The organism is Legionella sainthelensi, assembly GCF_900637685.1.
In the GTDB taxonomy this organism is placed as follows: Bacteria; Pseudomonadota; Gammaproteobacteria; order Legionellales; family Legionellaceae; genus Legionella; species Legionella sainthelensi.
This window is the reverse complement of sequence record NZ_LR134388.1, coordinates 625344-740686: the sequence shown is the minus strand read 5'-3', so window position 1 is coordinate 740686 and position 115343 is coordinate 625344. Positions and strand designations below refer to the sequence as shown.

Sequence of the window (115343 nt, the reverse complement as noted above, 5' to 3'; positions counted from 1 at the left end):
GTTTAACGTGAGTAACAACCACAGGTAATCCTCGTAATGAATTTCTTGAATTTAAAGGATCAACAATCGACGCCAATTGCCGCAACTCAAGCATAAATAAATTTGGCTTTAAATGACCAAATAATTTGTCATCGGGTTGTGAATTTAAAAATGAACACTCAAGCATGATGGCATGAAGCTGTTTATTTCTTATGAGTGGAGCAATTTCTTTCCAAATAGATTCCAAGTTGGTTGACTTTTCAATCTTATCAGCACCAGTATCACCAAAATATAAAATATATTCCGTCTTGTAACGTATTAAAAAAGCGCTTGATGCCATTCCACTATGACTTAAAGGAAACGATTTTACATGCAGATCCGTCTTAGGAATAGCAACCCACTCTAGTAATGGCAGTGTTTGATAATGCTGGTAATTCAGGTGTGGAATTTCTCCTCTATCTCCAAAATTCCCCCAAACCGCCCAATTGAAAATATTTTTTTGCAATGCCTGCATCGTTTCTTCGCGCGCCATAATTGTTTGCTGCTCTCGCAATTCAGGTTGCGCCATCACAAGCCCCATAAGATGATCAAGGTGCGCGTGAGAAATAAGGTAAGCTGGAATATGATTTTGCAGCAAATCTTCAACATTTTTATGATGCACTGATTGATGCCTGACTGCAACTTCAAGACCATGGACCAAAGTACCGCCATCAAGAGCAGTATAATTTTCGCCCTCAGTAGTCTTTAATAAATAAGCGGATAAATTTCCATCTTTCAAACCACCATAGACTCCAAGAGGAACAATTTCGAATACAGGTGCACAGTTTGCTGCATGAGACAATAAAAAAATAAAAAGTGTAATCAATAACTGGCACATGCGGATTCCTTTAAAATGACCCAAGTGATTTTGTAAAATAATATACCTTGCATTCCAAACCAATACATTTGTACTTATTTTATAGATTGAACGTTAGCCTCATTAGGCTAAATGTTCTATGCTTCAAAATTACTCCAAATTATTGTTTGAATAATCAATGACTTGAAATTGATGCTCTCGATTTAATATACTTTCAGGAACTTTGCCTGTGAATTGATTATGATCAAGTCGTAGTACTTGCAAGTTGGGGATGTTGCCAATATCAGCAGGGATTGTACTTTCCAACACGTTATATTCAACGCGTAATGTTTTAAGAAAATGGAGTTTTGTTATTGTATTTGGAAGAATACCACTGAATTGATTGTGTCCAAGATAAATATGTTCCAATTGCATTAAATGCTCAATTTTAGTGCTGATTGAGCCTGAAATGTGATTATTAAATAAATAAATTTCTTTTAAATTCTCAAGCCTATAAAGAGAGTCAGGCAGTGCACCATTCAGATCATTGTCATCAAGCCGTAATATTTCAAGTTGATGTAAATTGCCGATGGATGATGGGATAATTCCCGATAATTTATTGACATGTAAATCAAGCCATTTCAAGCGTTCAGCCTCACCAATACTGTCAGGAATTTTTCCGCTTATCTGATTGGATTTAAGCCAAATATTTTCAAGTTTTTTACATTGACCAATCGTAGAAGGAATCTGTCCCCCAATGTGATTAAAGCTTAAGTAAAGTGTTTTCAGCTCTGTCAAGTTACATAGCGTCTCTGGCAATGAACCTTCTAGGCCATTATCATAAAGCTGTAGTTCGGTAACATGTCCATTTTTATCACAAATTACTCCATGCCATTCACAGTATGGGATGGAGTCAGAAAGCCAATTATCTTGTCTAATCCAATTTGAACCATGGGTTTCTTTATAAAAATTTTCAAGTTCTAATCGCTCCAGCGGATAATTTTCTGCAAAAAGAGGGTTTGAAGTTAATGCAGCCACTACGCCAAAAAAGAATACTTGTTTCCTAGACGACTTCAATAATCTAAAAATGGCGTAGAAAAAAGAATGGATCGTTATTGGCATAGAATTCTCTTTCAAATCACTTGCGTCAGTGTAAATATTAAACAATTTAATGTCAAATAGTTAAATTTCACTTTGTAAGATAGATGAAGTAATCTATTTTTTCATTAAATATCTATGAGATAACCACGGGTTCGTCACGGGAGACCTATTCAACAAAAATAGGCTCAAAACCATACTGGCTCACCCTATAGGCTCATCTTGCTCCTGCGATACCAGCTCCTGAAATTAGAGTTTACAGATTAGGTCCCCTCGTAAACCCGTTTGAGAGTTGCTATATCAAATTTCTTCATCCGCAAAAATGATTGCATGATACGTTCAGTCTGTTTAGAAGAGCCATTTTTTATCATGTCACTTAAAACAGTGGGAACTATTTGCCATGAGAGCCCATACTTGTCTTTGAGCCAGCCACATTGTTCGGCCTCTGGAACCGCAGAGAGTTTCTCCCAGTAATAATCAATTTCTTCCTGAGTTTCACAATTCACCATGAACGATATTGCTTCGTTAAACGCAAAATCATAAATTTCAGCACTGTCCATTGCAGCGAACCATCTATCTAAAAGCATGAAATCGGCAAACGCAATTGTCCCTTCTTGGTTCGGAGCGTGCTCTGAGTCATATCGAGAGACACTGCCACGTCTTGAATTTTTAAATATCGATGTATAGAAATTAATCGCTTCTTCCGCCTTACCACAACTATTTCCAACAAACAAAAGCGAAGGAATGAGGAACTGTCGTTCATTGATGAGGTCCGAAAGAATAACTCACCTAATGCCTGATTATCTATATTAAACAGTCTTAGGAGAATTAGTATTTATAGTAACCAATGAACTAAGTTTAAAATATGCCCTACCTCATCCTTCAAAAATTGCAGGTCTTGATGCAGTAAGGAGTTAAGGATAATCAAGTTCCTTCTCTATTCTTATATGACACATTCTATAAATTTTTTGAAATACCCGTCTCATGCCCGCCTCATGTAATACATCTTAAGCAGTACAAAATTGGAGGTCTTGTTTTTTTCGTTATCTTTATAATTTGCTTTTGGTTAGTCAATTGGTTTGTGAAAGTGATATTATTAGGCACCTGGCAAGATGCACCCCCCTATTGCTCTTTTTACGCGGAGAATGGGAAACAAATGACAACACGATCAATATGGAGATAAATAAAATATGAGAAAAAAACAGTTAAAATTATTTAGTGTACTTGTCTGTCTTGGCTCACTTGCCATAAGTCAAAACTTAACAGCCAGTCCTCACTATGCCTCAAATTTAAATGACTTTGCCACACTCATTCAAGCCTATGAAAATAGTCTATTTGAACACTCTCCTGAAACAGCTCTATTATTAGATCGTAAAGACATCCCGCAGGATAAATTTACTGATAATTCTTTTGAAGCAATATATCGCTGGCAATCACAAGAAGACTACTATTTGTCAGCACTTAATGAATTAGATCCCAATAGATTACTTGGAACCGCAGAATACACAACCTATTGGTTGATGAAAGAAACTCTGGAAAACAACAAAGAAAGTAGACTATGTAAAGAAGAGTTGTGGGATATCAATTCTGCAGCAGGATGGCACAACAACGTAGTGGATATTGCAACAAAACAACCTGTAGGCACCCCTGAAAACCGCGCAATGGCCCTAAAACGATGGGCGACTTTCCCTCAACTGGTTCATAATGAAATTCGTAATTTAAATACCGGTATTTCCATTGGTTTTACTGCATCAAAACCCGCAGTCGAGCGCGTTATGAAGCAAATACATCTTATGATTAGTGAGCAGGCAGAAGAATCACCTTTTTATGATTTTGCCAAACGAGATAACGATGCCCTATTTAAAAAGGATGTTGCCAATCTTATTACTACAAAAATTAATCCCGCCTTACAAGAATACGTTGCATTCCTAGAAAATGAATATCTACCGATAGCACGAGAAGAAGTTGGAGTTTCAGCCCTACCGCCTTCTGCACGACTTTGCTATCAGGCGAAAATTAAGCAATTTACTACCATAAACATCAGCCCAGAAGCCATTCATCAATTAGGATTGACGCAGATGGAACGATTAAACAAAGAGGTTTCTGAAATTGGTTATAAGTTATATGGCATTAGGGATATGGCTGAAATTTTTCACAGAGCCCAACAGGAATCAGCACATTATTTTTTAACAGAAAATGACATATTAGATTACAATATGGCTGCTTTAAATAAGATAAAAGAGCAAGTTCCACTCTGGTTTGATTTAATACCTAAATCTGAGGGTATAATTAAACCGTATCCTCTTCATAGGGCTAAAACAGGCGCTTCCGGAGAATATCATGCACCTAGTGAAGATGGTTCTGAGCCTGGTATTTTTTATATTAATACCTATGAACCAGAAAAAATCAGTCGTATCGATCAACAAGCAACTTTGTTTCATGAATTAATCCCTGGACATCATTTTCAAATCGCTTTGCATGTAGAAAATAAGTCTTTGCTTTTTATGAACCGGTATTTTCATAACTCGGGATTTGTAGAAGGTTGGGCTTTATATGCTGAACGTCTTGCTGATGCAATGGGTGTTTATGATGATGATATTTCTCGGCTTGGCATGCTATCTAATGAATCGTTTCGCATTTCAAGACTAGTAGTAGATACAGGGATACACAGTAAGCATTGGACTAGGCAACAAGCAGTCGATTATTTGAAGACGCACTCTGCAGTAAATGCTTCTATCATAGAGGGTGAAATTGATAGATACATCGCCTGGCCTGGACAAGCCACTGCTTACATGATTGGTAAACTTGAAATAGAACGGTTACGTGATTTGGCTAAAGTAGAATTAGGCTCTGCCTTTAATATTAAAGAATTTCATAATCAAGTTCTCCAAAATGGCACAGTGACTCTGAACATGCTAAGGGAACAAATGATGAGTTGGCTAAGTGCTGCCAAAAACCCACAATCAGTGTCGGAAGAAAAGACCCAAAAGAAGTAGAGCATGCTGTTAGAATAGTGATATCTTTAGTGACCTAACAGTTCTGAAGATATCAGCACACGTAAATATTTAATTGATAAAGTCTAAAAAATAACTTAAAGATGACAATAAGGACTAGCAATAGGATCAATATGAGATCATGATATAAATCAATTAGACTTTATCAGGAGTTCAAAATGACGGAACATAAAGTTGCAGTAGAATGGATACGTAATACACCTGATTTTTTTATGAAACGTATAACCGAACTTATACCATTACGTATAGCGGTGGTAAAAAAATACTGGCTTCAAATCCTCCTCAATATTTTGGAGAAGCCGAGTTTCCAAATCCAGAAGAATTGTTACTCTCTGCTGTATCTAGTTGTTATATGCAAACATTCCTTGCAGTAGCTTGTAAATTTGGATTTATAATTGATAATTATGCTGATAATGCAACAGGGGTAACAGGTAAAAATCAGATGGGTAAAAATTGCATCACCGACATTACCTTGAATGCAAAAGTAACATTTGCAGGTACCAATAAACCTGACTCTGCAACATTAAATAAAATTCGAGATAAGTCACATGATTATTGTTTTATTTCTAATACGGTTAACTCAAGTTTAACAATCAATATAGAAGTTCAATAAAATTCAGTATGATCTTGGTATCAAGAAAATTTTATAGTTATTTAATTTTTGAATGACTCGCTAAACAACCCAGGAGTTTTGGTTTTTCCGCGACATCGAAATGACGATAACATTTTAACGAACAAATTATACCTAAAAAATACTGTGCTTAAATCGCGTTAATACTCCCCGTTAAGTATTTTATTGTACTTTTAATTAATCAACGATTAATGCAACCATATCAAAATCTTCCTTACAAGCACCACACTCCGGACAAAACCAGTTTTCTGGTACATCAACCCAGCGTGTACCCGGCTCTATTCCCTCTTCCGGCCACCCTTCTGCTTCGTCATATATAAAGCCGCAAATAACGCAAATAAATTTTTTATAATCTTGCATTTCCAGTAACTCAAAAAACTTAATTTTTCAACCGTAGGTAATTATGTAAAATTAAAATTCAATCAGTGTCATTAATTTTGTCAAATGATTGAAATAATTTACTATACCATCTGAATTCCCACCAAAAAGCACTCACTCAACTTAATTATAGACTACTCGGAATTATTGGATTTTCACGACATCCTATGCAACTCGCATAGCCGTGTAACTCGATTGTTATTATATTTTTTTATTAATGCGTGCGATGAAGAATCATATTGAGTAACGCAACTGCATTATTGTGTTCTGTTTCTTTAGAGGCAAACAATAGAGTTACTTTTTGTTGCTTTGCTTTTTCTTTAATTGAATCAATTAAGTCATGTTTGTCTTCTAATTCTTTTGCGTAGCGCTTTTGAAACTCTGCCCATTTTCGATCCTCATGGTTAAACCATTTTCTTAGCGAGTCACTCGGTGCAATCTCTTTAAGCCATAAATCAATATTGGCATCGTTTTTTTTAACACCTCGAGGCCATAGTTTGTCCACCAGTATCCTAAATCCATCTGATTTTTTTGGTTCCTCATAAATCCTTTTAAGTTCAATGTTTGGCATTTTGGAGTACTCCCTTCTCATAAAGTTTTTGCAAAAGTAAATGGAAATAAACCAGACCTGCATAAGGATGCCATAGAGCGGTAATTTCTGAGGTTTTTTTATAATCGAGCTTTTTCTCAAGATGAAACAACTTTTGCAAATTATTTTGCGCCCCAATATCATCCCGTGGAAAGATGTCAACCCTTCCTAACCCCCTCAATAGAACATATTCAGCTGTCCAACGACCAATCCCTTTAAATTGGCAAAGAAATCGAATCACCTCTTGATTGGGTTTTTCCTCCAAACGGCTAAAAAAAAGCTGCTCTTCTTTTAGCGTTGATGCGACCCGGATAATTGTCTCACTTTTATGAGTGCTATAACCTAGTATTTTTAGTTCAGCAACAGAACAATGACCGATATCCTCTGCACTTGGAAATGCATACAACACTTGATTATTATCATTGATTTTCATGCCAATATGTTGAACTAATCGATTTTGAATATGTAAGCCTGCATCAAGGGATATTTGCTGGCATGAAATCGCATTAATTAGGGTTTCAAAAAGAGAAGGAAAACGAGGTGGTTTGACCCCAATAAATTGAACTACCAATGGGCTTAATCGAGCATCATTTTTAGCCATTTTATAAAAATCGGTTAGATCTCTATTTAGACCCAACATCAACTCAATAAGGTGTTTTATTTTTTCTTGAATCACCGGATGAGTGGGTTCGGCAAGTGATATTCGAAGCTCTGGATTATTAAGGCTATTTGTTTGCTCAACCATCACTTTAATAAGCTTATTGTCAATGTTAAATACGCGCGTATAATATTGGCCATTCCAGCAATCAACACAATTTTTATTTCTTCTGCGTAATGCGACAACGGTATAATCCAATCGAAAGGGAGCAATGGGATGTAATATAAATGATACATTCATATTCATTCCCTTAGCGGTGTTTGAAGTCGCTCTTTGAATAGCGGTTCAAAGTCATTTTGTAAATAGGATTTAATCGGTCTGCATTGTTTGAAAAATACCGTAAAATCCCTTACTAAATCAGCGATAGTAGTGAAACTTATTAATGGTTTTCTAACCCTGGATAACATGAAAGTGATGTGCAAACAATTTAATCCATTAAAACTCATCTCATCAGAACCATCAACTTCTTTACGACCTGATGCACAGAACCCCTCCCGTTCTCTTATTCGTTGCAAAACATCCAGGACCATCATGCTGAAATCGATTCGCATGTCCAAATCATAGTCTTTTAGATAAAGTTTTGTATCAGTCGCAGGATGATAACGATTAATAGAGAAATGCATTCAAGACCTCTTTTTTTGGCTCTTTAATCCTACCTGTCGTCCTAATAGACGAATTTAAAAGTTGCTAGCAAACTCTATTTGCTGTAATTCCTATTCTTTTAGTAATGAAAACACTCTGCTCGCTTCACAATCACATCGTCACAGAGTATGGATAAAATTATCTGTAGCCAACGTTCATGACGTAATCACGTAACAGCGAGCTCTCAAACTCTGCTTTTTCCATAAGCACTAAAAGAGCATCACGTGCGTTAATTACCCCTAATGGTTTGAAATTTTCGTCAACGATAGGGACATGTAAAAGATTTTTCTCTTTCATAGTCGTCCATACATCTCGCAATAAGTAGGTCGGGTGACAATAAATAACATCTTTAGTCATTACTGTTGCAACAGGAACGGTACAGCCACAACCCTGGCAAACTGACATCATACGAACAACATCTGTTCGCGTAATGATACCAACCATTGCGCCATCCTTGTCGCACACCACAACAAGATTGATGTGTCGACCATCAAGAAACTTAGCAGCCTCCAACAATAGGGCATCATCTCTGATGGTAATAAGACGTTGCTGCGCTACAGGAACTATTTCCTCTACAAATGCTTCTATAAATGCCATATATTCACCTTTCTGCCATTATGGATGATGACATCGTTACCCTTTACAGCAATGCGAAGTAATACATTGATAATTATAGCTCATCATATTAGGAATAAGTTTGAAACCTGATCCTATGTTTTCAGTCAGCCGAGTATTCACTATTTTAATAGTGTTTATTTTACATGGAAATTAAAAATTGTATTTTATTAATTTACGGGCCACCCCTGTTTTAATGGCTGTCTCTTTAACCGCTTGAGCAACATTTTTTACAACACGAGTATCAAATACGCTGGGAATAATGTAACTACAACTTAAATGCTGCTCTTCTATAGAATTTGCAATAGCATAAGCTGCGGCCTGCTTCATTTCTTCATTAATTTCAGTCGCCATACAATCTAAAACACCTCGAAACATGCCAGGAAAACACAATACGTTATTAATTTGATTAGGATAATCACTTCGCCCTGTTGCAACGATAGTTGCGTATTTTTTTGCATCTTCAGGCATTATTTCAGGTGTGGGATTTGCCATTGCAAAGACAATTGCATCTTTATTCATTTTTTTTACATCTTTAGCAGTAATAACTCCTGGTTTTGAAACGCCAATAAAAACATCCGCTCCTTTGATTACCTCATGCACTGTCCCTTTTTCAAGATTAGGATTGGTATGTTCAGCATACCATTGATGCGATGGGTGTAATCCTGATTTACCTTGATAAAGCACGCCATCACAATCACAACCGATAATATTTTTTACCCCTAAATTGAGTAGCATTTTAGTGCAAGCAGTACCGGCAGCTCCAATGCCCACTATAACCACTTTAATCTGTTCCAGTTTTTTGTGAACCACTTTGAGTGCATTAATCATTGCCGCAGCCAGCACCACTGCTGTACCGTGTTGATCATCATGAAATACTGGAATATTCAACTCTTTTTTTAATCGCTCCTCAACTTCAAAGCAGCGAGGGGCTGAAATGTCCTCTAAATTAATTCCCCCAAATACAGGAGCAATATGTTTGATAGCGGTAACGATTTCATCCACATCTTGGGTATCGAGACAAATGGGAAATGCATCGACATTGGCAAACTCTTTAAACAATAGTGCTTTTCCCTCCATAACTGGAATCGCTGCATAAGGGCCTATATTTCCCAAACCTAAAACAGAGCTTCCATCTGAAACAACTGCAACCATATTTTTTTTAATGGTCAGATTAAATACATTTTCCGGTTTTTCATAAATAGCAGTACAAATTCGTGCAACACCAGGTGTATAAGCAATTGACAAATCATCTCGGTTTTTTAATGGAATACGACCTTTAATCCTAATTTTTCCACCCAGATGGGCAAGAAAAGTTCGATCAGAAACTTGGAGTACCTCGATTTCAGGAATCATACGCAATTGATTCACTATGATTTCAGCATGTTTTGGACCGCACGTAAAAATGGTAAAATCACGTATCTGATAACCATCCTCAATACGAACCGTATCAATCGCATTGAGTTGCCCGCCTTCTTTTTCGATAACTGCAGCTAATTTGCCAAAAGTTCCTGGAGTAGTTTTTATACGAGCTCTCAGGGTAATGCTACTTGATGCAGAACAGATTCGATTGGCCATAATGACTCCATTGCTTCCTGACTTCATAAACTCATACTTTTGCCATGCTCTTTAAAAAATTTAAGTACATTTTTTGTAATCCGTACAATTTTTTTGAATTATATTAAGAGGATTTAATGAAATTATATTGATTCGACCAACTTATCTACTTGATCTCGATCACTCTAAATAATTTAGGATCTGGAATAATCTAAGTGTGCTCAAAATAGGACAGCTCTAAGAAGTCATCAATAACTGCAAAAACAACATTCTTTACAACCAAGGCTCTTAAAGCTGACAGCTCATGATCTATGCGGAACTGCTCATGCTGCTAACAAATTCCTTTAAGGCGCTCGGAATTACATTTTTCTTTTCTTCTTTATAAACAAGGTGCCTTAGGCAAGTAATGAAGGTACGCTTGTTTTTCCACCTAGGGAGCTGATAGAGGTAACGAGTTATTTATTTGCATTACCTTGGCTGCTGGATCTACCAGGTTGACGGTTTCAGTTTGTGGAGAAACCCTTTTTAGTGCTTGTCGTTGTTCTGTTGTCCTACTTAAAGCTTCGGTATAGCTAACAGATAAAGTTTTTACATGAGCAAGAGAGTCCTTTTATGCTCATATTAGTATAAATAATTGGTATATGCTCATACGCACAATTGATTTTACGCTACAATAAAATTGAATAAAAACAATTGCTTGCGCCGGTTTTTACTGCCTCGGCTTGTAATAACCCGCTGCAAACTAGCGTTTTATAACTTAATGAAACATGATGATGAAAGACACACAAGAAGCACTTAAAGACCTACTCAACAATTTAGGTTTCATTCCAGATGATTTTAAAATAAATGATCATAATTTAATACAATGGGGCACCCAATCTGTCCAACCCCTAAAAGATGTAACTACGATCACAAGGCTATCAACAAAAAAAAGTAAAACCTATAAATCAGAATACTCATCAGCTTGGTTAGTTGATTTTGAAAATGATTTAAAAAATGGAGTTTTCAACTCATAAATTTACCAGCACTGTTCATCTAATTATTTCAGGGGGAAGCATTATGGAAATTATACAAAAAATGATTTCACTCCAGGATTATTTGCCTGGCAATCCCTATTATCCATTATTAATTTATAAACAAGCGCTAATAAACAGTAATGAGCCATCAAAAGTGATCCAATCTCGATTGGAGCAAAATAATTGGAGCCATTCATGGGTAGACGGTATCTATGATTTTCATCATTACCATAGTAATACACATGAAGTACTAGTGATTACTTCAGGCGATTGTCAGGTTCAATTCGGTGGTGAGAACGGTCCAATTTATATGATTAACCAAGGAGATGTGATCATCATACCCGCTGGTGTTGCACATAAAAGCCTTGGTAAAAGTAATAATTTTCAATGCATTGGTGCCTATCCGTTAGATGTGGCACCAGAGCTCGATTGGGATACTATTAATCAGCAATGGATAAAGGGTGTTGGTGGAGCTCAAAAAAAGCTTCCAATGCGTGTTGTCTATGAATATTGCTCTACTGATGTCCTTTTCAATCCTCCGCCAAAATTTACCTCTAGGCCACAATCGAGTATGACACTTTATAATCACAGGACAAGTAAATATGAAGATTGGTTTGCTATAGACTCTAAATTAGGTATTGATTTTACTGCACATAAAGGTGAGAACCACTATGGCGCGACAGCGACCTTTGGGGCAGTTGGTGGACATACTGAACTAGATGCTATGAAGGCTTTGTATGAGATAAGAATAAACGAATTTTTTGAATTTAAATCTCAAGCTACGGCGTATTTAGAATATGATCATCAACTTGTCGCCCCTTTAATTTAACTGATAGACGGTAAATTAATGAAGCATAACAGCAGCGAAACTACCCTCTTATCTGGAAACAGTATGGAACCATTTTTTAAATTCTTTCTTATGGTTCTCATGTGATGATGTCGTTAAATACTTTCTAGTTAGTGTAAATAAATTAAATGTAGCTTCACTGTGTATTATACTGAAAGAACTTTGTCATCTTTAGCATTCTTACAAGGAGAAGTGAATGAAAATATTAATGGTTCTGACTTCACATGATATGCTTGGCAATACGGGTCGTAAAACAGGTTTCTGGTTAGAGGAATTTGCGGCCCCCTATTTTGTATTCAAGGATGCGAGTGTTGAACTCACATTAGCCTCGCCTAAAGGAGGGCAGCCCCCTATTGATCCAAAGAGTGATTTACCTGAGAATCAGACCCCGGCCATGCAGCGATTCAAGCAAGACGAGCAGGCTCAGAAAGATCTATCCCAAACTGTCAAACTTGCAGATGTGAAGGCAGAAAATTTTAATGCGCTATTCTATCCAGGTGGCCATGGCCCTTTGTGGGATCTTGCTGAAAATACGGCGTCAATCAGTTTAATTGAATCGTTTTATAATTCTGAAAAACCTGTTGCTTTAGTATGTCATGCACCAGGAGTACTACGACATGTCAATTATAAAGGGATTCCCCTAGTCAAAGGAAAACGTGTGACAGGTTTCACCAATAGCGAAGAAGAGGAAGTACAGCTCACAGAAGTTGTTCCATTTCTCGTAGAAGATGAGTTGAAACGATTAGGAGGTCTATTCGAAAAAGCACCTAATTGGCAAAGTTTTGTTATCGTTGATAGCCATCTAATTACAGGTCAAAATCCTGCATCTTCAACCGCTAGCGCACAAGCATTAGTCAAGCTACTTTCGTCATCCATCTAATTCAATAACTCTCTTGAATTGCAATGCTCAAGAGAGTTTCTAATTAAAAACTAATTTGGGTATTAATAAGACTTAATGTACTGTACTTCGCAGAGAACTTTATGTACAAATCGAAGCATTACGAAATCACGACTACCTATAGATATTCATCAGCTCGCATAATTCTCTTCATCAATTTTGATGTAATTTGATCTGGAGTACTCCTTCCTCCTCCAGGCAATTTTTCGAAACAAATTGAAAAACAAACATAAAAGCTTTTTGAAGAATTAAGCTCTCTAGAAAATAACAAATTGTCCCCAGGGGGAAGGTATATTTAATAGGATTTAAGTCATGGGATCTTGTGACATACCTAATAACTTTTTTAACGAGAATTATCAAAAAACTTGACCTCTAGCGCTCACTCAGGCTACAACAATGCAGCTTTTTTATTACAAGGAGTGGTTATGGCTGAAGAAAAACGAGAAAAGATTTCCAATGCAGATGAGTCTAAATTAGGTGCAGATGTATATGAGAGTGCTGCTAAATTTAACCTGCAAATCGCTACTAAAGGCCCCGCAATTCTCTATGCACTCAGTAAAGCGGATCAGATGATTAACAGTGATGTGGTCACCGGAGTGGGTGGGCTGGTTGTTGGCGGAATTGGTTTTTTTGGCAATCGATATTATAGGGCAAAGGGTGAGGATTCTGCTTATTCTTATATGGGTCAATTAATGGGAGGAGCACAATTTGTTACGGGTTTTTTGCTTCTTACTTTCAAAGCAGCGGAAATATACACAAATACTGGTGAGCCTAGCCAGTTAATGGGCGTTATAAAAATGGCAGGAGTAGCATTAGCTGTAACACAAAGTACACTGATATTATTGAACTCTTATATATATGGTGATGCTGCGCCTAAATCCGACCCAGTAACAAGACCCAAGCTTGATTAATTAATATACCCCTATCCCAATGTAACCTGAGTAAGTTGGATTGCTCATCCTGGGTGACGAGACAAAAGGGCTAGGAGTCTCAGTCATCAGGCCTCCAGTATCCACAAAAGTCGCACCGACGGTGCGACAAATTTACTTATATGATTTTCGCTCTTCTAAAAATAATTAAGGAAAAAGCCCCAAACAATCCACAAAAACTCGAAATAAGATCCTGAAATTACTTAAAATAAATTTCATTCATAAAGTGTATTCAATCTTTCGTTACAAATCTTCACTTCGAGACATTCACTCTCATAAAAACCATCTGATTGCGGCTTTACGTCCTTCCTCAAATATTAATATAGAGGAAGCAATGCCAATGGCCATTAACCACTGAGTAAGAGTCAAATAAGACGTGCCAAAAATAGACTGTGCCGGCATCCAGTGTACTGCAAGAACTTGAAGAATAACAACAGCAATGAGGGATAGCCACAACATTCTATTTTCGAAAAAACCTTTGCCAAAAGTCGAACCTCTCTCAACACGTGCATTGAACACATTGAAAAACTGGAACAGTACAAATGTGGTAAAAGCAAGTGTCAATGCTGTTTGTTCGTTGTAATTGTTGACTGCGTAGTACAGCACCCCGAGTGTACCCACCATCATTGTTAAACCGAACACAAGAATGCGTACCAGACGCATCCATGGCAGTACAGGATCCAAACGATTACGTGGGGAATCGTTCATAATTCCTGGGCGTCCTGCATCTAAGGCCAGAGATACTGCAGGTGGGCCATCCATGATCAGTGCGACCCATAAGATTTGGATTGGATTAAAGGGTTCCGGTAATCCTAAGATAGGCGCAAAAAACACCGTCAGAATTGCGCCTACGGTAGTGGAGAGTTGGAAACGGAGGAATTTGAGGATATTATCGTAGAGTACTCGTCCCTGATGGACCGCACTAACAATTGTAGAAAAGTTGTCGTCCATAAGCACCATAGTTGCAGCTTCTTTTGCAACCGCAGTACCCACGACCCCCATCGCCACACCAATATCCGCATTTTTTAAGGCAGGAGCATCATTGAGACCATCACCGGTCATCGCTACTACATGCCCCATACTCTGCAGCACTTGCACGATCTTCACTTTATGAGCTGGCGACACTCGCGCAAACACGGTAATACCGTTTATAACTTCGGCAAGCTGTAGATCATCCAACCGATCGAGTTCTTTACCAGAGAGGGCTTCACCTTGTAGACCGAGTTCATGTGCGATAGCTACGCCAGTATCCTTATGATCACCCGTAATCATTTTGACCGCGATGCCAGCCTCTTTACACTGCGCGATAGCTTGCCTTACTTCGGCTCGTGGAGGGTCCTGTAATCCGAGCAGACCGATAAAAGTGAGATCACCAATCCAAACCAATAAATTATCTGATAAAACAAATTCTTCAGCATCCAAAGTACGGGAAGCTATAAGTAAACATCGAAGCCCGCGAGATGCCATAGTGCAATACTGCTCTTCTATTTCTTTCTTGTGCTTGTTGTCTAATAGATCATTGTGATCATCACTAATCAAATGGCTGCAACGAGCCAGAAGAACATCTGGTGCTCCTTTGACAAAAATTCGAACACCTCCACCAACACGGTGAAAAGTAGCCATGAATTTATAGGTAGAATCAAAAGGTATCTCGGCAATGCGCGGGTAGTCAGTCATAATTCGTTCGCGGTGAAATCCTGCCTTTGCCACAAGTACCAGCAGAGCAGCTTCGGTCGGATCCCCAATGGCTCTCCCGTTCTCAACAAGACTATCATTACAAGCGACTAAGGGGACTAAAAGTGGTTGCATGTCAGGCAGCAATGAGTTCGGTGTTTCATGAAGCACCGCACCCGAAGTACTGTAGCCCTCACCTGTAACTTTGAATCGCTGGCCAATATAAAACAATTCCCGCACAGTCATTTGATTAAGTGTAAGTGTTCCCGTCTTGTCGGAGCAAATAACCGTTGTGCAGCCTAAGATCTCGACACTGGCCAGACGCTTGACGATTGCATGGCGTCGCGCCATCTGATACATACCCAGAGCTAAAGTTACTGTGACAACCACAGGCAACCCCTCTGGCATTGCGGCAACCGCCAGCGCAATGGCATCAATAATGGCATGTGTGACATTCTCGCCACGAAATAATTGAAATACAAATAAAAGGCTTATCAATATCAAAGCTATCGCACCCAGACGTTTGCCGAGCTGGTCTAACTGAACTTGAAGTGGGCTGAGAGTCTCTGGTGTCAAAGCCAACTGTTGCGATAACTTTCCCATCTCAGTGTGAGGCCCAGTGGACGTGACAAGAAGTTCTGCTCGTCCGCGAGTGACCATGGTATTCATATAGGCCATATTCAATCGCTCAGCTACTGGAAGATCTCTTTCAAACATTGCATCCACATATTTGTTAACTGGTTGTGACTCACCAGTCAAAGTCGACTCATCAACATCGAAATTGGCTACAACCACCAATCTGCCATCAGCAGGAAGTCGGTCACCAGCTTCAACTAGTACTATATCACCAGGCACTACGGCTTCGGCATTGATAGTATGTTTCGTACCACCACGCCGAACGTGAGTCTGCACTGGAAGCATCTTTCGAAGTGCAGCTAAACTTTGTTCTGCCCGGTACTCTTGATAGAAACCGACACAAGCATTAATAATTACAATCGCAAGGACAACGGAAGCATCCTTAAAGTTTCCTATTAGTGTAGCGAGTATGGCAGCTCCGATTAGAATAAGAATCAACGCACTTTTAAATTGGGCCAGAAAAACCAGTACAGGTGATCGTGAAGATTGTTTTTGGATTTGATTAATACCCACTGAAATTAATCTTGTTTCTGCCTCTTGCTCACTAAGTCCTTTAGACAGATCAACATTCAGACGTAGCGCAACTTCACTGATTTCAAGGGTATGCCATGATTCGTTTTGACTCATGCTAGGATCTTTTTCTGATTTCCCATTCAGTTGCATAGCACTCCTTTTGAGTAAGTAGAAGCAAATATAGTCATGCGACTAACAAGATCACGCACTAATTATGTAACACGCATGGGACACTCAATACAGTGATGTTCCAAATTTTTTGGGCGACATAATATTAGAATAGCATTTCAAAAGACTTTAATTTCATTGTTCTTCTATTAATCAAGAATAAAATTAATATCGATAACGTCAATTTCATTTAGTGTACTATAACATTAAATTAATACTATTATGCATGATTTGCCCAGAGCCATATAGGTCAATATGAATGCAATTAACATTGTGTTAATATTGATTAAATGGAGGCAACATGGGCAGCTACAAGATGGAATTACCTTTTATCTATGCCATTTCCTTTGTCAAAATGGTCATAGTTTTAAGTGAAGATAGAGACATCTCCGATTTGATAGGATAAGAGATTAGCCAGAAAAATTTGTTACATGTTCATCAAAAAAATATATAATCAAAAAAAATCCATGATGAAGAAAAATAATAAATAATGTGTTGCCATTGACGATTTTTTTGCAAGATAGATTTTTGTTTCTCGTCATCTATTAATTATGTATATTTAAAATTAAGTTTTTTATAAAGGTCATCTCGATAGCATTTAAAACTTATATGTAAATATCTGTTGCGGAAGTAGAAGATAACTTTATGAACTATTATGCGATTTTGTTGCCCATTAAACGACTCATTACAGGCTTACTCCCGATACTACTGGTTGCTTGTGCGCATCAGCAAGCTAATGGTCCGGACCACTATGTGATCCGAGGGAAAACATATCATGTGATGAAGTCTGCCAAACACTACAAAGCAAAAGGAGTTGCTTCCTGGTATGGCTCACATGCTCGAAATCAAAAAACATCGACCGGGGAGCGCTATAACATGTATGCGATGACAGCAGCTCATCCAACACTTCCACTTGCAACACGAGTACGAGTCAAAAACCTGAATAATGGCCGGTCGATTGTGGTTCGGATTAATGATCGAGGTCCTTTTTTATCGAACAGGCTGATTGATTTATCCTTTGCTGCCGCTAAAAAACTCGGTATAAAAGGCATTGCCCCTGTTGAAATTGAAGTAGTTTGAAAGTGCTAAGAGGTATGACTTGCTCAAGCTAAGAACCCGATTTATCTCATCAAACTGAGTGAATAGTCTAAAACTAAGGAATTGCCCTATTCATCAGGGGGTATTATGACTGTCGCCACTTGGAAAATTATCGAACTCATATTAGGACGCTGTACGAGTGATTATAGCTGCTTCCTGAAATGGGTAAGAGTCGTTCTTGATTAGTACTCCTGAAATGAGGAACCATTAACTGATAAAGCCATTGCCAGAGCGGTAAGCAGGATCCAAACCCGAGTAGGTATTCCCCATTGGGCAGTCGATGATCTGTGGCAAACTTTTGCAACCCATTTGGCCAGACATTAAATGTAGATCCAGCCGTGATTGAAAAATGCTAAAAAAATTAAAATCAGACAAAACCTCCCCACTTATAAATAAGTGATTAGAATTTTTCTGATTCCAACTTAAATTCATTGAGTCAACTGTTTCCATTTTGGAAATAGTTCATCTCGAAACTACTTTATTTAAGTTATCATTAATTTCTCAAATGACTAATTGTATATGATCAGGTAATTGTAATTTTTCAGCTACTTCATCTAGTGTATTTATATGTCTTTTCCAAAAGGACTGAAGCACTTCGATTTCAGACTTATCAAATACAATAGGCAGGATTAACTCTGCCCCACGATTTTTAAACGTATTGGTAATCACCTCCTGCAAATTTTGGAAATCATTCAATTTGATAATTTCAAAAGAAATCAGGCTTTTTTACAAGGCTGTCTGGGAATCTCACGATATTGTTCCTGTGCTCATTATTTTTTACTTGGCCTAAGAAGAAAAATATTGATGACACTTCTATACAACCATATTCCGGACATTCGAAAAGAGACTCTTTGGAAATTTATTCAAAATTAAGTTTGGCTGATACACAAGATAAGTATAATGATGTTATAGGAGATTTCCCAATCTGATATTTTAGATTTTTGCATCAGGGCGCAAGTTCCGGAGCGCTAGGCCATTTTTGTTGATTCCCCGCCTTTATTTTCTCTCAGTAGTTCTGTAATCGATTTTTCGGATAAACTCTTACTTAAGTAGGAAGGTACAATATCAACCTTCTAGACTTTAAATTTCGATTATTGCTATTCTATGGAAAATTACTATCGAGAAAAGAATAATAATGTGGTTAGCTCAACATGCAGCTATTTCTATAATTGTAGCTACGTTATCTCACGCATCGATGAGAGTTCCATTTAAATCACTTGTTTTTGGTATGTTACTTGCCAATCTGATTGATATTGATCATGCATTTGATGTGGGTTCTGATAATGGATACGCAAATTCCTTAACATTACATATTTTTCATATCTATTCAGGTTTAATTGCTTCGATTTTTTACTTAATTGCCCTAAAATTTTCGCATCAACGATATCTTTTTTTAGGTCTATGTTACGGTCTCATTTTTCATCTCGGAGCAGATGCTATCGGTGCTTTTTTGCATTATCAAATTGATTACTTATTTGGTCTTTCTGTCATTCTTTTGCTTTTACTGTGGTATGTTGTCAACAAATTTATGAACAAACGATATTGTATTGTTATTTGGTTTTCAGTTTTCATTTACAGTTTGATTGATTTTTTTCAAATGTATATTAACTACTTCGTATTTTCCAATGCTTATAATTACACTGCATGGTCTTGGATAGTTGCAGTCATTCTATTGCTTATTTACTGCCTAATTTTTCGTTATGTGCTTATTTCATCCATTGAAGAAAATGTCAACATTGAAGCATAAAGTGATTATAAGTTATAGTGATACCATGAATGTATTATGATGTGGCTCCATTTTCCTTAATACTCTTTTTGTTGGGGTAAAGCCCCCTTTTGCAGAAGACAATTTTTATGAGCTAAGCATCTGCAGTGTATTAAAATTATATAATTCGGATATACATATTTGCTAAAGTTCATCTGTTTTTCCTAAAATTTTCGGCTCTACCCCAAATAAAGGGGTATTTTAATCAAGTTAGTCTAGACTAAGCTTTTGATTTGACGGTCAAAAGGAAGATTAAAATGCCTAAGAAAGATTGTATCCTAAATTTACCGGGATATTCTATTAAAAAGGTAAGTGGAGAGAACCCGGTTTATATCGAAGTTACTTATCGTTGTATTGTTCGATGCGTTCATTGTGGCAATAAGAAGTTACGTAAAAAAGACAGTTTCATAAGGCGAATCCGCCATGAGTCGATTGGATTGCGTCGCAGTTACTTGTGTATCAAGGCTCATAAGTATTATTGTCCTGCGTGTGGTCGCTATTTTAATCAGCGTTTCCCGGGGATTGGTAAATACCAAAGAGCGAGCGAGAGTTTACGAAAGCAGGTGTTTCACTACCATAGCAAAGGAGTGAGTCAAAAGGATTTAGCACGTGATTTAAAGCTGGGTAAATCCACTGTAGAGCGCTGGTATCATTACGGCTATGAGCTTCGTCATAAAAAGATATTAAACCGTTCTTGCCCAAGAGTTCTTGGTCTGGATGAGCATTCATTCAATAGGAAAGTAGGTTATGCCACAACCTTTTGTGACTTGGCCAAACACAAAATATTTGATGTGGTTGAGGGGCGTTCAGAAAAGGATTTAGAAGGCTATCTCAACACGTTAGAAGGAAAAGATAAGGTACAGGTAGTTTGTATTGACTTAAGCTCCAGTTACCGCAAGTTAATCAGGCGTTACTTTCCCAATGCGATGATTGTTGCCGATCGCTTTCATGTGATTCGTTTATTGAACCAATTCTGTTTACAGACTTATCAGCAGATTGACCCTGAAATGAAATATCAGCGAGGTCTCTTGGCCGCATTGAGAACCAATCCTAATAACCTCACTGTAAAGCGGCTCAATAGACGAGAGCGTTATTTGCAACAACAGCCTGTCATTGCTGCAATATATTACTTTAAACAGCGATTACATCGATTACTCATGCGAAAACATCGTACCGCAAAACAGTGTACGCGTTTAATCCCTCTCTTTCTTAAACTCGTTACCAGTCTGAAGGAAAGTCATTTCGAATCACTAAAGACTCTAGGTAAAACATTATATCAATGGCGGGAAGAAGTGGTTAGAATGTGGCGGTTTACTAAAAACAATGGCATTACAGAAGGTTTCCATCGCAAGATGAAGCTGATTCAAAGACGTGCTTATGGGTTTAGAAATTTTGAAAACTACAGATTAAGGGTTAAGGTTTTGTGTTCTTGATTAGTGCCCCCGGAAATGGGGAAGAGCCCTTGTGTAACTGATTGATTTTAAAGGGGATTTTTTGGTCGGGACGGAAGGATTTGAACCTTCGACCACTAGCACCCCATTCTTAAAAAGACCGTTTTCAAACAGTATCATTTGATATCAAATAGTAACACTAACTCATTGTATTTTATATATTTTCACCGCGTGCTATACTTCAAAAAATATCAAACAATTTCATGTGAGATCTCACGAAAGTACACCTAAAAGTACACCTAATTTTTAAGTGGTGCAATGATGGAAAGACAATTTACAGACGCCTATATTCGATCGCTAAAACCAAGATCTGCTCGCTACGAAGAATTCAGAGATGGAGGTTTTGGCGTCCGTGTAACCCCAAAAGGGCTAAAGACATTTCTGTATCGTTACAGAATCAACGGTCAAAGGCATTTCATCACCATAGGTCACTACCCTGCTATGAGTTTATCGGAAGCGAAGAAACGTTTTATCGATTTAAGCGACATACGCCATGGCGAAGTAAATCCCAAAGAGCAGATCGCAGAACAAAAACAGAAAGACCAAAGCACAGTAAAAAATCTGATACTCCACTGGTACACCAACTACATTGAAAAACACCGCGCCCAACCGCTGCAAATCTGGCAGCATATCAAAGTGGATATTATTCCCCTATTAGGCAATAAGAAACTGGAACACTTAAAAACTCGTGAAATCACCCAAGCCCTCGATAAAATTGTAGGCCGTGGCTCTCCTGTTCATGCAAACAAAGTACTAAGCACACTAAAGCAAGCCTTCAACTATGCTGTAAGCCGAGGCGAAATGCTACTAAACCCTGCCATGACCATACGAGCCAGAGACATAGGCGGTATAGAAAAACCCAGAGAACGCTATTTAACTCTCGATGAAGTAAAAACCCTATGGCAATTTCTCGACAGTGAAGAACATGCCACCTCTTTCCAGATCAGAGCAGCTCTGAAAATCATCCTACTTACAGGCGTAAGAACAGGAGAAATACGAGTAGCCAAATGGTCAGAATTCGATTTTGAAAACTCCTTATGGACAATCCCTGCCGAAAATACCAAAACCAACATAGTCATGAGAATCCACCTCACAGAACTAACCAAAAAGGTATTACGAGAACTCAAAGCACACAGCAATTCAGAATACGTCATTACAGGCGCAGACGACCAAAGTATTTTATCCGATCGAGCTATGCCAAGAGCTGTAATCAGAATACAATCACGAGTCGGCATCCCCCACTGGACAGCGCATGATCTAAGACGCACCTTTGCAACTCAGCTTGGTGAGGCCTTGCATGTTGATCCGGTGGTGATTGAGAAATGTCTAGGGCATAAGATGCCTAAAATAATGGCCACCTATAATAAAAATGAAATGCTGCCCCAAAGAAAAGATGCATTAGAACGATGGAGCCAACAACTTGAATCCTTATCTCGCGACAATTCAGACGTAGCCTGGATGAAACAACGTGAAATCCAGGAACCCATGAGCGCAGCGAATTCATTTATTAATAAATTTTAAAATAACATTTGTAAACCCAGTTTACAAAAACCATAATATAGTAATGATTATAAAACCTTCTAATACTGATGATCTAATGCCCATTATTACAGTGATCAATTTAAGCGAGGAGGAAACACCATGAAAACTAAAATTGAACCCGCATTCCTGTATGAAGGGCTTGGTTTTCCTATTGAATTAGAGAATGTAAAAATGATTAATATCAATGACGAATGGCATCCCAAAATTGATGTCTGCTACGTTGCTGATGAAATTATAAAAAAATTAGCTATCCAAGAAGAAAGATTAACGGGCAATCAAGTTAAATTCATTCGCTCCTATTTTTCCATGCCTCTACGTGAATTTGGTGAAACCGTAGTTCATGAATCACACACAGCTGTCAGCAAATGGGAAAAATGTGAAGATGAAATAACTAATATGAATGAAAACACCGAACAAGTATTACGACTCTATATTATCGAACAAACCCAGACTCAGACTAAAGCTGATCAAAAGAATTTTTATTCGAACTTTAAAAGAAGCAGAGCGTTTGTAAAGGCAAAAGGTAAAAAACCCAAACCACTTCATTTAAATCTCTGTGCATAAATTGTCTGGACTAAATACCAGTCGGTGACATTTTGTCACCGACTGAAATTAACAATTGATAATAAAGTTCGGTTAAGAGTAGTGGCAAATTGCCACCTCCCTTTCAATTGAATAATGAAGATAACTAATATGACTAAAAAAGATTTATCTACTTTTGAACGAGAAATGCAAGATCCTCTTGTTCGTGAACAATTTGAAAAAGAATATACTAAATTTCTGTTATCTGAGATCATCAAGGCAATTTATCTATTTGCACAAATAAAATAAATCAGACATAATCTTACCATATATAAACAAATGGAAAGGATTTGTCTGATAATGGCAAACAAAAATCCTGAGGAAATATTCCGTCAATATGGCGGACAGCTAAGAATGAGTGAGGCTATAAAGCATGGCATCACCCGTTATATGCTCTATTCGCTTAAAGATAATGGAATTATTGAGCAAATTAGTAGAGGAGTATATCGACTCACTAGTCTCCCTCCACTTAGCAATCAAGATCTGGTAACAGTTAGTCTTCGTATTCCTAATGCAGTTATTTGTCTGATTTCTGCGCTGTCATATCATGAACTAACAACCCAAATACCTCATTCTGTATCTATAGCCATACCAAGAGAAACTCACACGCCCTCACTCGCTTATCCACCGATTCAAGTCCATCGCTTTTCAGGGCAAGCATATCTGGCTGGTATAGAAGAGCATCTTATAGATGAGGCCAACATAAAAATTTATTCTGCTGAAAAGACAATCGCTGATTGTTTTAAATATAGGAATAAAATCGGTATGGATATAGTGCTGGAAGCAATAAAATTTTATCGAGCTAGAAAACAATTTAATATGAATGAAATCCTCAAATTCGCTAGAATTTGTAGAGTTGATAAAGTCATAGCCCCCTACCTGGAAGTAATGATATGAAATCGCCAAAAAATAGTGCTGCATCAATCCGACAGCGTTTATTAAATCATTCGAAAACCAACCAAAAACCATTTAATGAAATCCTCCAATATTATGCAATGGAGCGATTTCTTTATCGTCTATCACTATCCCAGCACAAAAATAAGTTCATCTTAAAAGGTGCATTGATGCTAAGGGTATGGAACGCTCCGGAGTCCAGGCCGACTATGGATATTGATATGCTGGGAAAAACAAGTAACGATGAAATAAATATTGTTCAACAGATGAAAGAAATACTATCAGTTAATGTTCCAGAAGACGGCCTCGTTTTTGACGCAACCACATTGCAGGCAGAACGGATTAAAGAAGATGCTGATTATCATGGGATAAGAATACTCTTTAAAGGCAATCTCGATACAGCAAAAATTCATATGCAAATCGATATTGGTTTTGGTGATGTTGTTTATCCTGTTCCTGAACAATCAGTTATGCCAACAATCCTGGATCTTCCAGCACCAGAATTGTTTACTTACAGCAGAGAAACTGCCATTGCAGAAAAATTTGAGGCAATAATTAAACTAGGTAGCCTCAATAGTAGAATGAAAGACTTTTATGATATTTGGATGTTATCCAGACAATTCGATTTTAATGGTAAGGAACTTTCAGAAGCAATACGTCTGACATTTGAAAACCGTAACACCTTATTATCAGATGACATTGAGGCGTTTTCAAATCAATTTATACAATTAAAACAAACTCAATGGCTAGCCTTTACCAAACGGCTCAAGCAAGAGTATATACCGATTCAATTCCAAGAAATTATTAGTAAAATTCAGGCTTTTCTTTATCCGCTGGTATTAACATTCTCTCAACAAAATCCAATGCCACAAAAATGGTGTAGTATTACATGTCAATGGTCATAAAAGCCAAACCCTATAATACCCGTTCATCTCAATCTCTCTGAGGTTACGGCTAGAGTGGAATCATGTTGGGTTAATATTCAAACCAAAAGCAAATCGCAAATGGTTACATTTTGTAACCGGTTGAAAAAGATAAAGCGGTGACAAAATGACACCAATTAAAAATTACTTAATATACGTTCAATCAATAACAACTAGAAAAACTCTTTGACAATCACTCCAAATTAAATAAACATCATCAATAGATAACCATTAAACTAAACTTTCACCACAATTTTTTTAACTCCCCAAATCAATGAGCCTAAATCCGTCCAAAACAAGGCCGACCTTAACCCGACACATCAACCCGGCACAAACCCGACATAGCAAGATCCAATAATAGCAAGAAGAAATAACCTGTCGAATCTAAAAACCAGACAAAGAAAAATTCTCTAGGCCGACCCACCTCATAACTCCAAAATCTGTTTTTTATGTTTTTACGCGCGCGAGGAAAAATTTTTAAACAATTTTGAACAAAAATAACCAATTACCAATGCAAAAACTTCTCAGTAAAAAAATATAAGGTTCATTTAATATCAATTGCTATCAAACCCATTTCCCCTATTGACACTCTCAACCAATTTCCTAGAATGAATCAAGTTTAATGCATCTTGGTTATCTAAATGTCATCGATTGATAGCGTTTGATATCAATCGAAATAAAAATATAGGGTTAAAACAGGAGTCGAAATGGATTTCTTATTTGTCACCACATACGAACTGGACGCACTCAGCGAAATCCCTCTCATGCAAAGAGTGGTCTATCTCATGGGCATCCGCCCCTACATGGACAGAAAAACGTTTATGGTCGGCATCAAGCGCAAAATCAGCTACCAGTCACTGAGAGAAACACTTTATGTCGCCCCAATCAAAGGCGTAAAAACAGGCTGCCCTAGTCACCAGCAAATGAAACGTGTAATTAAATCTCTGGCACGCCAAGGCATTATAGAAATTCGCTCAACAACCAAAAACCTCATTGTGAAATGTCTTCTGGCTAACCCACATGAGCCGATAGAGCTTGAAAATAAATCTCATCCTGAAGCAAATCCATCAACCCAAGCAGAAGAGAATCAATCATTACCATCAGAAAATCTGAAATCAATCAAACCCGGCAAGTCAGCCAACTCAAAATTAGCCTTCAAGACGCAGCCCGACAGTAACCTAAAAGAGCTATACCAAAAATTTGAACAATTTTGGCAACTCTACCCCCTCCCTAGCTATAAAAATGAAGCCTGGAAACAATTTCAGCAAATTGATCCTGATGAGATACTTTTTGCACAGATCATAGATGGATTACAAGAACAGCTAGCCAAAGTTAATCGTTCAGGAGCTTATTGGCCTTATCCAGCTAGTTGGTTAGGTCAAAAAAGTTGGGTTGGCTGAAGACAAAAATAACTCTCTAAACCACAAAATACTATCAAGATTGCTGCTTTAAAGATTCGAGAAAATTTACTATAGTGCAAAATTTTTTTGAAGATTTATAGAAAAGAAAACCCGTTCGTGCATTTTTCGATGTAGGGGAACGAGCCGTATTATGTAAAGCATACTACTATTAATGTTTTTTGTAAAAACTGTCACTTAATTACCATGTATGAGATTTCTAATTAACCTTTGAGCAAGGCATTAATACTAACTATAATTAGATAAGTCCAGTAAAAGGAATTATACAATGTCAGAACCTACAATCATTTGCCCCTCATGCAAAACTGAGATCAAATTAACTGAATCTTTAGCCGCCCCTTTAATAGAGTCTACTAAGAAACAATTTGAAGAAAAAATAAGACTTAAAGATAAAGAAATCTATGACAAAGAAAATGCTATTCGACTAAAAGAATCAGAGCTAAAAGAGAAACAACAAAAAATCGATGAACAAATTTCAAAGCAAGTTCAAGAGCAACTAAAAATTGAACGTACTACGATATCGAAAGAAGAAGCAAGCAAAGCAAAAATTGCCTTCGAAACAGAGTTAGATAAGAAATCTAAAGATATTTTTGATTTACAAGAAATCCTTAAATCCCGCGATGAAAAATTAGCTATAGCCCAAAAAGCTGAAGCCGACTTTATTAAAAAACAACGTGAATTAGATGACACTAAAAGAGAAATGGAACTTACTATAGAAAAACGTATTAGCGAAGGCATAGATCAAGCTAGATCAATGGCAAGACAAGAAATAGAGGAATCGCTGAATCTAAAAATTAGAGAGAAAGAACAAACAATTTCATCTATGCAGAAGCAAATAGAAGATTTAAAACGAAAAGCAGAGCAAGGATCACAACAACTTCAAGGGGAAGCTCAAGAGCTTGCTATTGAATCTTTGCTACAAACAAAATTTCCTTTCGATTCAATAGAGCCAGTGCCTAAAGGTGAATTTGGTGGAGATGTTATACAACAAGTTAAAAACTCAACTGGGCAAGTTTGTGGCATGATTCTATGGGAGTCAAAGCGCACTAAAAATTGGAGTGATAGCTGGATCTCAAAATTAAAAGATGATCAAAGAGCAGCTAAAGCGGAAATTGCAGTTATAGTCAGTCAAACTCTCCCACAAGGCATAGATAGTTTTGAATTAATAAATGGTGTATGGGTCACTCACCCAAAAGCTGCATTTCCTGTGGCAATGGTACTGCGTCAGACACTCCTTGAAGTATCTTTAGCGCGGAACTCTGCTACGGGCCAGCAAACAAAAATGGAAATGGTCTATGATTATCTAACCGGTCCTCGATTTAGACAGAGGGTAGAAGCTATAGTTGATGCTTTTTCATCAATGCAAACTGATTTAGAAAAGGAACGTAAGGTTATTATGAAACAATGGGCTAAACGCAGTGAGCAAATTGAAAGAGTTACAAGTGCGACTATAGGTATGTATGGAGATTTACAGGGTATAGCAGGTAAATCACTTCAAGAAATAGAGGGATTAGAATTAAGATCGCTGGGATCTAGCTCAGAGAAATAATTCATGCCTGCATAAATATTAAACAAAATATATACCAAAAATGTAAGTTATTCCGGTTCAAATTATAGATTCGAGGTAATCTTAAATTTAAATAATGGAGAAAATAATGCTTCTCAAAAAGATTATACTGCAAAATTTTCGTGGGTATAAAAATAAACATACGATAGAAGTGGATCAACTAACTGCATTTATTGGTAAAAATGACGCTGGAAAATCTTCAATTTTTGATGCATTAGCTATTTTCTTTGACCATCCATTAGCAAAAATTGATTATTCAGACTACTGTGTTCATGCAGGAAAAATTGGTGAATTACGAATTGGTTGTGTTTTTGATAATTTCCCAGAGCAAATCGTTATTGACTCAACAACCACAACCACGCTTAAAAATGAATACCTGTTAAACTGTAATGGAGAATTAGAGATTCATAAGATATATGAATTTTCTGATGGGAATCTAAAAAAAGCAAAGATATATGCTATAGCAAACCATCCAACTGCTAAGGGTTATGAGGATTTATTATCAAAAAAAATCAGTGAATTAAAACAATTAGCCAAAACGTCCGGTATCGATAACGAAGTAGATAAACGTTCTAGCCCTGCATTGAGAAAAGCTCTTTGGGGAAGTTTGAGTGAACTGCAGTTAAAACCATCTTCAATACAACTAGATAAGGAAGATGCAAAAGCAATCTGGGAACAACTTTCAAAGCACTTACCAGAATATGCTTTATTCAGGGCTGATCGTCCATCTACTGATGAGGACTCTGAAGTACAAGATCCACTGAAAGTCGCAATTAAACAAGCCATTGAAGATGTACAAACTGAATTGGACGCTGTAAAAGAAAAAGTTAAAATTCATACTTTAGATGTCGCACAACGCACCATTAAAAAACTTGCTGATTTTGATGAAGCGTTGTCATCACAACTTAAACCAGTTTTTAAATCTGATCCTAAGTGGGATAGTCTTTTTAAAATATCACTCACTGGAGAAGATGAAATTCCTATCAATAAGAGAGGCAGTGGAGTTCGTAGATTAATATTGTTCAGTTTTTTTCGCGCGGAGGCTGAAAGACTTAGAGAAAAACATAAAAAAATAATATAATTTATGCAATAGAAGAACCAGAAACAGCTCAACATCCATATAATCAAAGAAAAGTTATTGAAGCATTACAAACCATCACTGAAGTAGATGGCTGCCAAGTAATGTTAACAACCCATGTACCTGCTTTAGCATCTCTCCTACCCATTAATTCAGTTCGATATGTTTCATCTCATGATGAAAATAATAATAAAATATTTATGGCAAACGATGAAATAATCCAAAAAATTATTAAAGATTTAGGCATTATTCCAGACAAACGAGCAAAAGTCTTAGTGTGTATGGAGGGGCCTCACGATCTCCAATTTCTTAAACGAATAAACCAGTTACTCAAAGTTGAGGGCAATAATATCACCAACATTTTTACAGATCCTAGAGTTGCATTTGTAGTCCTAGGAGGAAGTACATTACAAGAATGGGTAAATCAACACTATCTACGAAACATTGGACTTCCAGAAGTACATATTTACGATAGAGATGAGCTGAAAAATGGAAAGTATAAATATCAAGATGCTAAAGATAAAGTTTGTTTAAGAATGGATGGTTCAGAGGCCTTCCTTACGACAAAAAGAGAAATGGAAAACTACCTTCACATAGATGCAATAAATGACACTTTAAAACCAATTGTTGGCCATACTTTTAACTTCATTCTCTCCGATGACTGTGATGTTGAAAGTGAGATCAGAGCTCAATTAAATGGACAAGGAAAAATCCAAAGACGAACTATCAAAAGCTGGCTAAATGAAGATGTAGCTAATAACATGACATTAGAGCGTTTAAAAGAACGCAATGGCTATGAGGAAATAAAAAGCTGGTTTACGTCAATACAAAGCAAGTTTACTTAACTAATGATTATGAAGTCACCGCAAAGAAAAAATAACTTAATGCGTCACTGCAATATCTCAGCAGTGACGCAGGAGCTCTTCTAAAAAATTCAAATTTAAAATCAACCAATTAACAAATAAAATTCAATCCCACACCACAGGATTGAACAAAATATTCCTCCAAAACCTATTGCTCCAAGATCTCGCCTTTGCTAAATTTTTCATAAGCATAACTGATGAGCCTGTGCAACTCAGGCGAAACCTTCGGGTCTTATGCTAAGCCACTCTCATTCCCTAACCTGTGGCTGGACGTCTAGTCGGGAATCTGTAGTTCTAGGATAGGCTACCATCGGGTAGATAAGTTAATAATCACTTCTTTATTAACCATGGATCAGCGGCAGCTGCTGTTGGATTGCCGTGCGTTTTTGTATTGAAACAATAAGGAGATAAACCACTAAAAAACCGTTGTACCAAATAATCATTAACCTTTGATTTGCCCCACCATTTCGAGCCTTGCAGCGCAAGCTGGATATCCTCTTTGAGTGAATCGCTCGATTAACACTAAACCAAAGACAGGGCAAATAAATTGATTGAATAAAACTATGCGCAAACACTCTTTAAGACAAATAGCGAGCCAGTATCTGGATCATGATAATAGCGGTAGCCCTCGTGGCAAAAAATATCGTCGCTTTGTTATTCTCAGGATGATTGAGGATCTCTTTGTTCTTGGACTTGCACCATCCAATTGGCCTGGTTTGACTTCTCTCCATTTGCAGCAACTGATTCAACATTGGCATAAGAAAAAGGTTAAGCCTTCGACTCTTATGAATTACATGACCATCATTCGCAAATTCCTCTGCCATGTAGGCCATAAGGCAGAGAATATAGATAATCTCAGTCTAGGTTTGCAAACTAAGAAAATTAAGAAGAAAACTCGGAAATCCCCTGCTGATATAGTAGAGAAGATCAATGACCCTGTTGCCAAAATCCTTTTGCGTTTTCAAATTCATTTTGGTTTGACCATGAGCGAAGCCATGCGAATTTTGCCCGGGGTACATATTCAAGAGCATGAATTACTACTGACACGAGAAATCACTTTTAATAGCAAGGATAGGAAGATTCCTATTCGCTCCGAAGCTCAAATAAAGCTTATACAGGATTTTAATCTATTAACCCAAGGGAACGGTTGTCTTATTACTACTCATGGTTATAGAGCTATCTGTTTTAGCTGGCAAAAGGCCATGAAGTCATTAAGGCTTTCTGGAAAAAAATGCTGGCGTTATCTTTATGCTCAACAATTAAACTCACAATTATCCTCTCAAATATCTCATTACCGCTTGTCCTTACTCATCATGGATGAAATGGGGCTGAAATCCCGTACCACACTTTGGAGTTATCTAAATGAGCAATAAACTACGCAGTGCACTTTATTCAGTAAACCAATTAATTAAACAAATGCAGGGTTATTCCTATGCCAGTAAGGCAGATATGAAACATATGATTAACCGCTGCATGAAAGACCTACATGAATTGGGTTTTAAAGTTGGCCATTTAAATGGCCTAAAGCCAAAACATATCTACATACTTGTTGAGTATTGGAAAAAACAAGGCAAGAGTCCTGCAACTATCAAAAATTACATGTCCAAATTGCGTAAACTTGCTTATTTTCTTGATAAACCCAAGCTGGTTAAAACTGGTAATGATTCTTATCAAATTGATAAACGCACTTATATTCCTACTCAAAATAAAGCCATTCACCAAATCGATTTAAACTTGTGTACCGATCCACATATTCGCCTATCACTTGAAGCACAAATGCTATTTGGTTTGCGCAGGGAAGAATCCATGAAATTTGTAGTCAGTGAAGCATGGCATGGTGATTGTTTACATATAAAACCCAGTTGGACAAAGGGTGGCATTGGACGATTGCTTAAAATTACTAATGAAGAACAAATGAAATGGCTATTAAAAGTCTCGCAACAGATTAGACGGGGGGAGTCACTAATCCCTGCAGAAAGAACCTATAAGCAGCATTTAAGTCATTATCAACAGCAGGCTAAGTTAATGGGTGTATGTAAATTACATGGTATCCGTCATGCTTATGCTCAACGTAGATATATCGAATTAACGAAACAGTTAGATCCTTTAAATATAGGTTTGCGATGTCCAATTGCCGGGGGGAAAACAGCTCAAGAGCTAAATCAAACAGAGAGAAAAATCGATAAACAAGTTAGAGGAATAATTAGTCGGGAACTTGGACACTCACGTATAAATATCACTAGAACTTATTTAGGTTAACAGGACTAATCATGTTACACCTCGCTAATAGAAACAGCGTTAGCTACTTTATAGTTATCAAACATTTCATTCCATAGCAATTCAATATTAGATCTTGAAATAGGGATATTACTTACCTGACTGGATAGAAACCCTGCATGCTCACATGAGTTTACAAATGAAAATAACCCATCAAAATACCCCTTAATATTTAAAAAACCTATGGGTTTTATTAATTCACCAATTTTTATAGCATTCCATGTCTCAATTGCTTCTTCTAACGTTCCAAGGCCGCCAGGCATCACAACAAACATATCAGATATTTCTTGCATCATGGCCTTACGTTGCTGCATGGAATCTACAACATGTAATTCATCTAATATTTTTAAAGGCTTTTCTTGTTCGATAAGATGATTAGTAATTATCCCTACTACCCTTCCGCCATATTCTTTTACAGTATTGGCAAGAAGCCCCATCATCCCTAGACTTGAACCACCATAAACTAAAGTAAAACCATCAGCAGCTATTTTTTTACCCAATAAAATTGCCGTATCACTATATTCATTATCATTACCAAATTGAGCACCCAAATAAACGCAAACAGTTTTCATAGATTTCCAGGTAATTAGTGCCTAAGTACAGCTTTGTTTCTTTATTAAACTTTTCCACCCACACCTTTGAACTTATCAACAAACGCGGCGATCTTTTGAAATACGCTCTGCTTCTTGGTGAGGTATTGCGGATTTAATGGACTCATCTTGGGCAGAATGGCATTAAGTTCTGTTCCTTGGTCACTCGCATACTCCCGTTTGAGTGAGGAGGCGATATAGCGTCGGGCTTCTTCGGCATTCAGGTTTTCTGCATTTATCAGCTCATCGGCTTCTCGTTGCTGCTCAGTTTGGGCGAAGGCAAAGAATGCTTCGATCACGCCGGACTTTTCGCCAATCCGATCCAGATCGGTTTGATTGATGAAATCCACTATCAGGCTTTCTTTAGCGCGGTTGCCGAGGCTGGCGCGGATCACCCGGCGCACTTCGTCAACCAACTCGGCTTTGCTTTTGGTTTTCTTGTTGTGCTCGAAAATCAGTTCCAGAATATAATCGAGGTTGATCTCTTGGGATTTCAGCAAATCTATCTCGAACACCACGTCATCCCAGTCAATGGTTGATTTTTCTTTCTCTTCTGCTAATTTTTGTCGGCGCTGCCAATCGCGGATGTCGTTATAGGTAGAACGGTAGTCCTGAATCTTTCGCTCAGCTGGCAGGCGTATGGATTGTAACTCAGCCAGTTTTTCATCATCCAAATAATGTTCTGCTTTAAACGCTTCCACCGCTTCGGGGTTATTCAGGTCAAGGCTTTGCAGCGATTTCAAGCTGGCAAACTCATCATAGTTTTGCAGCACGTTCTCTACGCGCAGGTATTCGCCAAAAAGTTTGGCAAAGTCTTTTTTATCAGACTCTTTTTCAATGGCACTCGGATCAGGAAAACGTTGCTCTAGCTCTCTTACCACCTCCATAAAACCACGTCTGGCTTCACCAGTCACCACATCGGTAAAGCCTTCCATGTATTCCTTATAGCTCTTTTCCAGCACCACGTTTTTGGTGTTTTTATCGCCAAATAGGGTGATAGCATCTACGGTTGCCTGTTCCAGGTCACGGAATGTGACAATATTACCGAACGTTTTAGTGGCATCATAAATGCGGTTGGTACGCGAAAAGGCTTGTATCAAACCGTGGTAACGCAGGTTTTTGTCCACAAACAGTGTATTAAGCGTCGGGGCATCAAAGCCGGTGAGGAACATGCCCACCACTATCAGCAAATCGATTTCCTTGTTTTTCACCCGCTTGGCCAAATCACGGTAGTAATTCTGAAAGCCTTTACTATCGACACTGAAATTGGTTTTAAAAAAGGTGTTGTAATCGCCTATCGCCGCGTTTAAAAACTCTTTGGCGCTGCTATTCATAGCGGACACATCAAAGCTTTCATCCAGAATTTCACCCACCGCTTCCTGCTCTTCATTGGCAGCAAAGGAAAATATGGTGGCAATTTTCAGCGGTTTGTCCTTGTTTTTATATAAGGGATCGGCCTGCAACTTGTTCAGCGACTCATAATAGAGCTTAGCTGCATCCACACTGCTCACAGCAAACATGGCATTAAAGCCCTTGGCGTTTATCTGCAATCGGTGGGTTTTCTGGCGGTAGTTGTTCAGAATGTACTGGGAAATTTCGCGAATACGCTCTGGGTGCAACAGCGCCTCTTTGTTTTCAGCGGCAGATAGTTTCTTCTCATCCTGTTCCGTTTCAATCGCCTTAAATTTGTGGCGCACATCGTTATAGTCTACCTTGAACTTAAGCACTTTCTCATCGCGTATTGCGTCGGTAATCACATAGGAATGCAATTCACGGCCAAATACGCTGGCGGTGGTCTCCGCCCCTAAAGCGTTTATCGGGAAGATAGGGGTGCCGGTAAAACCAAACTGAAAGAATCGCTTGAATTTCTTGTTCAGGTTTTTCTGAGCTTCACCAAACTGGCTGCGGTGGCATTCATCAAAAATAAACACCACCTGCTTGTTGTAGATGGGTAGATCGCCTTCGCTTTTCATCAAGTTATTGAGCTTCTGGATGGTGGTGACAATGATTTTATTATCATCTTTGTCCAGATTGCGCTTTAAACCTGCGGTACTGTCTGAGCCGTTCACACTGTCGGGTGAAAAGCGCTGGTATTCTTTCATAGTCTGGTAGTCAAGGTCTTTTCTGTCCACCACAAAAAACACCTTGTCGACAAATGGCAGTTCTGTAGCCAAACGTGCGGCTTTAAAGCTGGTTAAGGTTTTACCAGAGCCGGTGGTATGCCAGATAAAACCGCCACTATCGGGTTTGCTCCAGTTTTTGGCATGATAGGAGCTTTCAATCTTCCACAAAATACGCTCGGTGGCAGCAATTTGGTAGGGGCGCATAACGAGCAATGTGTCACTTACATCAAACACCGAATAGTGTAGCAACACTTTAAGCAAAGTGTGCTTCTGAAAGAAAGTGGCGGTAAAGTCTTTCAGGTCTTTAATCAGGCTATTATCTGCTTTAGCCCAGTGCATAGTGAAATCGAAGCTGTTTTTGTTGCGCTGGGTGGTATTCGCAAAATAACGGCTATCGGTGCCGTTAGAGATGACAAACAACTGCAAGTACTTATACAGCGAATTCTCGCTGTTAAAGCTCTCCTTGCTGTAACGATGTACTTGGTTAAAAGCCTCACGTATGGCGACACCTCGCTTTTTCAGCTCGATTTGTACCAGTGGTAAGCCGTTCACCAGAACGGTCACATCATAACGGTTGGCATGGCTGCCGGTTTGTTCAAACTGCTTGATCACCTGCACTTTGTTGCGGGTGATGTTGTTTTTATCCAACAGATAAATATTTTTAATGCGGCCATCGTCAAACACAAAGTCGTGAATATAGTCATCGTGGATTTTGCGGGTTTTATCCACAATGGTGTCACTAGGCTTGTCTAGATAAGTCTCCACAAAACGCCGCCACTCACCATCACTAAACGCCACGTTATTGAGGGACTGTAAGTGCACACGCACATTAGCCAGCATGGCCTGCTGGTTATTCAGCGCTGGCAGGTACTCATAGCCCTGGTTTTGCAAATCCTGAATAAACTCGCGCTCTAACGCCTCTTCACTCTGGTAGCTTTCGGCCACTTTCCATTCTTTTTTGTATTTATCCAGAACGATAAAGTTGTTTGATTCAGCGATGGTGTTGTAGTGGGTCATGGTTCTTCCTTTAGCCTTCTGTGCCATCTTTTAGGTCAGGCTTATAAATTTTATCCAAATGCTTAATTAAACGAGTTAAAACAATTTTCTCTTGATCGTTAAGTTCTTTTACCTCTTCACCTGCGTACTTTGAGTGACTACGCAAGTTCATCATTCTTGTCTCGTAAAGGTTAGCTTCCCCTGTATTCGATTGAGGCAGCAGCTCGCCCCACCGTTTGAATCCAAGAAAAATAGTCGTTTTTTCCAAAATGTTTCTCAGGTAATTGAAATGATATTTACTTAACTTATTGTTATTGATGGCTTTTTCTAATTCTGATTTAAGGTGCAAGTGATAAGAAAAAGACGAGTCATCAGGTTGTTCTTCGAGCTTTGATAGCCCATCCTCATTCTTCACGAGGCGATATTTCTTGAAATTTTTAGCTTTATAACCTGTTTTTTTATCATCTTCTCTAAGCTCATTATGTAATACATTATAAAAAGCGGGTTGTGGGTTGTGATAATGAACTTAACTTCAGATTGATTTCTTCTAATAAGCTCAGCCAGATCGACAGCAAGCTCAATCAAATGATTCTCATCCAGTGAGCTTGCCGGATCATCAACAAAAACATACTCAAGCTCATCAAATGGTGTAGGCTCTGGATAGTCAGGATCGACTTCGCTAAGCGCTTCAATTATTAGATCAATCAGAGTATAGAAAATACTCCAGATAAAGCTACTTTCTTCGCCTTTGGAGATTTTCAGGTTGCCCAAGTGTTCCTTGTTACCCCGTTCAAGGGAGAAAGTCACTTCTGAAAACGCCTTTACTGTAACCTCTTTTTCATCTTTGTCTTTAGTTTTATATTCTTCATTAAAGCGAGGGGTAAGCTTGTCATTTGTATAACGCTGAAAGTTGGCAATGATATTTTGATCTTGTCCTTGTTCTTTTAGAATCCAGTCGGTAAATGAATTAGGTTGGATTTTTAGCTTGGGTTCGGTATCACTTTCTAAATCATTATCCCAATAGAACAAGTCTTCGGTAAAGGCGTTGTAGTAGAGTATTTTGTTGCGTGACAACTCAGGTTGATCTATTTCATCACTTCCCTCATCGCTATCATTTTTGGGTGCAATTAGTTCCTTAAAGGCCCGCGAAAGGCGCGTTTTACCTGAACCATTAAAAGCGTAGATCAACTGCACTTTTTTATTGGCGTCTTTTAGCTGCTGTGCTATTTCCGTTAGTGACTTGCTCATATCAGGCCGCTACCTCTGCATCCGGCTTCGGGAAACTCAACAACAAATCGCGGTAATACTCGTATTGTTGTTGGCGCAATTCAATTTCGCACGGTAAGCCTTCAGTGATTGAGTTGGTTAGAGCGTCGAATTTATCCAAGATGGCAACGATGCGATCTTGTTCAGCAAGGGATTTTTCAGGATCGCTAGCTAATGGAATGGGAATCAAGTACTCCATGATTTTCGGCTTGTTGCCTCGCGGCATTTTAGCGCCTTTAGCGTGCTGCATATTATACTCAAAGAACTTGTCATCAGCTAAGACCTGATATAAATATCGAGGATTTAGAGAACTATGAGTAGGATGAATAACAAGTACATCACCATTAGCACCGCCAGTACGATCGGCATACCAAATCTTTTTTAAATAAGGTCGTATATTTCCTATTAAGATGTCGTTGGCATTGTATTGTGTAAGATTGCCACTTTCTGGGGTACGAATAGAGTCTGTTTTACCTGCTCGATTTTGTAAGAGACTCTCAACACCAACATAATTACTACTATTGAGTTCTGTATAGCTAATACGAATTTTAGAATACTCTGCCAATTCCCCTAACGTCCTCCACTCCACTTCACCTTCTTCAAAACTCAACAACTGGTCGCGATAGTAGTTGTATTGTTTTTTGCGGGCGGTTAGCTCGGCGGTTAGCTCGGCGGTTAGCTCGGTAAAGGTGTCCAGAATGCGGACGATTTCTGCTTGGATTTCTAGTGATTTTTTGGGGTTTTCTGGGCAGGGGATGGGGATTTCTAATTTTGCCAAATCAGACTTATTGACAGCAGGAACTCCACCTTCTTTTTTTAAACCTAATAACAATTCGCTTTTTGATTGAAAAAAATAGAAGATATATTTATTGATCAAAAAAGCACTATCAAGTGACTTTATCTTGTAGCACAAAGGACCTAACCAAAAAGGATCTTTTTGATAACCTACATAACCTATCCCCCCTTGCCCTCGAGATGGAGTTGTTACTGTGTCGCCTTCGCAATTGGTACTTGCACTATATCCTGACCTAGATGTACCAGCATTGATATAATCAAAATCTGTCGCACTATCAAGAATTTCAGATGGCTTTTGTCCGGTATTAATCGCAGCAACATCACCTAACGGCTTCCATTCCACCTCCACTCCATCCAGCAATTTTTCCATATAGCTCATATCGCTCATGCCTCAACCTCTTTGCCTTCAATCTCCGCCACAATCGCATCAATATCGTTACGTAGCTGATTGATCTTAGCAACGGTGGTTTTTATCTCGGCATTGAGCTGGTTAATGTCCACCACTTCGCGGTTGTCTTTGGCTTCCACATAGCTACTTACCGACAGGTTGTAGTCGTTGGCAGCTATGGTTTCAGAAGGTATGGATTGGGCGAAGTGATCCACATTTGCTTTGCTATCAAACACCGCCATGATTTCTTTGATGTGTGCATCGGTCAGGATGTTGTTATTAGTTTCTTTTTTAAATAAATCACTGGCATCAATAAACTGGGTGGTGGTATCCGTTTTGTGCTTAGAGAGCACCAGAATATTCACCGCAATGGTGGTACCAAAAAACAGGTTGGGTGCGAGAGAGATGACCGTTTCCACATAGTTGTTATCTACCAGATACTGGCGGATTTTCTGCTCGGCACCGCCACGGTAAAAAATACCGGGAAAGCAGACAATGGCAGCGCGGCCTTTACTGGATAAGTAACTAAGCGCATGCAGTACAAAGGCAAAGTCGGCTTTGGATTTAGGTGCTAATACACCCGCGGGGGCAAAGCGATCATCGTTAATCAGGGTTGGATCATCGCTACCTATCCATTTTACCGAATACGGTGGGTTGGAGACGATGGCATCAAAGGGTTTGTCGTCAAGAAAGTGCGGGTCTGTCAAGGTATTTCCCAGCTGCATATTGAACTTGTCGTAATTGATGTTGTGCAAAAACATGTTCATCCGTGCCAGGTTATAGGTGGTATGGTTGATTTCCTGACCGAAGAAGCCCTCTTCAATAATATGGGCGTCGAAGTGCTTTTTGGCTTGCAGCAGCAGTGAGCCTGAACCACAGGCAGGGTCATAAATTTTATTGACGCTGGTTTGCTTGTGCATGGCAAGCTGGGCAATCAGCTTGGAAACGTGCTGCGGGGTAAAGAATTCACCACCGGATTTACCGGCATTGGCGGCATAGTTGGAAATCAGGAATTCGTAAGCATCGCCGAACAGGTCAATCTGGGCGGCATCACTTTTTTCATAAAAATCATGTCCAAAATCCAAACCTGCCACGCCTTTCAATACCGCCGCTAAACGACTGTTTTTGTCTTTAACGGTATTACCGAGTCGGTTACTGGTGGTATCGAAGTCGGCAAATAGACCTTTGATGTCGCCTTCGGAGGGATAGCCACTGGCCGAGGTTTCTATAGCGGAAAAAATCGTGGCCAAATCGGTGTTCAAGTTTTCGTTGTTGTTGGCGTCTTTAGCAACATTGGCAAACAACTGGCTGGGGTAGATGAAGTAGCCCTTAGTTTTTATGGCATCGTCTTTGATGTCTGGCGTGATAACATCATCGCGAAGCTCTGCGTAATGAATACTATCATCATCCGCCTCAATATAAAGGGCAAAGTTTTCGCTGATGAAGCGGTAAAACAAGGTGCCGAGGACATATTGTTTGAAATCCCAGCCATCTACTGAGCCGCGCACATCATTGGCAATAGCCCAAATTTGGCGTTGAAGGGCGGCACGTTGTTGATTGCTTGTCATTTTATTTCCCGTTTAAATTCGATTACTAGTCACCGTTAAATATCTTATTAAATGATCTTCCATACAAAGATATATTTTGAATCAAACTCCAATATTAATAAATACAAAGTAACAATATAAAAATACCTAAGTACACCCAGAAGTACACCTAGCAGAATTTTTTATTTTTAATGGGTTTAACTAAGAAGATACAACTTACTGATTTCAAAGGAGATTTTATGGTCGGGACGGAAGGATTTGAACCTTCGACCACTAGCACCCCATGCTAGTACGCTACCAGGCTGCGCTACGCCCCGAATGCCCGCAAATAATAGCGAAGTCTGAAGAAAATAACAAGTGCAAGAAGATTTATTCCAGAGGTCTACGATTGAATTCGCTTAAAATTGAGCGAACAGCTTCAATATAGTAAAAAAATGTTCCATTTATTTTTGATAGAAACGAAGATATGTCCCGACATTTTAATCCTCTTTTTGAACATATATCAGGTTAATTTGTTCAAACTACCATTATTGTTATGACTTTATTCCTGGTTCCCATTACTTAGGGCCATGATTTAAAACAGATACTTTTGTCTTTGCATTAAGAACATCATCCATTAAAGACTCAGCAAAATCAAAAGATTCCATAAGATTTTTTAGGTGCTGATTTTTCTCTAAAAATTTAATAACGGCCTCCGCAGTCTGCTCATCTTCTGGAAAATTAATTAACACCTGATACGCCTCTAATAAATCACGATCTTGAGCATCAATCTGTCTTTCTATTTCATTAATTTGCTCCATTGAATCTGCTGATTCTAATACAGCTTTCAAATGAGTCTTTTGTTTTTCAATGAGCTCGGTAATTGGCTTTAAAACAGCAATAGAATGAATGAATTTTTTCGCAAGATTATATTTTGCTTCGGGTAATTCTTCTTTTAAAAGATAGAAACTTAACCGTTCTTTATTTTTAAAATTTTATCCGTTATAATTTCATTAAAACTTAGAACGTTAGTCAAAGACTGAAATTCACTTTTATCTTTTATATCTTGTATCAGAATATTTTTTATATTTTGATTCAAACCCTTCATTTCTTTTATAAGAAATTTATCAAGCTCTGATTCTGTTTTAATAATGTCATTTACAACTTTAAAAAACTCAGGGAATGAATTGACCTGGTCTAGTTTTTCGCCCAGATGAAAAAGCTCTTTATTATACTTTTCTATATCTAATTGAACACTATCAAGATTTTGAAGGATTAATTCTGCTCTTTTCTTATAATCTGCTTCATTAAATAATTTTGTAGTTTGCATATTTTCATCCTCTTAATAATATTGCCTTCTATCTCTCTTATTTGGTTTGGAATCCTTTCAATAGATCATCTTGATGGTCATCTTTAGTTTCTTCTTTGGTTTCTTCCTTAAAAAACGTCACATTCTTTTGCTTATTTGCTCTACGAATATGCTCGGGAACCTCTTCTTCAAAACTTTTTATGGCTTCTTCTTTTTGAGAAGCTTCTATAATTTCTCTTTCGGCTCTTGTCTCAATCATAGCTTTTTTGCCTTCATCGACAAGTTTCTTTAGTTTTGTTGCCCACTCAGGTACCTCTGGCGGAGCGCCAAAACTACTGTCTTGTCCACCTACATAAGGATTGGGTTTAAATTCCGATTGATAAGTTTGTCGCGTAGCACCAATTTCTGATAGTAAACCACGACTTCCCCCTTTCTCTCGATACTTTAAAAGAGCTTTATATTGCTTTTCTATTTCTTCAAGCTTTTGGGTTAATTCAAGTTGCGCTTCAGAAGTCCCCCCTTTTTCTACTGCTTCTTCAATTTCTTTTCTTGCTCGATCATAATCAATTTTTAATTCACTAACATTAATACGACAGGGTTCTTGTTGATAGCCAAATAGCATTAACTCGATTACATCACCGGTGTTTAACCGCTGAGAAGGATCGTGCATATATTCCTCATGTTTTGATAACTCTCCTTCCCGTTTTGTATGCCAATCAGCATAAAATCGAGCAAATCGCTCTTCAATTCGTTCAATCTCACCCTCATTAAAGAACTGAGCAAAAGCTTCCGTTTCTTTTAAAGCGTCCATATGTTGGTTAAAATCCTCTGGAGTATAAGGTTGATTATTTTTTAACCGATAGTGGTTATGGTTATGAAGAGATTCAATTTCTAAGTGATGCATTAACTTTAGGTGTACTGAATTACTTCCACGATAATATAAATCACACCCATTTGTCACCTTTCTATGTGCCTGTGCCGCAGCATGATAAAGTATATCTCTAAACTCTTGAGGATATTGATCCATAACGCCTGGCTTCCAGAAATACCAAGTCAAACTATGCGCCTTGACTTGCAAGGCAATACGCAGCTCAATTTCTTTACCTTCATCAAACATTTCATATACTTCACCTTTTGTTCGTCGAAAGATACGATGGGGAAATTTATTAATTAATTTATTGTATTCTTCCTCATTACCGGCATTCACATAGGTCTGTAATTGCTTCAAAACACCATCATGTTTATGTGGATAATCATCTTCATCTCCTGCATAGGAGGTATAAAGAGTAGTTCTCTGGGTCTTCTCTAGTAATATAAAAAATGGAGTATGTTTTCTCGGTTTAGGTTTTTCTATCGCAATCTTTTCATCCATAGTAACCTCTACGTTAAAATCATTAACTTTATGATTAATTATAGAGCAAGAAGGTATTTATTTATAAAAATAGAATTTGTATTGCCATTTATAAAATTACATAATGAGGAAAATATTTGATTTATTGGGACTATATTTGTAAAAAAATATTGCTAGATGAAAAATCTTTGAATATACAACTTAAGCTCGTTATAATAAAAAACATCAATTCACAGAATAGCATATGATTGAAAAAATGATTCAAGAGAACTTCCTTAACACTCCGATTAAAGAATATAAAGGCGATGTTGCACCTGCTCTCTCTGAGAGTGAATTATCGGAACTTATCAATCAAATAAAATCCTACCTAGACCAGGACAGTTTATCCGAATCTGAGCTCGAACAAAGTAACACCTTATATTGGCTGACCTATGGTTTGTCTCATGCCATGAAAAATAAAAATTTATCTTCTTCTTATGAAATTGCTTCTATCCTGTATCAAATAAGTAAACAATATCCTCATCTTGCAATTAAAATGCTTGGAAAAACAATTGACGCCGGTGAATTTAAAGGTCAAACCGGAGTTTTTGTTTGGATGGATCGACTCTACAGTGCAACTTTTAATTCTATTTTTTCTCCAACTTTAATCGCTATTAATTCAATTTTTTCACATTTATTGGAACAAGAGGGGCATACCCTTTCCTCAATTATGGTTAAACCGATTGAAAGTGGTTTTACAAGCGGAACAAATGCCTTATTCAACCTTATTTATGCATTAAAAAATGCCTCTGAGTATGATTGTAATCAATCGATAACAAATTTAATTGTTGAACTCTTAGCGAAGTTTATTACTCACTCGCCTAATGAGTTAGGATTTGCTCTAACTCAAGAAGTTACTAAAGGTGCATTTTCTGGGACTGGGTTTATGGATTTTATAATACCTACACTTGCGCGATGTTCTCAAGACAATATTGATGCTGTAAGTACCCTGTGCAAAATTCTTTTAATAATAAATGAAAAGCACCCCCAACCATTAATGGACTCACTAACTAAAATCACTCAAAATGGCTACCATCAAGGAACGCATGCCTTCCATATTATTTTAACAGCGCTAGTTTCCGCATCTTACATTGAAAATAATACAAAAATGTTCAATCTACTCGTAGATCTAATTCACGATTTTTTTAAAAAATCACCAGAGACAGTAAGCTCAGCATTGACTCAACCAATCAATACAGGAGTACGCAAAGGTGAAAATGGCATTATGCACCTTGTTCATGCGTTGAGTATTGCAATGGATCGAAATATTGATACACGGGCGATTACGAACTTATTACTAAATGTAATCGAGCATAAAGGCAATGACCTTGAAGAGGCATTTAACAGTAACGCTGCAAGTAAAAGCACTTTTTATCTAGATACCCCCTTATCGAAATTAGAAAGTAAACTAAATAATCAACAAACTACAGCTATTCAAAAAACTGAACTTGAGAGTATCGTAAAGAAATTCATGGAAGTCACTTCGCATCATGGGAAGTACCTTTGAGTTTCTTCCCAGCTCAAGCGCTTAACTCTTAGCTGGGAAATCAACCCATTTAGATTTAAAAATCATCGTGGGTCTAAGTGGTGTGTATTTCGCTTGGACTTAATATTTTAAGCATGTAATGTTAAACTTAAGAAAAGACCCTGAAATGAGAAATTATTAGTTTCATTTCCAGCAATCCTTTGAGGACCTAAATTACCTATACCGGTAAAGCCCCTAAGTGTATCCATCGAACTAAAATATTCATTAATTTGATATCCTACTGCCGCAGTCCAAGTAGAAGCATTATGCAATTGGTGAGTATAATCTAATCCAATTTTTCCTGTAACGCTATTTACAACTCGATTGCGTTTAGGCCAATTAAAGCTCAGATTTGACCCAAGAAAAACAGCAGAATAAGACTGCATTGATCCTGCCATCAGTGCATAATCAAAATAACCAAGCAAGCCAAATCCATTCCATAAATTATAGTGGCCGTCCAAACCAAAAAGCGGTCCAGCCCCACTAAATTTACTGTTCAAATCGCCAGGAGCCGCAAAAGTCAGCTCATGTTTTATTTGCGCATATCGTACCCCTAAAGAAGGACGAATAGTGAATACTCCAGAAGTATCACTGTATTTTCTTCCTGCTTTAACATCTACTTGATCTACTCGGTAACTCAAATACGCATCGCTGACCAGTCCTGGATCAAAATCTACCGGGATAGTGGCATCAGGAAATAAAATGCTTCCAAATAAAATGGAACCATTTGCAAAAGAATTTACTGCATGAGTTTTGTTATTTAAATAAAGATAGCTGACTTCAACATTGTTTGCGGTCATAGGTATGTCATAACCTAAGGCCACACTACCAGCCCATTGATAGCCTGGGTTAAAAGGCTTGCTTTGCGCTTGGGAGCCACCTGGAGCCTCAAACAACCAACTGTCAGTCACTAAACCCAGTCCCGTTTCGCTGGGTTGCACATAATAACCAGTCCCATTAACATACACTCCACCAGAACTTTTAAATGCACAAAGCATACTTGAACAAACTGGCCCATCCTTATCAAGGATAGGTGGGGTAGTAGCAAATGCTGCATTTGCTAAGAAGAAGCCACTAATAACTAGTGGGTAAAACTTACATGTCATATTTCACTCCTTGTTTATTTACCGCATTAACTTAATCAGTTTAAACAAGAATTACAATTAATTTATTTAAAAATTATTTAATCAAAATTAACTTACATGATGGAAGCCTAAGTAATTTGTATCGATAGATCAGGGCGAGCAAACTGTTCTTTACCTTGATATCGTGCTCTATGCGCGATATCAAGGATTGGGAAAGCCCAATATTGTTCCCATCCCTCCAATATAATCTTGGAAATCATGTATCGTTATAATAATGTTTTAATTTTTTGTGCTTCAAATTTTGAATGCACGATTTGAATGTATTGGTTACAGCTTAGTAATTCAGCATATTGCAAATCAGCAACTGCATTATTTAACATCCCTTTTGCTGAATTAGGCTCATCCTCCATGATCAAGGCTGCTGCTGTATTTACTTGCATTGATGCCATATGAAGTTTATCAATGCATTGCTGTCTATGCTGTTTTTCCGAGGTCGAAACAAGGACATGGGATAACTGATAACATTGATTGGCTAAAAACTCTTTACTTAGCTCAGACTGAGCGTTCATGCTAAATAAGATTAAACTGCAAATTAAAGATTTTTTTAAAATCATTTTAAACATAGATACTCCTGTAAATTGACGACAAACCTGCCGTTACTTCACACACTCCCTATGAAGTAAGTTCTACTGAATTGCTAGTAACACTGTCAAACTCATTTATCTTGCCAAAATAATGCACTACCATCAAGCAGAAAGCACTCTCAAGGAAATCCATTTTTAATGCAGCATCATGCCAGCTTTATTAATCGATCCCATCACAACTTCTCTAACTTAATGGTAGTATGGAGCAGGCTTAAGCCTTTCACCATAAGTACATATTATCAATATTTCTTAACCCTATTTTGCTTGATTTAAACAAAAGCATTAATTCCTGTAATATGCTTTCCTAACACTAGGGTATGAACATTGTCCGTACCCTCGTAGGTGAAGACGGATTCCAAATTAAGCATATGGCGAATAACATGATATTCCAAGCTGATTCCATTCGCCCCTAATAGATTCCTGCATTTTCGTGCAATTTTCAACGCCTCACGACACGCATTACCTTTAGCAAGAGAGATCATTACAGGATTTTCGTGATGATGATCTTTTATGCGGCCCACTTGTAAATTAAGGCATTGCGCTTTAATAATTTCCGTATACATATCAGCTAAATCTTTTTGAATCAGCTGAAATGAAGCTAAGGGTTTATTAAATTGCTTACGCTCTAGCAGATAATCACGAGTAATATCAAAGCAAGCCATAGCCGCTCCCATGGCTCCCCAAGCAATACCGTATCGTGCCTGGCTTAAGCAACTTAAAGGAGCGCCTATACCTTTATCGCTACCTGGTAGGTAATTTTCATCAGGAACAAAAACATTATCGAATACTAATTCGCCGGTTATCGAAGCACGTAATGACATTTTTAGTTTAATTTCGGGGCGACTTAGGCCTTGCGATTTAGTATCCACAATAAAACCGCGTATCCCTTCCTCTGTTTTTGCCCAAACAATAGCAATATCAGCAATTGGTGAATTGGTTATCCACATTTTGGCACCATTCAAACACCAACCTCCATCGACCTTTTTCGCGGTTGTTCTCATCCCTGAAGGATCAGAACCAAAATCTGGTTCAGTCAAACCAAAACATCCAATAATCTCGCCCGTAGCCATTCCTGGTAAAAAACGTACCTTTTGCTCTTCACTACCATAACGAAAAATAGGAAACATACATAAAGAGCTTTGTACCGAAACAAAGCTGCGTAAACCACTATCCCCTTTTTCTAATTCTTGGCAAACTAAGCCATAAGCAACATAAGAAGCTTCTGCACCCCCATATTCTGCAGGTAAAGTTAAACCTAATAGACCTAATTCAGCAGACTTTCGAATCAGCTCTCGTGGAAATTGAGCATGTTCAAAGGATTCAGCCATCAAAGGCATTACATCATTATTGACAAAACGCGCTACGCTATCTCGTATCATGCGTTCGTCATCATTTAACTGTTCATCAAGAAACAACAAGTCGTCCACTCTCTTTCTCCCTTTTATCTGACTCTAACGCAATTACGGCTTCAATAATACTTTCTTTACTAGGTAATAAATACTGCCATGCATTACCCAAAGGAATAAAGCAATCTTTACCTGTAATTCGTTTGATTTTTAAGCTGGATGAAGCTTCTTCCAACAGCAAAGACATTAACCCTTCACTAACAGAACCACTTCTTCTCCCTTCATCCACAATTAACACCTGTTTTGCTTTGGCTATTTCTCTTAAAATGGCATCGCTTGGTAAAGGATTAAGCCAACGTAAGTCCACAACCTTCACTGAAATTTTATGTTCTTCCTGCAGTACTTGTGCTGCTTGTCGTGATAAATAATAACCATTAGCATAAGTCAAAATGACCGTTGTTCCCTCACCATAAGTACCTACTTCGCCTAATGGAATCTCAACATCAGGGGCTGGATAGTGAAACAACCATCCGTTATCACCAGGCACGTGTAAATCTTTAGTCATATACAACGCAATAGGCTCTAAAAACACAACTACCCGACCTTGCTCATAAGCCAAACGCATACAGGTACGCAACATTTTTGCGGCATCTGGACCATTAGATGGGCAAGCGACAATAACACCTGGCAAATCCCGTAATACCGCGATAGAGTTATCATTATGAAAATGACCGCCAAATCCTTTTTGATAAGCTAATGAAGCAATACGCACAACCATAGGATTTTGGTATTGACCACTGGAAAAAAAGGATAAGGTAGAGGCCTCGCCACGCAGTTGGTCTTCTGCATTATGTAAATAGGCTAAAAACTGGATTTCTGGAACCGGGATAAATCCATTATGAGCTAAGCCTATTGCAGTCCCCAAGATAGTAGTCTCATCCAAAAGAGTATCAAACACTCTGCGCCGCCCAAACCGCGCCTGCAAATCTGCAGTCACGCGATAAACACCACCTTTCTTACCAACATCCTCCCCAAACACTAACATATTAGGATATTGCAGCATCAAATCCGTCAGCGCAAAATTAATCTGTTGACATAAATTACGCTTCTGAGTTAATTGCGAAAATGTATTAGCAAAAACTTTGGCACGCTGATCTTCGTTTGGAAGAGAATAGACCTGTTTTGGAGGTACAGTAGGAATCAATGAAGACATTACTTCATCGGCACTAGAAAGTTTAGGCTGCCTAAGTGCTTCAACAGCTTTTGCTTCGATTAAATCTTTATTGTTATGGTAGAGACTGAGCATGTCTTGGATACTCATCCAACCTTCTTGATAGAGAAGACCTGCGGTATGAAGCAACGGATCTTCTGCTTCTCTTGCTTCAATTTCTTCTTGAGTACAATATTGAGACTCAATATCAGAGCCTGCATGTCCTAATAAACGAACACAACGCATATGCAAAAAAACAGGTTGTTTTTTTATTCGAGCGAGATATTCTGCCTCTTGAGCCACCGCATAAGCATCAGCAATATTTAATCCATCACAACTTAGATAATGTAACCCAGGACGTGCACGAATAGAGTGTTCTATCCAATCACGGGGAGTAGGTACAGAAATGCCTATCCCGTTATCTTCGCAAATAAAAACCAGGGGTAAAGGATAATTTTGCTGCGCCATCCAGGAACAAGCATTCAGAGTAGCTTGTGCAGAAGCATGATTTGTAGATGCATCGCCAAAAGAACAAAGAATAACTGAGTCAGAATTTAAGTTACCAGGAGTTTTTAATTCTTTTGCTCGTGTAATAGATATTGCTGCCCCTAGGGCTTTAGGCAAATGAGAAGCAATAGTAGATGTTTGTGGCGGAATATTTAAAGGAACACTACCAAATACTTTATGGCGGCCACCTGATATAGGATCCGTTGCGGCAGCAACTAAAGACAATAAAATATCTCTAACACCATCCGTTCCCGGCAATTTTTTGGCCCGTTGCAAATAAAATGCACCGCTTCGGTAATGCAAAAAAGCCATGTCCTCGTGGCGAAAAACCTGTCCCCATACAGCATTCCCCTCATGCCCGCTACTTCCAATAGTATAAAAAGATAAACCCTTTTCTTTCAGTTGCCTGGCAATCAAATCAAGCAGACGCGATTTGATTTGCGAATCAAAGAGGTCAATAGCAGTTTTCTTATCCAATTCCGCCGTTTCCGGATCCATCGTACTTTTGGATTTTGGAAAGTCTGCTTGCTGGATCCGACTTACAAACCGCTCATCAACTACAATAGCCCTGTCTAACATCGCTACATCCTGTTTGAGTTATTTTCTAAGAAGGTGATGAGTATATACCGATTCAAAATGAACAGGAAGAATGAGCTAGAAAACATTATCTAACGAGGAATTACGCATTGACAGCAATGTGATATCAAAAATATTTGATGAACATCTAGCAATGGCTACAGGACCCCAGAATGAGAAGAAAAAAGCGACAAGACCGAGAGCCTAGCCCTGAGCATGTAGAAGCAACGTTTTTTCCAGATAAAAAGCAGGATTTGCATGAGAAATATACTGCTGATTTTAACAAACAACCTTCATTATCGAGTAGAACTAAGATTGCTTATGCCGCCCTTGCTGCGACTATTATCAATATTATACCCGCCAGAAGATGTTCGAAAAATCAAATATAGTTGCGCCGAAGAATAAGAAAGAAAACAGAGGAGAATTAAACCAGGATACAGATTAACTAATTTTTCGTAAAGCCAATTACTCACAGCTTGGTATAAATAGTTTTGTATCAAAATACGGGATATTTTGATAGGTAAATTTTCAGTACCAGACAAGCCTTTATCGTATTTAATACATTGAAAAAATTAAATTATTAAAAAATCTCATATGAAAAATCAAAACATTTGATTGGTTTTAAATTAACCATTTAATTAAAATTATGATCCAATAGATGCATAGAGAAAATGATAATGGGCTTAGACACTTTAGAGAATTTAATAAATCAAATAGGTGATGATGATCGAACGGATGTTTTTCAAACAGGTTTTTCGGAGCAATTTATTTATTATGACCTGACTTTGCCCGAGACATCTACAGTTTTGGAGCAGAACCTATTGAATCGAGAGGAGAAAAGAGATAATGAATCTAAATCCATAAAAAAATTAAGGTGTTGTGTCAGCATTAATTTCTCTAAATCCGATCTGCAAATTGATACAAAAAAAGCAGCCGCTCTTTATATTGTTTACCAGGATGGCAGTAAACAAGTTAAAACCGTGGCAGGTGAAAAGAATATACTCGCATTATTAACAGAGTTAGAAAAAAATGGAGCATCACGCAAAGATACTTTTCAGCGCATGGGGGAAGCCGAGCTTAACTGGTTGATGGAATCTGTAGAGTCTGTTTACAAACATAATACGATGAGTTCTGGTCAGAATATAGATGGGTTTTATTACCAGGGTCATCAAAATATGTTGCAAGCCTTAGTAGCCCTTATCGAAACACATGATCTCGAACACTTAAATGTGGTGGATGCTGGATGTGGACGAGGAGAGTTATTAAAAATGACTGCTCATCAATTTCAAAATATGCCTGTGGATGCATGTTATTTTGGTTTTGATTTCAATGAGGACAATATCAAAGTTGCACGTAGAAATACAGCGGCAAAAAGCGCTCTTGACCAGAAGAGTACTCCCGAACAATTGTGTCACTTTGAGGTCGGTAATTTGCTAATGACAAATACCCTGATACAACAGAAAAAATCTGAAGCAATATTACAGCATAACTGGCCTACAGTGTTTTTTCTTTCTGGTGCATTAACTCGCTTAGTACTTAAAGATGGGTTTGAGGCACTGCGTGTTTTACAAGAATGTGCATTAGCACAGACAGATTATTTGATCGGATGTGGGGTTGGGGAGCCTCTGATTAATCACTTTATTGCCAAGCGCGTTGGATACAAAGCGATACATACATCCCTCCCTCACGGAGGAATGCATAAATTCTTCAGTTACCAAAAAATGACTGAGGAGGAAATATTGGCGAACAAACGTCGAAAAATAAATAAGAAAAATATATTAGATTTATCTCTTGCTCCAAATCCTGTAGCGTTATTATGTGCTTTAAAAAGCGATATTAAAAATAATATGATTCTTGATTTGTCCTTTTGTCAGCTCTCAGACTCACTTAAAGCAACCCTATATGAATTGATGCGTGCACACAAGGGAATTAAATTAATTTATTGGCATCATGACATTGGCCAATTACAAGACTTCATACATTCTTTTAGCTGGTGTACCTTTACCATAAGAAACACCCATGTAGACAGCTATTTGATGGCACCCCGTTCATTTTTTGTATCCATGCAAAAAGGTTTGGGCTTGTTTGATAATTCGTTGAGTAATATAGAAAATATGACGAATATCTCTGCCCTATCTCTAACGGAAAAGATAACGCATGCGCTTACTCTATTACATGATTTAACATTCTGGGAGAGAAACAGCGTCAATGATGCGCAAGAATGCATTTTAAAATACTTCCAGTGTCATTTAGGATATGATGGTGATGCGGTGGCAATGATAAAGAATACGATGGAGCCTTTACTTTTCGGTGATAATCCTAAAGCAAGCACCAAAAATTATATTCAGAATTTGATAAGTAAACAGATGACAGGCAGTGCCACACTAGAAGAGGATATGTTTTTGTTGGTTACCTATCAATTTGGAATTAGCTATTTTGCAACAAGGAATGGCTATCCGTATACAGAGTATGCCTTAACCCCAAATCGCGCCAAAGAAGTGGCGTTCTATAATTATTTGGCAAACAAATATAATCAGCAATTGGATGTGGAAGAAATAAAGGCTTTATCTGACTGGCGAGAGTCACTGGATACACCCAAAACCACACTATCCAATCTATTTAATAACTAATTGATTATATTATATTATTCTATGTTTTTCATGAGAATAATTGATTGGATTAACCTTATCACCTTATTTTACACGGATGTTCCTGGAGTCTCTGTATCTGTTAATTATCGTATCTGGGATAATTAACAGATACAACTAAAAATGATTATGATCGTGAGATGCTTCTTGAACTGCTCTCATGGGGTTTGCAGCCAGAGTTACAGCAGATAGCTGGTATTTCATCGTTATAATTTGAAATTCATTCCAAAACAAAAAATAGCTTTCTTATTCGGACTTGAAGACAACCGTCTTATTTCAGCAATACAATCAAATACAAACATTAGAAGATTGGCCTCATGACGGAAAAATCCCATACTTAAAGGATTATGGGATTGTCAGAGTTTTCAGACAATTGTACAAGAAAGTATATCGCTATTATGCTTTGGATGTTGCATATCTGGATGACCTTGATGGCATGAGTTATGTTGATTTTGAAAGAATTTATCATGCTCATTGGACCATAGAACGGCTCCATCAAGCGATTAAGCAAGTTTGCAATATTGAACGTTTTCAACGTCAGACCACAACATCAAATCAAAAAGCATATATTTTGTGCGTTAAAAATTTATGCATTTAGAATTTATACGCCGAAACAAACTCACCCCCATTGGTATGGCATCCAGAAAAATTTCTTTTTAGACGTTATTCGAAACTTTATTATAAACCCAGAAAAATATCAGGCTATCCATGCGTAAGTCCTATCTAACTTATTGACCCAGAGTTCTTGAATATTAATAACCATATGGACATCAAAACTGGCCATAATTGATCAAATAATATACAATGATTATAAGAATCCAAGAAAGGGGCGTTATAATGAAATGGATTATCCTTATAATTAGTGCTGTTTTAATGTCTGGATGCTACTACTCAACTGACGTAGTTGAATACAGACAAGTGATGCCTGCAGTTCAACCTGTAGCAGTTTATACTTATCCGGGGGTTGATGTTACAGCAACCACTATTGATTGGTATTAGTCAACGCAGCACGAATGTTGTTTCATAAAGCTTATTCCTGGTGAAGGCGCATAGGCATCACTTAAGGAAAAATTGACTATCGTTTTTAAAAAAGGGATATGTCGAAGAGTTCATCACCCTCCTTTGCGGAAGGTGACGTTTGATGCAGTTCCTGCTGTGAAACGTTCTGCTTTTATTCTTCCTTTGAAGAATAGCCGCATCCCTCTTGCGGACATAAAATTTGACGACCAAATTTCTTGCTTTCTTTCACCGTTAAAATAGGCCAGTTGCATTTTGGACAAGGTTGATTAATCGGCTCATTCCATAATGCATAATCACATTTAGGATAATTACCGCAGGAATAGAAAATCTTTCCTTTTCTCGATTTGCGTTGCAATATTTTTGCTTGATGGCATTTAGGACAATCGACACCGGTATCAGCCGGCTTTTCTATAGGCTCCATGTGTTTACATTGAGGGTAATTACTACAACCTATAAAACGACCATACCGTCCAACTTTTATATGCAATGGACTAGAGCATTCAGGACAAACTCTTCCCTCAATTACTTCCGGTTCTTTTTTTTCATTTTCCTGTCCTGCAATATCTTGAGTATAATCACATTCTGGGTAACCTGTACATCCAATAAATCGTCCACGCTTACCTAGTCTAATTGATAGAGGTTTTTCACATTTCGGACACTTTTCATCCAAAATCTCTGAAGTCACATCCTTGCGTTGTACCTGTTCATCTGTAGTTTTAATTTGTTGTACAAATGGCTTCCAGAACTCATCCAAAACTGGTATCCATTCTTTTTCACCACGAGATACGGCATCAAGAGTATCTTCAAGCTCCGCAGTAAACTTATAGTCAACATAACGTGTAAAATAGCCAGTCAAAAAACGATTGACGATACGACCTACATCAGTTGGAAAAAATCGCTTTTTATCAACAATAACATACTCTCGCTGTTGTAAGGTATGTATAATTGTCGCATAGGTTGAAGGACGGCCTATATCATACTCTTCTAATGCCTTAACCAAAGTTGCTTCAGAATATCGTGGCGGTGGCTCAGTGAAGTGTTGATTGGCTAATATATCTTGTACCTTTACTTTTTCGCCCACTGCCAATACTGGTAATAAAGAACCATCATTCTCATCTTCTTTAGTATCATCACGCCCTTCTTCATAGACTGCAAGAAATCCAGGGAATGTGACCGTAGAACCATTAGCTCGAAAAACCGTACCTTCACCACAACTTAAATCTACTGCGACCGTATCTAATACCGCATCAGCCATTTGGCACGCGACTGTACGTTTCCAAATCAAATTATAAAGCTTATATTGATCCGTAGTTAGAGAAGCTTGCACCATTTCTGGTACACGTTTGATTGATGTAGGTCTAATAGCCTCGTGAGCTTCTTGAGCATTTTTAGATTTAGTTTTATAAAGCCTTGGACTTGTTGGGCAATTAGCCGCACCAAAACGCTCTGTAATAAATTGGCGGATTTCTTCTACCGCTTCTGCCGACAAATTTACCGAGTCAGTACGCATATAGCTAATAAGACCTACCGTTCCCGTCCCTATGTCTATTCCTTCATAGAGTTGTTGAGCAACCATCATCGTCTTTCGAGCGGTAAAACCTAATTTTCGCGCAGCTTCTTGTTGTAATGTAGAGGTAATAAAAGGAGGAGAAGGTTTGCGTTTGCGTTGTTTTTTCTCAATATTCGTAACCAGCAAAAAACCTTTAGCTTCGTGAATCAAAAACTCTTTAATTTGTTGCGCTTGCTCTTGCTGGACTATCGTAAATTGTTGCAATTTTTCATTTTTATAATGCGTTAAACGCGCCTCAAAAGCGCTGTTTTCATGGAAACACTGGGCTAAAATTTTCCAGTATTCTTGGGCTACAAAACGTTCGATCTCTTCTTCACGTTCCACAATAAGACGTAAAGCAGGACTTTGTACTCGGCCTGCAGACAGCCCTCGTCTCACCTTCTTCCAAAGTAAAGGAGATAGATTAAAGCCGACTAGATAATCTAATGCTCGTCTTGCTTGTTGGGCATTGACCAAATCCATAGAAATAGTACGCGGATGATTAATAGCATCTTGAATGGCTGATTTAGTAATTTCATTAAAAAAAATTCGATGAATGGTCTTATCTTTAGTAAGATTTTTTCTTTCATTAACTCGTAGATATGCCAAGAAATAGCTTCACCCTCTCTATCCGGGTCTGTAGCCAGCAATAAGGAATCCGATTTTTTGAGTGTTTTCGCAATAGTTTCAATATGACGTGCATTCTTTTCAATAGGGACATAAGTCATTGCAAACTGCTGATCTGGATTAACTGATCCTTTACGTGCAGGTAAATCACGTACATGCCCATAAGAGGCTATGACTTCATAATCATTACCTAGATATTTTTGAATTGTTTTTGCTTTAGCGGGTGATTCAACAACTACCAAATGTTTACTCATCTTAATGTTAACCTTATCCTTCTTCCCCATTGCAACACAAGAATGCCAAAAATCCGCGAATTAAAAGCGAATGTTGGCGCTAAAGAATGAACTATTTAAAATAACTTCTCGTAATATAGGTAATAGATGATATTAATGTAATGTCAACTCATCTTCTGATTGATAAAGAACTAAATCAAGAAAAGCCAATTGTTCTTCATCTAAACTATTAGCTAGCGCATTCCTTATCGTCCATTTAGTTTCTTGAAGGGTCACAATGCGAGATTCAGAAAACTGTAATTGATTCATAATGACTTCAAAAGATTCTGCATTAAGAACGTTCCATAATTTCATGCGTACAATAAATTGATAACTGGCTTTAGTTAGCTTTATTTGCTCATCATAGGTAAATACCCGAGTTGATGTATGTTGCTGTGCTTTCAAATGCACCATCTGCTCCTCAGAAGTCAAGCTTTCGTCATCGTTAGATTCGATTGCATCTTGATCGGCAGTTTTATGGCTTTTTTGTAGCTGCGTAAGACTTGTTTCAAATAAACTCAACAACATTTCAAATAAGTTATCTTTCATATACTAACACCTCATATAGCCACCGGGGACAGATACAACAATCCCACTCAATTCTAATTCTGCAAGCTCACGAGTCACTTGCTCAACGGTGCATCCACTACGTAAAATGATCTGATCAACAGTAGTCATTTCAAAACCAATGAACTTTACTAGGTTTTTATTCCCGCTGGCAAGAGGTAAAATTGCTTTACTCGTTGTTTGCCCTTTTGAATCAATCATTAATTCCTCGAGAACATCAGTAACTGACGTCACTAACTTAGCTCCTTGCTGTAATAGGTAATGACACCCTCGAGCCATAGGATTATGAATGGAGCCTGGAATCGCTAAAACATCGCGATTTTGTTCCAAGGCCATTCGTGCTGTGATTAATGAGCCACTCTTTACTGCTGACTCAACAACCAAAGTGCACAATGATAAACCACTTATTATACGATTTCTTCTCGGGAAATGTCCAGCGATTGGTGGACTTTTTAAGGGAAATTCGCTTAATAGAAGCCCATTTTGAGTAATATGTTGCGAAAGTGTTATATGTCGATGCGGATAAATACTATCTATTCCCGTGCCCAAAACAGCGATTGTTTGACCTCCAGCCTCCAGACACCCCATATGAGCCTGGGCATCAATTCCTAAAGCTAAGCCACTTGCAATGGTCACACCATAAGCTGCAATTGATTTTGCAAACATCCGTGCATTCTCGCTTCCTGTTACAGATGGATTCCGGCTTCCCACTATAGCCAATGTTGGCTGCTGCAAACAAGAAAGTTGACCTTTAGCATATAAAACTAGAGGAGGATCAGTAATCTCTTTTAATAAAGAGGGGTATTCAGGTGAGTCCCAAGTCAATAGATGATGATCCTCTGCTGCCTTTAACCAATCTAAATCCATTTGGATTAAACTGAAATCAAAACCAGCTATGCTTTTTGCCAAAGCACCGGGTACCCCCGCTTGTTCTAACTCCATTGCTGTAAGCTGAAACATTTATTGTAAATTAGGCCAACGTTTATGTAACTTTACCGCGGTACGAGGACCAACTTTTTCCATACGGTTTAAAGCAAGATAAAAGCGGAGATTATTCATGGATTAGTCACCGCATTTAATAAATACACAGCACGTGTTGAACGCACAATTAAGGCATAACTTGTCTTGGTGAATACCCTAAAAACCATAATTTCCCCAATACGCTCCGGTGGCAAATGGATAGGGACGAGTTTATCTTTAGGATCGTTCACTATGCCAGAGTCCCTGTAGATTCCCAGCACATCTCCTGCTTCCAATCCGTCACGAGCGCCTAAACTAATCACCGCCACACCTCCTACGGCCTCCTGAGCATTTCCATTGGGCATACCATTAGGCATATCAATGATGTACCCTCTCACAAGAAAATTAGGTGCTTTTGGCTCAAAATAAAGATTAAACTCAGGACTATTGTTAATTAACACACTATCTTGGATTTTAATTCCTTCATTGATACTGGTTAATAAAATAGTAGCGGGTTCCCCTCCCGCCACAAGTTCGGAATATCCCACTAAATTTGCACGATATCCTAAAAATTCCTTGGTCTTGGGATGCTCATAATTTTTACCCCCTCTAAAAATAGAATATGCAGGAACTCCCCTCGCAGGTAATTTACGAGAAGGATGCAAGCCCTGCACATAAGCTTCGTCTCCTTGCCCTCCTATCATATGTTCCCCAACGAAGGCGACTATATAAGGTGCCCAATTAAGGACATCTTGATCCAAAATCAAAGACTCATTCAAAAATGGCTTGATATCGCTTAATGGAATTGCAGGAACAGCCTCATCTAGTGGCAAAGGACGCACGTTAGGTGATAATTTTATCGTGCCATTTGATAATACTTTAATATAAGGTTTATTAGCAATATAAGCGAGAACCAGCACCGCACCTGGATATAAACGATTGGGGTTTTTTATCTTGGGATTAGCATGCCAAAGCTCTTTCCACTCCCAGGGATTATGTAGGTAATGACCTGCAATACTCCATAAAGTATCTCCATGTCGCACGATGTAACGCGACGGAGCATCTGACTTTAAGCTTAGGGCATAATTTAAAGCGGAAAAGAAAAAAAAGAATAACGAGAGACAAAATCTCATGGAGTCAATCCTTTGTTGGAATATCTTGCAGCCTTACAATATATCAAGGATAATAACATGATTTTTATGTAGAGAACCAGATAAACAATGGCTATTCATACAATTCTTTATTTACCTGACGCTCGATTAAGAGAGGTTGCAAAACCTGTTGTTCATTTTGATGATAAATTGCAAACTTTAATTGAGGACATGTTTGAAACTATGTATGCCGCTCGTGGTGTAGGGCTTGCCGCACCCCAGATCGGCGTGGGCTTAAGATTATCTGTCATAGATATTGTAGGTGATAAAAAAGATCAACTAGTTATCATTAATCCTGAGGTCGTAGCATCTGAAGGAGAAAAAAAATTTGAAGAAGGCTGTCTTTCTGTACCTGGTGCTTATGACACGGTCATTCGCGCAGAGAAAGTTACGGTAAGAGCATTAGATAGAACAGGTAACCCTTTTGAAATCCACGCTGATGGCTTACTTGCTGAATGTTTGCAACATGAAATTGATCATATGAATGGTAAATTATTTATTGATCTGCTCTCGCCATTAAAAAAAGCCATGGCACGAAAAAAATTAGAAAAGTTTAAACGCCAACACACACGCAAATCATGAGCCAATTAAATATAGTTTTTGCAGGTACGCCAGCATTCGGTATTCCTTGTCTTGATGCATTGTTGCATTCAAACCATCATCTCCGAGCAATTTATACTCAACCCGATCGCCCTGCCGGACGAGGCCGAAAGCTACAAGCTTCCGCTGTAAAAGAATGGGCTTTAAAACATCAAATCCCGATCTATCAGCCCATTAACTTCAAGAATCCGGAGGCAGTTGCTGAGTTAAACGCTTTAAAACCAGATATTATGGTTGTTATCGCTTACGGACTAATACTCCCTAAAATCGTTCTTGAAATTCCAAGATTAGGTTGCATTAATGTACATGCTTCTTTACTGCCTCGCTGGCGAGGAGCTTCCCCAATACAATCAGCCATCTTGCATGGCGATCAAGAAACTGGTGTTACCATCATGCAAATGGATGTAGGTTTGGATACTGGGGCCATGCTGCATAAAGTAGTTTGTCCTATATCATCCACAGAAACCGCAAACAGTTTACATGATAAATTAGCTCAAATTGCCGCTCAACCCTTATTAGAAACACTTGATCAATTAGCGAATCATACAGCACAACCAGAAATCCAAAATAATAAATTAGCAACTTATGCCAGTAAAATTAATAAAGAAGATGCTCGTATTAATTGGGAACAAACCGCAACAGAAATTGATCAAAAAATTCGCGCGTTCAACCCTTGGCCTGTAGCATACACTTTTTTTGGTGAGGAAATCTTACGCATCCATCAAGCCCAAATTATAGCAACGCCATTTACACAAGCTCCGGGCACAGTAATCAGCATCGATAAAAAAGGTTTATTGGTTGCAACTGGAAGTCAAGGGTTGCTTGTAGAGAAAATTCAGCTTCCTGGTGCAAAAATCATTACTATAGCCGATTGGTTAAATTCTTCTAAATCACAAGCACATGCAGGTTTTTGCTTTGATGAACAAGAATAAGCCTCCTTCACAATGCCTCGCAGAGAAAAAGTGCGAAAAGACTCAAAACAATGCTCCCCCACAAGCCAGCCCTCAAAGAGGCCTAATGAACGATTACATGCTCTAAACATTCTAACTCGTGTATTGGTTGAAAGAACACCATTGTCGCAGCTTATGCCAGCTTCTGCTGAAGTTTCACCAATGACTAAAGAAATTTGTTTTGGCTTTTGCCGTCATTATTTTCGCCTGCAAGCAATGGCAAACTGCCTCATGCAGAAAAAACCTAAAGAAGTAGAAATATGGGTTGCCCTGTTGATAGGAATCTATCAATTACATTATATGAAGTTACCTGATTATGCCGTAGTTAAAGAAACTGTAGCCTTACTCGAAAAAATAAAAATGGCATGGGCAAAAGGCTTACTAAACGCGGTATTACGCAATTTTTGTCGCCAACATCATGAAATTCTTACTCGACTGGATAACAATCCCCTATTTCTTTATGGCCATCCTCAATGGTTATTAAAACGTTTGCAAAAAGATTGGCCTAACGATTGGCAGGCGATAACCAAGGCAAACGAGGCTCATCCTCCTATGACTTTAAGAGTCAATCTGAGAAAAATATCAGTGGCAGAGTACTTAAATGTTTTACAGCAGGCAGATATCGCGGCTACTCCTCATTCTGTTGCAGCCGAAGCAATAGTGCTACAAACACCTCGTGATGTACATCAACTCCCGGGATTCGCTCAAGGTTTAGTTTCGGTACAAGATGGAGCAGCGCAATTAGCAGCTTCGTTATTATCTTTAAAACCAGGCCTTAGAGTGCTTGATGCCTGTTGTGCCCCCGGAGGGAAAACCTGCCATATTCTAGAGAAAGAGCCTCATCTCGCAGAATGTGTTGCTGTGGATGTTGATTCTAGAAGATTAGAAAGAGTTCGAGAAAATTTAAATCGCCTTAATTTACATGCTACTTTGCTTCAAGGAGATGCGTCCACCCCTTACCAATGGTGGGATGAAAAACTCTTCGATCGTATTTTATTAGATGCTCCTTGCTCTGCAACTGGAGTTATTCGCCGTCATTCCGACATTAAATTACTTCGAAACGATGAAGAAATTTCCGCTATTACAAAAATTCAGCATACTATGCTTAGCTCCCTCTGGCCTTTATTGGCAAAAGGCGGAATACTTGTTTATGCCACATGCTCGGTAATGCTTGCCGAGAACGAACAACAAATAGCCAGTTTTATAAAAAACAATCCAGAATGTAGAATAATCACAAAATCTGGTAACTGGGGACATACAACAAAATACGGTCAACAGATTTTACCTGGGGAACAAGGCATGGATGGTTTCTTTTACTCTGTATTATTTAAGGATGAAAAATGACCCTCAATTGGCCCTTAATCATCGTTCTATTCTGCTTATCTATTCCAGGAGTAACAATAGCGATAAAACGTTTAATTTATTTTTTATTACCTGATAATTCTGAAGAATTAAAAAATAAAATAAGTCGTTTTGCCATTCTACAAACTTTATTTATGGTTTTAATCTTGAGCATCGCTGGTGCGGCCTTATCTCCAACTACTGGTTTACATGCTCCTGAGCTTGAAGCATTGTTACAGGGAACCGCGGGAGTGGGTGTACTTTTACCAGTTTTATTACCCGCAATCTGGTATGCATTTTTCGGCCTTCTTATTTTTTGTGTCCTGTATTATGGGGTGATGAAACGGGTTATTGACAAAAAAAGTCTAGAAATTATGGAAAAAATTCATTTTACTCTAGGAGTTGATGGCTGTGTCCTTTATGGGGGTGTTGTAGAAGAAGTAATCGCCCGTTGGGGACTCATGAATGTAACTTTATTTTTTGGTTTACTTTTTAATAAAGACTATGCCACCCTCGCCACTTGGATTTCAATTTTTATTAGTGGTTTAATATTTGCTCTCGGCCAACTTCCAGCTTATCTAGCAGCTGGTTGCACTTCCAGCAGGCGTTTTCTCTATTCTTTTATTGTTCTTAGTCTTTATCAATCCTTTCTTTTTGGATACGTATTCTGGAAATATGGACTAATTACAGTAATATTAGCGCACATGTTGTTTCATTTAGGATGGGCAATATTTGAAAATGTAAAAAAATCGTAAAGACATCTCAGCTTAATCTTACCTTAACCTTCATCTTTTATTCTACACACAAGAGTATAACGTTGGGGGTAAGGAAATGGCCACATCAAGTAATGAATTTGCTGCATTAGTAAACAAGTTACATGAATCACCAAATGATCCAGCCATAAAAGCAGCAGTGGTACAGCATTTACCTAAAATGTTGGTCTTAGCTCAAGATAACCCCATGGCATTATATCATTTGGCACACATCTATCCACCAAATTCGTCTCAGTACAAACAAACTATGCGCCAATCTGCTAATTTGGGATGTACGAATGCAATGCTGGTGATGTGCCAAATGTTAGCTAAAACAGATGATGCAAATGATTTAAAAAAGGCTGCCCATTATTTAGGAATGATTCAAAAATCTAATGATTCATACATTAAAGAGCAGGCTCAAAAGCTGGTTACTGAGCATCCTCAATTAGCAAGAACAATGAAAGAACATATGAAACCTAAATTATATCATAATAACAACATTCATCAGTTCTTTGCCCGCCTACCCGAAAAAGAGGTAAACAACGAATATATAGACGCAGTAGCATGTAAAATTTAATACAAATACATTCCCTGGGTATCCAGTAGCCGGGGAATATCAGTAAGTTTAGAAAGTTGCCATTTCCGTGCACGCGATAATTCATTCCCAGGAAGAAGCATCGCCTGCATAAAATGCGTCAATATGAGTCTTTCCTTAAGAGATCGACGCTTACGTCACTTAATGACAGTGAATACAAAAGAGCCCTTGTTACAATCAACAAACAATCTTCTTGGTCATTTATATCAAGTAAATGGATTTATTTGCTATTTTTAAAATAAATATCTATCGAAATAGGTGTAGGTTATGCAAAAAAAAATTGACGAAACAATTAAATATATTGAAAACGTTCCAGCAACTCATGTTTTAGAAATGATCAAATCTGGCATAGAACCGATATATACTCATACAAACTTACAAAGCTGTCAACGCCCAAAACTAGATATTGCTGAAATAATGGCATGTAATGCCGTATATTCTAAGACAGAAAAACCCAAATACCCCACTGTTCAAAGTCTTATTACCTATCCAATTGAACGTATTGTATACTTCGATACTATTGCCACCACTGAAACAGAAGTTCAATGTGGTGAAGAGCTTGATTTATATAAATATGTAGACTGCATTTATGACAAAATTTCTAAAATTAACTTCAAAGAATTTGAACACGCAATTAAAGAAACAGCCCAAATTAATGCACTAAAAGCGTATAATGCGATCCATAATAAAGATCAGCTCGATCCCTCTTTGGCTAAACACAAAGAGGTATATGATAGAATAAAAGCAGCCTTTGAAAGTGAATTATACCAAGTATCAGATAAATTTTTACTGAAACACCATGTTAATCCAGAAGAAGCATTTCCTTTATTAGTAAAAATGACCTTAGAAGATATGATTTACAATGAAGAAATGAAAAAATGCATTGAATCCCACATAACGCCCAAAATTAAAGAAATAATTAACCAACTTATTGCAGAAGAAACTCCTTTTCCCATCCATGATGCAAAGGGTACCATCATCGGAGAAGCTCCACTGCAAAAACTATCAGTGCATCAAGGAGCAGAACGACTGACACTGATGCTCGCAGGAGCTCCAGCTTCAGGAAAAGGTACTATTCTCGCTAAAGTACTTCATGAAGCCAAAACAACCAATGGTATTGATGAACGAGATATGGTAAAAATTAATACGGATACACATCGGATATTAGTGTGTCATGGACGTCAGGAACAATTAGGGACGAATAATGAGCTGCATGTATCTTTAAACAATGATGAAGCATCTTATATCACGCTCATGGGCTATGAAAAAATGCGCCAAAAAATTAGCCAAGATAGCGCCCCTCATATGTTGATTGATGGAGTCGCCCCGGCTAATGACAGGATTCAGCTAGGAACACAAAACAACGGCAAACTTGAAATCTCGATTGTTACAGTTGATCCTGAATGCTCGGTAAAGCGAGCCCAGCAACGCGGAGAAAGCACCGGACGTTACGTACAAACGTCTTATTTAATCAACTCACATCGCAATGTAACTTTATCCACTTATGACATGCTGTCCAATAAAGAATTAATTGGAAACAAAAACATTCAAATCTCTATTTATGATACTAACGTGCCACATGGCACTACTCCTGTTTATATTGCATGGATCGATATGAAAGATAAAAAGGCAGAAATTTATGATTCAGAAAAATTAGCGGAATTTCGGGGTAAAAGGCATATAGAGCCTATTCTTAATCGAGAGCAATTTTTCTCTCGATCAATGAAAAGAAGTTTATCTATGAGCTCCAGTGAACTATTATCTCTATCAGGATATGATGTGAGTGATAGCAGTGAACAAAAACTAGACTATTAAAAAAGTTACTTTACGCTGAAATAGAGGAAAGTCAAATGCCATGCAAACCAATTAAACCTGATAATTCAGACAATCAACAGGAATCAAAATCAAAAAAATTTTTTGAAAATGAAAAAATAAAAGAATATGAAAAAAATGAACCTTTATTTGATGATGACTACATTGAAAAAGAGTTACAAGAAGAATTATTGAAGGAAAGGGAATCGAAAGATGATGAAAATCATACAACGAAATTTGGCCCAAATTAGCAAAATAGTTTGCTCAGAACAAGCTTATAAACTGGACTAGGGAGCCACTTAAAAGTGGCCTTGGTCCAAAAATATCTTTGGCTATCTACCTCACATTCAAACCGCGAGTGTGAATCTATTTGAACCAAGGTTAGGGTGTTGCTAAGCTAGGTCTCGCGCATAAAGCTTGATAAATGGTCGCAGAGAGTATTCGAATGAAGAGAAGCCAAGTGCAGCTCCTCAACATGGAAACCAAGGGCCAACGACATCTAATCTTTGATAAAACTTAAGCCAACAAAAATCGAAAGTTCTTTTGGATTTCATTCAAGTCAAACTGATTTAAATATAAGGAAAAACTCATCCAGGCGCTTAATGCAGCCAAATCTCGGAATGGAGGCGGCAGGTAAACAGGATTGGTCAATATCTCACGTTCCTTTAATTCAGTGAGCAAAGGTAAATCATCCAAAACTAATTTCCCTGTAAACAATAGTGGTATAGATTCCACATGTTTTTTGCTTATCGCAAAACGAATGTAATTGTAAATCAGCACAAAACCTTTGGCATAAGAGAGATCTTTTGTAAAAGGCCCACCTGTCGGTATACTGCCTCTGAAAACACGTACTGTTTGATTGTAACTGTCATCCTCGCTTAAACCACATCCTAAAAAGTAATTATAAATATCGAGGAAGTCTGCCCCTTGTGTGACCATATCTAGAGCAATCACTCTATTAGTAATTTTTAGCATCCGACTCGGATATGAAGAAAAGGTAACAACTTCCGTGATCACTGCTAAACCTTCCTGGATAACACTACTTGACGGTGAGCCTTTAGAAAGAAAAAAGCAATTGGGTTGCATCGAACCATTCAAGGTTGTCCCCACATGAACCCATCCTTCATGCACTTCCAAATAACGAAGATCTCGATCACTAAACATGGCTTGTTGACTCAATTTAATACTATCAGCACCTGCTGAAGCATCAGCTATCATATCATCACTTACCATAACAGTGACTTTACCAGGATGTTTATCAAAAAATTGTCCTAGTCGAGCTTGTAAAATTTCTTGTGCTTGTTGGGGTGTATAATGTTTTACATCTGCTTCTGATTGCAATTGAACACTAAGGCCTGTTAATACATCAAAGAGTAATGTACCCATCTCTGACATACGTGGTCCTCCAGCATAAAATACATCATTTGGATTGCCATACAGTTCTGTTGCTATTTCGGAAAATGCGGGCGTACCTCGCACAGCGAGCATTTGGGTTGCTCTAATGTATTCTTCACATTGACGTCGAATTAAACGAGTTAGAGTAGAATATTGTCCTAATTGATTTTGAGCATCGCGTAAAATATTGCGAAACTCTTCCTGCTTTTCAAACACATCAAATGGTAAAGGCTTTTTCTCATAATATTCTTTATCTACCGCAGGAAGCTTTTTACCTTGGTGTTTAAAAAATTCTTTTTTATAGAATCATCCCATTTGATACTATCAAGAATCCTAATCTTGCGTTGCGCATCAACAATTCGCTGCGATAAGTCCTGAACAATATTTAATTCAGCTGATTCTGATGGTGTCATAATAAACCCTCTATGATACAGGTGGAGCGATACTTACACGTGCATCTTGGTTTTGTTGTGGCAAATCATAAAAATTACTAATATTTGCCCTCGATAATGGGGGTGGAACCTCCAAAACTGGACCATTACGACTATTTAAGTAAAGGCGTTCCCCATTACTTGCATAGCGACTGCATCCAGAACAAATTAGAGCAATGCAAACGAGAATAAAACTCAAATTTTTCACTTAGATCAACTCCAAATTCTTCAATATTTTTTCTAAAGGCTCATGATGCTCTTTTGATAAAGGTGTCAATGGCATTCTTAATTCATTTTCCATTAAGCCCATTTTGTTTGCTGCCCATTTTATAGCAATAGGATTTGTTTCAATAAACAATAATTCATATAAAGGCATTAATTGCTCATTAAGACGTAAACATGCCGCATGATCCCCATCTAAAGCTAAATCACATAATTTTGCCATTAATTTAGCAACTATGTTAGCTGCCGCGGAAATATTTCCCTTAGCTCCGGCTAACATCCAAGATGCGGCAGTAAAATCATCACCACTAAATACATCAATGCTTCCGTCAGAAAGACGCAAAATTTGTTGTAACCGGGTCATTTGGCCCGTAGCATCCTTTATTCCCACAATGTTAGAAATCTTTGCAAGTCGTGCTACAGTTTCAGGTAACATATCACAAGCAGTCCTCGTTGGAACATTATAAAGAATGATAGGCATAGCAACCGCATGCGCTATTTGGCTGTAATGCTGATATAAACCTTCTTGAGTTGGCCTGATATATGCTGGAGTCATGATTAACGCAGCATGTGCGCCACATTCCATCGCTTCTTGAGTTAATTTAATACAATCACGAGTGGCATTCATACCCGTTCCAGCAATTACAGGAATTCGCTCTTTAACTTGATCAACAACGGTTTTAATCACAAGAATTTTTTCTTCGTGGGATAAAGTGCCCGACTCACCTGTAGAACCTGCTGCCACCAGACCATGACTACCCATTTCAATATGATATTCCACAAGCTCACGCAGACGAGAAACATCTACTTGATCATTGAGCATGGGAGTTAATAAAGCAACTATGCTTCCTTTAAACATATCTTCCTCTATTTTTTATGATCGATACTGCTAATACTACTGGAAAATGAGGGTCAGAGTAAAATTTGTCTTTTAAATGCCTTCAACAAATATAAAATATGAACAATTATTTAGCAAAAAATAAAAATATTGTACTAAAATCATAATGGAGATAAAGAAATTAGAATCTTCTGGCAAATAAAAATCAATCTATAAATGCAGAAATTCTTAAAATCATAAAAGGGAGTTCACTATGAAAAAATTATTGCTCCATTATTTTTTATCAGTTTATCAGTTTTTATGCTCGGTGGTTGCACTAATACAGAAGTAGGAACCGGTGTTGGTGGAGCAGCTGGAGCGGGTATAGGTTATGCCGCTACTGGAGGTAGTGCACTAGGTACAGTAATAGGTGCAGGAGCCGGAGCTCTGGTAGGCAATGCTATTGGTCAACAACAAGACCGACAATATTACTACCGTCATCGTTATTATCGTCCTGGCTACAATTACTATTATTACTAAAAAAATAACTTTAACCTCTCTAATAAAGGGGTTAAAGTTTTTAAATCCATTGAGTTTTTGTCATCCATCTAAGCTAAATGCGAGGCTGTAGACAATTAGTTCCAACAAATTGATGTACACCATTCGGCTCCCAAACATATTAAGGTCAGGACAAGGGTAAAATGAATTGTCAAAAATTCTTTGGAGAAAAATAAGCAATATTTTACTTCCATTGCTATACTTTTAAAAAATTTAGTTCAGTCAATATGATTGCCCATTAACTCAAAAATTATACAAGGATTGTTATCATGCGCTTAAAAAATAAAGTAGCTATAATTACTGGAGCCGCTAGTGGAATTGGTAAAGAAATAGCTTTAGTTTATGCGAAAGAAGGTGCAAAAGTTGCCATTGCTGATTTGAATTTATCTCAAGCCAATGCTGCTGCTGAAGAAATAAAGTCTCAAGGTGGAGAAGCAATGGCAGTTGCCATGAACGTCACCGATGAAAACGAGGTCAATCAAGGCGTAGACGCTGTAGCTGAAAATTTTGGTGGTGTGGATGTTCTGGTCAGCAATGCTGGAATTCAAATTATTAGCCCGATAGATCAATTAGCTTTTTCGGACTGGAAAAAACTAATCTCTATTCATTTAGACGGTGCATTCTTAACAACTCGTGCTGCCCTAAAGCACATGTATGCTTCCGGTAAAGGAGGCAGTGTCATTTATATGGGTTCGGTGCATTCCAAAGAAGCCTCTAAGCTTAAAGCACCTTATGTGACTGCAAAACATGGCTTACTCGGTTTATGTAAAGTGGTTGCTAAAGAAGGGGCTGCTCATAATGTAAGAGCAAATGTCATTTGCCCTGGTTTTGTTAGAACACCACTTGTAGACAAACAAATCCCAGAGCAAGCTAAAGAATTAGGCATTACTGAGGAAGAGGTCATTAAAAATGTCATGCTCAAAGATACAGTCGATGGGGTATTCACTACTACTGATGACGTAGCACAAACCGCTTTATTTTTTGCTTCTTTTGAATCTAATGCACTAACAGGACAATCCCTTGTAGTAAGTCATGGCTGGTTCATGGAATAAATTTGGCATGACTTCAAAATGGCTTCACTATCAGTGCGTACCACCGACAACAAAAATGAAATTATTATAATGAGTTTGTTGTCATAAACACATCCAAAGGAGTTTGGAAATGAAAGAAGCAGAGGTATTAGAACAAGCTTTTGCGATGCCACTTACCAGCCCCGCTTACCCACGAGGCCCTTATCGCTTTATCAATAGAGAGTATTTAATCATTACCTATGAAACAGATATGGATTTATTGCGCAAAATAGTCCCGGAACCTTTAGAAATAGTAGATCCTCTAGTCAAATTTGAATTCATCCGCATGCCGGATTCCACTGGATTTGGTGATTATACTGAATCAGGCCAAGTAATCCCTGTACGTTATAAGGGTAGAATGGGAGGATATACTCACGCAATGTTTTTAGACGATCTTCCGCCTATAGCTGGAGGTCGAGAAATTTGGGGCTTCCCTAAGAAATTAGCCCAGCCAAAACTTGAGGTTGCTCATGAAACGCTATTAGGTACTCTCGAATATGGACCTTTTCGTATCGCAACCGCAACAATGGGCTACAAGTATGAAAGATTAGATGTAAAAAAAGTAGTAGAGTCTATGAATGCTCCTAATTACCTACTCAAAATCATCCCTCATGTGGATGGGAGTGTCCGTATTTGTGAGCTTGTCGAGTATCACCTGGAAGATGTAGTGATCAAGGGAGCCTGGCAAGGACCTGCTCAATTAGAGTTAGCACACCATGCATTAGCTCCTGTAGCGGAGCTTCCTGTGCACCGCGTAGTAAATGCGGTACATATATTATCCGATCTCACGTTACCTTATGGTAGAGTCGTGCACGATTATCTGAAATAAGATGTGCCTGAATGAAAGGAAAGTCAATGCAGCTGCTAACCTGATGCTTGCAACCGAATTGTCTATGCTTCTCTAAAAATCAGTCTAGCTCTTCGACATTCTGCGGCTTGTCCGCAGAATCCAGGACACTGCTTAAAATTACTAACCCCCGCAGACAAGCCGTAATCAGAGTTGCGATCAAAAGACAGTTACTTGTAACCATGAATAGATCTCCTGCCTTCACGGCAGGTAATGCTTTTTAGGATTAGAATTACAAACTAGTCTTAACGAGAAGCACTTAACATCCAATGTGCTTTTTCATGAGCTGCGATACGCTCACTTAATAATGCTACGGTACCTTCATCACCATTTTCTTGAGCTAGACGAACTGCTTTATTAAGATCCTTAACTAAAGCTTCATTATCTTCCGCTAACTCTTTCACCATCTGATTTGCATCAGCACTAGAATCACCGTCTTTAATTGTTTTTAGTGCATTAAACTCAGAAAAAGTAGCCGGAGCTTTATGGCCAATAATTAAAATTCGTTCTGCAATTTCATCTACAGCGTCTGCTAATTGTTTATATTGCATTTCAAACAATTCGTGTAAGCTTTTAAATTGCACACCCTTAACATGCCAGTGGTAATTTTGCGTTTTAAGATACAAAGCGTATGTATCTGCCAATACTATTTCCAATTTTTTAATTATTGTTCCCATCGTTACTCCTCGCTTTGTAATTTTTTAGTTATTGGATGATAAATGCTTTTAGAACCAATAGAAATATTATATTAGACGTTATTAAAAAAAACCCGCCATAAAGACGGGTTTTAAAAGAATAGGTTAAGAGAGGAGGCTTACATCATGCCGCCCATGCCTCCCATACCACCCATTCCGCCCATGCCGCCCATATCGCCAGCACCAGCTTCATCTTTCTTTGGTAAATCAGCAACCATGCACTCAGTAGTCAACATTAAGCTTGCTACAGAAGCAGCGTTTTGTAATGCCATACGAGTTACTTTAGTTGGATCTAAAATACCCATTTCAACCATATCACCGAATTCACCAGTAGCAGCATTGAAACCATAGTTATCTTTGTTTTCAGCTACTTTGTTAACAATGACTGATGCTTCGTAACCAGCGTTAGATACGATCTGACGCATTGGTGCTTCAATAGCACGACGAAGAATATTAATCCCCATGCTTTGATCGTCGTTATCACCTTTCAAAGAATCCAAAGCCTTTTGTGCGCGGATTAAAGCAACACCACCACCAGCTACAATACCTTCTTCTACAGCAGCACGGGTAGCGTGTAGTGCATCTTCAACGCGAGCTTTTTTCTCTTTCATTTCTACTTCAGTAGCAGCACCCACTTTAATCACGGCAACACCGCCAGATAATTTAGCAACACGCTCTTGTAATTTCTCACGATCGTAGTCAGAAGTAGTTTCTTCAATTTGAGCACGAATCTGGGCAATACGCGCATTGATTTCTGCAGCTTTACCTTCGCCATCAATAATGGTGGTATTTTCTTTAGTCACTACGATACGTTTCGCAGTACCTAAGTCTTCTAAAGTAGCAGCTTCTAAGCTTTTGCCAATCTCTTCAGAGATTACTTGGCCATGAGTCAGAATTGCAATGTCTTGTAGCATTGCTTTACGACGATCGCCAAATCCTGGAGCTTTAACAGCACATACTTTAACAATACCGCGCATGTTGTTAACTACTAAAGTAGCTAAAGCTTCGCCTTCAACATCTTCAGCAATAATCAATAATGGACGGCCTGATTTTGCCACACCTTCCAATACAGACAACATATCACGAATGCTAGAAATTTTCTTATCAACCAACAGAATGAATGGATGCTCAAGCTCACAAGTCATGCTTTGTTGATTGTTGATGAAGTATGGAGAAATATATCCACGATCAAACTGCATCCCTTCAACAACAGATAATTCATTTTCCAATCCATTACCGTCTTCAACAGTAATAACGCCTTCTTTACCTACTTTATCCATTGCACTAGCAATAATTGAACCAATTGCTTCATCAGAGTTAGCAGAAATAGTACCTACTTGTGCAATTGCTTTGTTGTCTTTGCAAGGCTTAGACATCGTTTGTAGTTTTTTGGTGATTGCAGCAACTGCTTTATCAATACCACGCTTCAGATCCATAGGGTTCATGCCAGCAGCGATTGCTTTATAGCCTTCAACCACAATAGAACGAGCCAATACAGTCGCAGTAGTAGTACCATCTCCAGCGGTATCAGAAGTTTTAGAAGCAACTTCTTTAACCATTTGAGCGCCCATATTCATGAAGCGTTGATCAAATTCAATTTCTTTAGCAACAGACACACCATCTTTAGTTACAGTAGGTGCACCATATGATTTTTCTAAAACGACATTACGACCACGAGGTCCCATTGTTACTTGAACAGCATCAGCCAATGCATTAACACCAGCAAGCATTTGTAGGCGAGCATCGTCACCAAAACGTAATTCTTTTGCCATTGTATATCTCTCCTAATGAAACAAATTATTTCTCAATAATACCCATGATGTCGTCTTCACGCATCACAACCAGTTCTTTACCGTCGATTTTTACTTCAGTACCTGAGTACTTACCAAATAAAACAATATCACCTACTTTAACTGCTAAAGCGCGAACATCGCCGTTATCTAATATCTTACCTGCGCCAACAGCAATGATTTCACCACGCATTGGTTTTTCAGTAGCGCTATCTGGAATAACAATACCACCAGCTGTGGTACGCTCTTCTTCCATACGACGAACAACAACTCGATCGTGTAAAGGACGAATTTTCATGCTTCTATCTCCTGATTAATTAAACTTTAAACTCATTTGCAATGTTGCTGAAACGCATATGGGGACAAAGAAAAAACTTTCAAGGGTTAAAACAAAAAAAATTTTAGTTTTACCTTTATTCACACTACACTATGTTCTGATATAGTTATTTACACGTTCGGACATAGCATAGAAATCGTAACAGCTAACTGTTCCAGACTCTAATTTTATTAAAAGGTTGCAGAATGAGAAAATGGTTTTTATTAGTGTTTTGTTACATTGCTACATTTGCTCTACATGCAAACCCACTTCCCGCTTCGGAAGTGTTTCATGTAAATGTAACAAAAGTCGATCCCAATACTTTTGCTATCAATTTTCAAATAAAGCCAGATTATTTTCTATACAGTAAACGCATTAAGCTAACATCTAATTCAGACAATAGTATTAATCTAGGCCCACTTCGTTTACCTCCTACGGTCAAAAAAACTGACAAACAAGGACATGTTTATGCTGTATATCGTAACCAAGTTTCTATTCCAGTGGGTATTCTAGCCGATAAGCCCGGAGAAACGTATGTTGAGCTGCACTACCAAGGATGCTCCGACGATGGCTTTTGCTATGCTCCAGAAACAAAAGCTATACGATTATTTATAGATAACAATTTAGCATTGACTCAAGCAAACTTGGAACAAGCTACTCAAGAATCCGTAGTTGTGGAAGAAACTCAAAATGATAGCATTTCAAAAGTCTTTTTGAGTCATAATTGGCTTATTATTCTTATTACTTTTTACGGTTTTGGTTTACTTTTATCATTTACCCCATGTATTTTACCTATGGTTCCAGTCTTATCTGGGATTATCGTGGGCCATGGAAAAGAGCTTTCAACCCGAAAGGCTTTTTTTCTCTCTTTAAGCTATGTCGTAAGCATGTCGGTAACCTATGCAATAATTGGAGCGGTAGTTGCCCTTCTCGGAGCCAATCTGCAAATCAGCATGCAATCACCTTGGGCTATAGGGATGTTCAGCCTAATTTTTATTCTCTTAGCCTTATCCATGTTTGGATTTTATGAATTTAAATTACCTCATTCTTGGCAGGCAAAAATACACGGTACAAGCAATCGCAGAGGGGGCCACTATCTAGGAGCCGCAATTATGGGATGCTTGTCTACGTTGATTCTTTCTCCTTGCGTTACCGCGCCATTAATCGGAGTCCTCACATATATTGCTCAAACTGGAAATGTTCTTTTAGGTTGTTTGACATTATTCATCTTAGGTTTGGGAATGGGTACTCCCTTACTTCTGATTGGCACCTCAGCAGGCAGATGGTTACCTGAAACTGGCAGCTGGATGAATACGATTAAAGCACTTTTTGGCATTCTATTCATTGCGGTTGCTATTGATTTAATCTCTCGCATAGTTCCTTCTTTAATCAGCATGGGATTATGGGCTTGCTTGCTTATATTTTCGGGTATCTACAGTGGCGCCTTAACCTACTCCATCACAAATCGTGAAAAATTCAGCCAAGGAGTGGGACTTATTTTGCTCGTATATGGTTTCTTAATTTTAGTTGGTGCCAGCATGGGCGCAACTAATCCTTTGCAGCCTTTAGCTACTGCATATACTACAAACCCCCTCCACGTTAAAACGCAACCAGAACAGAATTTAAGTGCCATAAAGCAGGCGATTTTAAAATCGCAAGGCAAACCAATTATGTTGGATTTTTATGCGGATTGGTGTCATTCATGCAAAGTGATGGAAGCTACCACATTTAAAGATTCTCAAGTACAAGATGCCTTAACTCGTTTTACAGTCATTAAAATCGATGTTACCTCACAGAATTCTGAAAATAAGGCGATACTTACTCACTTTGGTGTCGTAGCACCACCTACTTTTATCTTTTTTAACACACAAGGAACGGAACTGAACCAATTGAAATTAGTAGGTGAGATTTCTACTGATAAATTCTTAAAAACGTTAAACCAAATCCAGTAAACGGGTACAAGTCAGACCTCGTCTGACTTGTACCTGCCTCAAACCCAAAACAAAGCTAACTCACTCAACATGTTTGTATTAAATTCCGTTGCCACCCATCTATTAAGAAGTTATTATGCCCCAGCCATTTTATAACCCATTGTAAATTATACATTATTTTTAAAATTCATATCACATGCCAACAAATTTTATTGGCAATAAAATTTGTCTGTTTGTGTAGTATTTCAAAAAATAGTTTTTTAGGAGAATTTGCTAATGACAAAAAAAAACCATCATGAATTATATGAGGGACAAATGATAATCACCTTTGCTGATCTTGAGGGAGATTTAAGTTTTTTGGAACGAAGTTTAGCTCTTTATAAAAATAAATATAAGGAAAACTTTACTGGACTTGCTCTAGAGGAAAACGATTTTACACTCGTAACAAAAGAAGGCAAAATCTATATTCAACTACCCCAAAACGTCTTTTGTGTGAACATTGGTGACCTTACTGATAAATCGCGCAGTAATACAAGACGAAAAGATCCGCATAATATGTGTCTCGTCGACATTATCAACAATACCCATGAGATGTATAAAGAACGAATGATTTCCATTCTTGGTAATCGTGAAACAACCAAGTTTCGCATCCTAAATGAGCTGAAAATCGAATCGATTAATCAAGTACTTCTAAACGATGTTCAATTAACTCCTGAGGAACGTCAAAAAAAAGGAGTGGCTCGTAATTCATCTCTTGTTTGGGTAGATGGTAATGATAAAGCAAAATTGTTTTTAACTTATCTTATGGACGAGTTAAATTGGCCTAAGGATTCTAGCGCCCAAGATTTACTCGCTTTATTTAATACATTAACTGATACTAAAAAACAAATTTTATTTATAAAATGGCAGTTTGCAAACAGCACTGGAGCTCCTGAATTATGGGAAGAGCTTGCTTTAGAAAAAGGTTATGCTCATTGGCAAGAAAATAAACTGGTGGTCGATAATGAAGAAGCAACTTTGGAGTTTGTGAAAGATTACTTCACCAATCCTAACAGTCCCTATGTCAAATATCTTAGTCATTGCCAAATAGGCGCACAAATTGGTAATACATTATTTACTCATGGCGGAATTGATAACAATTCTTTTATCTTGCCTCGTACGTTAACGGAATTAGTTGATGCCCAGACACTAGCTCAAATTTTTAACGATGATATCCCTATAGCAAATGAAAAAGGTAGATTAGTTGCTCGAAATGTTAAAGAATTGCTAGACGCTGAAAATGCTTGGTATGCTGCTTTACACGCATTACACGCGAATGGGGCACAATTAGATGAGCAAGCAACTTCACTCTTAAATAAGGGGCTAGCTGAACTTATCAATATGGGACTTCCTGCTGCGCGCAATAATGGAGAAACCTTAATCCATGGGGCTTTTGGAAGCACATTAAATGAAGAAACACTGCGTAAACTGTCAGAAAACGGTGTGTACAATCTATATCATGGTCATGTTCCTGCAGGGCGCCCTCGAGTTTGTAAAACAGTTTACACTAAGGATGGACAAGAGATAGTCCTGCATCGCATTGGGGGAGATACTTGTAATTATCGTAAAAATGAAGCTGCAATTGCGATAAGTTTTCAAAAAAAGGACGATCTAACTTATATAAAAATCGATCAAATTGATGAAAAAGCAGAAGCCAATCACATCACAACCACGCTGCCTGTAAAAAATCAAGATGGCACACTTAGAGACAAAGGCCTGCAAACGCTCATTGGCACCCCTATTAGTTTCTCCGATACCGACAAAGGCTGGCATATTGTAAGATGTTTGAAAGGCAAAGAGCAATTTGAACTATTCAAGCAGAATGGTCCTCCAAGTTTTAAACCAGATTCCAAGGTGATTAGTCTCGCAGAATTGATAAACTTACAACTTAATGAGTTGACGAAAAAGGAAAAAGCCTTAAATGAGGCTACTGCGTTTGCCGATGAAAAGAGTAAGAATTTTAAAAAATTAGACAATGAAACTAAAGAGTTGATAGAACAAAAAAATAAGAGTATTAAAGAATTGCAAAATGGAATAAATGTACTGTTAGATTTATTTGCTAAAGGCGTTGGCGTTAATGCAAGATTACGGTTTGAAAATGAAAATTTAACCTATCTGCTAAATAATAAGACTGAACACAAATATTTTGAGCTTATTCAAAATAAATTGCTGCCGATGACCCAGAAATACTGCGATTATCTTAAATCCCAGGATTTAGAGAGTATGGATGAAATTAAAAGAATAAGAACAATGAGCAAAATCCATTTAATGGAGCATTTGATACAAGATTTAAATGATATTGGTTCCTCTTTGAGACCCTCCGATCGCGTTAATCAGTTTTTTAGCACCCTTAATAAGGGAGCAGAACTCTTAAAAACGCATCGTGATTCCTTGTCAAAATTCATTACCAATGTAATCTATGCGGCACGTCATCTTATCACTACATTGTTACCAAGTCTGTTGTATCTCACTCCCTTTACCCCAAGTGACACAACAGCAAGCAACTCCATGAGTTTCTGGAAATCCCGTGGTAGTAAACTTCACGATAATCTAGAGGAAGCTCGAAAAAGCATGTCTCTGAATTAATGTTATGGATAGGAAAGTGAAACATTCACTAAGACCCATTATCTATTAGCTTCTGAAGCTTATAGTCGTCCTCGCGCAAGCGAGGACTTATGCCGATAGAGGCATTATGCTCCTGTTGAAATGAATTTCCGCTTGCGCAAAAAAGATGAAACCATTAATTCATCCATCATCTCTCTTCATTTCGCCCCCCACCCCATACTTCAAGTATGAGAAAATTCAATAAGATATTGGAATAGTATTGAAGAAGAGGTATAATTAGTTCATTTTTTTTACAGTTAAAATATTAATATGAATCATAAAGTGGGTTTTGTTAGTCTTGGTTGTCCTAAAGCTCTAGTTGATTCTGAGCGCATTATTACTCAATTACGTGCTCAAGGATATGAACTGGTTTCCAGTTATCAAGATGCCGGTGTTGTCGTTATTAATACGTGCGGTTTTATTGATAGCGCTGTTAAAGAGTCGCTAGATACGATTAAAGAGGCAATGGCAGAAAATGGGCGCGTTATTGTTACCGGTTGTTTGGGAGCAAAAGCAGACATCATAAAAGAAGCGTGCCCTGATGTTCTTCATATCAGTGGCGCACATGCCTATGAAGAAGTAGTCAATGCGGTTCATCAACACCTTCCTCCACCAACCGATCCTTTTACCCAACTCATCCCTCCGCAAGGAATTAAATTAACCCCACGTCATTATGCTTATTTGAAAATATCTGAAGGATGTAATCAAAAATGCACTTTTTGCATCATTCCAACGATGCGCGGAAAATTACAAAGTTATCCGATGGCACAAGTATTAACCGAAGCCAAGAGATTAAAGGATGCTGGTGTTCATGAAATTTTAGTTATTTCTCAGGACACCAGCGCTTACGGAGTAGATACACGTTATCAACCTGTGACTTGGCAAGAAAAAACCATTAGTACACGATTTTTTGATTTATGTGAACAACTAGGTCAATTAGGCATTTGGATCCGTTTACATTATGTCTATCCTTATCCGCATGTTGATGAGATCATTCCCTTAATGCGCGACGGTCTTATTCTTCCTTATTTGGATATTCCCCTGCAGCATGCCAACTCGAAAATATTGAAAGCGATGAAACGCCCCGCAAGCAGCGAAAATACTCTTTTACGAATTGCCTCTTGGCGCGAGATTTGCCCTGAAATTACGCTGCGTTCCACGTTTATTGTGGGCTTTCCGGGAGAAACAGAAGAAGAGTTTGAAGAACTACTCGATTTCTTGGAAGAGGCACAATTAGATCGTGTAGGTTGTTTCAAATACTCTCCAGTTGAAGGAGCTAAAGCAAATGAATTAAGTGATCCGGTTCCGGAAGAAATAAAAGAAGAACGGTATCATCGCTTCATGCAATTACAGGCAGAAATTAGTCGAGATAAATTAGAAAGCAAAATCGGTAAAACCCAAACTGTATTAATTGATGAAATACATGACGATCAAGTTATTGCACGTAGCAAAGGTGATGCCCCAGAAATTGACGGACTCGTGATTCTCCCTCCAAAGCCAGGAATTAAAAGTGGATCTTTTGCGGAAGTAATAATTACAGATAGTGATGATTATGACTTATATGCAGAGTTCAAAAATTAATCAAAAAGTTCGCGAGAAATAGACATAATCTCATTTTGCATGCCATCACTAATTACAGTATTTGGACGTAATAAATTCAAATGTAATAGCTGATGGTGTTTTTTATAGGCTTTTTTCAAAAGAGTGTATTGTTCTTTATTGAACGCATCAGCTAAAAATAAATGGTGTAATTGACTTAATGTGTGTGTATATCGGGCCAAAGAAGGATTTCTTAAATAAAGTATCAAATACTGCACTAAAAACTCTAAATCCAACAATCCTCGGGCAATAGTATCCTTAGTTTGATAATGTTCTATCTTGGATCTCATAGACAATACATCGTGTTGCAAGGTGATTTTATTTCGTTCTATCTGGACTATTGATTTTTTTAATTGCATAAAATGATGTCTAATTTTTGCATTCCCACTTAAGATGCGTGCTTTTAATAAAGCCTGATGTTCCCATGTCCAGGCCTGTTTTTTTTGGTATTCAACAAATGCATCCACATGACTGACTAATAGTCCGGCAGAACCAGAGGGTCTAAGTCGTGTATCAACATTGTAAAGAACTCCAGATTGGGAACGGGTAGTCAGCATATGTAAAATCTTTTGAGTTAAACGTGTTACCAGGGCCTCTTCTGATGGTTTTGCAGTATATAAAAAAACTAAATCCAGATCAGATGCATAGTTCATTTCACGACTGCCTAATTTCCCATAAGCAATAATTGCAAAATGTGATTGGGTTTGTTTTATTTCAGGATAGCGTACAGACAATTGTTCGCTAGCAAGCTGCAAAACTTGATTCACAATCACTTGTGCCACATCCGACAAAAATTGCCCTATCCGCACAGCACTACAAAAACCATAACATTCTGCACGAGCAGCCATCAGCCAATTTGCTAATTTAAACTGTCGCAGAATTTCCTCATGCAACTCAATGTCATCATGATGAGCTAACTTTTCAACCAATTGGTGTTGTAATTGTTGCACAGACAATGGTCGCCATTCCTGCCCTTGATCCAACAACACTTCCAGTAAAAATGGTTGATTCACTAATAATGAAGTAATAAAAGGACTGTGAGCAAACCAAAATAATAACTCTGTAAGCACTTGCGGATTTTCAGTAATTAAAGCCAAATAAGCACTACGACCTACAATATTTTCAAGTAAATGCATCACTTGCAATAACACTTCATCTGTTTTCCGCACATGAGTCAGTTCAACAAGCAACATAATCATTAACCGATCCAGGCGCATACGCGCACTTTGGGTTAAACGTCGACATCGAGGACTATGGCGAAAGGAATGAATCATTTGATAACAATAAGAAGCATTTGTAAAACCCAAACTGGTTAATAAATTAATTGCCATAGTGGTTTCAACATGCCCTTGCCAAAGACTTGATAACTGATTATCTAATAACCTTTTATCATTTTCATAATCTTTGACTTTGCCAAGTACTGAATGAAATGCATAGCTAATAATACGCTGATACTTGTTTAATTTGATTACTAAATTATCCCAAGAAGAAAACCCCATAGCTACAGTAACTTGTTCCTGTTTTATTGTATCTTCAGGTAAAGAATGAGTTTGTTGATCATTTAAACTTTGTAATATATTTTCCAAACGCCGTAAGAAAAGATAGGCTTGCCTTAAAGCATCGGTATGTGGTAATAGTTTTTCCCGTTTTAAAACACTCAGTGCCGATAAGGCATTCTGGTTTTGTAATTGGGGTAATCGGCCTCCGCGAATTAGTTGAAAACTCTGAATAACAAACTCAACCTCTCGGATTCCCCCTTTACCTCGTTTTATATCATCTAATCGCGGGTTTAATTCTACTTCTCTCTCGATCATTGCCTTCATACTACGCAAAGACTCAATCACACTAAAATCAACATAACGCCTGTAAACAAAGGGGACGATCAATCGCGCAAACCAAGGATGCAACTCATCTAATGACTCAGTAATTACGCGCGCCTTAACCATAGCATAACGTTCCCAATCACGCCCCTGTTCTTGATAGTAGGTTTCGAGTGCTGCTAAGCTTGAAACCAAAGGACCACTATCTCCATTTGGACGTAACCTCAAATCGACACGAAAAACAAATCCATCCGCCGTTATATTTTGCAAAATTTGAACGAATTGCTGGACTAATTTACTAAAAAAATGTTGATTATCAATACGCTCTTCCCCATCAGTTTCACCTACAAGCGTATAAGCAAAAATCAGATCCACATCCGAAGAATAATTGAGTTCCCTGCCTCCCAGCTTACCCATAGCAAGAGTATATAAATGAACTTCGTTTCCTTCCCTATCACGAGGTATCCCATGACGCACAGAGAGCAATTGTTTGCAATAATTTAAAACGTGCAATATCAAAGCATCGGCACAATCTGACCAAGATTTGATTGCTTCTTCGACATGAATAATTTCTGCCATCTCAAGAAGAAGCAGTCGCAAAAGCTGGGTATTTCTAAATTGGCGCACTTCACGTAAATAAGTTGCTATCGGTAAACATGATGATGTACTTTGTAGGGCATGAAAATAGCCCTCACGAGACAAAGGAGAATAATCATTATCCGTCATTAGCAATTTTTTTAACAATTGAATATGTCTACAAGCATAGTCGCTAACAAGCATAAGCTTCTTGACACTGTCACCCAAAGGATGATCTAGATCTGATAGATACTTTTCGATAAACCAGGATTTTGATTGCAGCAACGCAGAATTTTCCATTTGCATAAACTTTTGTATTGAACTGCTTTTATTTAGAACTGAATGCCGTTTTAATACGCCGCATTCATGCCTTTGCAAAACAAACGTAACGTTTGCTTTGCGACATAAAACTCTTTTCCATGTCTTATGTCAAATTCATAGAGCACGCCCCACTCGTTGCAAGCTGTTTCGGTTCAGTCATGTACCACGTACACTTTTTACCCCATTTTTGTTTGTGTCTTGTCTCAAACTTAATGAATGACCCTATAATATTTTAGGAAAATCTAATGTAATGTTTGTCCCTGGGTAAAACAACGTGTAATCACTTGTCGGATTACAAAATCGCCCTGATCCACTCCATACACGGAATTAAAATGTTTTGCTAAAGTAATAACCCATCCGGATAAGCGAAAACTCATTTTTTTTTCGGCTTGATCCACAACAATTTCAAAAAGACCTAAAGTATCACTTTCACGCTCACTGGCATATTCTTCCATAATCATGCGGGCGGTTTGTAAATCTTTATCTCGAGTAGGCCAATTTTGACTCATATTATTCTCCCTAAAAGCATGATTAGGTCTCTATAACTCAACGCAATATAAAATCAGGAATAGGTCTGAAATTATCTCATATTTTGTTCAAATTCTCAATGTTGAGTTCAAATATTGGAGAAGTTTATGATCGTTACAACTTACAATATTCCATAATCAAAGTCACCTGAAAACAATTTATTGCTTTACGCACGATAGCAATAGAATGTTTTATCAAGACAGCATATTATATGCTGATACACCGAATATAAAATACATACACCATGACTTATCACATATTACCCTCAATACTATCAGCCGATCTGACTTGCCTTGGCGCTGAAGTCGACTCTGTCATGAATGCAGGGGCCGATTTTATTCATTTTGATGTCATGGACAATCACTATGTCCCTAATTTGACATTCGGCCCCGCATTTTGCGACGCGTTAATCCAACGTTTTCCCCAACTTCCTATAGATGTACATCTTATGATAGATCCTGTAGATGGACTGATTGAATCTTTTGCAAAAGCTGGAGCAAAGCGGATTAGCATCCATCCGGATGCAACGATCCACTTAGATAGAAGCCTCAATCTGATTAAAGACTTAGGATGCGAAGCGGGCTTAGTGTTAAACCCGGCAACACCTATTGAGGTATTAACCTGGTGTGCTCATAAACTTGATTTTGTACTCATAATGACAGTGAATCCAGGTTTCGGGGGGCAAAAACTTATTCCTGAAATCATTAACAAAATTCCGCAAATCCGTGAACGCTATCCTCAACTCGATCTTTGTGTGGATGGAGGAGTGACCATAGAGAATATCGCCACCTTAGCTCGCGCTGGAGCCAATCAATTTGTTGCAGGCGCTGCAGTATTTAAAAGTGCCAATTACAAAGATACCATTAGTGCTATGCGCACACAGTTAGCCAATGTATAAAAAACTTTAATATTGAGAGTCATGAAAAATATCATTTTACTACTATGCGGGCTTATGGGATCACAGCTATGCCATGCTCTTTCAGGTCAAGCATACATGGATAGATTTAATACTTATCTCTCTTACAGTCAAAATATTCCTGCTACACCTGATACCACGTTCCTCGAATTTATTAGCGGAGATGGAGCTCTTTCAACCAAATTACGAGAGAAATGGCTTTATGAATTGGCTAAAAACAAAGACTGGACTGGTTTTAATCAATATTACCGACCCTCTCAAGATATTAATCTTGTATGTTATGACCAGATTGCAAAATATAATTTAGGAATGCAGGATGAAGCCTTAAAGGAATCTATTCCTTTGTGGTTATCAGGAAGCTCAAGGCCCCCATCATGCGATAGCTTATTTAATTTATTGTTCAAAGCCAATAAATTAGACCAAAACTTAATTATAAAACGTTTTGACCTTGCATTAGACCAACGTAACATTGAATTAGCTCGTTATTTGTTAAAACAATACAACATATCGAGTGGAACAGAAATTCAGGCTTTAAATGCCGTGATCCAAAATCCAGCTAACGTGAGTAAACTTAATCCCGGTGGATTAAACAGTAGCATTTATCTTTATGGCCTTAAGCATATGGTTTCCATAAATATGGATAAAGCACTTAAATTATGGCAACAAAGTAAAACCCAAAAGATGCTTAACCAAGAGCAACAACAAGCCTTTTTAGCCCATGTGGCACTATATAAAGCAATGAGAAACCATGAAGATACATTACAATGGTTCGCAAAAGTAAGGCCGCAATATTACAACGACACGTTACTGGATTGGCAAATACGTTTCGCGTTAAAACATAAAAATTGGGCTCAAGTCACAGTTTTGATTAATGATTCAAAAAATAAAGACGAACCTGGCTGGCAATATTGGCTAGCTCGCTCCCTGGAAGAGCAAGGTAAGATAGCAGAGGCACGTGTAATATATGAACCTTTGGCAAAAAGTAGGCAATATTATGGATTTTTAGCGAGTTTGCGTCTAGACAAAACCCCAAGCTTTAGCAATGAGGCTCCCACAACAAATTTAGCAGTTTTAAAACCTTATCAACCTTTTATCGCTCAAATCCAAACACTCTACGCCACCAAACAAAATCTGCAAGCATCTCGACTGCTCAATGATTTTATTAGTGAATTACCTAAAGATGAGGCTAGTGCTTTAGTTTATTGGATTGATAATAAACTGCAGTGGCATGGCAAATCCGTTTATCTAAGTAATAATGAAACGCTTAATAACCAGCTGTCTTTAAGATTTCCGCTCGCATACAAAGACAGCATCTCACTTTATTCTAAAAAATATAACGTCGAACCCGAATTTATTTACGCCATTATTCGCCAAGAAAGTGGCTTCAGAGATGATGCGACTTCTTCTGCAGGCGCTCGTGGTTTAATGCAAGTCATGCCTTATACTGCACGAGTAGTCTCAAAAGCAGATAAGATTCCTTATAATGATCAAAACCAGTTATACCTACCCCAAAAAAATATTAATATTGGGGTTGCATATTTAAAACAATTAGCAAAACGATTTGGTAATCATCCTATACTTATTGCAGCAGCTTATAATGCCGGACCTAAACAAGTAGTTTATTGGTTAAAAACCCATCCACCAAAAGAAATTGATGTATGGATAGAAACCTTACCCTGGCAAGAGACACGTAATTATTTAAAAAACATCATGGCTTTTTATATTGTTTATCAATATCGTTTGGGCCAAAAATCTAATTTAAATCATTTTCTAGAACCTTTATAGAGTTTTATAATAAATGTATGGATGGTTACCACCTAAATTCGCTACTCTATTCCATGCCTATTGGCATTAATTGATCTATAATTATACAATCGAACTCAAAGACATGCTGCTTTTTTTGTGTGCCTTAAGGTGATTTCTATGATAAAGATAATTTTCTCTGGTGGTCTATTAGGGATAATGCTTTCCTTTTTAGTGGGTTGTGCTCCTACTGCAACTGTAATTGGTACCTCATACGTCCCAATTAACTACACTTATGCCCCAGGCTATAATCCACCTCAAGTTGTGTATCCTGACGTCTCTACTGATACAGATACATACGAGTCAGTTATTATTATTCATAAATAACCTCATTGTTTCTCTGTATTTTGGATAAAGCGCAATAACACATGATTCGTTCGCATAGAAGACTCCTTTAATGCATCACTGGGGCTTATAAATCCCGCAAACATAGCCTCCAGAACTTCATCGTTAATACTACGGATTTGGTTTTGTGGGCCAAAGCGTTGTAGTGATGTGTTAGGTATTTCGCCTTCTAAGTCTGCCTGAGCCATAAGCAGTGTAGGATGATGACTGCTTTGTAGAATGCTTGCATAAATGCCTTGCACACCAACAGGAAGGTACCCTGTGTGTTCATGCCATCGTTTTTGGATTTCTGGCTTTACTATAAAAGCAAAAAATTGTGCAATTCCTTGATATTGCTCCTTTGTTTGTCCTGATACCGCCCACAGTGCAGCCCCTCCCGCAACATTTGCGTATCTTATTTTGCTGACTTCTGTATCCAAAGGCATACTTGCAATACCCATATGAAAAGGAACTAATGCAGATAAACTGTTGTAAGCGCCTGAAGATTGGCTAAATAAAGGACAAATTCCGCTGGTAAATAAAATAGTGGCATCATCTACTCTTCCTGCATAACGAAAATAGTGAAGAGAATGCCAACGTTTTAAGCGTTCAAAATGACTTAATAAGTTTGGGGTAGCAAAAACAGCCTGATCATTTTGTGTTAATGGCAATCCATGAATCGCTAAGAATGATTCAAACAGCACCCAGCCAGGATAAGCTGTTGTGTAGGTACAATCATAGCCCGCATTTTTTAATTTTTTAGCCAATACCTCCATTTCAGACCAAGTGCGCGGGAAATTCGTCTGGCTATAGCCAACCTCGGCAAGAATATCCAAATTATAATACAAAGTGGCGACCGAAAGATTAAAAGGCAAAGCCATCAATTGCCCATTTTTGCTGTAAAAATCACGAATAGATTGTATAAAATATTCCTTTGGGAGACGAACTCCTTGTTCTTGCATGAGCTCATCTACGGGTTTAATGACCCCCTTAGGTGAGCTCATAATTTCAGTGCCAACTTCAAATATTTGTACTATTGCCGGAGGATGATGCGCTCTGAATGCTGCAGCAAAACTGGTTAAAGTTTCGACATAATTTCCTTTGTACACCGGTTTAATCAAATATTTACTTTGGCTTTGATTAAATTCATGGGCGAGCGCTTGGACCTCATCTCCTAAATGCCCTGCCATAGCATGCCAAAATACCAGCTCGATTCGTTCTGCCTGAACTGGAAAAGCGCATAATAAAGCAAATAAGCAACTACAAGTAATGAAGCGTCTAAAGTAGGAATGCGTTATTTTTTTCATACTAATAAGTCAGGATAATCACTAAAAACCGCATCCACACCCCAATCAAATAATTTATTTGCTAAACGTTTGCGATTCACCGTATAAGCACAAAGCACATAACCTTCCGCTTTTATCTCTTTAACCCGTTCTTTTGTTAAAACTCTGCGATTAAAATGGATGGAAAAACATTCTAATTGTTTTGCTTTTTGCAACCATTGCTCATCCCATACATGCAGCAGTAAACCTAAAGGCATCTCTGGAGCGATGCTTCGACATAATGCCAACGACTCCCAAGAGAAACTCGATACTAAAGGTAAATTTTTTCATACGGCCAATACCGATTGATATGACTCATAACTGCTACTGCTGTTTGTTCTTCTGTACCAGGATAAGGCTTTATCTCTATATTTGCCTGCACATTTGCAACAGACAGCCAGTCCAGAACATCTTTAAAATGAGGAATAGGTTCTCCTTTAAATCGCCGTGAAAACCAGGAACCAGCATCCAAAGATTGTAAGTAACTTGAATCAACTAACCCAACATCCCCTCGTCCATTTGTTGTTCTTTTTAAACAGTCATCATGAATGACAAAAGGTTCACCATCAGAACAGCACATCACATCAAACTCAATGAAACGACATCCTAAAGCTAAAGCTTTATCAAATGCAGCTATGGTATTTTCAGGAGCATAGGCAGAAGCGCCTCTATGCCCAATAATTTTTTCTACAGCCAACAAATTAATCCCCTTCAAGTAAAAGCATAAGACACGCCGCATGCTCCCTCATTTAAGAAGCAGCCATCTTGCGTAGCAATGTGGCACAGAAAAAATTGTAGCTTTGATAAGACTCAACCTACTCTCCTATCTTTAACGCCCCACAATGCCTCTTGCGAACAAAATTAACTCCCTTAACCGTCGCGATGCGTCGTCTAAATTACAACTGTTTCATCAACTTATTGTTTACGATTCGCAGCAACTTCAACTACAGCTGTTAAAACAAGCTCATTACTTACTGTCAAAGCAGGTGCAGTGGGTGCAGCTACAGCTAACATCGTATTCATCTCTTTGGCTTGATAAGGCCTTGGTTGAGGAGGAGGATTATTCCCATCAACAAAAACCAAATTACTCACACTGTAGTTTTGTGTCGGATAGGCCTTATTAATACGATCAAGCTCGTCATTTACTTGTTGATACAAACGCTGCCGAATTTGCGTTAGAACCAACTGTGTCTCCTCAAAACTTGGTTTGAAATCTACAGTGGAGACTTCATACTGAGCACCCGGCAAACTTACAGTCTTGGCGTTTTGATAAATATCAGTTAAGACCTCCTGACTCACTCGCGCTTGAGCTTGTACATAAAGTTTCTCAAGCCCAGAACTATCCTGCGAACGATCAAATTGGACCAGATGCCAATCTCCTTTGGCAATTTTGTTTAATCGCTCCATAATATCAGCACGAGCTTTGACAAGATCTGCGTTGCTTAAAGTTACATTAATACTTATGCCAAGCAAAGCAGTTTGCGTTGTAACCCATTCTTTTGCCGAAAGTTGAAAATCAATTTTATCAAGCACTAATTGAGGTTGTGGCGGTGGTAAAGCATTTTCCGCAAAGGCAAACGGCGTAACGACCATCAAAGCCAGCATTTGAACTACCTGACGCATAACACTCTCCAAGTTGATAAATAATCGAATAAGTGTATATCAGCAAACCCAAAGATACCAAATTATTAAACGGTACCATTGATTTAATCAAAAAATAGGAATATAACTTCTGCAAATATTTCAATCGGAGCGAAACATGATGTCTGTGGACAATATCTCTAATAGTAACCAAACAATAGCCGATGATGATTTTCTTGATTATGCCCTTTCTCATGGATTTGGTGATTTGCACTTTAAGGTTGATCCTGAAACAGGAATGAAAGCAATAATAGCCATTCACAACACCAAATTAGGCCCTGCTTTGGGAGGGTGTCGTTTTATTGAGTACCCAAGTACTGAGGCCGCACTCAAAGACGCAATGCGTCTTGCTCGTGGAATGAGCTTTAAAGCCGCGTCTGTAAACCTGCCTTTAGGAGGCGGTAAGTCGGTTATTATAAAGCCTAAAGAGTCCTTCGATCGCGCTCAATACATGCATCAATTTGGTAAATTTGTTCATGAATTAAACGGTCGTTACATCACTGCTCTCGATAGCGGCACGGAATTAAAGGATATGGACATCATTGCAGAACATACTCCTTATGTTGCCAGTTTATCCAAGTATGATGGTGATCCTTCTCCGTCTACTGCCCGCGGAATTTTACGTGGTATTCAAGCAGCAGTCGCTTTTAAATTAGGAAAAGACAGTCTGAACGGGATTCATGTAGCGGTCCAAGGCCTGGGCCATGTTGGATTTTTGCTTTGCAAACATTTGCATGAATTAGGAGCCAAACTGACGGTTGCTGATGTTTCTCCAGCAGCGGTTGAACGTGCTGTGACTCAATTTGGAGCAAAGCCAGTAAGTACCGATCAGATTCACAAAGTCCCCTGTGATGTTTTTGCTCCTTGTGCATTGGGAGCTGGTATTAATGATCTGACGCTTCCACAACTGCAAACTACAATTATTGCTGGTGCAGCAAATAATCAATTAGCCCATACTTATCATGGCAAAAAATTACATGATAAAAGTATTTTATTTGCGGTAGACTACGTGATTAATGCAGGAGGACTAATTTTTGCAGCATCTAAATATCTGCATACTCCTGAAGAACAAATTAACGAGCAAATCGATGCGATATACACTCATTTGATGGAAATCTTTACGCGATCTGCCAAAGAAAATTTACCCACTAGCGAAATAGCAGATCATTTAGCCCAAGAGAAACTCTCTTAAAATAGAAAGGATCATATGAAGCATATTAGTCTAACTCCTGAATTATACAGCTACATGCTGGATAAATCTTTGCGTGAACATCCATCTTTAACAGCATTGCGTAAAGAAACATCCACGATGGAGTTGGCCAATATGCAAATTCCTCCAGAACAAGCGCAATTTTTTCAATTGCTTTTGCGCTTAATTCATGCAAAAAATATCCTGGAATTAGGAACATTCACAGGTTACAGCGCCTTAGCAATGGCATTAACTTTGCCTGACGATGGAAAACTCATTACTTGCGACATCAATACCACATGGACGAGCAAAGCACATCCTTTCTGGAAAGAAGCAAAGCAAGACCACAAAATTGAATTAAGACTTGGGCGTGCCCTTGATACTTTGCATGCACTGGTTCATGAAGGTTGGCAACATAAATTTGATTTTATTTTTATTGATGCAGATAAAACGAATTACATCAATTACTATGAAATGGCATTAAAACTGATTCAACCCCAAGGCTTAATCGCCATAGACAATATATTTTGGGATGGTAAAGTAATTGATGAAAATGAAACGGGCGGACAAACTAGAGAAATAAGAAAACTTAATGATTTAATTAAAAATGATCCTCGAGTATTTATTAGCTTGTTGCCTATAGCTGATGGATTATTATTAGTGCAACCAAACAACACTTAAGCTCTTCCTTTGAAGCATTAAGAAAACTATGTTAAACCTGGGTCTGATTTAAGTCACCAGTCCGAGAAACTAAAAACCCGGGGTTCACCAAGCTGCATGTAGAACCCAACAAGCTTGGAGCTTAAGTTGATATCATTGTGTAGACGTTTATGTTTGATACAGCAGAATAATTTTAAAGGAGTGATAGATAATGCAACAAAACAACAACCCCTGCGGATTAGATGGTTTTGCTTTCTTAGAGTTTTCAGGCCCGGATAAAACACGTCTGCATCAACAATTTACTGATATGGGTTTTCAAGCTACTGCCAACCATAAAAACCAAGATATTACTTTATTTCAGCAAGGTCAAATTCAATTTATAGTCAATGCAGCAACCAATTGCCAAGCCGAAGAACATGCCAAAACTCATGGCTCTGGGGCTTGCGCAATGGGTTTTAGAGTTAAAAATGCCAAAGCAGCATTTGACTACGCCATCAAACACGGGGCTGTTGCATTTGAAGATTGCGATCATGCTCATCATGGATTGCCCGCCATCCAGGCGATCGGGGGTAGCGTGATCTATTTTGTGGATGACCAGCATCAACCCTTTTCTACCCAATGGGAACACCACCCCAATCAAAAGGTAGAGGGTAATGGCTTAGTACTGATTGATCATCTAACCCATAATGTATTTCGGGGTAATATGGATAAATGGGCTCATTTTTACGAATCGATTTTTAACTTCCAAGAAATCCGCTATTTTAATATTAAAGGTAAGATGACTGGATTGTTAAGCCGTGCCTTAGGTAGCCCTTGTGGAAAAATTAAAATCCCTTTAAATGAATCCAAAGATGATCTCTCCCAGATCGAAGAATTTCTCCATGAATACAAAGGTGAAGGCATCCAGCATATCGCGTTAACTACCAACAATATTTACCATACGGTACACACTTTAAGGGAGCAAGGTGTAAAATTCCTTGATGTCCCGGATACATATTACGAAATGCTGCATGATCGTCTTCCTTGGCACCAAGAGCCCGTAAAGCAACTGAATGAAGAAAAAATATTAATTGATGGAGAGCAGGATCCTAAACATGGTTTATTGCTGCAAATCTTTACCGAAAACATCTTTGGCCCCGTATTTTTTGAGATCATTCAGCGTAAAGGAAATCAAGGCTTTGGAGAAGGCAATTTCCAAGCTTTATTTGAGGCGATAGAAAGAGACCAAATCAAACGGGGTACATTAAAAGAAACATCCGTTTGAAAGACGGCATTAGCTCCACTCCTTTATGCCATAGTTGAGCAAACAGTAGGATTATCAGGCAAAATGTGCCACCCAAATACGGCGATATCGGAGAGGTGCTCTAAGGCAAGAAATAAAAATGTAGCCTGGATTATCTATCCTATTAAATCCAGGCGTTTATACCAGTAAAATGACACTATAGCGTGCGTCAGCTACTGGTCATACTAGGCTGATAAAGAGGATCTTATGAAACTTGCGAGCTTAAAATCAACATCATCTCGAGATGGGCAACTCTGTGTAGTCAATCAGTCATTAACTACTGCAATTATTGTCCCCCAAATTGCACCTAATTTACAATATGCTCTTGATCATTGGCATGAAGTCGAAGTAAAACTGCAAGAACTATACCAGCGACTTAATGAAGGGCAATTAGAAAATACTTTCGATTTTAATCCACAAGAATGTACCTCTCCCCTGCCTCGTGCTTACCAATGGGCAGATGGCAGCGCTTATGTTAATCATGTCGAGCTGGTTCGCAAAGCCAGGGGGGCAGAGCTTCCTGCTAATTTTTGGACTGATCCGCTTATGTACCAAGGAGGTGCAGATTCCTTTCTAGGCCCAAGAGACCCTATTTTGGTTGCAGATGAAGCCTTTGGAATTGATTTCGAAGCTGAAGTTGCAATCATAACCGATGATGTCCCTATGGCCATCAATCATAAAGATGCAGGGCAACATATTAAATTATTGATGTTAGTTAATGATGTATCATTACGCAATTTAATCCCCAATGAACTCGCGAAAGGTTTTGGTTTTTTTCAATCTAAGCCTTCCAGCAGCTTTTCTCCCGTGGCCATTACTCCTGATGAATTAGGTTCTGACTGGGATGGACAACGCGTGCATCTGCCACTATTAAGTCATTTAAATGGACAACTATTTGGTCAACCTAATGCCGGCGTCGATATGACCTTTTCCTTTCCAGAACTGATTCAACACGCTGCAAAAACGAGGAAGTTAAGTGCCGGCACGATTATTGGTTCAGGTACTGTATCTAACACTGATCGCAGTAAAGGCTCTTCCTGCATTGCTGAAAAAAGAATGCTGGAAATCATAGAACAAGGACAAGCGAAAACTTCCTTTATGAGTTTTGGAGATAGGATTCGCATTGAAATGCTAAACCACCAAAAAAACAGCCCATTTGGTGCAATTGATCAAATTGTTGAAAGGTATAAGTTATGAAACTTTATGACTATTATCGTTCAACCGCATGTTATCGAGTGCGAATCGCACTCAATATAAAAAATGTTCCCTACGAAAAAATAAATATTCATTTAATCAATCATGGAGGGGAACAACATAGTCCTGAATATCACAAAGTTAACCCTCAAGGATTAGTGCCTAGTTTAGAAACTAATGGCCATGTTATAACCCAATCATTGGCTATCATTGATTACCTTGACGAAACTTACCCCACCCCCCCTTTATTGCCTCAGAACGGTGTAGATAAAGCCACTGTTAAATCGTTGGCTTTAATTGTAGCTTGCGATATCCATCCTTTAAATAATTTGAGGGTATTAAATCAATTAAAAAAGGAATTTAACCTCAGCGAACCTCAAATAACTCAATGGTACCACCATTGGCTTAAAGTTGGATTTGATGCATTCGAAGCTAAATTACAAATACTCCCTCGCCGAAAACCTTTTTGCTTTGGTGATATGCTCTCTTTAGCAGATCTTTGCCTCATTCCTCAAGTATACAATGCCCATCGTTTTCAGTTTGCAATGGATAATTATCCGCTTATAAATGAAATAAATACACATTGCTTAACACTTGAAGCATTTCAAAAGGCACTCCCCGAAGCTTCATGAGGCTCTTCTATATATAGCTCCCCAACACATCATCCTGAACCCGAGCGCAGCCAGGGTGAAGGGTCGCCATTCAAACCGGTACAAAAATGAGGAATAAATTTCTAAAATGAAATTCTAAAATTCACAAAAATTATTGCTCTTTTTTATTGGAGTTTATTACTTTCAAATCCCATTAAATTTAATTAATGTATACTATTATTATCTTGTTTTCATGGATATTTGGGATAAAACTTCAAGGATGACAACAATGATACCTCCAGGCATACCTGAAAATGAAACTGAGCGTTTAGCAACACTTTACAAATTACACATCCTTGATACAGAGCAAGAGGAGCGATTCGATCGGGTCACTCGTATCGCATGTAAACTTTTTGAAGTGCCTATTTCTGTAATCTCTTTTTTAGAAGCAGAACGCCAATGGATGAAATCCACTCAAGGTTTAGCCATCAAACAGGCCCCAAGAAAAACATCATTTTGTGGTCATGTTATTCTTTCAAATAAAATTATGGTCGTTGAAGATGCGACACAAGATATACGATTTCATGACAACCCTTTTGTCATAGGACCACCATATTTCAGATTTTATTTAGGCTGTCCTTTAAAAATCAAGACCTATAATGTAGGTGTGATTTGTTTAATAGATGACAAACCTAGACCTATCATCGAGGTTGATCAAGATGTGGTTTACGATCTTGCTCAAATGGTGGAAATGGAACTTGAATCTTTACATTTAGCCATAACTGACGAATTAACAGGCTTAACCAATAGGCGGGGATTTTTAAAACTTGCAAGCCATTTGTTTCATAAATGCCAACAAGAAAATAAAGAGTTTGCCTTGTTATTTTTTGATTTAGATAAATTTAAACACATTAATGATAAATTTGGACATGCGGAAGGAGATAAAGTATTAAAGGTATTTTCCAATTCTCTTCTCCAGAACTTTCGGTGTTATGATGTAATTGCACGTTTAGGCGGAGATGAGTTTTGTGTATTTTGTACCGGGTTAAATCAAAAAGATGTGACTGGTATTGTTAATCGATTACAAGCTTCCTTAAAATCCCTTCAAGTAAAAGATTATACCATTGAATTCAGTGTGGGTTGTGTTCAATATAATCAAAAAATACACCAATCGCTAGAAGATATGCTGGCTCTAGCCGACTCCGAAATGTATGTTGTTAAAAAGGGAAAGTAAGACATTTCTATAAAGATTTATTAACTTGTCTTGTGCACATTTATCATTTTTCATCAATTCCACCAAGAACTATTAAAAGCTGCCAAATTAAATGGCAATACCACTTTTATCTTTTTTCAACGTTTGTGAAACGCATAACAATTACACTTAACGCATAAAACATTAACATAATGTTAATTTTTCAGGGATAAACTAAATTTAATACCCTTATTAGAGATTATTATGCCGCTCACCCCTTTGCTTCCTGCTGATGACAGGCCTATAACAATCAATCAAGGCAACACCGGTGATTGTTACCTTTTAGCATCGCTGGATTGTATATTAAAGTCAGGACCAGAAGGCCGTCAGACCTTAAAAAATTTATTTACTGAATCTGAGAAAGGCATTGAAGTCAGAATTAACTATAATGCTCAGAGTAAATTTTTATACTTAGAAGCCTTAAAAGAAAAATACGGTTACAGGGAAGACAATGAAAATCATCAACATGTAATTTTTATAGACAAAAAACGCCTGGAAGAAATTGATAATACTCCAGGCGGCGTACAAAGCAATGCCTTAGCTGTTAAAATTCTAGAACACCTGATCCCTTACTTTTTTATCGCTAAATGGGATCACACCCAACCACAGGCAAGTTTTTCTGCCCATAGTGGTAAAAATAGATTCGGCACTCTTTCAGAAGCTCGATTTGTAGCGGATATCTTAAACATTCAGACTGAGGACTATTTAATTAACCAGCTGGATGACATTATTAAATTAAAGGATATTAACGCAAACCAACCTGTTTACTTAGCTATGGCATATGGAGAAATTGATACATTTGGAAAAACCCATGGTGGTCACGCCCTAAGACTCAATAAAATCATGCCTAATAAGAAAGAGCCAAATAGAACTACCTTTTTCTTAATAAATCCATGGCATAATCAAGAGAAACCTGAAATCTATACCCTGGATGAAATCAAACAAAGAAATGCCCACTTCAGTATTTTTAATCCTGAATCGTCTTGCAAAGATATCAGGAGTATATTAGCAACCCTTGCAAACTTGCGAGGCAAACCGGTTGTGGTGAATACCAAACTTTTTGATACGTTGCTCACTATAAAAAAAGTCAACAGTTACCTAAGTGTACCTTTGGTTGAACGCTTTCTTGATTTTAATGATAAATTTGAAAAAAATAATGACTTTTTTTTAATTATTTTCAATAGCTTAGAAGTAGACAAGCAAAAAAATCTGCTTTCGTTTATGCTCTCTCCCCATCAAAAAGAGCTCACTCAATTTTTAGCCGAGCATTTACCTCTAGAGAAATTAGAGGAGTATTTAAAAAATCCTGAGCAGCTTCATATTCTTCTTGAAATAAAGGAACTAAGCGGTTTTTTCAATCTTCGTGGACTCGAAAAATGGCTTAAAATGAAAGAAGAGGTCACTTTTCTTCCCGAGATTTTTAATCTGTTAAATATAGAGGATAAAAAGAAATTAGTGGTCTGTCTCTCCTCTAATGAAGAACCCTTGGAATACTTTAAATCTTTGTTAGCAAGCAACCCAACTGCAAACGAAGTTTTCTTTGAAAGGATATTTCAAGAGACCTTTATTGACAAAGCCACCAAAACAAATTTTGCAGCAGCGAGAACAGAACTAAAAATAGCATTAATAGAATATTACCATAAAGGTGAGCTTAAATGCCTAGAAGGATTTAACCCCTTACACCACTATTTCGCCACCGAAGTGTTGGATAAATCCGCCATAGACAAGAAATACAAGATTCACGCTGAAGGACCAAAAGCAAAAGAGTTAATTGCTAATACCTTAGAGAACATTGCCAATTTTCCCCTATCTTTTTCACAAACTAAAAATTTAGCTGAACTTAATAAACATAAAGAATTATTAATAGAAGACCTAAAGCGAATCTCTGCAGATCCTAAAATAAAAAGTGCAAGAGAACTCCTCGGTTTTGCTGAATACTCTTTAAAAATTGAAACAGCGCTTAATGAAAAAATTCAACAGATTGAAGAAGCGGCTCAGTCACAGGTAAGTAAAATCAAAGGCTCTGAACTTATAGTTAACGATAGGCTCGCCAAAATTCGACGTATTGGAGTTTCTTTTGATAACCTGGACTCTAAAGAGGCGATTGAACAACACGAACATTTTTTGCAGAAAACGCTGCAAAAAATCTTTGCAGATCCAGATTTAAAAGCAGCATTAGCAACGCTTGGTTCAGCGACACAAAGGGGAGTAGAGACTGCCTATACCAATAAGCGAAATGAAATTACAACGGCTGCTCAGGAGCACAAAGCCACACAGGAGCGAAAAAGCCCATCCAGAGTCCAACTTATCAAGCTCCAACAATTTACCCTGGATAGGAAAGTCGGAAAAGAAAATGCTCGTGAATTAACTATGTCCGATACAACAAAGCCCGCATCTAGTACTGATTTAGCTGCAAATACTAAAAAACTCAAGGAAGGACTTTATGAATTAAAAACATCCCAAGCTGGATTAGATAATGATCTAAATAATTCAGATAGAAAGCCCCAATAAATTAAAATCAGGCTTTAAAAATTGTTAATTGATCCAGTTACAATTTAAAACAACAATATTCTGATCAGAACCAAGCCTTACTGACTTCCACAGTGTCAACTCCAGAAGGTGTTTTTTCAAGTATGCTCCATACCGCTTTACATCGTTGTAAATACCCTATTAGGTAATTCTTTTTACTGCATTTATAACGCACAGGCATCTTATCATAGACTTTATCCGATTTGATGGCCTGACAACGTTCCCCATTAGTTAACTCGATTGCCCAAGGATAAGCACGCGACATATCCAAGGTTTTATTTTGTTCATTATTCAAAGGTAATTTTACCATAATTTGCACGCTATCCCCTACCCAAGGAGATTGAGGACATAAAGCTGTAGTCCTATTAGGACCAGCTTTAACAAAACAGGGATCATACGTTTTGCCGCCTGCCATGCAAAGCCACGCATCTTCACGTACAATTAATCGAGATTGCGAATAACATTCCCCTCTAAACGTCTTTTTGACTTGAGGAGCAATCTGATTCTCCACATCGCCATAAGGCCTGTATAATTTTAATATCGTATCATCCGCAACAACGTCAAAAGAATAAATGAATAGAAATAGATACAATATTTTTCGCAACATAATACTCCCTTAATGATTTTACTTACGGTATTAGGGCATAAAATGATTTTAGAGTCCATAAAAACCAAGAAAATCCACCCGTTTTAGCCAAGAGAGTAGAAAAGCCGCTAGTCCCAGTGTATCATCTCTTTCTAAGTAAAAGGTATCTGTCTTTGCGTGATCACAAAATTGCGATTTTGGCATCACTTACCTGCGTTGTGCTTGTGGATTCTCCAATCGAAAATGCTGATATAACACAAATACGCCTCTGTCTTTTTCTAATTCGAGATCTTACAAGCAGATAGAAATACAAAGTCTTAACTTTGTGGCCAAGCTAAGTATATTTATAATTAGGAGTAAAAAATGACCGAAGTTTTTACCATAAGACAGTGTTTAGATGGTGAAATCAGTGTTGATGAGTACGTTACTGTCAGAGGCTGGGTAAAAACCCGGCGTGATTCAAAAGCAGGACTATCTTTTATCAATATACACGATGGTTCGTGTTTTTCCCCCATTCAAGTCGTAGCCACTGATAATTTGACCAACTATCACGATGAAGTGGCGAAACTTACTGCTGGCTGTTCATTAATTGTCTCAGGTAAATTAGTCGCTTCCCAAGGAAAAGGGCAAACTTTTGAAATTCAAGCAGAGCATGTCAATGTCGTTGGCTGGGTAGAAAATCCTGATACCTATCCTATTCAAGCAAAACGTCATACACTTGAGTTTTTACGTGAGGTAGCGCATTTACGCCCTCGCACTAATACAATCAGTGCAGTTACACGAATTCGTCATTGCTTATCACAAGCCATACATCGTTTTTTCCACGAACAAGGTTTTTTTTGGATCCATACGCCCATTATTACCTCAAGTGACTGCGAAGGCGCTGGAGAGATGTTTCGGGTATCAACTTTAGATTTACTCAATGTACCTAAAGGAGAACGGGGTCAAATTGACTTTAGCAAGGATTTCTTTGGTAGAGAGACTTTCCTTACTGTTTCTGGACAATTAAACGTGGAGGCTTATTGTCTCGCCATGTCGAAGGTCTATACTTTTGGTCCAACTTTTCGTGCGGAAAACTCAAACACCAGCCGCCATTTAGCAGAGTTTTGGATGGTAGAACCTGAAATTGCTTTTGCAGGATTATCTGATATCTGTGATTTGAGTCAATCCCTGTTGCGTTATTTATGCAAAGTTGTTCTAGAAGAGCGGGCAGACGATATGGACTTTTTCAATCAGTTTGTTGCTCCTGGATGTATTGAGCGTGTGGAGCATATCGCTGAATCAAATTTTGAAATCATGACCTATACTGATGCTATTAAAATTTTGGAAAAAAGTGAACAGCCATTTGATTTTCCTGTCAGCTGGGGACTTGATTTACAATCAGAGCATGAGCGTTACCTGGCAGAGATACATTGTAAAAAGCCGGTGATATTAACTAATTACCCTCAAGAAATTAAAGGCTTTTATATGCGCCTTAACGATGATGAAAAGACAGTTGCTGCCATGGATGTCTTAGCTCCTGGAATCGGTGAAATTATCGGTGGTAGTGAACGTGAAGACCGCATAGATATTTTGGACCGACGTATTGAAGAAAGTAATCTCAATAAAGAAAGTTACCAATGGTATAGAGATTTACGCCGTTATGGTAGTGTACCGCATGCTGGTTTTGGTTTAGGTCTCGAGCGTTTTGTAAGCTATGTTACTGGATTGGCCAACGTACGTGATGTAATTCCATTCCCACGCACCCCAGGCCATGCTGATTATTAGGAAATAATCAGCTACGCTGAAGAAAGGCTATGTTCGTGCTATTGTGACAAATACAGCCTTTCTTACAGTAGGTAGTCAAAAAAGTTAGATTTTTTTCTGAATTGTCTCATCTATTGACGTTTCTATGTCCTTAGAGTCTGTTAGTAGCATATTCTTGACAGCTTTACTCTTAAGCATCTCTTTAGCAGAAAAAAAATGGTAAACGCTTAATCTACCAGTATCTGTAATCTCAAGTTGCGCTCTGTTTTGATTCGTCTTCGCTAACCAATTTTTTTTCGTATCCTGTTCTGGTGTTGAATGAGTTGCAGAATTTTTTTCAAGTGTTTCAATTTTTATAACCATTTGTTACCCCTATAAATTAACTCTCATATCCTAGAATAAATAAAAAATTGCGCTATCAAAGGGAAAAAGTGCCAAAACAAGCAGTATTTAATACATGATGCATCAAATCTAGCTTTTTCCAAGATTTTAATTTTTGAGTAGACATTGCAAGCAGTCAAGATCTAGTGACAAAATTCAGAAAGATTCTCATCATGAACATCTAGATAAAGTCAGATAAAAGCCCTTCTCCTAATACTAAAACTCTATCCATTTGTTTGGCTAACTGATGATCATGAGTAACAATAACCAAAGCAGTACTCATTTTTCGATTCAGTTCTAACATTAACTCAAAAACTTTAGTTGCAGTGACCTCATCTAAATTGCCAGTAGGTTCATCTGCTAAAACACAATAGGGTTGATGAACTAAAGCCCTGGCTATGGCAACTCTCTGGCGCTCTCCTCCCGACAGTTGAGCTGGTTTATGAGTTTTTCGTTCTTTAAGCCCAACATCATCGAGCATTTTACTTGCTTTTTCCTCTGCATCTCTAACCGATTTTTTTGCTAGTAGTAAAGGCATCGCAACATTTTCAAGTGCAGTAAACTCAGGCAATAAATGATGAAACTGATAAATAAACCCCAACCCTTGATTTCTTAATTGGCAGCGTTTTTTTTCATTTATTTTTTGCCAATTTACCTCCTTGATACACACATCACCACTTGTTGGTTTATCTAATCCTCCAAGTAAATGCAATAGGGTGCTTTTTCCAGAGCCTGATGGGCCAATAATTGCCAAACGCTCTCCTTCAGTGATGCTCAAATCAACGCCTCGCAATACATTAACTTTAGATGCACCATCATTATAAGATTTACAGAGTTTTGTAACATTTAAAATAAGCTTACTCATAGTGTAAAGCCTCCGCAATTACTGTTCTTGAGGCTCTCCAAGCAGGGTAAATAGTAGCAACAAAGCTCATTAATAAAGCCATAAGACAAACTGTCCATAGATCACTAAGCATAATTTCAGAGGGTAAATAATCCACAAAATAAATACTGGATGATAAAATCTTAAAATGAAACCAAGTTTGTAGATGATTCACAATAGTCGTCGCATTCTCTGCTAAAATTACCCCACCGATCAACCCCAAAAAAGTCCCTACTATTCCTACCATCATCCCTTGAACTATAAAAGTGCATAATATCGTAGAAGGAGTTGCACCAATAGTTCTCAAAATCGCAATTTCTGCTTGCTTATCATTCACAACCATCACTAAAGAAGACACTAAATTGAATGCTGCAACCGCAATAATCAGTAATAAGATCATAAACATCATCGTTTTTTCCATTTTAACGGCCTGAAAAAACGAGCCATATTGCTCTGTCCAGTTACCCACTTGATATTCTTCACCTAATAAATGCGATAATTGAGAAGATAATTCTGGCGCTTGGTACACATTATTGATTTTCATCTTAATACCAGTGACATCATTACCCATTTGTAATAATTTCTGTGCATCCCCCAGATTAATAAATGCTAATTTTGTATCAAAATTAAATCCAGTCCCCGCAGAAAAAACACCTACAACAGTAAATCGTTTAAAACGAGGGATCATGCCGGCAGGTGTAACTGTCGCTTGAGGAATCATAACGGTTACCTTATCCCCAATCATGGTTCCCAGATTATCTGCTAAGCCTCGTCCGAGAATAATGCCAAAATCTTTTAAATTACCAAGATTTCCTGCAAGTAATTTATCTTGCAAATGGCTCATTTTTTCTTCTTCTTGTGGTAATACACCAGTTAGGACAATAGGTAATACTTGTCCATCATGAACCAGCAATCCTTGGCCTCCAACAAAAGGTGAAAATGCTTTAATTTCAGGAATTGTTTGGATTTTTTTAGCAACTTCTGGCCAGTCACTTAATCGTTCATTAGGACCAGAGACAGTAATTTCAGGCGCCATACCAAAAAATCGTTTATGTATTTGTTGATCAAAACCATTCATTACCGATAACACAGTAATAAGAACCATAACCCCCAAGCCAATACCAAGCATTGAGCTAAGAGAAATAAAAGAAACAAAATGATTTTTCTTTCTAGCGCGTGTGTAGCGTAAACCCATAAAAAGGGCTAATGGTTTATACATAATTACTTTGGTTTTGGTTAAACCCTTATTGTAGAGAAAAAATCGCTCAAGAGATATACCCTATAGACAGTTCTTCTGTCCATTCAATCTATTTCTAAACGCCAATAACGAGTTTTCTACTTTATACCTAACCACAATGTGCACAGGCTAAAGAAATGCAGTTTAATCAAAAAAAATTGGCAGCAGTGTATCTGTGTTTGAAATTAAGAAAATTTCATTTCTTGATAAGGTTACATCTTTAACTTATAAAATTGGAATCCACTCATACTGCCATCATTCAAGCTCAGAATTAATTAAAAAGAGAACACTTAGTAGTATTATTTTAATCAACGACCAGTTATTCTATGCCAATAATCTAAAAGTACTTACAAGGTAAAATATCTGTATGAATCCTAGCTCTTGGTATTATCCATCTTTAATTGCCTTATGTCTTTATGGTGCCTGGGGGTACTGGGGCACAAGAGCATCAAGTTTTATCAATCCTCTTTCAATTACCTTTTATTCCAGTATAGGTGTACTTATTTCTGGCATTATTGCTTTGATATTACTTGACTTTAAACTGGATATTTGTCCTAGAGGGGGCACATATGGCTTGTTGAATGGCTTAGCGAGCGGTATCGCTTGTATTTTCTTTATTATGGCATTACGCAATGGGCCGACAATGCCCGTAGTGCTAGTCACATCCATGTATCCAATGGTTACTTTATTACTGTCAGTTATATTTCTCAAGCAAGGTCTCAGTTTAAAACATGGACTAGGAATGCTCTTTGCAATTCTGGCTCTAGTTTTATTTGCTACAGAATAATTATTGATTGGTGCCCAGGGCCGGAATCGAACCGGCATGGTGTTACCACCGAGGGATTTTAAGTCCCTTGCGTCTACCTGTTTCGCCACCTGGGCAATCATTTTGGAGGCTGAGGCCGGAATCGAACCGGCGTACACGGCTTTGCAGGCCGCTGCATGACCACTCTGCCACACAGCCTCATTTTGATACTTCTAAATCGACACGCTCTAAAAAAAAAGCGACATGGTCGTCGCTTAATCTGGAGCGGGAAACGAGACTCGAACTCGCGACCCCAACCTTGGCAAGGTTGTGCTCTACCAACTGAGCTATTCCCGCGTCTCTACGGGGTGTGATTCTACCTAAAATTAAATCTCTGTCAATAATAAAATTAATTTTTTTTCGTTAATTCTGGCCAAGCAATTGCTAAGTAGATAATCATAGACCAAATAGTTAAAATTGCAGCCACATAAAGCAACACGAAGCCGAAAATTCCACCCCAAGTATCCAACGAATTAAATGCTAATAATAAAAATAAAGCGACCATCTGTAAAAAAGTTTTTATTTTACCTACGTAGCCTACGGTGACACTTGCTCTTCTGCCTATCTCAGCCATCCATTCACGTAATGCTGAAATCACAATTTCACGTCCAACGATAACCACTGCAGGAATCGTAATGTAGTGAATACTGTTAGCGCCAACTAACAGCAGCAAACTGGTAGAAACCAATAACTTATCTGCGACAGGATCAAGAAAAGCGCCAAAAGGAGACATCATCTGCAGTCGTCTTGCTAAATAACCATCCAACCAATCAGTAAAACTTGCTAAAGCAAAAATACTTGCGGCCAAAGTATAGGCAAATTTAAATGGCAAATAAAAAACAAACACTAATACTGGGATCAGAACAATACGCAGCAAAGTTAATAAATTGGGTAAACTGGTTAACGTACTCAACGCTTGATACTCCCTTTTACATATGACTAAATAGAGCACACCCCATCCAATGAGTAGCCCCCAAATAACAATATGGTACTATGACTCAATTATCTCTCGTTAAATTTAAAAAATCAGCTACTTGTTTATAATCATCAAACACCACTAAGGCTCCTGCTGCTTTAAGTACAGCTTCTTGCTGATGATAAATATCTACTCCTACAGCCGCTACCTCAAGATTTCGTGCCATTTCCATATCCGTAGGCGAATCACCTATCATCAACGTCTTATCAGGGCTAGCACCTGTTTCCTCTATAATTTCTTCCAACATTTGCGGGCAAGGTTTTGCTGGTACCCGCCCCGCAGAACGTGTTACTTGAAATACTTTATCAAGTCCTGTGGCTTGCAAAGCACGTGATAAAGATTGATGTCCTTTATTTGTTGCAATAGCTAACTTTATTTGAGCTTCGTGTAATTGAGAAATGAATTCATGAACACCGGGCATTAAGCACACATCTAATGGGCGTGAATACATAGCTTGCTGCACTGCTTGCAATAATTGTTGGTGCTGTACTGGGGATAAATGGGGATAGGCTTTCTTCAATGCTTGTACTAAACCCAAATCTACATATTTTCTCGCCTCAAAAGAATCAAAATCACCAAACCCCAGCAAATTTGCTTCAGTGGAAACTACATGTAAAACTACTCCTAAAGTATCTGCAATAGTACCTTCCCAGTCAAATACTACCAACTCATATGGATTGCTCATCGAACACTACGCTCCTCGCACGCAATTGTTTTAGTGTAGTAGAAAATTCTTCATCTGCATCGGCTTGATACAAATGCTTTTTACCGTTCAATTCAAATTGAATGGATCGTGCATGTAAAAAAAGACGATGCTGCTGATTATCTATCCCTTCCACTTGTCCTGCAAGTGCTCCATATTTTTTATCCCCGACGATAACATGTCCTAAATGAGCACTATGTACACGGATTTGATGAGTACGACCCGTTTTAGGACTCGCCTCAACCCAACAAGCCTGTTCATAGTTTTCAAGAAGCTTGAATATTGTTTCAGAGGCCTTGCCTTCTTCGTTAACCTTAACGATGCGCTCACCTGATTTTAAAATATTTTTTTCAAGTGCCGCTTGAACAATTACTCGCTTTTTTCCTTCCCAAGGATGAGTTAATAAGGCCCAATAAGTTTTCTGTACCTCTCGAGCTTCAAGCAAAGCATGTATTGCCCTTAAAACACTTCTTTTTTTCGCGAGTAAAAGGCATCCGGAAGTCTCTTTATCTAAACGATGGATTAATTCGAGGTAAGCTAAGTCAGATCGTGTTTTTCGCAAAGCTTCAATAACCCCAAGGCTTAAACCACTTCCGCCATGAACTGCAATACCTGCTGGTTTATTAATTACCAGGAGACTAGCATCTTCAAAAATAATAGATTCTTGTAAGCGTTTTGCTAAAGTATTACCAACAAAAACCTCTTTTGGTTCTGACACCCGAATTGGAGGAATTCGTACGCTATCACCAGCATGTAACCTTGAATTAATTTGGGCTCTTTTTTATTAACTCGAACTTCACCTGCACGTATAATTCTATAAATATGGCTTTTAGGAACACCCTTTAAAATGCGAATCAAGTAATTATCCAGGCGTTGTCCGTCCTCTTCATTGCTAATTTCTTTATAACTTACTTCACTCATTGTCAATAAACCTGTTTGCTGTGTGCGATTTTTTTGATATGATCGCCAGTAGCATGGAAAATTTTCATGCAACCGAATTATAACGCATAAATAGAAAAAAAGCGTGACTATTTACTTTTAAAGTATATATAGATTATTGAAAAAATTGGGCCATTAAGCCAACCTAGATATATTTTAAATGTAGTTACAAGAAAAATAGCGCTTCCATTTAAGCTTAAAGATATAAGGAAGCGACCCAATGCCAGGGCTAAATTGATCATATTTTTGACAGAAACCTATGCATGCCAGACATGCTTTATACCGATTACGAATTATTTCAGGGCTATCACACGCCGTTGGCTTACTTTTTCAACCCACTTAGCTCGTAACCAGTATATTTCACAGCATGCACCTTTTATTAGAACTTTTTCGAAACACTCTGCAAAGAAGAAAGTGCAAGGAAATACGGAATACCCAATTAAAACGTCCACAACAAAGGACGGGGACTCGTGTACCGTGTCGCCAAAGCAATTTGCTTTTACCTTAGCGTTTCGAAAGTCTATTGTAGAGGGAACATGCATGAGGTCTGTCCACAAGGCTATGGGCTCGCCTAAAGATCACCTCACTTATTGTTCAATCCCAGGTGACACTGACCTATTAACTGCTTATGGTGAAATGACTAAATTTTCAAGCAATTGCAATAAAGCATACCTCTTCATGCAGCAACAAAGCATCGAAAATTTAGCACCCACCCAAAAGAATAGGAATGTCAGCCATCGCATTGAACCTCTAAGGAGTTTTGAGCCTTATACGCAGGCCTATTTGCAATTTGCTAATTTGGAACAAATTATGATTTTCGAGCAATTAAGTGCGGCATACACGAAATATGCAAGCACCATGGCACAGAAAATCAAGACATTTTGTTCCCGATAGCGGATATAAGATAGTCCTTATCTCATCTTAAATGACAGCGCCCTAAATATGGGGTAATAGATGGAAAAAATGTTAATCAATGCAATGCAAACTGAAGAAGTTCGTGTTGCACTTATTAAAGATAAATATTTATTTGATCTGGATATTGAATGTCCGGGTGAAGTGAAAAAAAAGGGGAATATTTACAAAGCGACAGTTACGCGTAGAGAGCCTAGTCTTGATGCCATTTTTGTAGAATATGGTGCCAAACGCCAAGGTTTTCTGCCACTAAAAGAAATTGCACCTGAATATTTAAGTAAAAACCCCGAGGAATTTGGCGATGAAAAACCACCAATCACGTCACTAATCCGCGAAGGCCAGGAATTACTAGTTCAAGTTGATAAAGAAGAACGCGGCAGTAAAGGTGCGGCACTTACAACCTTTATTACTTTAGCTGGTTGCTATTTGGTTCTTATGCCTAATAACCCTCGTTCCGGTGGCATTTCACGTCGTATAGAAGGTGAAGAGCGAGACGAGCTTCGGGAAACATTGAACGCACTCGTCCTTCCTGAAGACATGGGGCTTATTATTCGAACAGCGGGGGTTGGCAAAAGCCAGGAAGAATTACAAGATGATCTGGATATGCTTTGTAATCAATGGCAATCAATTAAACAAGCTTATAATACAGAACTAGCTCCTTGCCTGATTCACCAGGAAGGAGACGTAATTATCCGCTCAATTCGTGATAATTTACGCAAATCAATTAGTGAAATCATCATTGATGATCAGATTTCTTACATTAAAGCAAAACAATATATTGAACGAGTCAAGCCTGAGTTTTTACCGAACTTAAAACTCTATAATAGCAGCATTCCTTTATTTAATTTCTATCAAATCGAAAGCCAAATTGAAACCGCATATCAACGACAGGTTATGCTGCCCTCTGGAGGTGCGTTGGTCATTGATAGAACTGAGGCGCTGGTTTCAATTGACGTAAACTCAGCCAAAGCGACCGGTGGCGCAGATATTGAAGCAACCGCATTGAATACCAATATCGAAGCAGCAGACGAGATTGCACGCCAATTACGCCTACGTGATTTAGGTGGTTTAGTAGTGATTGATTTTATTGATATGAGTTCGAGTAAAAATCAACGCGAGGTTGAAAATCGCTTAAAAGAGGCATTACAAGCCGATCGTGCACGTATCCAAGTTGGTCGTATTTCTCGTTTTGGGCTTTTAGAAATGTCTCGACAACGATTGAGGCTATCTCTAGGTGAAAGTGCCCAGGAGGTTTGCCCTCGTTGTGAAGGACGTGGTACTGTTCGGAATATCCAGTCACATGGCTTATCCATTGCACGACTTATCGAAGAAGAAGCATTGAAAGAAAAAACTGCCGAAATACAGGTTCAGCTTCCTCCTGAAATGGCTACTTTCATTATGAATGAAAAACGCAATTACATTAGAGATATCGAAAAAAGACATGGCGTGTCTGTAATGATTATTGCAAATCCATTTATGCACTTGCCTCAGTGTTCAATTACTCGGTTGAAAGAAGATAACGTAGGCAAATCTAAAAAACCAAGTTATAGCTTAATTCAACAACCTGAATTACAAATTTCAAGCAGCGAAACAAACACTTCGCTACAAGATGAACCAGCAGTCAAATCTTTTGTCGAGCATCAACCTGTGAAAAGTGCTCAAACCAGCTTCATCAAGCGATTATGGACTAGTTTATTTGGTGGACACACTGATTCAGTAGTCTCTGCCACTCAGAGCCATTCCCCAAAAATGCAAAATCGCGGCCAAGCTCAGGCTAAATCATCTAAAAGTTCTTCTGGCTCTGGTGACAGAAAATCGCCAAATCGTAGACGCCGATCGATTGGATCGCAGCAGCGAGCAAATACAAGTAGTGTGCCATCAAACTCTGGCCCGCATCGTAAAAAAGCAAGTCAGCCACAACAATCGAACAAAGCTCCTGGTGCTCGGAATGAAAACAATAAAAAAAGAGAACCTGCAATAAAAGAATAGCAATAAGTTCCAGCACCTCAGCTGAATTTCGTTCTGCTGAGGTGCCCATCGTACGATGTATTTTATGTGATAATATTGATTTATCTTATACTAACATGGAGAGTTTGAAATGATACCCGTCAAAGGCTACGCTGCTCACAGTGCAAAAGCCCCCCTTACTCCTTATTCTTTTGATCGTCGAGAAGTCGGTGAACACGATGTTTTAATTGATATCCATTATTGTGGTATTTGTCACTCAGATATTCATCTTGTGAGAGGCGAATGGGGTGGTAGTATATTTCCAATGGTTCCCGGTCATGAGATTATTGGTCTTGTCAGCCAAATAGGCTCTTCTGTTACTCAATTTAAAGTAGGTGATCGAGTTGGTGTTGGTTGCTTTGTAGACTCCTGCCGCCAGTGTGAAAACTGCCATGAAGGATTCGAACAGTTTTGTGATAAAGGCATGACTTTAACGTATAATTCTACAGAACCAAATGGAAATGATACTACCAAAGGAGGTTATTCCACTAAAATAGTTGTGGATGAACATTATATTTTAAAAATTCCATCAAACCTACCCCTGGATGCAGCGGCCCCCCTTCTCTGTGCAGGAATAACTCTATACTCTCCACTAAAGCATTGGCAAATAGGTCCTGGAAAACGAGTGGCGATTTTAGGTTTAGGAGGTCTTGGGCATATGGGAGTAAAGCTCGCCCATGCAATGGGGGCTGAAGTAAGCGTACTGAGCCATTCACTGCATAAAGAAGCTGATGGCAGACGTATGGGGGCAAATCATTTTTTTGCCACGTCCGATCCAAAAACTTTTGAACGATTAACTAATTATTTTGATCTCATCATTTGTACTGTCTCTGCCAAAATAGATTGGAATGAGTATCTTAAATTACTGAAACGTGATGGAACTATGGTGGTGGTGGGTATTCCAGAAGAGCCAGCCCAGATTAATTCATTTTCTTTGATAGAACGCCGTAGAAATTTAGCAGGTTCGTTGATTGGCGGCATCAAAGAGACTCAGGAAATGCTCGATTTCTGCGGCAAACACCACATAGTCTCTGACATTGAGTTAATTCCTATGCACAAAGTTAATGAAGCCTATGAGCGTGTTTTGAAAAGTGATGTTCGCTACCGCTTTGTTATTGATATGGCCTCACTTTCATAAAATGGACGTAAATTTAGGCTAAAAAATCTATTTAGATCCAATTCTATCTTAAAGAAATAATCCTCTCTCCGTGAAAAGATTATTTCTTTAAAACGAGACAGTCAATGTCTATGGCAAACAGATATATTGGGCTCATCTATGTTTCAAATCAACATTACAGCTAAGGTACTGCCGTCATTGTTGCAGTTCCAAATAAGCTCAAAATTAAAAATGTTAAAAAAATCACGATAAATAAAAAGAAGAGTACTTTCGCAATGCTAGTGGCTGTGGATGCAATACCTCTAAAACCAAACAGGCCTGCTACTAGAGCAATAACTAAAAATATAAGAGCCCACTTTAGCATGATAATCTCCTTATCGAGAAAATGAATTCTTTAAAATCCCTCTCATCGAGAATTTTATGTCAAAATCTGCGTCCTCATGCTGTGAGAGAAGCAGTCTCATGTAGGCATGAATGGCACCTTAATTTTGATTATAGCTGAAAAAAGAAATAACCTAAAAACGCTGTGAAATCATGGAGAATAACGCTAGAGGTAAGTAAGTTTACAAACCTGTAGCAATAGGATTAACTCCAATATTGGGATTAATGCCACAGTCATCAAGAATTTTAAGTAAATTATTTCCTCTTTTGGTTAAGCGTTTAATACAATATTCTTCAAGATAACTTTTCAAAATGTATTCATATTCTGGTAAGGTCAAAACTTTAAGTATTTTTTCGGCCATTTCTAAGTCGTGTTTCTTCCCATAATCGCAAGCCTGAAATAAAACACCTCCTAGCATCGCGGCAAGACTTGCCTTACGGGTTGGCCCTGCCAAATGAAACCGCTGAATGCACTCATCGATTGCCCTATCCTTATCCCACACTACCCACTCATCATAAAAAGCAAGAGCCGGGCTAGAATTAAACTGATTCGTTTTTTCCAACTCTTGAATGGCATAAGCCACTGCAACTATCGCCTGGATATTAGCCCAAGAACAATTACCACTGATCTGTGAGCTAATAGGCATTTTTGCTACGGGAACTAATCCTAATTGTTGATTAATCGTTTGATGAAAATAAGTTCTTGCTTGTTTTTTATATAAAAAATCGTGCAAAAAGTAACTGTCGAAAGCTTCTAATCTTGTGATCTTATAAATATTGACACTACCTTCTTTTAGGCTATTTTCACCCCTATCAATTTTTGCCCACCACTGCCCCAAACGAATAAAACCCATAGCATGACCACGACTGGCTGCAGGCAGAATTAACATGGATGCGTTTACGAGTGTTTGCAGCCGGACAAGATGTTGCCTGTCCAAAAATGGCAAATGCTGATATTGCAAAAGTTCTTCGGCAATAGTAAATGCATCAATAATAGCATGGGCAAAAGGGAAATATTCTCGTAAATGTCGTGTTGAAAAACTATTAATAAAACGCCTTAAAGCATCTTTTATTGCAGAAACAGTAAATTCTAGAATAAAACCTTCATAATCCAGTTCAATAAATTCATCCTTGGCATTAACTATATCAACATCTCCTTGTAACTCGAACCTATGACCCAAAAGTTTGCCATTAATGAAATCCAGCGCAAAATCAAGCTTTGCACCATTATTATAGAGCAAGTGTTTGAGTACATCTTGGCCACGAAGTACCGGATAGACTAATACAGAAAGCCCATTGCGTGTATAGGCATTAGGGTCTGCTCCATGATTCAATAACAGACGTGCAAACGCCACATCGTTATTATCTACAGCCCAATGCAACGGGGTACGTCCAGTCACATCAGTCTTATTCACATCCACTTTACGAATAATTAATTGCTCTGCAATTTCGACTTGACGAGTAATAGCACATTCAATTAAAGGGGTAAAACCATACTCATCAATGTCATCTAACGACTCTCCTGCCCGAAGATAAGACTCAAAGTCAGGCATTTGATGACTGATTATGTCACTTGCAATGGTCATTGAGGTCCTCTAGGTCTAGGTGTATTTGTAAATTTGGGCATATGCCCTAAACGCAGTTGCTTTTCTTGCTCTTGGTTGCGTCGTTCATTATCAAACTCTCGTCTAGCCTCAGTATTTAAAGGAGGTTCGGGATTTAAAGGCGAGTCAACGCCATCAAAACGCTGACTGTTTAACTCTGGATGTTGTAAAATGCTATTTTGCAACTCGCCTTCAGGGCTAGGCTGCGCTTCTTGGTTAGAATGCTCACGTGCTTTTACCGATGCCAACCGCCGCTCCCCTTGCTGTTCGGCTAAACGTCTTTGTCGTTCCATTGCCTTAGTTTCCGCAATTAAAATGGATTCTTTTTCTATACGCGAAAGCTCAGGCAACTCATAAATTTTTTTAAGCAAAACATATACGGCGTTAATCCCACCATCTTTAGGATTTGCGCTATGAAAAGCAGCTACCTCTGCAATTTGGGGCAACCAATGATTAATTAAATTCTTTAATAGAGGAAAAGCATTTTTACGACTTTCTGTGCCATGAATAATAAGTAGTGAATATTTCTTATTTTTTATCTGCTTGTGAATAAATTTTAACAAAGCCTTACGGGCATCTTCCGCCTGTAACCCCGAAAGATCCAACTTTGCATCCCAATGAATTTGACCTGTTTTTAATTCATGAAATTGCTTACCCGATATGCTCGGCGTTACATAGGATAAAACAGCATGAGCAAGAACCGGCTCTTCAATATCATCAGTTAAATAATATTCGTTTAGCATATACTTCAAAATATCCAATTGCGTTAATCAAAGTATAACTTAGGTTATAAAAAGTAGGAGGATTTTTTAAGCATTCTAATCATCACTCAAAATGAATGATTAAGAAAAAGTCAACCTTCTCACATCAAGGAGAAAGTGACCAAAATCGCCAATAGATACTTTTATTATAGCATTTATTTATAAATGCTTGGATTTGAGCCTATCGCAGCTCGAATCCAAGTGCGTCATGAAAAAATCAAAAATAAGCGTGCAATTACAAAAATTCTCTTTGTAAAATTTCCGCAATTTGCACCGCATTAGATGCAGCACCTTTACGAATATTATCTGCCACAACCCATAAATTTAACCCATTTGGATGCGAAATATCAGCACGAATTCGACCTACAAATACTTCATCACGGCCTATGGCATTTTTTATTGCCGTTGGATAACTTGCTTTACTTATATTATCAATTACCTTAACACCCGGTGCTTTAGAAAGAATAGTACGAGCCTCTTCTGCGGTCATTGCTCTTTTTAGTTCTATATGGATAGCCTCTGAATGTCCATAAATAACAGGGACTCGAACAGCAGTCGGATTAACCATAATATGCTCGTCTTCCATAATTTTACGTGTTTCCCATACCATTTTCATTTCTTCACGGGTATAACCGTTATCTTCAAATTGATCAATATGTGGAATCGCATTAAAAGCAATTTGCTGGGGGTAAACATTGACATGAGGAGGCTTACCATTTAATAAATCACCCACTTGTGAAACAAGTTCACTAATCGCTTTTTTTCCAGTGCCCGAAACAGACTGGTATGTAGCAACATTGATACGAGAAATTCCTGCAGCATCGTGTAAAGGTTTTAAAGCAACAACCATCTGGATGGTGGAACAATTGGGATTAGCAATAATACCTCTGTTTTTATATTCGGCAATACGATGAGGATTTACCTCTGGAACAACAAGAGGAATATCGTCCTCATAACGAAAACATGAGCTATTATCAACAACGACACACCCACTAGCAGCAGCTTTGGGAGCATACTCCTTAGATACAGATCCTCCAGCAGAGAATAAAGCAATATCCGCCTTGCTAAAATCAAATTCTGCTAGATCTAAAACATCTAATTCATTGTTTTTAAAAACTACTGTTTTGCCAACAGAGCGAGAACTTGCCAAAGGATAAAGAGTCTTTACAGGAAAATTTCTTTCTTCCAATACCGTTAAAAAAGTTTCTCCTACAGCACCAGTAGCCCCCACAATGGCTACATTTAATTCTCTACTCATTATAACCTCACTCTATATTCTATTAAGTTTATCCTTTATAGGTCCATACATCCTACCATAGCCCACCATAGATTATCCCTTTATTGCCTTATGCCTCAAATAATGATCCATTAATACCAAAGCCATCATTGCTTCGGCTATGGGTACCGCTCTTATTCCTACACAAGGATCATGTCGTCCCTTAGTTACTACCATAACCTCTTCCCCAAAAGTATTGAGTGTTTTTCCCGGTGTAGTAATGCTTGATGTAGGTTTTAATGCAATACTTACTTCTATATTTTGTCCCGTAGAGATACCCCCTAAAACTCCACCTGCATTGTTAGTCAAAAAGCCCAGATGCGACATCTCATCTCGATGGACTGAACCAAGCTGATTAACAGCAGCAAAACCCGCGCCTACTTCAACACCTTTAACCGCATTAATTGACATCATTGCATAAGCTAGCGTCGCATCCAATTTATCAAACACGGGATCGCCCAGCCCTACAGGCACATTACGAGCAATAACTTTCACTCGAGCGCCAACTGAATCCCCATTTCTTCTTAGTTGTTCCACCGCATCCGCAAGATTCTGAACTTGCGTCTTATTAGGGCAAAAGAAAGGATTATTATGAGTCTCTGCTTCATCATCAACGCTTAAAACCAAATCCCCCATTTGTTGTAGGTAACCCACAATGTCAACTTTTAAATGATGACGTAGATACAGACGAGCAATTGCACCAGCCGCGACTCGAGCCGCAGTTTCGCGTGCTGAAGATCGGCCTCCACCTCGATAGTCCCTATGGCCGTATTTATGATGATAGGTAAAATCGGCATGCCCTGGGCGAAATAGATTTTTGATTTCTTCATAATCTCTGGAACGTTGATCGGTATTTGGAATCAACAAAGCAATCGGAGCACCTGTTGTTTTTCCTTCAAATACGCCAGAGAGAATTTGTACTTTATCATCCTCTCGTCTTTGTGTAGTGTATTTCGATTGACCCGGTTTGCGTTTGTCAAGAAAAGGTTGAATATCCTCAGCTTGCAACGCTAATCCCGGTGGACAACCGTCTACGACACAACCAATAGCTGGACCATGGCTTTCACCAAATGTAGTAACTGTAAATAAAGTTCCAAAAGTATTACCTGACATTAAAATACTCATCGAGTTGTTGTTTCGTTAATAAAAACACGCCATGCCCGCCCTGACACATTTCCAACCATGTAAAGGGAACATGCGGATATGCCTCACATAAGGCCTCTTCACTATTCCCTACTTCTACAATCAAAATACCGTGTTCACTTAAGTAGGCATGAGCATTTTGCAAAATGCTTTCCACAATGCTCAAACCATTATTTCCAGTTTCTAAAGCGAGAACCGGTTCATGACGAAACTCATCAGGTAAAGTTTGCATCTCCTCTTTGCCTACATAAGGAGGATTGCAGACAATTAAATCATAGTTTACTTGTGGTACTTTGGTGAAACAATCAGACTCAATTAAAGTAAGTTGGTCTTCAACACCTAATTGCTCACGATTTATTGCAGCAACAGCAAGCGCTTCACTAGAAATATCCGTAGCATCAACTTGAGCCTCAGGAAAAGCATAACAGCAGGCAATCGCAATGCACCCACTACCGGTACATAAATCCAAAATACGATGAACCTTATCGGCATCGATCCACGGAGAAAATTCATTTTTAATCAGTTCTCCTATAGGCGAACGCGGAATTAAGACGCGTTCATCTACATAAAAGGGTAAATCACAAAAGTAGGCTTCTTTTATTAAATAAGGCACTGGGACACGCTGATTAATGCGTTTTTCCAATTGCTGACATAAATATTTTTTTTCACTTGTAGTCAATCGGGCATTTAACCAATTAGAATCAATCTCATAGGGTAATAAGAGACTTCTTAGAATTAAAGAATGCATATCATCCCAGGCATTATCCGTACCATGACCATAAAATAAATTAGCATCCATCGCACAGGACACACTAAACCGTAAAAAATCTAAAATAGTAATTAACTCTTCCGTTTCTTTAAGTATATAACTGCTCATAGGGGTTCATTCTCATCCAGAAAAAGTACAAATTGTACCCTATGTTAAGTAACAAATGTAGCCTGGCAAAGCAACCCCGTACTCAGGAATTTTAACGATCCCTAGGGTTTATACCTACCTAAATTTCAAGATATACTTAAATATAACCTTTAAATTCTAGCAAAAAATGGCTGATAATTTTGTGTCTGATGAAGACAAGGCGCTTTTTCGCGAATGCATGCGCTCAGTAAAACCACTTCATGAAAAAACAAAACGTGTCATCACACAGACGCAAGCGCCAATACACGCGCAGAAAAATACCTGCAAAGAAGAAAAAAAAGAATATTACTTATCGGATATGATTATTGACACAGTCCTTTCTGAAAGTATTCTTTCGTATGCTCAACCCAGTCTTTCACAGCAACGATTCAAAGCATTAAAAAAGGGGCAAATCCCTTGGGAAGCTCGATTAGACTTACATGGTCTAAAAAGTGAAAAAGCGAGAGAA

General features: G+C 38.2%; 103 protein-coding genes, 4 tRNA genes and 5 pseudogenes (2 of these 112 cut by a window edge). 55 read left to right on the top strand and 57 right to left on the bottom strand.

Annotated features, from left to right (window positions below; all coding sequences use genetic code 11):
• From EL220_RS03315 to EL220_RS03305, 3 genes are all read right to left on the bottom strand, one after another.
• Positions 1–856, bottom strand: partial view of an MBL fold metallo-hydrolase gene (locus EL220_RS03315; protein WP_027271449.1) — the 5' portion only. The gene continues 128 nt to the left of window position 1, outside the view; the window shows 856 of its 984 coding nt (coding positions 1–856); the start codon lies at positions 854–856; the stop codon falls past the left edge of the window.
• Between the two features lie 129 nt (positions 857–985).
• Positions 986–1936 (bottom strand): leucine-rich repeat domain-containing protein, encoded by a 951-nt coding sequence (locus EL220_RS03310; protein ID WP_081779064.1) that lies wholly within the window; start codon positions 1934–1936, stop codon positions 986–988.
• 239 nt (positions 1937–2175) lie between these two features.
• Entirely contained in the window at positions 2176–2646 is a 471-nt protein-coding gene (locus EL220_RS03305; RefSeq protein WP_051544743.1) for a VOC family protein, read from the bottom strand.
• A 456-nt stretch (positions 2647–3102) separates the two neighbouring features.
• On the opposite strand from EL220_RS03305, the gene EL220_RS03300 reads away from it, so the two are divergent.
• Positions 3103–4908: a DUF885 domain-containing protein gene (locus tag EL220_RS03300; protein ID WP_027271447.1), complete on the top strand. Its 1806-nt coding sequence runs from the start codon at positions 3103–3105 to the stop codon at positions 4906–4908.
• A gap of 370 nt (positions 4909–5278) precedes the next feature.
• Complete coding sequence (locus tag EL220_RS18515; RefSeq protein WP_232002591.1) at positions 5279–5539, top strand: OsmC family protein; 261 nt, start codon at positions 5279–5281, stop codon at positions 5537–5539.
• 195 nt (positions 5540–5734) lie between these two features.
• Here EL220_RS18515 and EL220_RS03290 read toward each other — a convergent pair whose 3' ends face one another.
• The 6 genes from EL220_RS03290 to EL220_RS03265 form a co-directional block, all read right to left on the bottom strand.
• Positions 5735–5917, bottom strand: a complete 183-nt coding sequence (locus EL220_RS03290; protein WP_027271446.1) for a rubredoxin — start codon at positions 5915–5917, stop codon at positions 5735–5737.
• Positions 5918–6149: 232 nt separating this feature from the next.
• A complete protein-coding gene (locus EL220_RS03285; RefSeq protein WP_027271445.1) occupies positions 6150–6506 on the bottom strand; it encodes a DUF488 domain-containing protein in 357 nt (118 codons plus the stop codon).
• Positions 6493–7422: a DNA-3-methyladenine glycosylase family protein gene (locus EL220_RS03280; protein WP_027271444.1), complete on the bottom strand. Its 930-nt coding sequence runs from the start codon at positions 7420–7422 to the stop codon at positions 6493–6495. Before EL220_RS03280 ends, EL220_RS03285 begins: the two co-directional genes overlap by 14 nt.
• 2 nt (positions 7423–7424) lie before the next feature.
• Positions 7425–7805, bottom strand: a complete 381-nt coding sequence (locus EL220_RS03275; protein ID WP_051544742.1) for a 2Fe-2S iron-sulfur cluster-binding protein — start codon at positions 7803–7805, stop codon at positions 7425–7427.
• Between the two features lie 157 nt (positions 7806–7962).
• Positions 7963–8421: a CBS domain-containing protein gene (locus EL220_RS03270; RefSeq protein WP_027271443.1), complete on the bottom strand. Its 459-nt coding sequence runs from the start codon at positions 8419–8421 to the stop codon at positions 7963–7965.
• Between the two features lie 171 nt (positions 8422–8592).
• Positions 8593–10017: an NAD-dependent malic enzyme gene (locus tag EL220_RS03265; RefSeq protein WP_027271442.1), complete on the bottom strand. Its 1425-nt coding sequence runs from the start codon at positions 10015–10017 to the stop codon at positions 8593–8595.
• Positions 10018–10766: 749 nt separating this feature from the next.
• On the opposite strand from EL220_RS03265, the gene EL220_RS03260 reads away from it, so the two are divergent.
• From EL220_RS03260 to EL220_RS03245, 4 genes are all read left to right on the top strand, one after another.
• Entirely contained in the window at positions 10767–11012 is a 246-nt protein-coding gene (locus tag EL220_RS03260) for a hypothetical protein (RefSeq protein WP_027271441.1), read from the top strand.
• A gap of 43 nt (positions 11013–11055) precedes the next feature.
• The gene (locus EL220_RS18510; protein ID WP_081779065.1) at positions 11056–11841 is read left to right on the top strand and encodes a cupin domain-containing protein; all 786 of its coding nucleotides are present in this window, start codon (positions 11056–11058) and stop codon (positions 11839–11841) included.
• 214 nt (positions 11842–12055) lie between these two features.
• Positions 12056–12739, top strand: a complete 684-nt coding sequence (locus tag EL220_RS03250) for a type 1 glutamine amidotransferase domain-containing protein (RefSeq protein ID WP_027271440.1) — start codon at positions 12056–12058, stop codon at positions 12737–12739.
• A 443-nt stretch (positions 12740–13182) separates the two neighbouring features.
• Positions 13183–13668 carry a hypothetical protein gene (locus tag EL220_RS03245; protein WP_027271439.1) on the top strand — a complete coding sequence of 162 codons (486 nt, stop codon included), beginning with the start codon at positions 13183–13185 and terminating at the stop codon, positions 13666–13668.
• Between the two features lie 291 nt (positions 13669–13959).
• Here EL220_RS03245 and EL220_RS03240 read toward each other — a convergent pair whose 3' ends face one another.
• Entirely contained in the window at positions 13960–16659 is a 2700-nt protein-coding gene (locus EL220_RS03240) for a calcium-translocating P-type ATPase, PMCA-type (protein WP_027271438.1), read from the bottom strand.
• Positions 16660–17322: 663 nt separating this feature from the next.
• On the opposite strand from EL220_RS03240, the gene EL220_RS03235 reads away from it, so the two are divergent.
• On the top strand, positions 17323–17757 hold the full coding sequence (locus tag EL220_RS03235) for a septal ring lytic transglycosylase RlpA family protein (RefSeq protein WP_027271437.1): 435 nt from the start codon (positions 17323–17325) through the stop codon (positions 17755–17757).
• Between the two features lie 519 nt (positions 17758–18276).
• Here EL220_RS03235 and EL220_RS18120 read toward each other — a convergent pair.
• Positions 18277–18444 carry a hypothetical protein gene (locus tag EL220_RS18120; RefSeq protein ID WP_155833971.1) on the bottom strand — a complete coding sequence of 56 codons (168 nt, stop codon included), beginning with the start codon at positions 18442–18444 and terminating at the stop codon, positions 18277–18279.
• A 466-nt stretch (positions 18445–18910) separates the two neighbouring features.
• Between EL220_RS18120 and EL220_RS03220 the strand changes: the two genes are divergently transcribed.
• From EL220_RS03220 to EL220_RS03165, 14 genes and pseudogenes are all read left to right on the top strand, one after another.
• Entirely contained in the window at positions 18911–19522 is a 612-nt protein-coding gene (locus EL220_RS03220; protein WP_051544741.1) for a hypothetical protein, read from the top strand.
• Positions 19523–19797: 275 nt separating this feature from the next.
• Positions 19798–20973, top strand: a complete 1176-nt coding sequence (locus EL220_RS03215; RefSeq protein WP_128130819.1) for an ISL3 family transposase — start codon at positions 19798–19800, stop codon at positions 20971–20973.
• 276 nt (positions 20974–21249) lie between these two features.
• Entirely contained in the window at positions 21250–22512 is a 1263-nt protein-coding gene (locus EL220_RS03210; protein ID WP_081779053.1) for a tyrosine-type recombinase/integrase, read from the top strand.
• A 120-nt stretch (positions 22513–22632) separates the two neighbouring features.
• Positions 22633–23097: a hypothetical protein gene (locus EL220_RS03205; RefSeq protein ID WP_128130818.1), complete on the top strand. Its 465-nt coding sequence runs from the start codon at positions 22633–22635 to the stop codon at positions 23095–23097.
• A 129-nt stretch (positions 23098–23226) separates the two neighbouring features.
• The gene (locus EL220_RS18115; RefSeq protein ID WP_155833967.1) at positions 23227–23364 is read left to right on the top strand and encodes a hypothetical protein; all 138 of its coding nucleotides are present in this window, start codon (positions 23227–23229) and stop codon (positions 23362–23364) included.
• A 51-nt stretch (positions 23365–23415) separates the two neighbouring features.
• The gene (locus tag EL220_RS03200) at positions 23416–24012 is read left to right on the top strand and encodes a type IV toxin-antitoxin system AbiEi family antitoxin domain-containing protein (RefSeq protein ID WP_027270846.1); all 597 of its coding nucleotides are present in this window, start codon (positions 23416–23418) and stop codon (positions 24010–24012) included.
• Positions 24009–24914 carry a nucleotidyl transferase AbiEii/AbiGii toxin family protein gene (locus tag EL220_RS03195; RefSeq protein ID WP_027270845.1) on the top strand — a complete coding sequence of 302 codons (906 nt, stop codon included), beginning with the start codon at positions 24009–24011 and terminating at the stop codon, positions 24912–24914. Before EL220_RS03200 ends, EL220_RS03195 begins: the two co-directional genes overlap by 4 nt.
• Positions 24915–25639: 725 nt before the next feature.
• Positions 25640–26332, top strand: a complete 693-nt coding sequence (locus EL220_RS03190) for a hypothetical protein (protein WP_027270844.1) — start codon at positions 25640–25642, stop codon at positions 26330–26332.
• A 286-nt stretch (positions 26333–26618) separates the two neighbouring features.
• Positions 26619–27899 carry a DUF2130 domain-containing protein gene (locus EL220_RS03185; RefSeq protein ID WP_027270843.1) on the top strand — a complete coding sequence of 427 codons (1281 nt, stop codon included), beginning with the start codon at positions 26619–26621 and terminating at the stop codon, positions 27897–27899.
• A gap of 106 nt (positions 27900–28005) precedes the next feature.
• Entirely contained in the window at positions 28006–28998 is a 993-nt protein-coding gene (locus EL220_RS03180) for an ATP-binding protein (RefSeq protein WP_164838755.1), read from the top strand.
• Positions 28995–29066 (top strand): annotated as a pseudogene (locus tag EL220_RS19750) (hypothetical protein); the annotation flags it as partial. The gene EL220_RS03180 and the pseudogene EL220_RS19750, both read left to right, overlap by 4 nt.
• A 33-nt stretch (positions 29067–29099) precedes the next feature.
• Entirely contained in the window at positions 29100–29840 is a 741-nt protein-coding gene (locus EL220_RS03175) for a hypothetical protein (protein WP_232002590.1), read from the top strand.
• Between the two features lie 581 nt (positions 29841–30421).
• The gene (locus EL220_RS03170; protein ID WP_027270841.1) at positions 30422–31231 is read left to right on the top strand and encodes a phage integrase N-terminal domain-containing protein; all 810 of its coding nucleotides are present in this window, start codon (positions 30422–30424) and stop codon (positions 31229–31231) included.
• Positions 31221–32117 (top strand): phage integrase N-terminal domain-containing protein, encoded by an 897-nt coding sequence (locus EL220_RS03165; protein WP_027270840.1) that lies wholly within the window; start codon positions 31221–31223, stop codon positions 32115–32117. The genes EL220_RS03170 and EL220_RS03165 overlap by 11 nt, the downstream gene beginning before the upstream one ends.
• 14 nt (positions 32118–32131) lie before the next feature.
• Here the strand turns inward: EL220_RS03165 and EL220_RS03160 are convergent, their stop codons facing one another.
• From EL220_RS03160 to EL220_RS03125, 10 genes are all read right to left on the bottom strand, one after another.
• Positions 32132–32707, bottom strand: a complete 576-nt coding sequence (locus tag EL220_RS03160) for an LOG family protein (protein ID WP_027270839.1) — start codon at positions 32705–32707, stop codon at positions 32132–32134.
• A 44-nt stretch (positions 32708–32751) separates the two neighbouring features.
• Entirely contained in the window at positions 32752–35865 is a 3114-nt protein-coding gene (locus tag EL220_RS03155) for a type I restriction endonuclease subunit R (RefSeq protein WP_027270838.1), read from the bottom strand.
• A gap of 10 nt (positions 35866–35875) precedes the next feature.
• Positions 35876–36259, bottom strand: a complete 384-nt coding sequence (locus tag EL220_RS18320; protein WP_197720975.1) for a hypothetical protein — start codon at positions 36257–36259, stop codon at positions 35876–35878.
• Complete coding sequence (locus tag EL220_RS03150) at positions 36256–37092, bottom strand: ATP-binding protein (protein WP_197720974.1); 837 nt, start codon at positions 37090–37092, stop codon at positions 36256–36258. Before EL220_RS03150 ends, EL220_RS18320 begins: the two co-directional genes overlap by 4 nt.
• Position 37093: 1 nt before the next feature.
• Positions 37094–38293, bottom strand: a complete 1200-nt coding sequence (locus EL220_RS03145) for a restriction endonuclease subunit S (protein WP_027270836.1) — start codon at positions 38291–38293, stop codon at positions 37094–37096.
• The gene (locus EL220_RS03140) at positions 38290–39861 is read right to left on the bottom strand and encodes a type I restriction-modification system subunit M (RefSeq protein WP_027270835.1); all 1572 of its coding nucleotides are present in this window, start codon (positions 39859–39861) and stop codon (positions 38290–38292) included. Before EL220_RS03140 ends, EL220_RS03145 begins: the two co-directional genes overlap by 4 nt.
• Before the next feature lie 219 nt (positions 39862–40080).
• Positions 40081–40157 (bottom strand) — tRNA-Pro (locus EL220_RS03135).
• Positions 40158–40397: 240 nt separating this feature from the next.
• The gene (locus EL220_RS18500) at positions 40398–40640 is read right to left on the bottom strand and encodes a hypothetical protein (protein ID WP_232002589.1); all 243 of its coding nucleotides are present in this window, start codon (positions 40638–40640) and stop codon (positions 40398–40400) included.
• A gap of 149 nt (positions 40641–40789) precedes the next feature.
• Entirely contained in the window at positions 40790–41149 is a 360-nt protein-coding gene (locus EL220_RS18495; protein WP_232002588.1) for a hypothetical protein, read from the bottom strand.
• A 37-nt stretch (positions 41150–41186) separates the two neighbouring features.
• Positions 41187–42500, bottom strand: a complete 1314-nt coding sequence (locus EL220_RS03125) for a hypothetical protein (protein WP_027270833.1) — start codon at positions 42498–42500, stop codon at positions 41187–41189.
• A gap of 223 nt (positions 42501–42723) precedes the next feature.
• On the opposite strand from EL220_RS03125, the gene EL220_RS03120 reads away from it, so the two are divergent.
• The gene (locus EL220_RS03120; RefSeq protein WP_027270832.1) at positions 42724–44025 is read left to right on the top strand and encodes a hypothetical protein; all 1302 of its coding nucleotides are present in this window, start codon (positions 42724–42726) and stop codon (positions 44023–44025) included.
• 107 nt (positions 44026–44132) lie between these two features.
• Here the strand turns inward: EL220_RS03120 and EL220_RS03115 are convergent, their stop codons facing one another.
• The 4 genes from EL220_RS03115 to EL220_RS03100 all read right to left on the bottom strand — a co-directional run bounded on the left by EL220_RS03115 (position 44133) and on the right by EL220_RS03100 (position 49414).
• Entirely contained in the window at positions 44133–45149 is a 1017-nt protein-coding gene (locus tag EL220_RS03115; RefSeq protein ID WP_027270831.1) for an Lpg1974 family pore-forming outer membrane protein, read from the bottom strand.
• Between the two features lie 245 nt (positions 45150–45394).
• The gene (locus tag EL220_RS03110; protein WP_027270830.1) at positions 45395–45751 is read right to left on the bottom strand and encodes a hypothetical protein; all 357 of its coding nucleotides are present in this window, start codon (positions 45749–45751) and stop codon (positions 45395–45397) included.
• 290 nt (positions 45752–46041) lie between these two features.
• Positions 46042–47199 (bottom strand): acyl-CoA dehydrogenase family protein, encoded by a 1158-nt coding sequence (locus tag EL220_RS03105; RefSeq protein WP_027270829.1) that lies wholly within the window; start codon positions 47197–47199, stop codon positions 46042–46044.
• Positions 47177–49414: a dehydrogenase E1 component subunit alpha/beta gene (locus EL220_RS03100; protein ID WP_027270828.1), complete on the bottom strand. Its 2238-nt coding sequence runs from the start codon at positions 49412–49414 to the stop codon at positions 47177–47179. Before EL220_RS03100 ends, EL220_RS03105 begins: the two co-directional genes overlap by 23 nt.
• A gap of 170 nt (positions 49415–49584) precedes the next feature.
• Between EL220_RS03100 and EL220_RS03095 the strand changes: the two genes are divergently transcribed.
• From EL220_RS03095 to EL220_RS18110, 4 genes are all read left to right on the top strand, one after another.
• The gene (locus EL220_RS03095; protein WP_027270827.1) at positions 49585–49800 is read left to right on the top strand and encodes a hypothetical protein; all 216 of its coding nucleotides are present in this window, start codon (positions 49585–49587) and stop codon (positions 49798–49800) included.
• A gap of 282 nt (positions 49801–50082) precedes the next feature.
• Complete coding sequence (locus tag EL220_RS03090; protein ID WP_128130815.1) at positions 50083–52041, top strand: methyltransferase domain-containing protein; 1959 nt, start codon at positions 50083–50085, stop codon at positions 52039–52041.
• Positions 52042–52315: 274 nt separating this feature from the next.
• Complete coding sequence (locus EL220_RS03085; protein WP_128130814.1) at positions 52316–52657, top strand: transposase; 342 nt, start codon at positions 52316–52318, stop codon at positions 52655–52657.
• 239 nt (positions 52658–52896) lie between these two features.
• Entirely contained in the window at positions 52897–53058 is a 162-nt protein-coding gene (locus EL220_RS18110) for a hypothetical protein (RefSeq protein ID WP_164480583.1), read from the top strand.
• Between the two features lie 172 nt (positions 53059–53230).
• Here the strand turns inward: EL220_RS18110 and topA are convergent.
• From topA to EL220_RS03065, 4 genes and pseudogenes are all read right to left on the bottom strand, one after another.
• Positions 53231–55509, bottom strand: a pseudogene (gene topA / locus EL220_RS03080) (type I DNA topoisomerase).
• A 132-nt stretch (positions 55510–55641) separates the two neighbouring features.
• The gene (locus EL220_RS03075; protein ID WP_027270823.1) at positions 55642–56076 is read right to left on the bottom strand and encodes a DUF494 family protein; all 435 of its coding nucleotides are present in this window, start codon (positions 56074–56076) and stop codon (positions 55642–55644) included.
• 3 nt (positions 56077–56079) lie between these two features.
• Positions 56080–56961, bottom strand: a complete 882-nt coding sequence (gene dprA, locus EL220_RS03070; protein ID WP_051544725.1) for a DNA-processing protein DprA — start codon at positions 56959–56961, stop codon at positions 56080–56082.
• Positions 56962–57149: 188 nt separating this feature from the next.
• Complete coding sequence (locus tag EL220_RS03065) at positions 57150–58187, bottom strand: LysM peptidoglycan-binding domain-containing protein (protein WP_027270821.1); 1038 nt, start codon at positions 58185–58187, stop codon at positions 57150–57152.
• A gap of 87 nt (positions 58188–58274) precedes the next feature.
• Here EL220_RS03065 and def point away from each other — a divergent pair, with 87 nt between their 5' ends.
• From def to EL220_RS03040, 5 genes are all read left to right on the top strand, one after another.
• Positions 58275–58787, top strand: a complete 513-nt coding sequence (def, locus tag EL220_RS03060) for a peptide deformylase (protein WP_027270820.1) — start codon at positions 58275–58277, stop codon at positions 58785–58787.
• A complete protein-coding gene (gene fmt / locus EL220_RS03055) occupies positions 58784–59737 on the top strand; it encodes a methionyl-tRNA formyltransferase (protein WP_027270819.1) in 954 nt (317 codons plus the stop codon). The genes def and fmt overlap by 4 nt, the downstream gene beginning before the upstream one ends.
• A gap of 12 nt (positions 59738–59749) precedes the next feature.
• Positions 59750–61099, top strand: coding sequence for a 16S rRNA (cytosine(967)-C(5))-methyltransferase RsmB (gene rsmB, locus EL220_RS03050; protein ID WP_197720973.1), 1350 nt, complete (start codon positions 59750–59752; stop codon positions 61097–61099).
• On the top strand, positions 61096–61851 hold the full coding sequence (locus EL220_RS03045; RefSeq protein WP_027270817.1) for a CPBP family glutamic-type intramembrane protease: 756 nt from the start codon (positions 61096–61098) through the stop codon (positions 61849–61851). The genes rsmB and EL220_RS03045 overlap by 4 nt, the downstream gene beginning before the upstream one ends.
• A gap of 76 nt (positions 61852–61927) precedes the next feature.
• Positions 61928–62428: a hypothetical protein gene (locus EL220_RS03040; protein WP_027270816.1), complete on the top strand. Its 501-nt coding sequence runs from the start codon at positions 61928–61930 to the stop codon at positions 62426–62428.
• On the opposite strand, the gene EL220_RS19475 is transcribed toward EL220_RS03040, so the two are convergent.
• Positions 62425–62550, bottom strand: coding sequence for a hypothetical protein (locus EL220_RS19475; RefSeq protein WP_261975411.1), 126 nt, complete (start codon positions 62548–62550; stop codon positions 62425–62427). The two genes, EL220_RS03040 and EL220_RS19475, sit on opposite strands and share 4 nt — an antisense overlap.
• Positions 62551–62713: 163 nt before the next feature.
• Here EL220_RS19475 and EL220_RS03035 point away from each other — a divergent pair, with 163 nt between their 5' ends.
• Positions 62714–64261 (top strand): zeta toxin family protein, encoded by a 1548-nt coding sequence (locus EL220_RS03035; protein WP_027270815.1) that lies wholly within the window; start codon positions 62714–62716, stop codon positions 64259–64261.
• A gap of 35 nt (positions 64262–64296) precedes the next feature.
• Positions 64297–64509, top strand: a complete 213-nt coding sequence (locus EL220_RS03030; RefSeq protein ID WP_027270814.1) for a hypothetical protein — start codon at positions 64297–64299, stop codon at positions 64507–64509.
• A gap of 265 nt (positions 64510–64774) precedes the next feature.
• Here the strand turns inward: EL220_RS03030 and EL220_RS03025 are convergent.
• From EL220_RS03025 to dapA, 3 genes and pseudogenes are all read right to left on the bottom strand, one after another.
• Positions 64775–66066 (bottom strand): annotated as a pseudogene (locus tag EL220_RS03025) (flavohemoglobin expression-modulating QEGLA motif protein).
• Between the two features lie 10 nt (positions 66067–66076).
• Positions 66077–66292, bottom strand: coding sequence for a hypothetical protein (locus tag EL220_RS03020; RefSeq protein WP_027270812.1), 216 nt, complete (start codon positions 66290–66292; stop codon positions 66077–66079).
• Positions 66293–67165, bottom strand: coding sequence for a 4-hydroxy-tetrahydrodipicolinate synthase (dapA, locus tag EL220_RS03015; RefSeq protein WP_027270811.1), 873 nt, complete (start codon positions 67163–67165; stop codon positions 66293–66295).
• Between the two features lie 279 nt (positions 67166–67444).
• On the opposite strand from dapA, the gene EL220_RS03010 reads away from it, so the two are divergent.
• From EL220_RS03010 to EL220_RS03000, 3 genes are all read left to right on the top strand, one after another.
• On the top strand, positions 67445–67663 hold the full coding sequence (locus tag EL220_RS03010; RefSeq protein ID WP_128130813.1) for a glycine zipper domain-containing protein: 219 nt from the start codon (positions 67445–67447) through the stop codon (positions 67661–67663).
• Between the two features lie 287 nt (positions 67664–67950).
• Entirely contained in the window at positions 67951–68733 is a 783-nt protein-coding gene (locus EL220_RS03005; RefSeq protein ID WP_027270809.1) for a 3-hydroxybutyrate dehydrogenase, read from the top strand.
• A gap of 109 nt (positions 68734–68842) precedes the next feature.
• Entirely contained in the window at positions 68843–69580 is a 738-nt protein-coding gene (locus EL220_RS03000; protein WP_027270808.1) for an acetoacetate decarboxylase, read from the top strand.
• A 263-nt stretch (positions 69581–69843) separates the two neighbouring features.
• Here EL220_RS03000 and EL220_RS02995 read toward each other — a convergent pair whose 3' ends face one another.
• The 3 genes from EL220_RS02995 to groES all read right to left on the bottom strand — a co-directional run bounded on the left by EL220_RS02995 (position 69844) and on the right by groES (position 72381).
• On the bottom strand, positions 69844–70275 hold the full coding sequence (locus EL220_RS02995; protein ID WP_027270807.1) for a Dps family protein: 432 nt from the start codon (positions 70273–70275) through the stop codon (positions 69844–69846).
• A 137-nt stretch (positions 70276–70412) separates the two neighbouring features.
• Positions 70413–72065 (bottom strand): chaperonin GroEL, encoded by a 1653-nt coding sequence (gene groL / locus EL220_RS02990; protein WP_027270806.1) that lies wholly within the window; start codon positions 72063–72065, stop codon positions 70413–70415.
• Positions 72066–72090: 25 nt separating this feature from the next.
• Positions 72091–72381: a co-chaperone GroES gene (groES, locus tag EL220_RS02985; protein WP_027270805.1), complete on the bottom strand. Its 291-nt coding sequence runs from the start codon at positions 72379–72381 to the stop codon at positions 72091–72093.
• Positions 72382–72605: 224 nt separating this feature from the next.
• Here groES and dsbD point away from each other — a divergent pair, with 224 nt between their 5' ends.
• The 3 genes from dsbD to rimO all read left to right on the top strand — a co-directional run bounded on the left by dsbD (position 72606) and on the right by rimO (position 78554).
• Positions 72606–74351 carry a protein-disulfide reductase DsbD gene (gene dsbD, locus EL220_RS02980; RefSeq protein ID WP_027270804.1) on the top strand — a complete coding sequence of 582 codons (1746 nt, stop codon included), beginning with the start codon at positions 72606–72608 and terminating at the stop codon, positions 74349–74351.
• 255 nt (positions 74352–74606) lie between these two features.
• Complete coding sequence (locus EL220_RS02975; RefSeq protein ID WP_027270803.1) at positions 74607–76955, top strand: hypothetical protein; 2349 nt, start codon at positions 74607–74609, stop codon at positions 76953–76955.
• A gap of 288 nt (positions 76956–77243) precedes the next feature.
• Positions 77244–78554: a 30S ribosomal protein S12 methylthiotransferase RimO gene (gene rimO, locus EL220_RS02970; protein ID WP_027270802.1), complete on the top strand. Its 1311-nt coding sequence runs from the start codon at positions 77244–77246 to the stop codon at positions 78552–78554.
• Here rimO and glnE read toward each other — a convergent pair.
• The gene (gene glnE / locus EL220_RS02965) at positions 78551–81274 is read right to left on the bottom strand and encodes a bifunctional [glutamate--ammonia ligase]-adenylyl-L-tyrosine phosphorylase/[glutamate--ammonia-ligase] adenylyltransferase (RefSeq protein WP_027270801.1); all 2724 of its coding nucleotides are present in this window, start codon (positions 81272–81274) and stop codon (positions 78551–78553) included. The genes rimO and glnE overlap by 4 nt on opposite strands.
• 257 nt (positions 81275–81531) lie before the next feature.
• The gene (locus tag EL220_RS02960) at positions 81532–81798 is read right to left on the bottom strand and encodes a hypothetical protein (RefSeq protein WP_027270800.1); all 267 of its coding nucleotides are present in this window, start codon (positions 81796–81798) and stop codon (positions 81532–81534) included.
• Positions 81799–82061: 263 nt separating this feature from the next.
• Here EL220_RS02960 and rpe point away from each other — a divergent pair, with 263 nt between their 5' ends.
• From rpe to EL220_RS02945, 3 genes are all read left to right on the top strand, one after another.
• Entirely contained in the window at positions 82062–82715 is a 654-nt protein-coding gene (rpe, locus tag EL220_RS02955) for a ribulose-phosphate 3-epimerase (protein WP_027270799.1), read from the top strand.
• Between the two features lie 21 nt (positions 82716–82736).
• Positions 82737–84518, top strand: a complete 1782-nt coding sequence (locus EL220_RS02950) for a transglycosylase SLT domain-containing protein (RefSeq protein ID WP_027270798.1) — start codon at positions 82737–82739, stop codon at positions 84516–84518.
• Positions 84519–84656: 138 nt separating this feature from the next.
• The gene (locus EL220_RS02945; RefSeq protein ID WP_035905964.1) at positions 84657–84863 is read left to right on the top strand and encodes a hypothetical protein; all 207 of its coding nucleotides are present in this window, start codon (positions 84657–84659) and stop codon (positions 84861–84863) included.
• A gap of 2 nt (positions 84864–84865) precedes the next feature.
• Here the strand turns inward: EL220_RS02945 and EL220_RS02940 are convergent, their stop codons facing one another.
• From EL220_RS02940 to EL220_RS02930, 3 genes and pseudogenes are all read right to left on the bottom strand, one after another.
• The gene (locus EL220_RS02940; protein WP_035905962.1) at positions 84866–86167 is read right to left on the bottom strand and encodes an extracellular solute-binding protein; all 1302 of its coding nucleotides are present in this window, start codon (positions 86165–86167) and stop codon (positions 84866–84868) included.
• Positions 86164–86882: pseudogene (gene ugpQ / locus EL220_RS02935) on the bottom strand (glycerophosphodiester phosphodiesterase). The gene EL220_RS02940 and the pseudogene ugpQ overlap by 4 nt, the downstream one beginning before the upstream one ends.
• Positions 86883–87100: 218 nt before the next feature.
• Positions 87101–87808, bottom strand: a complete 708-nt coding sequence (locus EL220_RS02930) for a hypothetical protein (RefSeq protein WP_027270795.1) — start codon at positions 87806–87808, stop codon at positions 87101–87103.
• 136 nt (positions 87809–87944) lie between these two features.
• Between EL220_RS02930 and EL220_RS02925 the strand changes: the two genes are divergently transcribed.
• The 7 genes from EL220_RS02925 to EL220_RS02895 all read left to right on the top strand — a co-directional run bounded on the left by EL220_RS02925 (position 87945) and on the right by EL220_RS02895 (position 96504).
• Entirely contained in the window at positions 87945–89018 is a 1074-nt protein-coding gene (locus EL220_RS02925) for a Leu/Phe/Val dehydrogenase (RefSeq protein WP_027270794.1), read from the top strand.
• A 15-nt stretch (positions 89019–89033) separates the two neighbouring features.
• Positions 89034–89696, top strand: a complete 663-nt coding sequence (locus tag EL220_RS02920) for an O-methyltransferase (protein ID WP_027270793.1) — start codon at positions 89034–89036, stop codon at positions 89694–89696.
• 190 nt (positions 89697–89886) lie between these two features.
• Positions 89887–90939 carry a 4-hydroxyphenylpyruvate dioxygenase gene (hppD, locus tag EL220_RS02915; RefSeq protein WP_027270792.1) on the top strand — a complete coding sequence of 351 codons (1053 nt, stop codon included), beginning with the start codon at positions 89887–89889 and terminating at the stop codon, positions 90937–90939.
• A 225-nt stretch (positions 90940–91164) separates the two neighbouring features.
• Positions 91165–92154, top strand: coding sequence for a fumarylacetoacetate hydrolase family protein (locus EL220_RS02910; protein WP_027270791.1), 990 nt, complete (start codon positions 91165–91167; stop codon positions 92152–92154).
• On the top strand, positions 92151–92783 hold the full coding sequence (gene maiA / locus EL220_RS02905) for a maleylacetoacetate isomerase (protein ID WP_027270790.1): 633 nt from the start codon (positions 92151–92153) through the stop codon (positions 92781–92783). Before EL220_RS02910 ends, maiA begins: the two co-directional genes overlap by 4 nt.
• A gap of 247 nt (positions 92784–93030) precedes the next feature.
• Positions 93031–93975, top strand: coding sequence for a sensor domain-containing diguanylate cyclase (locus tag EL220_RS02900; protein WP_027270789.1), 945 nt, complete (start codon positions 93031–93033; stop codon positions 93973–93975).
• A gap of 222 nt (positions 93976–94197) precedes the next feature.
• Positions 94198–96504 (top strand): hypothetical protein, encoded by a 2307-nt coding sequence (locus tag EL220_RS02895; protein ID WP_051544723.1) that lies wholly within the window; start codon positions 94198–94200, stop codon positions 96502–96504.
• Between the two features lie 64 nt (positions 96505–96568).
• On the opposite strand, the gene EL220_RS02890 is transcribed toward EL220_RS02895, so the two are convergent.
• Positions 96569–97129, bottom strand: coding sequence for a hypothetical protein (locus EL220_RS02890; protein WP_027270788.1), 561 nt, complete (start codon positions 97127–97129; stop codon positions 96569–96571).
• A gap of 342 nt (positions 97130–97471) precedes the next feature.
• On the opposite strand from EL220_RS02890, the gene asnS reads away from it, so the two are divergent.
• Complete coding sequence (gene asnS / locus EL220_RS02885; protein ID WP_027270787.1) at positions 97472–98875, top strand: asparagine--tRNA ligase; 1404 nt, start codon at positions 97472–97474, stop codon at positions 98873–98875.
• Between the two features lie 84 nt (positions 98876–98959).
• On the opposite strand, the gene EL220_RS02880 is transcribed toward asnS, so the two are convergent.
• The 3 genes from EL220_RS02880 to EL220_RS02870 form a co-directional block, all read right to left on the bottom strand.
• Positions 98960–99217, bottom strand: a complete 258-nt coding sequence (locus tag EL220_RS02880) for a hypothetical protein (protein WP_027270786.1) — start codon at positions 99215–99217, stop codon at positions 98960–98962.
• Between the two features lie 199 nt (positions 99218–99416).
• Entirely contained in the window at positions 99417–100100 is a 684-nt protein-coding gene (gene lolD / locus EL220_RS02875) for a lipoprotein-releasing ABC transporter ATP-binding protein LolD (protein ID WP_027270785.1), read from the bottom strand.
• Entirely contained in the window at positions 100093–101337 is a 1245-nt protein-coding gene (locus EL220_RS02870; RefSeq protein WP_027270784.1) for a lipoprotein-releasing ABC transporter permease subunit, read from the bottom strand. Before EL220_RS02870 ends, lolD begins: the two co-directional genes overlap by 8 nt.
• A 385-nt stretch (positions 101338–101722) precedes the next feature.
• Here EL220_RS02870 and EL220_RS02865 point away from each other — a divergent pair, with 385 nt between their 5' ends.
• Positions 101723–102142 (top strand): EamA family transporter, encoded by a 420-nt coding sequence (locus EL220_RS02865; protein ID WP_027270783.1) that lies wholly within the window; start codon positions 101723–101725, stop codon positions 102140–102142.
• An 8-nt stretch (positions 102143–102150) separates the two neighbouring features.
• On the opposite strand, the gene EL220_RS02860 is transcribed toward EL220_RS02865, so the two are convergent.
• From EL220_RS02860 to EL220_RS02835, 6 genes and pseudogenes are all read right to left on the bottom strand, one after another.
• A tRNA-Leu gene (locus EL220_RS02860) sits at positions 102151–102237 on the bottom strand.
• An 8-nt stretch (positions 102238–102245) separates the two neighbouring features.
• Positions 102246–102319 (bottom strand) — tRNA-Cys (locus EL220_RS02855).
• Between the two features lie 62 nt (positions 102320–102381).
• A tRNA-Gly gene (locus EL220_RS02850) sits at positions 102382–102457 on the bottom strand.
• A gap of 52 nt (positions 102458–102509) precedes the next feature.
• The gene (gene pgsA / locus EL220_RS02845) at positions 102510–103073 is read right to left on the bottom strand and encodes a CDP-diacylglycerol--glycerol-3-phosphate 3-phosphatidyltransferase (RefSeq protein WP_027270782.1); all 564 of its coding nucleotides are present in this window, start codon (positions 103071–103073) and stop codon (positions 102510–102512) included.
• 85 nt (positions 103074–103158) lie between these two features.
• Positions 103159–103821, bottom strand: coding sequence for an HAD family hydrolase (locus tag EL220_RS02840; RefSeq protein ID WP_027270781.1), 663 nt, complete (start codon positions 103819–103821; stop codon positions 103159–103161).
• A pseudogene (locus EL220_RS02835) lies at positions 103805–104760 on the bottom strand (RluA family pseudouridine synthase). Before EL220_RS02835 ends, EL220_RS02840 begins: the two are co-directional and overlap by 17 nt.
• Positions 104761–105024: 264 nt before the next feature.
• On the opposite strand from EL220_RS02835, the gene EL220_RS02830 reads away from it, so the two are divergent.
• The 3 genes from EL220_RS02830 (at position 105025) to EL220_RS02820 (ending at position 108835) form a co-directional block, all read left to right on the top strand.
• On the top strand, positions 105025–105672 hold the full coding sequence (locus tag EL220_RS02830) for a hypothetical protein (protein ID WP_232002585.1): 648 nt from the start codon (positions 105025–105027) through the stop codon (positions 105670–105672).
• A gap of 60 nt (positions 105673–105732) precedes the next feature.
• A complete protein-coding gene (locus EL220_RS02825; protein WP_035905973.1) occupies positions 105733–107679 on the top strand; it encodes an Rne/Rng family ribonuclease in 1947 nt (648 codons plus the stop codon).
• 109 nt (positions 107680–107788) lie between these two features.
• Positions 107789–108835, top strand: a complete 1047-nt coding sequence (locus EL220_RS02820; RefSeq protein ID WP_027270778.1) for an NAD(P)-dependent alcohol dehydrogenase — start codon at positions 107789–107791, stop codon at positions 108833–108835.
• A 160-nt stretch (positions 108836–108995) separates the two neighbouring features.
• On the opposite strand, the gene EL220_RS02815 is transcribed toward EL220_RS02820, so the two are convergent.
• The 6 genes from EL220_RS02815 to prmB all read right to left on the bottom strand — a co-directional run bounded on the left by EL220_RS02815 (position 108996) and on the right by prmB (position 114856).
• A complete protein-coding gene (locus tag EL220_RS02815; RefSeq protein ID WP_027270777.1) occupies positions 108996–109178 on the bottom strand; it encodes a DUF1328 domain-containing protein in 183 nt (60 codons plus the stop codon).
• Between the two features lie 199 nt (positions 109179–109377).
• The gene (ankH, locus tag EL220_RS02810) at positions 109378–110781 is read right to left on the bottom strand and encodes a Dot/Icm T4SS effector AnkH/LegA3 (RefSeq protein WP_027270776.1); all 1404 of its coding nucleotides are present in this window, start codon (positions 110779–110781) and stop codon (positions 109378–109380) included.
• Positions 110778–111542, bottom strand: coding sequence for a Smr/MutS family protein (locus tag EL220_RS02805; RefSeq protein ID WP_027270775.1), 765 nt, complete (start codon positions 111540–111542; stop codon positions 110778–110780). Before EL220_RS02805 ends, ankH begins: the two co-directional genes overlap by 4 nt.
• A 253-nt stretch (positions 111543–111795) precedes the next feature.
• Positions 111796–112818 (bottom strand): aspartate-semialdehyde dehydrogenase, encoded by a 1023-nt coding sequence (locus tag EL220_RS02800; RefSeq protein WP_027270774.1) that lies wholly within the window; start codon positions 112816–112818, stop codon positions 111796–111798.
• A 72-nt stretch (positions 112819–112890) separates the two neighbouring features.
• Entirely contained in the window at positions 112891–113949 is a 1059-nt protein-coding gene (gene aroC / locus EL220_RS02795) for a chorismate synthase (RefSeq protein WP_027270773.1), read from the bottom strand.
• Positions 113939–114856: a 50S ribosomal protein L3 N(5)-glutamine methyltransferase gene (gene prmB / locus EL220_RS02790; protein WP_027270772.1), complete on the bottom strand. Its 918-nt coding sequence runs from the start codon at positions 114854–114856 to the stop codon at positions 113939–113941. The genes aroC and prmB overlap by 11 nt, the downstream gene beginning before the upstream one ends.
• A gap of 166 nt (positions 114857–115022) precedes the next feature.
• Between prmB and EL220_RS02785 the strand changes: the two genes are divergently transcribed.
• Positions 115023–115343, top strand: the 5' portion of a protein-coding gene (locus tag EL220_RS02785) for a Smr/MutS family protein (protein ID WP_027270771.1). It continues 216 nt past the right edge of the window; 321 of the gene's 537 nt are visible here — the first part of the coding sequence; it begins with the start codon at positions 115023–115025; its stop codon lies off the right edge, out of view.

Coding starts and splice junctions, on each gene's coding strand:
- EL220_RS03310 (WP_081779064.1), bottom strand. CDS start 1,936: ATGCCAATAACGATCCATTCTTTTTTCTACGCCATTTTTAGATTATTG.
- EL220_RS03300 (WP_027271447.1), top strand. CDS start 3,103: ATGAGAAAAAAACAGTTAAAATTATTTAGTGTACTTGTCTGTCTTGGC.
- EL220_RS18515 (WP_232002591.1), top strand. CDS start 5,279: ATGCAAACATTCCTTGCAGTAGCTTGTAAATTTGGATTTATAATTGAT.
- EL220_RS03290 (WP_027271446.1), bottom strand. CDS start 5,917: ATGCAAGATTATAAAAAATTTATTTGCGTTATTTGCGGCTTTATATAT.
- EL220_RS03285 (WP_027271445.1), bottom strand. CDS start 6,506: ATGCCAAACATTGAACTTAAAAGGATTTATGAGGAACCAAAAAAATCA.
- EL220_RS03280 (WP_027271444.1), bottom strand. CDS start 7,422: ATGAATGTATCATTTATATTACATCCCATTGCTCCCTTTCGATTGGAT.
- EL220_RS03275 (WP_051544742.1), bottom strand. CDS start 7,805: ATGCATTTCTCTATTAATCGTTATCATCCTGCGACTGATACAAAACTT.
- EL220_RS03270 (WP_027271443.1), bottom strand. CDS start 8,421: ATGGCATTTATAGAAGCATTTGTAGAGGAAATAGTTCCTGTAGCGCAG.
- EL220_RS03265 (WP_027271442.1), bottom strand. CDS start 10,017: ATGGCCAATCGAATCTGTTCTGCATCAAGTAGCATTACCCTGAGAGCT.
- EL220_RS03260 (WP_027271441.1), top strand. CDS start 10,767: ATGATGAAAGACACACAAGAAGCACTTAAAGACCTACTCAACAATTTA.
- EL220_RS18510 (WP_081779065.1), top strand. CDS start 11,056: ATGGAAATTATACAAAAAATGATTTCACTCCAGGATTATTTGCCTGGC.
- EL220_RS03250 (WP_027271440.1), top strand. CDS start 12,056: ATGAAAATATTAATGGTTCTGACTTCACATGATATGCTTGGCAATACG.
- EL220_RS03245 (WP_027271439.1), top strand. CDS start 13,183: ATGGCTGAAGAAAAACGAGAAAAGATTTCCAATGCAGATGAGTCTAAA.
- EL220_RS03240 (WP_027271438.1), bottom strand. CDS start 16,659: ATGCAACTGAATGGGAAATCAGAAAAAGATCCTAGCATGAGTCAAAAC.
- EL220_RS03235 (WP_027271437.1), top strand. CDS start 17,323: ATGAACTATTATGCGATTTTGTTGCCCATTAAACGACTCATTACAGGC.
- EL220_RS03220 (WP_051544741.1), top strand. CDS start 18,911: ATGTGGTTAGCTCAACATGCAGCTATTTCTATAATTGTAGCTACGTTA.
- EL220_RS03215 (WP_128130819.1), top strand. CDS start 19,798: ATGCCTAAGAAAGATTGTATCCTAAATTTACCGGGATATTCTATTAAA.
- EL220_RS03210 (WP_081779053.1), top strand. CDS start 21,250: ATGATGGAAAGACAATTTACAGACGCCTATATTCGATCGCTAAAACCA.
- EL220_RS03205 (WP_128130818.1), top strand. CDS start 22,633: ATGAAAACTAAAATTGAACCCGCATTCCTGTATGAAGGGCTTGGTTTT.
- EL220_RS18115 (WP_155833967.1), top strand. CDS start 23,227: ATGACTAAAAAAGATTTATCTACTTTTGAACGAGAAATGCAAGATCCT.
- EL220_RS03200 (WP_027270846.1), top strand. CDS start 23,416: ATGGCAAACAAAAATCCTGAGGAAATATTCCGTCAATATGGCGGACAG.
- EL220_RS03195 (WP_027270845.1), top strand. CDS start 24,009: ATGAAATCGCCAAAAAATAGTGCTGCATCAATCCGACAGCGTTTATTA.
- EL220_RS03190 (WP_027270844.1), top strand. CDS start 25,640: ATGGATTTCTTATTTGTCACCACATACGAACTGGACGCACTCAGCGAA.
- EL220_RS03185 (WP_027270843.1), top strand. CDS start 26,619: ATGTCAGAACCTACAATCATTTGCCCCTCATGCAAAACTGAGATCAAA.
- EL220_RS03180 (WP_164838755.1), top strand. CDS start 28,006: ATGCTTCTCAAAAAGATTATACTGCAAAATTTTCGTGGGTATAAAAAT.
- EL220_RS03175 (WP_232002590.1), top strand. CDS start 29,100: ATGTTAACAACCCATGTACCTGCTTTAGCATCTCTCCTACCCATTAAT.
- EL220_RS03170 (WP_027270841.1), top strand. CDS start 30,422: ATGCGCAAACACTCTTTAAGACAAATAGCGAGCCAGTATCTGGATCAT.
- EL220_RS03165 (WP_027270840.1), top strand. CDS start 31,221: ATGAGCAATAAACTACGCAGTGCACTTTATTCAGTAAACCAATTAATT.
- EL220_RS03160 (WP_027270839.1), bottom strand. CDS start 32,707: ATGAAAACTGTTTGCGTTTATTTGGGTGCTCAATTTGGTAATGATAAT.
- EL220_RS03155 (WP_027270838.1), bottom strand. CDS start 35,865: ATGACCCACTACAACACCATCGCTGAATCAAACAACTTTATCGTTCTG.
- EL220_RS03150 (WP_197720974.1), bottom strand. CDS start 37,092: ATGAGCAAGTCACTAACGGAAATAGCACAGCAGCTAAAAGACGCCAAT.
- EL220_RS03145 (WP_027270836.1), bottom strand. CDS start 38,293: ATGAGCGATATGAGCTATATGGAAAAATTGCTGGATGGAGTGGAGGTG.
- EL220_RS03140 (WP_027270835.1), bottom strand. CDS start 39,861: ATGACAAGCAATCAACAACGTGCCGCCCTTCAACGCCAAATTTGGGCT.
- EL220_RS18500 (WP_232002589.1), bottom strand. CDS start 40,640: ATGGAGCAAATTAATGAAATAGAAAGACAGATTGATGCTCAAGATCGT.
- EL220_RS18495 (WP_232002588.1), bottom strand. CDS start 41,149: ATGCAAACTACAAAATTATTTAATGAAGCAGATTATAAGAAAAGAGCA.
- EL220_RS03125 (WP_027270833.1), bottom strand. CDS start 42,500: ATGGATGAAAAGATTGCGATAGAAAAACCTAAACCGAGAAAACATACT.
- EL220_RS03120 (WP_027270832.1), top strand. CDS start 42,724: ATGATTGAAAAAATGATTCAAGAGAACTTCCTTAACACTCCGATTAAA.
- EL220_RS03115 (WP_027270831.1), bottom strand. CDS start 45,149: ATGACATGTAAGTTTTACCCACTAGTTATTAGTGGCTTCTTCTTAGCA.
- EL220_RS03110 (WP_027270830.1), bottom strand. CDS start 45,751: ATGTTTAAAATGATTTTAAAAAAATCTTTAATTTGCAGTTTAATCTTA.
- EL220_RS03100 (WP_027270828.1), bottom strand. CDS start 49,414: ATGTTAGACAGGGCTATTGTAGTTGATGAGCGGTTTGTAAGTCGGATC.
- EL220_RS03095 (WP_027270827.1), top strand. CDS start 49,585: ATGAGAAGAAAAAAGCGACAAGACCGAGAGCCTAGCCCTGAGCATGTA.
- EL220_RS03090 (WP_128130815.1), top strand. CDS start 50,083: ATGATAATGGGCTTAGACACTTTAGAGAATTTAATAAATCAAATAGGT.
- EL220_RS18110 (WP_164480583.1), top strand. CDS start 52,897: ATGAAATGGATTATCCTTATAATTAGTGCTGTTTTAATGTCTGGATGC.
- EL220_RS03075 (WP_027270823.1), bottom strand. CDS start 56,076: ATGAAAGATAACTTATTTGAAATGTTGTTGAGTTTATTTGAAACAAGT.
- dprA (WP_051544725.1), bottom strand. CDS start 56,961: ATGGATTTAGATTGGTTAAAGGCAGCAGAGGATCATCATCTATTGACT.
- EL220_RS03065 (WP_027270821.1), bottom strand. CDS start 58,187: ATGAGATTTTGTCTCTCGTTATTCTTTTTTTTCTTTTCCGCTTTAAAT.
- def (WP_027270820.1), top strand. CDS start 58,275: ATGGCTATTCATACAATTCTTTATTTACCTGACGCTCGATTAAGAGAG.
- fmt (WP_027270819.1), top strand. CDS start 58,784: ATGAGCCAATTAAATATAGTTTTTGCAGGTACGCCAGCATTCGGTATT.
- rsmB (WP_197720973.1), top strand. CDS start 59,750: ATGCCTCGCAGAGAAAAAGTGCGAAAAGACTCAAAACAATGCTCCCCC.
- EL220_RS03045 (WP_027270817.1), top strand. CDS start 61,096: ATGACCCTCAATTGGCCCTTAATCATCGTTCTATTCTGCTTATCTATT.
- EL220_RS03040 (WP_027270816.1), top strand. CDS start 61,928: ATGGCCACATCAAGTAATGAATTTGCTGCATTAGTAAACAAGTTACAT.
- EL220_RS03035 (WP_027270815.1), top strand. CDS start 62,714: ATGCAAAAAAAAATTGACGAAACAATTAAATATATTGAAAACGTTCCA.
- EL220_RS03030 (WP_027270814.1), top strand. CDS start 64,297: ATGCCATGCAAACCAATTAAACCTGATAATTCAGACAATCAACAGGAA.
- dapA (WP_027270811.1), bottom strand. CDS start 67,165: ATGTTTAAAGGAAGCATAGTTGCTTTATTAACTCCCATGCTCAATGAT.
- EL220_RS03010 (WP_128130813.1), top strand. CDS start 67,445: ATGCTCGGTGGTTGCACTAATACAGAAGTAGGAACCGGTGTTGGTGGA.
- EL220_RS03005 (WP_027270809.1), top strand. CDS start 67,951: ATGCGCTTAAAAAATAAAGTAGCTATAATTACTGGAGCCGCTAGTGGA.
- EL220_RS03000 (WP_027270808.1), top strand. CDS start 68,843: ATGAAAGAAGCAGAGGTATTAGAACAAGCTTTTGCGATGCCACTTACC.
- EL220_RS02995 (WP_027270807.1), bottom strand. CDS start 70,275: ATGGGAACAATAATTAAAAAATTGGAAATAGTATTGGCAGATACATAC.
- groL (WP_027270806.1), bottom strand. CDS start 72,065: ATGGCAAAAGAATTACGTTTTGGTGACGATGCTCGCCTACAAATGCTT.
- groES (WP_027270805.1), bottom strand. CDS start 72,381: ATGAAAATTCGTCCTTTACACGATCGAGTTGTTGTTCGTCGTATGGAA.
- dsbD (WP_027270804.1), top strand. CDS start 72,606: ATGAGAAAATGGTTTTTATTAGTGTTTTGTTACATTGCTACATTTGCT.
- EL220_RS02975 (WP_027270803.1), top strand. CDS start 74,607: ATGACAAAAAAAAACCATCATGAATTATATGAGGGACAAATGATAATC.
- rimO (WP_027270802.1), top strand. CDS start 77,244: ATGAATCATAAAGTGGGTTTTGTTAGTCTTGGTTGTCCTAAAGCTCTA.
- glnE (WP_027270801.1), bottom strand. CDS start 81,274: ATGCAAATGGAAAATTCTGCGTTGCTGCAATCAAAATCCTGGTTTATC.
- EL220_RS02960 (WP_027270800.1), bottom strand. CDS start 81,798: ATGAGTCAAAATTGGCCTACTCGAGATAAAGATTTACAAACCGCCCGC.
- rpe (WP_027270799.1), top strand. CDS start 82,062: ATGACTTATCACATATTACCCTCAATACTATCAGCCGATCTGACTTGC.
- EL220_RS02950 (WP_027270798.1), top strand. CDS start 82,737: ATGAAAAATATCATTTTACTACTATGCGGGCTTATGGGATCACAGCTA.
- EL220_RS02945 (WP_035905964.1), top strand. CDS start 84,657: ATGATAAAGATAATTTTCTCTGGTGGTCTATTAGGGATAATGCTTTCC.
- EL220_RS02940 (WP_035905962.1), bottom strand. CDS start 86,167: ATGAAAAAAATAACGCATTCCTACTTTAGACGCTTCATTACTTGTAGT.
- EL220_RS02930 (WP_027270795.1), bottom strand. CDS start 87,808: ATGCGTCAGGTAGTTCAAATGCTGGCTTTGATGGTCGTTACGCCGTTT.
- EL220_RS02925 (WP_027270794.1), top strand. CDS start 87,945: ATGATGTCTGTGGACAATATCTCTAATAGTAACCAAACAATAGCCGAT.
- EL220_RS02920 (WP_027270793.1), top strand. CDS start 89,034: ATGAAGCATATTAGTCTAACTCCTGAATTATACAGCTACATGCTGGAT.
- hppD (WP_027270792.1), top strand. CDS start 89,887: ATGCAACAAAACAACAACCCCTGCGGATTAGATGGTTTTGCTTTCTTA.
- EL220_RS02910 (WP_027270791.1), top strand. CDS start 91,165: ATGAAACTTGCGAGCTTAAAATCAACATCATCTCGAGATGGGCAACTC.
- maiA (WP_027270790.1), top strand. CDS start 92,151: ATGAAACTTTATGACTATTATCGTTCAACCGCATGTTATCGAGTGCGA.
- EL220_RS02900 (WP_027270789.1), top strand. CDS start 93,031: ATGATACCTCCAGGCATACCTGAAAATGAAACTGAGCGTTTAGCAACA.
- EL220_RS02895 (WP_051544723.1), top strand. CDS start 94,198: ATGCCGCTCACCCCTTTGCTTCCTGCTGATGACAGGCCTATAACAATC.
- EL220_RS02890 (WP_027270788.1), bottom strand. CDS start 97,129: ATGTTGCGAAAAATATTGTATCTATTTCTATTCATTTATTCTTTTGAC.
- asnS (WP_027270787.1), top strand. CDS start 97,472: ATGACCGAAGTTTTTACCATAAGACAGTGTTTAGATGGTGAAATCAGT.
- EL220_RS02880 (WP_027270786.1), bottom strand. CDS start 99,217: ATGGTTATAAAAATTGAAACACTTGAAAAAAATTCTGCAACTCATTCA.
- lolD (WP_027270785.1), bottom strand. CDS start 100,100: ATGAGTAAGCTTATTTTAAATGTTACAAAACTCTGTAAATCTTATAAT.
- EL220_RS02870 (WP_027270784.1), bottom strand. CDS start 101,337: ATGTATAAACCATTAGCCCTTTTTATGGGTTTACGCTACACACGCGCT.
- EL220_RS02865 (WP_027270783.1), top strand. CDS start 101,723: ATGAATCCTAGCTCTTGGTATTATCCATCTTTAATTGCCTTATGTCTT.
- EL220_RS02840 (WP_027270781.1), bottom strand. CDS start 103,821: ATGAGCAATCCATATGAGTTGGTAGTATTTGACTGGGAAGGTACTATT.
- EL220_RS02825 (WP_035905973.1), top strand. CDS start 105,733: ATGGAAAAAATGTTAATCAATGCAATGCAAACTGAAGAAGTTCGTGTT.
- EL220_RS02820 (WP_027270778.1), top strand. CDS start 107,789: ATGATACCCGTCAAAGGCTACGCTGCTCACAGTGCAAAAGCCCCCCTT.
- EL220_RS02815 (WP_027270777.1), bottom strand. CDS start 109,178: ATGCTAAAGTGGGCTCTTATATTTTTAGTTATTGCTCTAGTAGCAGGC.
- ankH (WP_027270776.1), bottom strand. CDS start 110,781: ATGACCATTGCAAGTGACATAATCAGTCATCAAATGCCTGACTTTGAG.
- EL220_RS02805 (WP_027270775.1), bottom strand. CDS start 111,542: ATGCTAAACGAATATTATTTAACTGATGATATTGAAGAGCCGGTTCTT.
- EL220_RS02800 (WP_027270774.1), bottom strand. CDS start 112,818: ATGAGTAGAGAATTAAATGTAGCCATTGTGGGGGCTACTGGTGCTGTA.
- aroC (WP_027270773.1), bottom strand. CDS start 113,949: ATGTCAGGTAATACTTTTGGAACTTTATTTACAGTTACTACATTTGGT.
- prmB (WP_027270772.1), bottom strand. CDS start 114,856: ATGAGCAGTTATATACTTAAAGAAACGGAAGAGTTAATTACTATTTTA.